We start from the raw sequence: 115,343 nt of genomic DNA on the forward strand, positions 1-115,343 counted from the left end.
TCGGGCGGGACGCCACGAGGTCGTGCTCGTCGCCCCGCTCGGCCCGTCGATCGTTGGCCCGCTCCACCACAGTCATCGCGACCATCGTCACCGATGGGACGGAAGGGACCTGGGAGGCGCGCCGCTGGGCTCGCCCTGCACACGCGAGCGCCCCTCGCATCCGCCGGGCAGGCGGACGGGAGGGGCGCTGGACGGGAGTCTGCTCAGCCGAGGCCGGCGACGATCTCCTTCATGAGCTCGGCGGTCTCGGTGGGCGTCTTGCCGACCTTGACTCCGGCAGCCTCGAGGGCCTCCTTCTTGGCCTCGGCGGTGCCGCTGGAGCCCGAGACGATGGCGCCGGCGTGCCCCATCGTCTTGCCCTCGGGCGCGGTGAAGCCGGCGACGTAGCCGACGACCGGCTTGGTGATGTGCTCCTTGATGTAGGCCGCGGCCCGCTCCTCGGCGTCACCGCCGATCTCGCCGATCATGACGATCGCCTCGGTGTCGGGGTCGTCCTCGAAGGCCTGCAGGCAGTCGATGTGCGTCGTGCCGATGACGGGGTCACCGCCGATGCCGACCGCGGTGGTGAAGCCGATCTCGCGCAGTTCGTACATCATCTGGTAGGTCAGCGTGCCCGACTTCGACACCAGGCCGATCCGACCCGGCCCGGTGATGTCGGCCGGGATGATGCCGGCGTTGGACTGCTCCGGGCTGATGAGGCCCGGGCAGTTGGGACCGATGATGCGGGTGCCGCCCTTGTCCTGCGCGTAGGCGAAGAACTCCGCGGTGTCCTGCACCGGCACGCCCTCGGTGATGACGACGGCCAGCGGCATCCCGGCGTCGACCGCCTCGACGACGGCCGCCTTGGTGAAGGCCGGGGGCACGAAGAGCACGGAGACGTTGGCCCCCGTGGCCTCCATGGCCTCGGCGACGGAGCCGAAGACCGGCACCTGCACGCCGTCCTCGAAGTCGACGGTCTGCCCGGCCTTGCGCGGGTTCACCCCGCCGACGACGGCGGTGCCGGAGCGCAGCATCCGCTGGGTGTGCTTCATACCCTCGGAGCCGGTCATGCCCTGCACGATGACCTTGGAGTCGTGGTTCAGAAAGATCGCCATAGTGGTCTTCTACTTCTCTCTCGGGAGGTCGTGCGGGTCAGTTGGCGGCGAGCTCGGCGGCCTTGCGGGCGGCGCCGTCCATGGTCTCCTCGATGGTGACCAGCGGGTGGGCGGCCTTGGCGAGGATGGCGCGGCCCTCCTCGACGTTGTTGCCGTCGAGGCGGACGACGAGCGGCTTGGTGGCGTCGTCGCCGAGGATCTCCAGGGCCTTGACGATGCCGTTGGCAACCGCGTCGCAGGCGGTGATGCCGCCGAAGACGTTGACGAAGACCGACTTCACCTGCTCGTCGCCGAGGATGACGTCGAGTCCGTTGCTCATCACCTCGGCGGACGCGCCGCCGCCGATGTCGAGGAAGTTCGCCGGCTTGGCCTTGCCACCGGTGTGGTCCTCGCCGGCGTAGGCGACGACGTCGAGCGTCGACATGACCAGCCCGGCGCCGTTGCCGATGATGCCGACGTTGCCGTCGAGCTTGACGTAGTTGAGGCCCAGCCCCTTGGCCTTGGCCTCCAGCGGGTCGGCGGAGGCGGCGTCCTCGAGGGAGCCGTGGTCCTCGTGCCGGAAGTCGGCGTTGCCGTCGAGGGTGACCTTGCCATCGAGCGCCAGCACCTGGCCGTCCTCGGTCGTGACCAGTGGGTTGACCTCGACGAGCGTGGCGTCCTCGTTCTTGTAGACGTCCCACAGCCGCACCAGCACCGGGGCGATCGCGTCCACGTCGCCGCTGTCGAAGCCGGCCTGCTCCAGGATCTCCCGGGCCTTCGCGTCGTCGATGCCGGTGTTGGCGTCCACCGCGACCCGCGCCAGCGCCTCGGGGCGCTCCTCCGCGAGGGTCTCGATGTCCATCCCGCCCTCCTTGCTGCACATGGCCAGCAGCGAGCGGTTGGCGCGGTCCAGCAGCAGCGAGAAGTAGTACTCCTCGGCGATCTTGGCGCCCTGCGCGATCATGACCGCGCCGACGGTGTGGCCCTTGATGTCCATGCCGAGGATCTGTCCGGCGGCGTCCTCCGCCTCCTGCGGGCTCTTGGCGAGCTTGACTCCACCAGCCTTGCCCCGTCCGCCGACCTTGACCTGGGCCTTGACGACCACGACACCGCCGCTCTGCGCGCCGATGCGCTCGGCCGCAGGCCCCGCGTCGGACGCCTCGGTGACGACCTCGGCCGCCAGCACGGGCACGTCGTGCTTCTCGAAGAGGTCACGTGCCTGGTATTCGAACAGATCCACGGTGTCGCTTCCCGTCTGTCGGTGGTCGTCTGCACTGCTCCGGTATGCCGCCCGCCGAGTCGCCGGGATCCCTCCCGGAGCCGTCGGTGGCCCTGCGCCGCACACTATCGCAGCGGGTCCCGTCCGCTCCCACGACGCCAGCCCCGATGACCGCGGCGCGACCAGGCCCCGTCGTCGTGGCCCTCCGTTTCCTGGCGGTCCCGTGGTGGGCAAGGCCCTCCGGCCCCACGCTCACTCGCCGGCCCCGCGGTTGGCGGGTATCCCCACTGCTGCATCGGTGGGGCTTGCCAGGGAACGTGGGGCCGGCCGGCAACCGTGGGGCTCCCCGCGAGACGTGGAGCGGCCAGGCACCCGTGGGGCTTCCCAGGAAGTGTGGGGCTGCCCAGGCGGGACTGGCCGGTCGAGTGAGCTCAGAGCTTGACCAGGGGCGCGACCCGGACCAGGAGCCGCTTGACCCCGGCCTCACCGAAGTCGACGTGGGCCATGGTGTGCTTGCCGGTGCCCTCGACACGGACCACGGTGCCCATACCGAAGCTGTCGTGGCTGACCTTGTCGCCGGCTGACAAGCCCGCGAGCTCGGCCTCCTCGGCGTCGCTGCGCGCCCGCTTGGCCGCGCTCCCCCGCGGGTCCAGCCGGACCGCCGCGGGACGACCGCCACCGCTGGCCCCACCCCCGGAGCCGTAGCCACCCGCACCGCCGCGACCACCGGCATACCCGCCGGACCAGCCCAGCCCCAGACCCTCGGACGCGGAGCGCCGTCCCGTCATGCTCATCCGGTCGGAGTCCGTGCGCTCCCAGGTCACGAGGTCCTCGGGGATCTCGTCGAGGAAGCGGGAGGCCGGGAACCACTGCGGGGCCCCGAAGGACGCGCGGCTCCCGGCCCGCGACAGGTGCAGCTGCTCGCGCGCCCGGGTGATGCCGACATAGGCCAGCCGGCGTTCCTCCTCCAGCTCGCTCGGGTCGTCCAGGCTGCGCTGGTGCGGGAAGGTGCCGTCCTCGAGGCCGGTGAGGAAGACGACGGGGAACTCCAACCCCTTGGCGGTATGCAGTGTCATCAGCGTGACGACACCCTGCTCCTCCCCCGTGCCCGGGCCCTGCTCCCCCTCGGGGATCTCGTCGGCGTCCGCGACGAGGGAGACCTGCTCGAGGAAGTCGACCAGCCCACCCTCGGGGTAGTTGTCGTCGAACTCCCGGGCCACCGTGACCAGCTCCTGGAGGTTTTCCACCCGGGTCTCGTCCTGCGGGTCGTGGCTGGCCCGCAGCTCGGCGAGGTAGCCGGTGCGCTCCAGGATGGCCTCGAGCAGGTCGCCGATACCGGTGCCCTCCTGCCCGGCGAGGTCGCCCAGCCCTTCCAGGAGCGCGGTGAAACCCTCGATCGCCGCGACCGAGCGCGAGGCGATCCCGGGGGCGTCGCCGGCGCGTCCGAGCGCGGCCACGAAGGCGATCCGCTCCCGCTCGGCGAGCGCGCCCACCGCCGCGACGGCCCGGTCGCCGATGCCGCGCTTGGGGGTGTTGAGGATGCGCCGCAGGTTGACGTCGTCGGCCGGGTTGGCGATGACGCGCAGGTAGGCCAGGGCGTCCTTGATCTCCCGGCGCTCGTAGAAGCGCGTGCCCCCGACGACCTTGTAGGGCAGCCCGGTCCGGACCAGCACCTCCTCCAGCGCCCGCGACTGGGCGTTGGTGCGGTAGAAGACGGCGACGTCGCCGGGACGGACGCCCCGCTCGTCGGCGAGCTCGTCGATCCGCCGCGCGACGAACGACGCCTCGTCGTGCTCGCTGTCGGCGACGTAGCCCACGATCGCCTGCCCCGCCCCCTCGTCGGTCCACAGCCGCTTCTCCCGACGCTTCGGGTTGCGCGCGATGACGGCGTTGGCGGCCTGCAGGATGGTCGCCGTCGAGCGGTAGTTCTGCTCCAGCAGGATGGTCCGGGCCTGCGGGTAGTCCTCCTCGAACTCCACGATGTTGCGGATCGTGGCGCCGCGGAAGGCGTAGATCGACTGGTCGGCGTCGCCGACGACGCACAACTCGGCCGGCGGCAGCTCGCGGGTCCCGCCGTCGACGATGTCGCCCCACACGCCGACCAGCTCGCGCACGAGGGCGTACTGCGCGTGGTTGGTGTCCTGGTATTCATCCACCATGACGTGCCGGAACCGGCGCCGGTAGTGCTCGCGCACGGCCGGGAAGGCGCGCAACAGGTGCACGGTGGTGGAGATGATGTCGTCGAAGTCCAGCGCGTTGGCCGCCCGCAGCCGGCGCTGGTACATCGTGTAGGCGTCCGACACCTTCTGCTCGTAGCTGTTCGACCCGACGGCCGCCGCGAAGGCCTCCTCGTCGATGAGCTCGTTCTTGGCGTTCGACACCTTGGCGAGGAAGGCGCGGGCGGGATAGCGCTTGGGGTCCAGATCGAGGTCGCGGATGACCAGGCCCATGAGGCGCTGGCTGTCGGCGGCGTCGTAGATGGAGAACGAGCTCTTCAGCCCCGCGGTGGTCGCCTCGCGTCGCAGGATGCGGACGCAGGCCGAGTGGAAGGTCGAGACCCACATCGCCTTGGCCCTCGGCCCGACCAGCGCACCGACCCGCTCACGCATCTCCGCGGCGGCCTTGTTGGTGAAGGTGATCGCCAGGATCTGTCCGGGGTGCACGTGCCGCTCGGCGAGCAGGTAGGCGATCCGGTGGGTGAGCACGCGCGTCTTGCCCGAGCCGGCCCCGGCGACGATGAGCAACGGGCTGCCCTCGTGGGTGACCGCCTCGCGCTGCGGCTCGTTGAGCCCGGCCAGCAGCTCGGCCACCGAGGGTCCCGCAGGTCCGCGACGCGCGCCCCCGGAGGTGTCCGCAGCACCACCGTGGCCCTGGCCCGGGCCGGTCCCCGACTCACCCGGGTCCTCCCCCGCCACCGCCCAGGCGGGCACACCCCGCTCGTCGACCGCGTCCGCCGCGCGCGCAGGGTCGGCGTGGCCGCTGGCCGCACCCGAGCTCAGGGAGGGCACGGGCGCGTCGAAGGGGAGGTGGTCGAAGAGGCCGCTCATCGCGACCCATCCTAGGCAGCGGCACCGACGTGCCCCGTCCGGTCGTCCACAGCCCGGCGCCTACCCTGGTGGGGTGACCCCCGCCCTCCTGCCCGTCGCCGCCGGCGGCGCGGCGACCTCCCCGAGCTCGGCCTACCTGGACCCCCCGACCCTGGTCCTGCTGCTCGGCGGGATGGCGATCGCGCTGCTGTGCCTCGTCGCGGGCCTCAACGGCCGACCGCCGGGCCGGGTCACCGTCGGGGTCACGATGCTGCTCCAGGCCGGCGTCGTCGCCTACGTCGCGAGCTACCTCGGTCGCCAGGTCGGCGGCGCCAGCCCGGTCGGCCCGACCTGGGAGCTGTGGGCCTACCTCGTGACGATCCTGCTGCTCCCCGCGCTCGCGCTCATCTGGGCGCAGCAGGAGCGCACCCGCTGGAGCACGTTCGTGCTCGCGGTGGCCGCCTTCGTCGTCGCCGTCATGGGCGCGCGCTCCGCGCAGATCTGGTATGGCGTGGGGATGGTCCCCGCGTGAGCCCCACCGCGCACGCCGGTGACCGTCGGCACGGGCCGGGCCGGGTCATCCTGGCGCTCTACCTCGTGTTCGTCATCGGCACCGTCTCCCGCTCCGCGGCGCAGATCTCGACTCGCTTCGACGAGGCACCGCTGGCCTACTCCCTGTCCGCGTTCGCCGCCGCCGTCTACGTCGTCGCCCTGGTCTCGCTCGCCCTGCGCGGGCGCCGCGCCTGGTGGGTGAGCCTGGTGGCCCTGTCGGTGGAGCTCGCGGGAGTGCTCGTCGTCGGCGCCTGGAGCTACCTCGCGCCGGAGATGTTCCCCGACGCCACGGTCTGGAGCCACTTCGGGCAGGGCTACCTCTTCATCCCGCTCGTCCTTCCGATCGTCGGTCTCTGGTGGCTCCTGTCGCCGCGCGGGGCGCGCGCGGGCGTGGCGGGTCCCGGCCCCGACCGTGGTCCGGCTGCCATCATGGGGAGGGACGAGGGGACGACGACGTGAGGTGGCGGCGGTGAGCGACGTGCGAGACCTGCCCCACACCCTCGACGACGGCGACGGCACTGGCCCCGCGACCCCGGCGCTGCGCCGGCTCACCTGGCGCGACGCGCTCAGCTCCGTCCTCGGCCTCGTGCTCGTGGTCGTGCTCATCGCCTTCGGCCTGCCGCACTTCCTCGGCACGAGCTGGGCCGAGATCGGCACCCAGCTGGCCCGGGTCCGGCCCGGCACCGCCCTGGCGATGGCCGGGCTGCTGCTCGGAGGGCTGCTCTGCTACACCTGGGTGCTCATCGGCTCGCTGCCCGGGCTGCGCCACCTGCAGGCGCTCAAGGCCAACGCCGTCTCCTCCCTCGTCGCCAACGTGCTGCCCCTCGGCGGCGCGCTCGGCCTCGCGCTGACCTTCCTCATGTTCCGCACCTGGGATTTCCGGAAGCGGGAGATCTCGAGCTCGCTCCTGGTCACCGGCCTGTGGAACGTCCTGGCCCGGATCGCCCTGCCCGTCATCGGCTGCCTCGTCTTCGTCGCCGGCCCGGTCGACGCCCCCCAGGTGGTGGTGCGTGGGGCCTGGGTCGCCGGACTCGTCGGGGCCGCGCTCATCGTCGTGTCCTCGGTCATGATCTTCTCCGACCGAGTGGCCGCAGGGGTCTCCCGCGTCCTGCACGCGGTCCTGGCCCCCTTCAGCGCCACGGTGCGCCAGGGCCGTGGCATCGACCACGTCATCACCGACCAGCGACGCCGGATCGAGTCGGTGGTCCGCTCCGGAGGCCTCCGGATGACGCTGGGCATGGTCGGCATGTTCGCCCTTCTCTTCGGGCTCTACTGGCTCGCGGCGCGCGTCGTCGGCCTCGAGGTCTCCCTGGCCGCGCTCCTGTGCGCCTACACCTTCCGGCAGCTGCTCACGGTCTTCGCCGTGACTCCCGGGGGCCTGGGCATCACCGAGGTCGGCACTGCCGGCCTGCTCGTCCTGCTCGGCGGGGACGCCGGTGCGGCGTCGGCGACGGCCCTGCTCTACGCGATCTACGCGCACCTGCTGGTCGTGCCCGTCGGCGTCCTCGCGCTGGCCTCCTGGTGGTTCGGACCCGGCGGGACGGCGCTCCGGACGCAGGCTTAGGAGCCGAGCAGCCTGCGCACCTGAGCGTCGTGGGCCTCGCGGGCGATGCTGTCGTCGATCTCTCCGGGGGCCCACTCCCCCGTCGCGCGGGTCGCGGCGATCTCCAGCAGGCCGTCGGCGAGCGCCGGGTTGGCCGGCAGGATCGGCCCGTGCAGGTAGGACGCGACGACGTTGCCGGTCCGCGCGCCCTCGTGCCCGTCGGTGCCGTTGTTGCCGATCCCGTGCCGCACCCGCCCGAACGGCTGCTGCCCTTCGCCCAGCTCGGTGGACCCGGAGTGGTTCTCATAGCCCACCACGGACCCGAAGCCGGTCTCCAGGACCACCGGGCCGATCATCCGCTCGGCGTTGCCGCGGGTGGTGACGTCGAGGATGCCCAGACCCGGGAGCCGCTGCCCCTCCACGGTGATGAAGGCCTGCCCGAAGAGCTGGTACATCCCACAGATCATGAGCATCGGCAGTCCGTCCGCGGCGAGCTCGCGCAGCCGGTCGGCGTGGGCCGCGAGGTCCTCGGTGACCCGCACCTGACCGCTGTCCTGACCGCCTCCGCCCAGGAGGATGTCGGCCCGCTCCGGCCACGGCGCTCCCGGGTGGTGGTCGTGGACGACCGGGCGGTAGCCGTGCCAGCGCAGCCGGGCCGCCAGGCAGCGGGTGTTGCCCAGGTCGCCGTAGATGCTCATCTCGCGGGGGTACAGATGGACGACGTGGACCTCGCCCTTGTCGGGGGGGACGTCGGCCATGGCGGCGACGTCGTCGGGCAGCGCCACCGTGGTCTCGGGTCGCCCGGTCTCCTCGCTCATGCGTCGGGGTCCTCTCCGAAGCGGGCCAGCCCGAACTGGTCGGCCAGCCGCCGTCGCAGGTGCATCATGGCGGTGTAGGTGCAGAAGATGCGCATCGGCTCGCCCTGGTGCTCTGCCAGGAAGCGGTCGAGCGCGGCATCGAGGTCCGGCTCGACGGCGGCGACCTCGACCCCGTCGTAGCGCAGCCGCAGCGCCATGTCGTAGCCGCGTACGCCCGACGTCAGCGCCACCCCCCGCTCGCGCAGCGACTCGAAGGACACGTCATACAGCCAGGAGACGTCCCGACCGTCGGCGTAGTTGTCGTTGATGGCGACCATCGTCGCGACCGGCTCGGCGCCGTAGGTGCCGAGCGCGACGGTGAAGCCGGCCGGGTTCTTGACCAGGACGAGCTCGAGCGGGGTGCCGCCGGCGTCGATGACCTCGCCCCGGCCGAAGGGAGGCGCGACCCGCTCCAGGGCGCGCGCCGCCGCGTCGACGCGGAAGCCGGTGCCCAGCAGATGATGCGCCATCGCGGTCGCGGCGGTGGCGTTGATCATCGCGGCCAACCCCCGCTGGCGCAGCGTCACCGGCCCGACGTCTCCCTCCCCGCCCGCGCCCGGGAAGCGGACCGTGAAGGCCCGCCCGTCCTCGGCCGGGAGCAACAGCGCTGCGGCGGCCCGCTCCGCGGTGTCCAGCGCCGGCGCCGGCCCGTCCTCGGCGCGGACGTCCGCCTCCTGCAGCTCGGGCAGCCGGTCGGCGATGCTGGGGTCGACCCCGAACCAGCCGACCGCCACGCCCTCGCCTACGTGGCTGCGGATCCGGGAGATGAAGGAGTCGTCGGCGTTGAGGACGACCCCGTCGGTGGTCTGCTCGGCCAGGGTGGTGAGCAGTCGCGCGGTGTGGTCGATCTCGGCGAAGCGGTCGAGCTGGTCGCGGGCGACGTTGAGCAGCAGCGCGTGCGTCGGCGGCACCTGCGCGGCGAAGTGCAGGGCGTGCGCCTCGTCGAGCTCCACGACGGCGACGTCCGCCTCCAGCCGGCCGGAGAGCCCCACCTCACCCAGCAGCGAGGAGATCACGCCGCGGGTGAAGTTCGACCCGGTCGGGTTGGTGAAGACCCGCAGCCCGTGGGCGCGCAGCAGCGCCACGACCATCTTGGTCGTGGTGGTCTTGCCGTTGGTGCCGCTCACCACGACCACCCCGCGCGGCAGCGACCCGAGGGTATGCCGCAGCACGGCCGGATCGATCCGCTCGGCGACGAGCCCGGGCAGCGCCGAGCCGCCGCCGCGCAGGCGGGAGGTCGTGCGCGCCGCCTTGCCAGCGGCCAGGGCGAGGGTGGTCCTCACTCCCATTCGATCGTCCCCGGCGGCTTGCTGGTGACGTCGAGCGCCACGCGGTTGACCTCTTCCACCTCGTTGGTGATCCGGGAGGAGATCCGGGCGAGCACGTCGTAGGGCAGCCGGGTCCAGTCGGCGGTCATGGCGTCCTCGGAGGAGACCGGCCGCAGCACGACCGGGTGGCCGTAGGTGCGACCGTCGCCCTGGACACCCACCGAGCGGACGTCGGCCAGCAGGACGACCGGACACTGCCAGATGTCGCGGTCCAGACCGGCGGAGGTGAGCTCCTCACGGGCGATGGCGTCGGCCCGGCGCAGGATGGCCAGCCGCTCGCCGGTCACCTCGCCGATGATCCGGATGCCCAGGCCCGGGCCCGGGAAGGGCTGGCGCCACACGATGCCCTCCGGCACGCCCAGCTCGAGGCCGACCTGGCGCACCTCGTCCTTGAAGAGGGTGCGCAGCGGCTCGACGAGCTGGAACTGCAGGTCCTCGGGCAGGCCACCCACGTTGTGGTGGCTCTTGATGTTGGCCGCGCCCGTGCCCCCGCCGGACTCGACGACGTCGGGGTAGAGCGTGCCCTGCACCAGCCAGCGCACCGGGTGGTCTCCGTCACCGTCCTCCCCGGCGCCCGGGTCGTGGGCTCGGACGATGTCGCGCGCCGCCTGCTCGAAGACCCGGATGAACTCGCGACCGATGATCTTGCGCTTCTCCTCCGGGTCGGCCACCCCGGCCAGGGCTCCGAGGAACCGCTCGCGCGCGTCCACGACGACCAGGTCGACCCCGGTGGCGTCGACGAAGTCGGTCTCGACCTGCTCGGCCTCACCCTCACGCAGCAGCCCGTGGTCGACGAAGACACAGGTGAGCTGATCGCCGACGGCGCGCTGCACGAGAGCCGCGGCGACCGAGGAGTCGACCCCGCCGGAGAGACCGCAGATGACGCGGTCGGACCCGATCTGCTCCCGCGCCTGCTCCACGAGCTGGTCGGCGATGGAGCTGCTGGTCCAGCTCGGGGTCAGCCCCGCACCCTGGACGAGGAAGTTGACCAGCACCTCCTGGCCGTGCGCGGAGTGCAGCACCTCCGGGTGCCACTGGACGCCGTAGAGCCGTCGCTCGTCGTCCTCGAAAGCGGCGACGGGCGCTCCCGGTGTGCGGGCGGTCACCGCGCAGCCCGACGGTGCCTCGGTCACGGCGTCACCGTGACTCATCCACACCACCTGCTGCTCCGGCTGACCCGCGAAGAGCGTCGAGGGCGGCCCCGCGACGGTCGCGTCGGTCTGGCCGTACTCCCGGCTGCCGGTCCGCTCCACCGTGCCGCCGAGTGCGCGGGCCATCGCCTGGAAGCCGTAGCAGATACCCAGCACCGGCACCCCGGCCGTGACCACGGCCTCCTCCAGACCGGGTGCGCCGTCGGCATACACCGACGCCGGTCCCCCGGAGAGGATGATCGCGGCCGGGTCCTTGGCGAGCATCTCGGCGGCCGGCATGGTGTGCGGCACGATCTCGCTGTAGCAGTCGGCCTCACGGACCCGCCGGGCGATGAGCTGGGCATACTGCGCGCCGAAGTCGACGACGAGCACCGGACGCGCGTCGAGAGAGGGTGCCGAGGTCACGCGGCAACCCTACCGGCGGTCGACCCCTGGCCCTCCATGCCCTCGATCTGGGTCAGGGCGTCGCGCGCGACCCGGTGCTCCACCCAGAACGACAGGAAGGGGACGCACCCGGCGAGCATGACGCCGACCATCTTCCCCAGGCCCCAGCGCAGCTCGAAACCCAGCAGTGCCGTGGCCACGAGGTAGACCATGTAGACCCAGCCGTGCGGGGAGGGCCACCAGGCCAGCAGGTGGTTGTCGAAGCCGTAGCGCAGCACCATGTGCGCCACGAGCAGCAGCAGACCGAGGCCGACGACGAAGGCCATCACGCGGAAGAAGGCGAGCTTGGCGCGGGGGGTCATGGACGGGGCTCCTTCTGCAGGTATGCGGTGTCTCGGGTCTCGCCCGCGGGGGCGGGTCGGGCGGTGGGGTCCGGCTCCTGCTCCTCGCGGCGCGTGGCGTCGCGCAGGAACCGGTAGTACATGTAGATCGCGAACCCGGCGAAGACGAACCACTGCAGGCCGTAGCCCAGGTTGCGCCAGACGATGCCGCTCTCGCCGAAGACCGGCGGCGGCACCGGCCGCACCGCTGCGGCGGTCAGCGTCGGCTCCTCCTCCACGAGAAACATGAAGGCGTTGTAGATCGGCTCGTCCCAGTCGTTGGCCAGGTCGGCGGTGTCGATCGACCCGCGCTGCCCGGCCGGGAGACCGGACGGCCCCGGCGACTCCCCCGGGGCCAGCGTGCCGGTGACCGTGACGTCGTCGCCGGTCGGGGTGTCGGCCTGCACGGGATCGGTGACGAACCCGCGCACGACCGCGAGCAGCGCCCCCTCCCCGGAGGCAGCGGTGTGCAGCGGGGTCACGACCCAGTAGCCCTCCGTCCCCTCGAGCAACCGGTCCGGGACGAGGAACTGCAGGTCTGCGGCATACCGCCCCGTCGCCCGGACCGACAGGCCCGCCCCGTCGGCGGGGAACTCCTCGTGCGGCGCGGTGACCTCCCCGAGCGGCTCGGTGGGCCGGGCCGCCTGGGTCTGGGCGAGCTCCCGGGAGGCGGCGTTGGAGCTCACCCCGAGCTGCCACATCCCGAGCTGGTAGAACGCGACCACCACGACGACGAGCACGGCCAGCAGGGCCAGCCAGGCCGGCTTGAGGGCGGTGCGGATCACCGCTCCAGGGTAGGTGGTCTTCCTGGGTGGTCCGGTGGGTGCGTCCGGCCTCAGAGCGGCGTGCTCTGGTCGTCGAAGACGTAGATGGAGCCGCCGTAGCAGGCCACCCAGACGGTGTGGGTGACCGGGTCGTAGTCGATGCCGATGGGGTTGGCGTCCACGTTGACCGTGTCGATGACCTCCATGTCCGAGGTCCGGATCTTGGCGACGGTCGCCTCGTTGTAGTTGACGACGTAGATCGCCTTCTCGTCCGGGGACATCGCGACGCTGCGCGGCTCGAGCCCGGGCGAGACCTGGTCGACGATCTCGTCGGTCTCGGTGTCGATCTTGAAGATGGTGTTGCCCGCGCTGGTCGTGAGGTAGAGCGTCCTGCCCTCGTCCGCCAGGTTGAGGTGCCGCGGCCGCAGCGCGGTGTTCATCACGACCTCGCTGGTGCGGGCGGCGATGTCGACCTTGTAGAGCTCCTCGGCATACATCGCGACGGCGTAGGCGGTGGTGTTGTCGGGCATGACGACGACCCCGCGTGGTGAGGCGCTGAGCTGGATCGTGTCGACCTCCTGCGCCTCCTCCGTGTCCACCACGGAGAGCGTGGCGTCGCACCAGTTGCTCACCAGCAGCGTCTTCTGGTCCGGGCTGATGGCGAGGTACTTCGGGACCGCCCCGACCTGGATCACCTGGTCCCAAGCCATCTCCTCGGCGTCGAAGCGGTAGACCATGGAGTCGCCGACGCCGCTGTCGGCCGTGCAGGCGTCGAAGCCCTCGATGCCGAAGTTCTCGCCGTACATCGTGTACTGCGACACGTAGGCGTAGCGGCCGTCGGAGGTCCAGACCGCCTCCACGGGCGAACCCTCGGAGATCCCCGGATGCCCCTCGATGCCGAACTCGGACAGGTCCAGCTCGTCGTCGAGCACCTCGATCTGCTCCCGGGTGGTGGAGTCGAAGACGGTCGAGGTGTGGCTGTACATCATGTTGTTGGCGATCATCAGGCCGTGCCCGGAGGCCATGACCGATTTGGGCGTGAGGCCACCGGTGAGGTAGTCGACCTGCTCCATCGCCGTGGTGTCGCTGGGGAGCTCGGCGGCGGTCGGCTCCTGCTGCCAGATCTCGGGCTCCTCCGGCTCCTCGGCGGAGGTCTCGGCCTCGGCAGACTCCTCTTCCGGTGCGGCGTCCTCGGCCCCGTCACCGTCCGCGCCGTCCTCCGCTGAACCGTCCGCGGCGCCCTCGGTCCCGTCCTGCTCCGCCTCGGCCTGCGCCAGGTCGGCGGTGGTGCCCGAGTCTCTTCCCCCCAGCACCTGACTGAGGCCCCATCCCCCGACGAGGAGGAAGACGAGCAAGGCCCCGAGGACCAGCCGTCGGCGACGCACGTGCACCGGGTCGTGGCTGACGCGCATCTCCGTCAGCGCCCCCGCTCCCGGGCGGTGCCGCCCCCGATCCCCGTCCGCTCCGGAGCGAGGGTTGTGCAGATCATCGTTCGCCATACGGTGCCACCACCACGTCCACGCGCTGGAACTCCTTGAGATCCGTGTATCCGGTCGTCGCCATCGCGCGACGGAGCGCACCCATCATGTTCGTGGTGCCGTCGGCCGTGCGCCCCGGACCCAGCAGCACCTCTTCCAAGGTACCCACCGTGCCCACCTGAACCTTGGTGCCACGCGGGAGCTCGGCGTGGTGCGCCTCGCTGCCCCAGTGGAAACCGCGGCCCGGCGCCTCCTCGGCGCGCGCGAGGGCGGCCCCCAGCACCACTGCGTCGGCACCGCAGGCGACCGCCTTGACGAGCTCGCCGGAGACGCTGGTGCCGCCGTCGGCGATGACATGCACGTAGCGGCCGCCGGACTCGTCGAGGTAGTCGCGCCGCGCAGCGGCCACGTCGGCGATCGCCGTGGCCGAGGGGGTGTGAATGCCCAGCGAGGTCCGGGTGCGGTGCGTCGACCCCCCGCCGAAGCCCACGAGGACACCGGCGGCACCGGTGCGCATCAGGTGCAGGGCCGCGGTATAGGTGCCAGCCCCGCCGACGATGACCGGGACGTCCAGCTCGTAGATGAAGCGCTTGAGGTTGAGCGGCTCCTGCCGGCTCGAGACGTGCTCGGCGGAGACCGTGGTGCCCCGGATGACGAAGAGGTCCACGCCCGCGTCGACCACGGCCTTCCAGAACTGCTGCGTCCGCTGGGGCGACAGGGCCCCGGCCACGGTCACGCCGGCGTCCCGGATCTGGCGGAGCCGCTGGGTGATCAGCTCGGCCCGGATCGGGGCGGCGTAGAGCTCCCGCATCCGCGCGGTGGCCTCCTCACCGGCCAGCCCGGCGATCTGGGCCAGCGCGTCGGTGGGGTCCTCGTAGCGGGTCCAGAGCCCCTCGAGGTCGAGCACGCCGAGGCCCCCCAGCCGGCCGAGGGCGATCGCGGTCTCGGGCGAGACGACCGAGTCCATCGGCGCCCCGATGACGGGGAGGTCGAAGTGGTAGGCGTCGATCTGCCAGGCCAGCGACACGTCCTCGGGGTCGCGCGTCCGCCGGGAAGGGACGACCGCGACGTCGTCGAAGGAGTAGGCCCGGCGGCCCCGTTTTCCGCGTCCGATCTCGATCTCGCTCACCGGGTCAGGCTACCTGCCGCCACGGCCCGTCCCGGCCGGACATCCCGGCCCCTCCCCCGAATTCGACCACGGGAATCGTCGCCATGGCGACGATTCCCGTGGTCGACATCGACGGTCAGCGTCAACGGTCAGCCGTAGTTGGGAGCCTGGGCCGTCATCTCGATGTCGTGCGGGTGCGACTCCTGCAGGCTGGCCTGGGTGATCCGGACGAAGCGACCCTGCGCCTGCAGCTCGGGCACCGTGCGCGCGCCGACGTAGAACATCGCCTGCCGCAGGCCGCCCGCCATCTGGTGCACGACCGCGCTCGCGGCACCGCGGTAGGCCACCTTGCCCTCGACGCCTTCGGGCACCAGCTGGTCGTCGCTGGCGACCTCGGCCTGGAAGTAGCGGTCCTTGGAGAAGGACCGCTTGCCCCGGCTGCTCATCGCGCCGAGCGACCCCATACCCCGATAGCTCTTGAACTGCTTGCCGTTGACGAAGATGAGCTCCCCCGGGCTCTCCTCGCACCCGGCGAGCATCGAGCCCATCATGACCGACTCGGCACCCGCGACGAGCGCTTTGGCGATGTCGCCGGAGTACTTCATCCCACCGTCGGCGATGACGGGCACGTCGGCCTGCCGCGCCACCTCGGCCGCCGCGTGGACGGCGGAGAGCTGCGGCACGCCCACGCCCGTCACGACCCGGGTGGTGCAGATGGCGCCGGGGCCGACCCCGACCTTGACCGCGTCCGCCCCGGCCTCGACGAAGGCCCGGGCGCCGGCGCCGGTGGCGATGTTGCCTCCGACGACCTGCACGTGCCGCGTGGCCGGGTCGGTCTTGAGCCGCTGCACCATCTCGATGAGCATGCGGACGTGACCGTGCGCGGTGTCGGCGACGAGGACGTCGACCCCGGCGTCGACGAGCGTCGTCGCCCGCTCCCACGAGTCGCCGAAGTAGCCGATCGCGGCTCCCACGAGGAGGCGGCCGTGGCCGTCCTTGGACGCGTCCGGGAACTGCTCGCTCTTGACGAAGTCCTTGACGGTGATGAGGCCCTCGAGACGGCCCTCGTCGTCGACGAGCGGCAGCCGCTCGCGCTTGTGCGCCCGCAGGATGGAGTTCGCCTCCTCGCGGCTGACGTCCGCCTTCGCGGTGACCAGCGGCATCGGCGTCATGACGTCACGGACGTAGGTGCGGTCCCACTCCGCCACGGGAGTGAACCGCAGGTCCCTGTTGGTGCAGATGCCGAGGAGCCGGCGCTCGGGGTCGACGACGGGGAGCCCCGAGACGCGGTACTGGCCGCAGAGGTGGTCCAGCTCCTCGAGCGTCGCGTCCGGGCCGATCGTGACCGGGTTGGTGATGCGGCCGGTCTGGGTGCGCTTGACGAGGTCGACCTGGTAGGCCTGGTCCTCGATCGAGAGGTTGCGGTGCAGGATGCCGATGCCCCCCTGGCGCGCCATCGCGATCGCCATCCTGGCCTCGGTCACCGTGTCCATGGCGGCGGACACCAGCGGGAGGCGCAATGAGATCTCCCGGGTCAGGCGGCTCCGGGTGTCGATCTCGTCCGGCGTGAGGTCCGTCTCCCCCGGCAGCAGCAGGACGTCGTCGTAGGTCAGCCCCATCCGGGCGAAGTCGTCGGGAAGGCCGAAGGAGTCGCCGCGGGTCATGTCTCGATTCTAGGCGTCCCGGCCCCCTCTGCCGGCCCTCGGTCCCCCCACCCCTTCCCGCTGAGGTGTGGCACAAAGTAGTCTGTGACGCAGACGAGACACGCGTCACACTCAGTTCGTTCCTGACCCAGGGCCCGTAGGGGGTACTCAGGACGGCGACGAGTCCCCGCCCCCTGAGAGGAGCACCCGACCGTGGCCGAGACCGCCCAGCAGCCGGGCCCCGTGGCAGATCTGTGGGAGTGGCAGTTCGCCGGCGCCTGCCGCACCACCAGCCCCGAGGTCTTCTTCCATCCCGAGGGCGAGCGTGGCCCGGCCCGTCGCCGCCGTGACGAGCGCGCCAAGCAGGTCTGCGCCAGCTGCCCGGTGCTGGAGCAGTGCCGCACCCATGCCCTCGCCGTCCGCGAACCCTACGGCGTCTGGGGCGGGATGACCGAGGAGGAGCGCGCCGCGCACTACGACGCGGTCGACGCCGCCCGGCGCCACCCGACCCGCTGACCGCCGTCCGCAGCGAGCAGCCGCGACGACAGCGACCTTCATCCCTCCGTCCCACGGATGACGAGGCCCCGGCAGGAGATCCTGCCGGGGCCTCGTCGTGGGCGGGGCTGCCTCAGTGGCTGTGCCCGTGACCCGACTCGTCCTCGTCCTCCGGCTTCTCGACGACCAGGGTGTCGGTCGTGAGCACCATGGAGGCGATCGAGGCGGCGTTGCGCAGCGCCGAGCGGGTGACCTTGACCGGGTCGATGACGCCGGCCGCGAAGAGGTCGCCGTACTCGCCGGTGCTGGCGTTCAGGCCCTGGCCCGACGCGAGCTCACCGACCTTGGTCGTGGCGACGTAGCCCTGGAGCCCGGCGTTCTCCGCGATCCAGCGCAGTGGCTCGACCGCGGCCTTGCGGACGATCGCGGCACCGACGGCCTCGTCGCCCGACAGACCCAGCTCCTCCGCGGCGGGAGCCGCGTGGACGAGGGCCGAGCCGCCACCGGCGACGATGCCCTCCTCGATCGCGGCGCGCGTGGCGGAGACGGCGTCCTCGATGCGGTGCTTCTTCTCCTTGAGCTCGACCTCGGTGTGGGCGCCGACCTTGATGACGCACACGCCGCCGGCCAGCTTGGCGATCCGCTCCTGCAGCTTCTCGCGGTCCCAGTCGGAGTCGGTCGCGGCCGCCTCCGCCTGGAGCTGGGCCACGCGGTCGCTCACGGCCTGGGCCTCACCCGTGCCCTCGACGAGGGTGGTGGTGTCCTTCGTGGACACGACGCGCCGGGCCTGGCCGAGCACCTCGAGGCCGACCGACTCCAGCGACAGGCCGACCTCCTCGGCGACGACCTGGCCGCCGGTGAGGATCGCCATGTCCTGCAGCATCGCCTTGCGCCGGTCCCCGAAGCCGGGGGCCTTGACGGCGACCGCGTTGAAGGCGCCACGGATCTTGTTGACCACGAGGGTCGACAGCGCCTCGGCCTCGACGTCCTCGGCGATGATGAGCAGCGGCTTGCTCTGGCCGACGACCTTCTCCAGGATCGGCAGCAGGTCGGAGACCTTGGAGATCTTGCCCTGCACGAGCAGGACGTAGGCGTCCTCGAGGACGGCCTCCATCCGGTCCTGGTCGGTGACGAAGTACGGCGAGAGGTAGCCCTTGTCGAACTGCATACCCTCGGTGAACTCCAGCTCCATCGCGGTCGTGGAGGACTCCTCGACCGTGATGACGCCGTCCTTGCCGACCTTGTCGAAGGCGTCGGCGATGAGCTCGCCGATGGTGGTGTCCTGCGCCGACAGCGCGGCCACCTGAGCGATCTCGTCGCGGCCCTCGAGCTCGCGAGCGGTCTCGAGGAGCCGGTCGTTGATGGCCGAGACGGCCTGGTCGATGCCGCGCTTGAGCCCCGACGGGGCGGCGCCCGCGGCGACGTTGCGCAGACCCTCCTTGACCATGGCCTGGGCCAGGACCGTCGCGGTGGTGGTGCCGTCACCGGCGATGTCGTTGGTCTTGGTCGCGACCTCCTTGGCCAGCTGGGCCCCGAGGTTCTCGTAGGGGTCCTCTAGCTCGACCTCACGCGCGATGGTCACGCCGTCGTTGGTGATCGTGGGGGCGCCCCACTTCTTGTCGAGGACGACGTTGCGGCCCTTCGGGCCCAGCGTCACCTTGACGGCGTTCGCGAGGGCGTCCACGCCCCGCTCCAGCGCCTTGCGGGCGCTGTCGTTGAACTCCAGCTGCTTCGCCACAGGCGGTCAGCTCCTTTCAAACAGGTATGTCGTGAGCGCGGGTCAGGCGGTCGCCGCGCGGGCGCGCCCCGGTCGCCGGGAGTGGCGGCCGGGGCGAGCCTGGGTCCCGTCGGCTCGGCCGACGGGGTGATGCAGGTGCGTCAGCCGACGATCGCCAGCACGTCGCGGGCCGAGAGGATGAGGTACTCCTCGCCCGAGTACTTCACCTCGGTGCCGCCGTACTTGCTGTAGATGACCTTGTCGCCGACGGAGACGTCCATGGGGACGCGGTTGCCGCTGTCGTCGATCCGGCCCGGGCCGACCGCCAGGACCTCGCCCTCCTGGGGCTTCTCCTTGGCGGTGTCCGGGATGACCAGACCGGAGGCGGTGGTCTGCTCGGCCTCGACGGCCTTGACGACGATGCGGTCCTCGAGCGGCTTGATGGAAACCGACACGGTTACCTTCCCTTCGTGGGTCGACCGGCGGGACGCCGGCCGGGGTGGTCGTTGGTGCGTGGTACCCACTCCCTCCGCGGACGCCCACCGCCGTCGCGGGGATCGGTCGGCGCTCGCGGCTGGCACTTGCGTGCCGAGAGTGCTAGGTCGAATCTAGGCACGCACTTAGCACTCGGTCAAGCCGAGTGCCAACACCGTCGGGGGGCTCCGCCCCCCAACCACCCCCCACCGGCCTCCGGCCGAGGCGACCACCCGCACCGTCGGGGGGCTCCGCCCCCCAATTACCCCCCACCGGCCTCCGGCCGAGGCGACCACCCGCACCGTCGGGGGGCTCCGCCCCCCAACCACCCCCCACCGGCCTCCGGCCGAGGCGACCACCCGCACCGTCGGGGGGCTCCGCCCCTTCGGCCCGCACCGGACGCATGTTCTGCACGGACCGGCCGCGCCGTGCGCGGCCTAGAGCATGACCTGCAGAGGCTGGAGGATGCGCTCCACCAGCCGCTTGTGCGCGCCGCGCGTCTGCCAATCCTCCAGGGTCAGCTCGTGGCAGTGCTCGAGATCGGTGCGGAAGATCTGCTCCATGTGCTCCGCCTGCTGCTCGTCGACGACCTCGAGGTTGATCTCGTAGTTGCCCTGCAGCGACAGCCGGTCGATGTTGGCGGTGCCGATCGTCGCCCACCGCCCGTCCACGGTCATCGTCTTCGCGTGCACCATGACGTCGTGGTAGAGGAAGAGCCGCACCCCGCCCTCGAGCAGCTTCTCGTAGTAGGACTGCGCCACCACGTCCGCGAGGACGTGGTTGGAGCGCTCCGGCATGACCACGCGGACGTCCACCCCGCGTGCCGCTGCGGTGAGCAGCCCGTGCAGGATCTCCCGGTCCGGTATGAAGTAACCCTGGGTGATCCAGATCCGGTGCACCGCGCGGTCGATCGCCTCGAGGTAGAGCGCACGGACGGGGTAGACGACCCGGCTGGGCTCGTTGCGCATCGCCTGGATGCTGACCTGCCAGTCGGTCGTGCCACTGTCCGGCAGCGCCGGACGGTGCTTGCCCCGGTGCCGGTTCCAGAAGTCGACGAAGGCGTTCTGCAGCTCCCACACGCTGCGCCCGACCACCCGGACGTGGGTGTCCCGCCAGCTCGTGGCATACAGCGACCCGATGTTGTAGCCGCCGACGAAGCCGACGGTGCCGTCGACCACGAGGATCTTGCGATGGTCACGGCCGGTGGCGCGGATGTCGATGATCGGCAGGCTGGTGCGCAGGACCGGGAAGCGCAGCAGGTGCACCCCCTCGGGGAAGTCGTAGAACTCTCGCGGCACCACCAAGTTGGCGAAGCCGTCGAAGACGAGGCAGACCAGCACCCCCCGCTCGGCAGCCCGCACCACCGCGTCCTTGAAGGCTTGCCCGACCTCGTCGCCCTTCCAGATGTAGGACGCGAGGTAGACGTAGTCCTCCGCGGCGTCGATGGCGCTGAGCATGTCGGCGTAGAGGTACTCGCCGTAGGTGTAGGTCGTCACCTCCGAGCCGTCGACGCTCGTGCTCATCGGGTCGGCGACGGGGGCGTCGCGGTCGACGTGGTCCCGCCGCTTGCGCAGCGCGTCGGCCGCGGTGATCCCGGCCGCCAGCGTGAGCTGGCCCGCCACGGCTGCACCTGCCGCGGCCACGGCATACCGTCGACCGCGCCGCAGGAGCCGGTGGACCTTGCGGGAGAAGAGGCGAGGCATGGCGTCAATCTAACCCCGGCGACAATGGCGGCATGCGCACCGACCCAGCCGCCGATCTGCTGGCCCGCCTTCGGGTCGGTCCCGGCGCGGAGCTGCTGCGCGGGCTGCCGGACTACGACGAGAGCCGGACGCTGGCGCTGACCACGCGGTTGCGCGAGGAGGGGCACGACCTGGATCTGGTGGCGGCCGCCCTCACCCAGTCCCGGCTGCGGGCCCGCGCCCGGGCCCGCCTCGGGCCGCTGGCCGACGAGCTGCTGCTGACCCAGGACGGCCTGGAGCAGGCCACGCGGCCCGGGGTCTCCCGGCGCCGCGCGGCGCGTTTCGTCGCCGCCGGGGTGCGCCAGGTCACCGACCTCGGCTGCGGGCTGGGACTGGACGCGCTGGCGCTCGCCGACGCGGGGTTGGAGGTGACCGCGGTGGAGCGGGACCCGGTCGTCGCCGAGGCGGCCCGGGCCAACCTCGCCGCGCACCCGTCGGCGCGCGTGGTCGGCGGGGAGGCCGACCACATGCTGCGTGCCCGGCTGGACGGAGCCTTCCTCGACCCGGCGCGCCGGACTCCGGGCGTGGCTGACGCCGGTGGTCGCACCCGGCGACGCTTCCGGCTCCAGGACCTCTCGCCCTCGTGGGAGCTGGTGCAGCAGGTCGCCGCGCGGGCCCGCGTGACCGCCGCAAAGCTGGCGCCCGGCTTCCCCCGGCGCGAGATCCCTCCGGGCACGCTCGCGGAGTGGGTGTCGCTGGACGGCGACGTGCTCGAGTGCACCCTCTGGTGGGGCCTGCCCGGAACCGGCGAGCGCCGGCACCGTCTCGCCGTCGTCGGGCGCACCTGCCCGGACGGCGCAACCTGGCACGAGGTGGGTCCACCGGAGGTGGAGCCTCCCCCGCTGCAGGACGCCTCCGGTCTCGGACCGTGGCTGGCCGAGCCCGACGGCGCGCTCCTCGCCGGTGACCTCGTCGGCGCTCTCGCCGATCGGGTCTCCGGGGCCGAGATCAGCGCCGGTTCCGGCTACGTCAGCGCCCCGGCGCGCGTCGACCTCCCGTTCGCGCGCTGGTATGCCGTGCAGGAGGTCCTCCCCCTCCACGCCCGCGCGGTGCGCGGCTGGCTCCGGGAGCGTGGCGTCGAGCAGGTGACGCTGAAGAAGCGTGGCGTGCCGACCGATCCGGAGGCCTTCCGGCGCGAGCTGCGGCTGCCGCGCCGGCCCCGCGGAGGCATGGCGACGCTGGTCCTGACGACCGTGGCGGGCACGCCGCGCGCGCTCGTCGTCGAGCCCGGCTGACCCGGGTCAGGCCCGGGCGGCGCGCCCCCTCGGCAGCGCGACGAAGCGCTCGACGTCCGAGATGCGACCGGAGACCACCAGTTCATCCCCCTGCTCGACGACCGTCTCGGGCACGGCATACGTGAACGGCTCTCCGGGCCGCTTCACACCCACGACCGTGATGGTGTGCCGAGTCCGGACCGCCGAGTCGGCGAGGGTGCGCTCCCACGTCTCGACCGGCGCCGTGCACCGGGCGATGGCGAACTCGTCCTCGAACTCCAGGTAGTCGGCCACCTCGTCGGTCACCATGTGCGCCACCCGCTGGCCCATGACGTACTCCGGGTAGATGACCTGCGTCGCGCCGATGCTCGCCAGGATCTTGCCGTGCTTGCGCGTGATCGCCTTCGCATAGATCCGCTCCACGCCGGCCTCGCTGAGCGTGATGACGCTGAGCACGCTGGACTCGATGTCGGACCCGATCGCCACGACGGCGCGGTCGACGTCACCGACGCCGAGCTGGCGCATCGCCTCCCCGTCGGTGGCGTCGGCGACCACGGTATGCGTGAGCTCGTCGGCATACCGCTGCACCCGGCGCTCGTCGGTGTCGATCGCGAGGACCTCCACCCCCTGCCGCACCAGCGACTCGCAGACGGCGGTGCCGAAGCGGCCCAGTCCGACGACGAGGACGGTCGGCACCGTGCCCCGGCCCTCCGGGCGGGGCCTGGGTCTCTTCCTAGCCAACAATGGGGCGCTCCTCCGGGAGTCGGTAGTGGCGACGGCGGGTGTTGAGGGCAAGGGCCGCCGCCACCGTGATCGGCCCGAGCCTGCCGAGAAACATGAGCAGCATCAGCACGCCCTGCGCCGCCGGGGGCAGCTGGGCGGTGATGCCGGTGGACAGGCCGACGGTCGCGAACGCCGAGACCACCTCGAAGGCCAGGTCCAGAGAGGGCAGGTCGGTGAGGATCATCATGACGATCGTCGCGACGATGACCAGGCCCACGGCGAGCAGCGCCACGGAGAGCGCCTGCCGCTGCACCGAGGTGCCGATCCGGCGACGCCCGATGACCACGTCCGGCTCACCGCGTACCTCCGACCAGATCACCGCGGCGAGGATGAGGAAGGTCGTCACCTTGATGCCGCCGGCCGTGCCCGCGCTGCCGCCGCCGATGAACATGAGCACCATGGTGATGGCCTCGGTCTCATCCGTCACCCCCGCGTAGTCCACGCCGTTGAAGCCGGCGGTGCGGGGAAAGACCCCGCCTCCGAGGGCGCCGACGGCCTGCCCCCAGGGCCCCAGCCCGGACAGCGTGCCCTCCGGGCGCGCCTCGAACACCCAGAACGCCGCCACCCCGAGCAGCGTCAGCGCGAGCGATCCCCAGACCGTCAGCCGGGTGTGGACGCTCCAGGTGCGCGGCCGACGGCGACGCGCGAGCTCCCGGACCACCGGGAAGCCCAGGCCGCCCACGACCAGCCCGACGCACAACGGCCCGATGATCCACAGGTCCGAGACGAAGCCGACGACGCTGTCGCTGTAGAGCGCGAAGCCGGCGTTGTTGAAGGCCGACACGGAGTGGAAGGCCCCGTGCCACAGGGCCGTGCCCCAGTCGTAGCCGTAGCCGATCCGGAAGCGCACCGCGAGCGCCAGCCAGACCACGCCCTCGACGGTCAGCACGACCTGGAGCATGCGGACGACGATCCGTCGCACGTCACCCAGCGACCGCGAGTGCGTGTCTGCCTGGGCGGCCAGCGAGGTGCGCAGACCGAGGCGTCCTCGGACGGTGAGCGCGATGAGCGTGGCCAGGGTCATCACGCCGAACCCGCCGATCTGGATGAGCACGAGGATGACGACCTGACCGAAGGGTGACCAGAAGCTCGCCGTGTCGACCGTGACGAGCCCGGTCACGCAGGTGGCGGAGACGGTCGTGAAGGCGGCTGCCATGAGGTCCGGACCGACTCCGGGAGCGCGGGAGACGGGGAGGCTGAGCAACGTGGTGCCCACGAGCACGACCAGGACGAAGCCCAGGGTCACCATGCGGGCCGGGTGGGCCCAGAAGACGCGCACGAAGACCTATGGTGCGCCTGCCGGATCCGGGGCGGCACGCCGGGTCCTCCGCGCGGCCGCCACCGCAGACTGCGCGGGCAGTCACGACATACCGCGCGGCCAGTCACGGCAGACCGCGCGGCCAGTCACGGCATACCGCGCGGCCAGTCGGATTCAGGCGCTGCGGATCTGCTCGACCGGCTGGGAGGAGTCAGCCGGCAGGTCGAGCCGGCTGGCCTCGCGGCCCCGGGTGACGAGCTGGGCACCGAGGGCGGCGACCATCGCCCCGTTGTCGGTGCACAGGCCGGGGCGGGGCACCCGCAGCCGGATGCCTGCCGCGTCGCAGCGCTCCTGGGCGAGCGCACGGAGCCGGCTGTTGGCGGCCACGCCGCCGCCGATGAGCAGGTCGTCGACACCGTGCTCGGCGCAGGCGAGGACCGCCTTGCGGGTGAGGACGTCCACGACCGCCTCCTGGAAGCTGGCGGCGACGTCGGCGACGGGCACCGGCTCCCCCGCCTCCTCTCGAGCGCGGACCCAGCGGGCGACAGCAGTCTTGAGGCCGGAGAAAGAGTAGTCGAAGCGGTGCCGTTGCAGGTCGCGACCCGAGGTCAGGCCGCGCGGGAAGTCGATGGCGACCTGGTCGCCCTCGCGGGCCACGCGGTCGATGTGCGGCCCGCCGGGGAAGGGCAGCCCCAGGACGCGCGCCACCTTGTCGAAGGCTTCCCCCGCGGCGTCGTCGATCGTCGCGCCGAGGGAGCGCACGTCCTCGGTGACGTCCGGGACGAGGAGCAGGTTGGAGTGTCCCCCGCTCACGAGCAGCCCCATCGTCGGCTCCGGCAGCGGCCCGTGCTCGACGACGTCGACCGCGACGTGGGCCGCCAGGTGGTTGACGCCGTAGATCGGCACCCCGAGCCCGACAGCGAGCGCCTTGGCCGCGGCGACGCCGACCAGCAGCGCGCCGGCCAGGCCTGGCCCGGCGGTCACGGAGACGGCATCGACGTCCTGGAGCCGCACGCCGGCCTCCCGGCAGGCCCGTTCGATCGTCGGGACCATCGCCTCCAGGTGGGCCCGGCTGGCGACCTCCGGCACGACTCCACCGAAGCGGGCGTGCTCGTCCACGCTGCTGGCGATGGCGTCGAAGAGCAGGGTCTCGCCCCGGACCAGCCCGACCCCGGTCTCGTCGCAGCTCGTCTCGATCCCGAGCACCAGGGGTTCACTCATCGTCCAGCTCCTTGCGCATGACCAGCGCGTCGACGCCGCCTCGGTAGTAGCGCGGCCGGGTGTGCACCACCTGGTATCCGCGGGTGTCGTAGAGCCCACGGGCCGCCCCGTTGTCGGCGCGCACCTCCAGCATGATGCCGTCGGCGCCCGCGGAGCGAGCCACCGCGTGCAGGTGTTCCAGCAACCGTGCACCCAGGCCCGTCCCGCGCGCCTCGGGATGGACCGCGACCGTCATGACGTCGGCGACGTCGCCGCCGAGGTCGAGGCCGGCATACCCCTGCAGTCCGTTCTCCCCGCTGCCGTCGTCGGCGACGACGTAGTGCCGCCGCGGCCGCTGCGCGAGCTCGGCCCAGAGAGTCGGCTCGTCCCACGGGTCGTCGGCGAAGGCGGCCCGCTCCACGTCCGCCAGCCGAGGTATGTCGCGCCAGCTCGCCTCCCGCAGCCGCGTGGTCGTCGCGGTCACGGCGACCGCATCTCCACGGCGTCGGGCCGGCGCAGGTAGAGCGGCTCCGGCGCGAGCAGCAGGTCCGCCGACGCCGGATCAGGGTGGTCTCCCGAGCGCAGGGCGATCGCGAGCTCGGCCAGCGCCGCGGCCGACACGTCGAGGGGCCCGTCCGGCAGGGGGGCGGTGAGAGCGTCGGGATAGAGCGACGGGCCGCGGCCGACGGTGGGCAACGTCCGCACCTCCTCCGGCAGGTCACCCGCCCGCGCCACGGCGGGGCCGTCGAGCCGGCGCGCCCCCTCGGGGCGCACGTCGTAGGTGGCCCAGTAGACCTCCTTGCGCCGGGCGTCGGTCGCCACCAGGAGCGGTCCGGTATGCCGGCCGCGCACCTCATGCGCCAGCGCGTCGAGCGAGCAGATGCCGGTCGGCGCCGGGAGCCCTCGGCTCAGCGCCAGGACGAGGGCGGTGACCACACCGACCCGTAGCCCGGTGAACGGGCCCGGCCCCACCCCGCAGACGATCGCGTCGAGGTCTGCTGTGGACGCACCAGCCTGCTCCAGGGCCGCGGCCACGGCCGGGGCCAGCAGCTCCCCGTGCCGCCGGGCGTCGTGCTCGGTGATCTCCGCGCGCACCTGGTCGCCGTCGTGGAGCGCGGCGCCCATGGCGGAGGTGGCGGTGTCGATCGCGAGCAGCACCGCCTCAGGTTAACGTTGGGGCTGTTGGAGCCCCCGTTCGACCTACGCACAAAGGATGGCTGATGTTCACCAGTTTCTTCGCCCCCACCATCGAGGTCAGCGCACACTGCGACCTGCCCTGCGGTGTCTATGACCCCGCGCAGGCCCGCATCGAGGCCGAGTCGATCAAGGCGATCTGCGAGAAGTGCCGCGACAACGACGACCAGGAGTTCCTCATCCGGGCGACCCTGATCAAGGAGCAGCGCTCCGAGCTCGTCAAGCACCACCTGTGGGTGCTGTGGACCGACTACTTCAAGCCGCCGCACTTCGAGAAGTACCCCGAGCTGCACACCCTCGTCAACGAGGCGACCAAGCTCGCCGGTGCCGCCGGCACCAAGGGCACGCACTCCGTGGAGACCGCGGACGAGCTGCTGGCCAAGATCGACCGGATCGCCGAGATCTTCGCCGAGACCAAGAAGGGCTGACGCCCACGATCTGTGCGTCAGGGCCGCTCCCGTGAGGGGGCGGCCCTGATGTGTGTCCGGGCCGAGGCCGACCGGGGCCGCTGGCCGACAAGCACGTGGCTCGACAGGCTCGGGGACTGGGCTCCGAGGTGCCCGGGGGTCCTCAGTCCCGCAGCTCGGCCGCCTGCGCCGGGGTGAGCACGCCCCGACGCTCCAGCTGCCGGATGAGGGCGACCACGACGAGCGGGTCGAAGTCGTGGGGGGTGTTGCGCAGGATGCGCTCCACCGCGTCGACCGGGCTGTGGCCGCCGACGAGCCGGGTGGCCCGGCCGGTGAGGTCGTCGTAGGCGGAGACGACGCGCACGATCCGCGAGGCGACCGGCACATCACCGCGCTGTTGCGCGCGGTGGTGCGGGATCCCGACGTCGGCGACCAGCGAGGCCAGGTGGGACAGCTCGGCGGTGCGGGCCAGGATCGCCGAGCCGGTGCCGGCGATCCGACGCTGGTCACGCCCGGACACCTCCACCGTCGCCCCGCCGGGGACCGGCCGGAGCAGACCGACCTGGCCGATGTCGTGCAGCAGAGCCGCCGCCTCGACCTCCGAGAGGTCGGTGCCCTCCACCCCCAGCTCCCGGGCCACCGGGACCGCCAGGGACGCGACGCGGGCGCTGTGACCGGCGGCGGTCAACCCCGCCTCCTCCGGGAGCCGCGCCAACGCGAACATGGTCTGGCGCTGCGCCAGCCGGATGCTGCGCTGCCGGGCCACGGCGGGCTGGAGCACCAGGAGCGGCACGAGGAAGAGCATGAGGCTGGCGGGGCCGAGCTCGGTGAGCGCGAGCGCCATGACGACGGCCGTCGAGGCCGTGGCCAGCGCTACCGGCCCGTGCCTGCCCAGATCGGTGAACAACGCCGAGCGCACCGACTCCCGGCCCTGGAGTCCGCGCCGGGCGGCTCGGACCATGATCGGCACCGAGACGGCGACGACGGCCACGACGAGCAGCGCCAACGCGATGAGCGCGATGCTCCCCTCTGGTTCCCAGATCTGCTCGAAGAGACTCCTGCCGAAGGGTGCGTCGATCCGCACCAGCAGCCCGGCGATGAGCGCGCAGCTGCACAGGCGCAGCAGATCCTCGACCAGGTGTCGGGGGCGGCGGCGCGCTGCGGCCACGAGCAGGACGGCCGCGGCGCACAGCAGGAGCGGCCCCAGGACGCTGGGCAGCGCGTGCGGGGCGGCCTCGGAGATCGGCCAGGCGGTGGACATCGCCAGGGCCAGCGCCGTCGCCTGCGACAGGGGCGCGTCCCGCACCCGGCTCGGTGGGGCCACGCGCCAGGCCTCGCCGATGATCATCGCGAGCAGTCCGACGAGCGCGACGACCCACGTCAGCGCCATCGCCGCCCCCTCGGCCCTCGGCCGGCGTCCCCGGCCCTCATGGCTGGCGTGCCGCCGGCTCGGGCTGCCAGTCGGCGAAGGAGTCGCTGACGCGGGGGTGGTCGTGGTCCGGCAGCCGGCGCACGGACTGGCTGGCCGAGGTGCCGGGCCCCGACGTGCGCGCGGCAGCGCCCTGCCGGCCCACCACGGAGTCGAGCGCGGCGACCACCGCCGGGTCCAGATGGGTCCCAGCCCGCCCGTGGATCGCGGCGAGCGCCACGGCATCGGTGTCGGCGCGACCGTCCGGCCCAGAGGTCAGCGCGTCGAACGCGTCGGCGACGGCGATGATCCGGGCCGACAGGGGGATGGCCTCGCCCTGCAGGCCCGAGGGGTATCCGCGTCCGTCCCAGCGCTCGTGGTGGTGCGCGATCGCCGGGAGCGCGCCCGCGAGGAAGTCCAGCCCCCCGAGCACGTTGACCCCGGCCTGCGGATGTGCGCTGAGCGCGGTGAGGTAGTCCACGTCCGAGCTCTTGGCCTCGACCGGCAGCTCGGGCCGGACCACGATCATCCCGATGTCGTGCAGCAGGGCGGCGTAGCGCAGTTCCTCCGCCTGGTGCCCGCGGACACCGAGCTCGGCCCCCAGCGCCTCCGCCAGGTCGGCGACCCGGGCGCTGTGGCCCACCGAGGCCGGATCGGCCTGCTCCAACGCCGCCACGAAGGTGGCGACCGTCTCCTGGTGCTCGCGTCGGGCCAGCGCCTCGCGACCGATGGTCCAGTGCGCCACCAGGAGCGGCCCGAGGATGAACAGCGCCGCCCACGGACCGAGGCCCACGGGGCCCCACAGCACGACGAAGAGAAAGCCGATGACGACGTGCGTGAGATAGGCCCAGCCCAGACTCCGGAGGGCCGACTGCGCCACGGTGAGCACCCGCGTGCCGCGCACCACGGCCGACATCGCACCGATACAGAGCGCGTTGACCACGGCCATGACGGCATACGCGATTCCCAGCGGGACTCCGACCCGCAGCAGCAACCACTCGGTCGATGTCGGCACGTCAGGGATGAGCCGCCCCCCGACGAGCAGGTAGCAGACGCCGCCGGCAGCACCCACGGCAGCGGTCATCGCCGCGTTGAACAGACGCGTCTGCCAGGTGCGGGCGCGGACGTCGGCGAGATAGGACAGCCCGCCCACGAGGGTGGCGCCGACCGGTCCGGCCAACGGGATCGTGGCAGCCAGGACGACGGTGGCCACCGAGATGCCCCAGTGCGGCCCCAGGCCCCGCTCACGCAGCAGCACGCCGACCGTCGCGAGCCCGAGTAGCAGCGCCAGGACTCCCGGCCCGACGGCAGAGTCCAGGTGGAGCCAGGCCCGTCCGGCGAGCGCCATCAGCGTCGCCAGCGCCGCGAGTGCGGCGATGAGAAGCGTCACCGGCACGCGCGAAGGGCGTGGATCGCGTCGATCCACGCCCTCGCTACGGGTGTTTCCCTGCGTCAGTCCTCCCAGGAGATGATCTGGATGGCGTTCCACAGGGCGTCGAAGAAGCCCGCGTTGGCGACGAAGTCCGCGATGAGCTGCAGCATGATGGTGTCCTTCCGTTGGTGCTCCTGGAGGGGTAGGAGCATCATCAGCCAGGTCGGCTGGCCTGCGTCCTAGGGTCCCACAGCACGCCCGGACAGGCAGGACCCGGAAGCGCCTGCTGGGCGAATCTTGAACAACTCTTTACTCTTTATGTGACCGAGATCACATGGCCTGGCCCGCCGGGGCGCTGTGGGACACTGGGGCAGCACCGACAGACCATCACCGACCCCGGGAGGACCGATGAGCAAGCGCGCCCGCAAGCGTCGTGACCGTAAGAAGAAGGCGGCCAACCACGGCCGCAAGCCGAACGCCTGAGACCACCCGTGCACCGATGCGTGGTGCACGACGACGAGGGCCGACCGGGATCATCCGGTCGGCCCTCGTCGTACGGTGAGGCGCTCAGCGCTGGGGGCGCGTCACGACCGTGACGCTCGTGATGCGCGTGAGGATCTGCGCGCGGAGCTGGTCCGGGGCGCTCTGTCGGGTGCAGGCACGCCGGACGAGGGCCTTGAGCAACAGGTCGCGGTCGTACTCCGCCAGGCAGGAGCCGCACTCGTCGAGGTGCGCCTGGATCCGGGCACGGTCCGGGGGGTTCGTCTCGTTGTCGACGAACTCGAAGAGCCGCAGGACGACGTCGGCGCAGTCGACGGCCTCGGGACGCTGATCCTCACCCGGGGCCCCGCTGGTGGGGTGGTCGTGCCGCTCGGTCATGACGATCCCTCCCCCTGCTTGACGATGCCGCGCTCGACGGCGTAGTCGTTGAGCAACTCGCGCAGCTGCTTGCGTCCCCGGTGCAGACGCGACATCACGGTCCCGATCGGGGTCTCCATGATCTCGGCGATCTCCTTGTAGGCGAAGCCTTCGACGTCGGCGAGGTAGACCGCCATGCGGAAGTCCTCGCCGATGCTCGCCAGTGCCCGGGTCACGTCGCTGTCCGGGAGGTGGTCCAGCGCCTCGGCCTCGGCCGAGCGCAGCCCGGTCGAGCTGTGGGAGGCCGCCCGGGCCAGCTGGTAGTCCTCCACCTCTGCGGAGTCCGACTCAAGCGGCTGACGCTGCTTCTTGCGGTAGCTGTTGATGTAGGTGTTCGTGAGGATGCGGTACATCCAGGCCCGCAGGTTGGTGCCGGGGCGGTACTGGTGGAAGGCCGCGAAGGCCTTCGCGTAGGTCTCCTGGACCAGGTCCTCGGCATCGGTCGGGTTGCGGGTCGTGCGCAGGGCCGCGCTGTACATCTGGTCCAGCAGCGGCATGGCCTCGCGCTCGAAGCGCGCTGCGCGCTCCTCCGGCGACTCGCTCGCCACGTCGACGTTGGCGTCGTCGACGGCATCGGCAGCGGCCTCGTCGACGATCGGCTGATCGGTAGTCATCGTCGTCCAGCGTAGCCCGTCGCCCGTGAGGGCGAAGGCCCCGGCGCGTTCGCCCGGAGCCAGGATGGCGGTCAGCACGGGGGTTGCCTCCTCGGTGCAGCGGTGTGGGACGTCGTCGTCAACGCCGGGGCCGGGCGCGGACATTCCCCACCCGGCCTGCGCCGACGTGGCGCCGCCGGATGGGACCATGGTGCGGTGACCCCGACATCCCGATCGCCGCAGCTGCGCCCGTTGACGCAGCCGGCCAAGCTGCAGAACGTCCTCTACGAGATCCGTGGGCCGGTCGCCGCACGGGCTGCAGCGCTGGAGGCCGAGGGGCATCGGATCCTCAAGCTCAACATCGGCAACCCGGCGCCCTTCGGCTTCGAGGCGCCCGACATCATCGTGCAGGACATGATCGCGGCCCTGCCGCACGCGCAGGGCTACTCGGAGTCCAAGGGCATCCTGCCGGCGCGCCGCGCGGTGGTCTCCCGCTACCAGGACGAGCCCGGGTTCCCGGATCTGGACGTCGACAGCGTCTATCTCGGCAACGGGGTGAGCGAGCTCATCATGCTCAGCCTGCAGGCCCTGCTGGACCCGGGCGACGAGGTGCTCGTGCCGGCACCGGACTACCCCCTGTGGACCGCCGCGACCACCCTGGGTGGAGGGGTGCCCCGGCACTACCTGTGCGACGAGTCCGACGGCTGGAACCCCTCGATCGAGGACATCCGCGCCAAGATCACCCCACGCACCAAGGCGATCGTCGTCATCAACCCCAACAACCCGACCGGCGCCGTCTACTCGCGGGAGGTGCTCGAGCAGATCGTGGAGCTGGCGCGGGAGCACTCGTTGCTGCTGCTCGCCGACGAGATCTACGACCGGATCGTCTTCGACGGCGCGACGCACGTCTCCCTCGCCTCGTTGGCCCCGGACCTGCTCTGCTTCACCTTCAACGGCCTGTCCAAGACCTACCGGGTCGCGGGCTACCGGGCCGGCTGGATGGCGATCACCGGCCCCACGAGCCACGCCAAGGGCTTCCTGGAGGGCGTGGAGCTGCTGGCCTCCACCCGCCTGTGCCCCAACGTGCCGGCCCAGCACGCCATCCAGGTGGCGGTCTCCGGGCACCAGAGCATCGAGGACCTCATCCGCCCCGGCGGTCGGATCGCCGAGCAGCGCGACATCGCCGTCTCGATGCTGGACGCCATGGACGGTGTCAGCTGCGTCACCCCCCGCGGCGCGCTCTACGTCTTCCCCCGGCTGGACCCCGAGGTGCACGAGATCCATGACGACGTGCAGCTGTGCCTCGACCTGCTCGAGCAGGAGAAGATCCTCGTCGTGCACGGCACCGGCTTCAACTGGCCGGCGCCCGACCACCTCCGGGTGGTGACGCTGCCATGGGGCACCGACCTGCGGGCCGCCCTGGAGCGGATGGGCAACTTCCTCGCGAGCTACCGGCAGTGAGCGGACCTCGCTGATGTGCGGGAGGTATGCCGCGAGCGCGCACCCCGACGAGCTCATCGAGGCCTACGACGTGGAGCTCGACGCCACGGACGAGCGCAGCGCCAGCGTGCTCAAGAACCCGCAGCAGCCGCCGCCCGGGGAGCCGGACTACAACATGGCGCCCAGCAAGCAGGCCCCGGTCGTGCTGACCCGGGCACCCCGGCAGCAGGGCTCGCGCACGGACACCCACGACGGCGAGCCCGCTGCGGCCCGCCAGCTGCGGTTGCTCACCTGGGGCCTCGTGCCCTCGTGGGCCAAGGACCCCTCCATCGGGGCCCGCATGATCAACGCCCGCGCGGAGACTATGCTCGACAAGCCGGCCTTCGCCCGGCCGGCGACGGTGCGGCGCTGCCTGGTGCCGATCAGCGGGTGGTACGAGTGGCAGGTGAGCCCGGTCGCCACGGATGCCAAGGGCAAGCCCCGCAAGCAGCCCTTCTACGTCAGCCGCGCCGACGACACCCCGCTCGCGCTGGGCGGCCTCTACGAGTTCTGGAAGAACGCGGACGCACCCGCCGAGGACCCGCTGTCCTGGGTCGTGTCGTTCACCGTCGTGACGACCGCCGCCGAGCCCGGACTGGACCGCATCCACGACCGGCAGCCGCTCGCCCTGGAGCCGGAGCAGTGGGCCGACTGGCTGGACCCCGCCGTCACCGACCCGGACGACGTGCGTGACCTGGTGCGGGCCGCGCACGTGCCCGGTCGCTTCCAGGCCTGGGCGGTGGGCCGCGCGGTCGGCAGCTCGCGCAGCTCGGGGCCGGAGCTGGTGGAGCCGGTCCCGCGGGACGAACTCGTCGGCGCGGTCGACCCGGCGACCGGTGAGGTGCTCGGGTCGTGACCGACGAGGTGGCGGCGCACCTCGACCTCCCCCGCCTTGAGGTGCCGACCTCGCTCGGGCCGGCCCAGGTGCGGGTGGTGCGGCCCCGGCCGGCGGATGGCGCGGTGGCCGGCGGGACCCTCCTGCTCGGCCACGGCGCCGGGGGCGCGCGCGACGCCGCCGACGTGCGCGCGCTGACCACGCTGCATACCGAAGGATGGACGGTGGTCCTCGTTGACCAGCCTTGGCGGGTCGCGGGGCGCAAGATCGCCACCCCACCACCGACGCTGGACCGGGCGTGGTTGGAGCTGGTCGCCGAGCTCAGCAGCGGGGACGCGGCGCCCGACGGCAACCCCCTTCCGCGGCCCTGGGTCTACGGCGGGCGCAGCGCCGGGGCGCGCGTGGCGTGCCGGACGAGCGTCACCTCCGCGGGTGCCCCGGTGCCCGGCGTCGCGGGTGTGCTGTGCCTCGCCTTCCCGCTCCACCCGCCCGGGCGACCCGAACGCAGCCGGCTCGAGGAGCTCGCGGGTCCGCCGGCGGCCGGTCTGCCCACGGTCGTGATCGCCGGCACCCGGGACCCGATGGGCACAGCGCAGGAGATCGTCGAGGCCTTCGACGACCGGCCGGCCCCGCTTGTGCACGCCGTGCCCGGCACCCACTCCCCCACGCGCGACCTCGACCGGGTGCGGCAGCTCGCCGCCACCTTCCTCGCCGGGATCCGCACCCAGCTCGCGTAGCGGGGCCGCGCGCTAGGTTGGATCATCGGCCGTCCACGCCGACCAGACCGCCCGAGCAGCAGTAGGAGCCCGACCCGATGACCGACGCGCCGACCTGGGCCGCCCCCACCTCGACCGGCCCGATCGACGCGCGGGTGCGGGTCCCGGGCAGCAAGTCGCTCACCAACCGCTGGCTCGTGCTCGCGCTCCTGGCGCAGGGCAGCAGCACCCTCGCGCACCCGCTGCGGTCCCGCGACAGCGACCGAATGGTCGCGGCGCTGCGCGCGCTCGGCGCCGAGGTGGACAACGCCGACGACGCCCGGTGGACGGTCCGACCACCCCAGGACGGCCTGCGCGGCGGCGTGGACATCGACTGCGGGCAGGCCGGCACCGTGATGCGGTTCGTGCCGCCCCTGGCCGCGCTGGCCGACGGCCCGGTGCGCTTCGACGGACACCACTCGGCGCGCAGCCGCCCGGTGGGGCCGGTCCTCGACGGGCTGCGCGCGCTCGGGGCGGAGGTCAAGGAGGAGGGCCACGGCACGCTGCCCTTCGTCGTAGCGAAGGGCGTGGCGAAGGAGCGCTCTCCGGTCGTGCGGATCGACGCCTCGGCCAGCTCGCAGTTCGTGTCCGCGCTGCTCCTGGCGGGCACGGCATACCCCCACGGCCTGCGGCTCGTGCACACCGGCGCGATGCTGCCCAGCCTGCCCCACATCGAGATGACGCTCGACGTGCTCGCCACGGTGGGGGTCGAGGTGGAGCGGACCAGCCCCACGAGCTGGCTCGTCCACCCGGGCCCGGTGCGGGCGATCGACGTCACCGTCGAGCCCGACCTCTCCTCCGCGGCGCCCTTCCTCGCCCTCGCGGCGGCCACGGGGGGCCGCGTCGTGGTCGCGGACTGGCCGGAGCGGACCACCCAGCCCGGCGACCGGATGCGGGACGTGCTGACGGCCATGGGCGCGGTGACCGAGCTCACCGCAGCGGGTCTGGTCGCCCGGGGAGCCCCCGAGGGTCGGCTCGAGGGGGTGGACCTCGACCTCTCGGAGGTCGGCGAGCTCACCCCCGTCGTCGCCGCGCTGGGTGCCCTCGCCCGGACCCCGAGCCGGCTGCGCGGCATCGGCCACCTGCGGGGCCACGAGACCGACCGGCTCGCCGCGCTGGTCACCGAGCTCACCCGGCTGGGGACCACCGCGCGGGAGACGTCCGACGGGCTGGAGATCGAGCCGGCACCCCTCACGGGAGCGCGGCTGCGGACCTACCACGACCACCGGATGGCGATGGCCGCGGCGGTGCTCGGCGCGGTGGTGCCCGGGGTGGAGGTCGAGGACGTCGCGACCGCCGACAAGACCTTCCCGGGCTTCGACCGGGCCTGGGAGCAGGCGGTGGCCACCGGCATACCGTCCGGTGGCGGGCCGGAGGACGCCCCGGAACCCGGTCCGGGCTCACCCGGGGAGCAGCAGTGACCGGGCGCTACGACCACCTGGACGAATCCGACGTCCGGGTGCGCCCCTCCCGCAAGGGCTCGCGGCCCCGCACCAAGGAGCGCCCCGCACACGAGGACGCCGTCCTCGGCATGGTGACCACGGTGGACCGCGGCCGCTACACGACGCGGGTCGAGGACCGCACCGTCGTGGCCATGCGGGCACGGGAGCTCGGCCGCAGCCAGATCGTCGTCGGGGACCGGGTGGCGATGGTCGGCGACACCTCGGGCACGCCCGACACGCTGGCCCGGATCGTCCGCGTCGAGGAGCGTGACACGGTGCTGCGGCGCAGTGCCGACGACAGCGACACCGTGGAGCGCGTCATCGTCGCCAACGCCGACCAGCTCGTCATCGTCACCGCGCTCGCCGACCCCGAGCCGCGCGAGCGGATGGTCGACCGGTGCCTGGTAGCCGCCTACGACGCGGGCCTGGACCCGTTGCTCGTGCTCACCAAGGCCGACCTGGCCCCCGCCGACGCCTTCCTGCGCCACTACACCGCCCTTGACGTGCCCTCCGTCGTCACCCGCAGCCTGCAGGTCGATCAGGGCGATCGGGCCAGTCGGACCGACGACGGTCAGGCCGACCTGTGCCTGGCGCAGGAGGCGGTCGCCGCCGTCCGGGCCCAGCTCGAGGGCCGCACCAGCGTCCTCGTCGGTCACTCGGGCGTCGGCAAGTCCACCCTGGTCAACGCCTTGGTCCCGGACGCCTCCCGGGCCGTGGGTGAGGTCAACGCCGTGACCGGACGGGGACGTCATACCTCGACCTCGGCGATCGCCCTGGAGCTGCCCGAGGGCGGCTGGGTGGTCGACACCCCGGGCGTCCGCTCCTTCGGGCTGGGGCACGTCGACCCGCAGACCTTCGTCGAGCACTTCGACGACCTGGTGCCCGGCACCGTGGACTGTCCCCGCGGCTGCAGCCACGACGAACCCGACTGCGCCCTCGACGACTATGTCTCCGCCGGCCACGCGGGCAGCGCCGGCCCGGCGCGGCTGGAGTCGCTGCGCCGGCTGCTGCGCAGCCGCACCGGCGAGGAGCACGGCTGAGCGCGACCCAGCGGCTACCGTGAGGGCGTGCCTGGATACGACGACGACCTGCGTCTCGCCCATGTCCTCGCGGACGCGGTCGAGCGCACCTCGCTGGATCTCTTCGGCTCCCACGAGGAGGTGGGGATCGCGGCCGACGGGTCGTTGACGACCCCCGCCGCGACCCGGCTGGAAGAACTGCTGCGACACCAGCTGCAGCGGACCCGCCCCCGCGACCGGGTCGAGGGCCGGACCATGGAGACCACCGGGCACGGCGACCGGCGCTGGGTCCTGGACCCGCTGGACGGCTCGGCCAACTACGTGCGCGGGGTGCCGGTGTGGGCCACCCTCATCGCGCTCGTCGTCGAGGACGAGCCGGTCCTCGGTCTCGTCGCCGCCCCCATGCTGTCGCGCCGGTGGTGGGCAGGCGTGGGCGCCGGCGCCTGGACCGGCCGCACCCTCGCGCGGGCGCGGACGATCCGGGTGTCGCAGACCTCCGTGATCGAGCACGCGTCGCTCTCCGCCGACGACGTCGCGGCCTGGGTGCATGGTCCGCACGGCTCAGGGTTCTCCACCCTCACCGATCGGGTATGGCGCACGCGCGCCTACGGTGACTTCTGGAGCCATACGTTGGTCGCGGAGGGGGCGGTGGACCTCGGGCTGTCGGCCTGGGCCGACTCGATCCAGCTGGCGACCCTCGGGCCGCTGCTCCGGGAGGCCGGCGGGCGGCTGACTGACCCGACCGGTGCCCCGGCCCCACTCGGCCTGGGCGCGATGGCCGCCGCCCCCGGCGGCGAGCACGCCGTAGCGGCCGCCGAGGGGCCGCACGCTCATGCTGCCGCCCAGCACCACGCCCGTCCCTCCGGGGTCGCCCGACACGGCGCCCACCCCGTGGTGTCCTCGAACGGCCGCTTCCACGACGAGCTGCTGCTCATGCTCTCCCCCGGCGACGGCCCCCAGGGCTGACCGGCAGCCTCAGAGCTCACCCCGACCTCCTCAGCTCGGCGCGACCCGCACCGGGCCGAGCCCCAGCCCTTCCAGCCCCTCCCGGTGCTCCGGGTCTCCCACGGCGATCACCGTCCAGCCTGGTCCGTCGCGCACGTCGTCCCACGCGGCGGCAGCGCGCTCTGGCGTCAGCTCGCGCAGTTCCTCGATCGTCCGCGTCACCGTCGCCGGCACCAGCCCGTCGCTGATGAGCGAGACGATCTCGTCGGCAACGGTGTCAGCGGTCAGGTAGCGCGCGGGGGCAGTCATGGCCGCGAAGTCCGCCGCCTCCCGGACCTCGCGCTCGGTGAGATCCGACCCGGGGGTGTCGAGGATGCGCAGCATCTCGACGAGCGCCGGCACCGTCGCGTCACTGCGCACCGATCCGCCGGCCATGCACTGGCCACCGACCGCCCGGGGGCGGAAGCCGAGCCGCACGCCGTAGGTGTAGCCCCGCTCCTCCCGCAGCACACGATCGAGCCGGGCGTGCGGCGACCCGCCCAGCAGCAGCGCCAGCGCCTGGTAGGTCCCCCACCCGTGCGAGGTGCGCCGGTCCGGGCCAGGGCGTCCGAGGGACAGCTCGGTCTGGGCGAGCCCAGGGCGCGGCACCAGCACGATGCCGGCGGCCTCCTCGGCACGGCGCGCCGGCCCGGGTGGTTCGGGCGGCTGCCCGCTCCCCTCCCACGAGCCGAGCGAGGCGCGCACCAGACCCTCCGGATCGGACACGGCGGAGAGGTCGCCCGCGAGCACCACCGTCCCGCCCGCAGGTCCGAGCGCCTGATGCCGGGTATGCAGCAGCTCCGGCGTGAGCCTCGCCACCGTCTCCTGCGTGCCACCGAGCGGCAGGTGCGGCCGGTCGCGCTCGTCGAAGTAGGTGCGCAGGAACTCCCAGGACGCCCGGGCTCCCGGATCGGCCAGGTCGTGCGCGATGTCGGTGATCCGGTGCCGGACCAGCCGGGCGATCTCCGCCTCGGGGAAGGCCGGCTCACGCAGGCACTCGGCCACCACATCCAGGGCCACGCCCAGGTGCCGCCCGGTGACCTCGGCCCCGAGGTGCACCCCACGCTCCCCCGCGCCGGCACCGAGCGCGATCCCGTGCCGTTCGGTGAGCTCGGCCAGCTCGTCCGCGGTATGCGACGTGGTGCCCTCGTCGAGGCACCGCATCATGAGCAGCGAGGAGCCCTCGGTGCCCGGTACCTCGTGCGAGGCAGGCGCCCGCAGGGCGACGCGCAGGGAGAGCACGTGCTGCCCCGGCAGGTCCACCAGCAGCAGGCGCAGACCGTTCGGCAGCACTGTCGAGAGCGGCTCCGGGAAGGCCCACGGGGGCGGCGGCCCCACGGGTGGGCGTTCCCGCACACGGGAGGGGACTGCGACGTGGCGCCTCACGCACCCACCTCCTGGTCGAGCGAGCGGTAGCAGAGCGTGGCGAGCACCTCGGGCACCAGCCACCGCGCGGCCGCATCTCGGACCTGCTCTGCCGTCACGGCCAGGACCTCGTCCAGATGGCGGTTCACCTGCTCCGGGTCGTCGTAGAAGACCGCGGCCCGGCTCAGCAGGTCGGCGCGCTCGTCATACCCGGCCATCGCCTCGAGCCAGGATCGCTCGGTGTCGGCGCGCGACGCCTCCAGCTCGGCGGGCCGGGGACCCTCGCGCGCGAACTCGCGCAGGATCTCGTGCACCTGAGCCTCCACCCGGGCGACGTCGACCCCTTCGCTGACGTCCAGCATGAGCAGGCCGATGGAGGTGCCGTCACGGAGTCCGAGAGCCGCCGCCGAGCACCCGCTCACCGTCTCGGCGCCACGCAGCAGTTGCTGCTGCAGGCGCGAGATGCTCAGCGAGCCGAGGGCGTCCAGCGCGAGCGCGCAGGCGACAAACTCCGGATCGGTCGCCGCCGGGAGCCGCGCCGCGAGGTAGAGGCGCTCGGACGGCACCTCCTCGGTGAGCTCCCGCCGCAGCGGGGCCGGCAGCGGGCCGAGCGGCTCTTCGAGGGGTGGCCGACTCCGGGTGCCGTCCTCCAGGTGGCCGAGGTATCGCTCGGCGAGGGCGAACCCGTCGGTCGGCGCGACGTCGCCGACGAGGGTGAGCACGCTGGTGCGCGGGCCGTAGTGCGCCCGGAAGAAGTCGTGCACGTCGTCCAGGCTGGCGGCCGCGAGGTCCTCCATCGACCCGATGGTGGGGTGCCGGTAGGGATGACCCTCCGGGAAGATCAGCTCGCACACGTGCGCCAGGGCCCGCCCGTAGGGCACGGTGTCGTAGCGCTGGCGCTTCTCCTCGACCACCACGTCGCGCTGGTTGTCGAGGTTCGCCTGCGTGAGCGCCGGGATGAGGTGTCCGTGCCGGTCCGCCTCGAGCCACAGCGCCAGGTCGAGCACCGTGCTGGGGACGGATTCGACGTAGGCCGTGCGGTCGAAGCTGGTCGTCGCGTTGGCCCGACCGCCGTGAGCCATGAGGGCGGACATGTGCTCCCCTTCGGCGACGAGCTCGCTGCCCTGGAACATCAGGTGCTCGAAGAGGTGGGCCAGCCCGGTGCGCCCGGCCTGCTCGTGCCGCGACCCCACCTCGACCCACAGGCTGATCGATACGCTGGGCACGGCGTGGTCCTCACTCACGACCACCCGCAGCCCGTTGGGCAGCGTCCGGCTCTCGATCGGGAAGTCCAGCGGCATAGGAGCCACACCCTACGACGCGGGTCACAGCGAGGTATGCAGCACCGCCCCGTGCATGTCGAAGGGCCCGAACCGTGTGGTCCGGGCCCTTCTGGCGCCTCGGCGCGATGCGTAGCGGGGGCAGGATTTGAACCTGCGACCTCCGGGTTATGAGCCCGGCGAGCTACCGAACTGCTCCACCCCGCGTCGTGGTGTAGCCACCACTTTACGTCATGGTGAAGCGCACACCAAATCCGCATACCCGCAGGTGGGCGAGCCGGAGCGGAGTAAGGCGCCCGGCGCCGCGACGCGATCGATCACGGCTCCTCGGTCTGCCCCGCCTCGTCCTCGCTGCCGGAACCGTCGTCGCCGGACTCCTCGTCGCCGACGCTGACCGAGCCTCCTGAGGGGTCGGCCTCCACGGCGCGGGCGATGGCGTCCTCGAGCCGCTGCTGCGCCTCGCCGTAGGCCTCCCAGTCGCTCTCGGCCAGGGCCGCCTGGCCGTCGTCGTAGGCAGTCTGGATGTCCTCGAGCGCCTGGGCCAGAGCGTCCTCGTCCACCTCGCCCGTGCCACCGGTCTCACCGCCGTCGCCGCCCTCACCTTCCGTCGGCCCCGAGTCGCCGGCATCGCCTGCCGTCGCCCCGGAGTCGCCGCCGAAGAGCTCATCGAGCGCCCCATCGAGCGTGTCGGACCAGGCGAGGTCGTTGCCGAAGGCCACGACCACGACGCGCTGCAGCGGGTAGGCGTTGCCACCCTGGGCCTGCACGTAGACCGGCTCGACGTAGAGCAGGCCGCCACCGACCGGCAGCGTGAGCAGGTTGCCCAGCCGCACCGTGGACTCGTTGCTCCGGTTGAGGTTGAGGAACTGCGACAGCGTCTGGCTGAAGGCATCGGAGTTGGCGTCCGAGGAGTTGATGTCGTTCTGGAACTGCCCGGGGCCACGCACCGTCGTGTCACGGGGGAGCACGAGCATCCGCATCTGACCGAAGTCCTCGCGCCGCTCGCCCGAGGTGCTGCCGGCATCCGCGTCGACCGCGAGATAGCCCGTGAGGTTCTGCCGCTGGTTGCCTCGGGGGATGTAGGTCGTCGTGAGGCTGAAGGTGGGCTCCTCCTGCCCCGGCATCGCCACCGACAGGTAGTGCGGCGGCATGTCCGGCGGAGACTCGCCGCCGACGCTCGGGTCCTCCGAGACGGCCCAGAAGTCCTGACCGGTGAAGAACGACCCGGCGTCCTGGACGTGGTAGCGCGACAGGATCTCCCGCTGCACCTTGAACAGGTCCTCCGGGTAGCGCAAGTGGTCCATCAGCTGCCCGTCGATCTCCGACATCGGCTGGACGGTGTTGTCGAAGGCCGAGGACCAGGCCTGCAGCATCGGGTCTTCCTCGTCCCAGGCGTAGAGCTCCACCGACCCGTCGTAGGCGTCGACGGTGGCCTTGACCGAGTTGCGGATGTAGTTGACCCGGCCGGCCCCGATCGACCGCACGTTGGCGGCGCTGCTCTGGAGCGAGTCGAGGGTGACCTCGCCGAGCTCCTCCATCTGGCTGTAGGGGTAGCGGTCCGTCACGGTGTAGCCGTCGACGATCCACGTCACCCGGCCGTCGACCACCGCCGGGTAGGGGTTGCCGTCGAGCCGGAGCCACGGAGCCACGCGCTCGACCCGCTCGCGCGGCTCACGGTGGTCGAGCATCCGGGACTCGGTGTTGAGGGAGTCCGAGAGCATGATCTCGATCTGCCGGTACTTCACGGCATACGCGGCCCGACGCACGAAGGAGCCCATCGGGACGCCGCCGTCACCCTCGTAGGTGTTGCGCACCTCACCGGTGTCCTGGCCGCTGGCGGGGTAGTCCAGCTCGCGCGGCGAGTCACCTTCCGGAGCCCCCACGATGGAGTAGGTCGGGGACGACTCACCGAAGTAGATCCGGGGCTCGTACTCCCCCAGGCCACCGACCGGCGGGATGTTGCGCTCGTAGAAGATCGGCTCACCCTCCGGCGACCGGCGGTTGCCGTAGCCGGCCACGACACCGAACCCGTGGGTGTAGACCGTGTGGTCGTTGACCCAGTTGCGCTGGCCGTCGGAGATGCCGTCGAGGTTGAGCTCACGCACGGCGATGACCGTGTCCACCGTCTCCCCGTCGATGTCGTAGCTGTCGACGTCGAGCGCCTCGGGGAACTGGTAGTAGTTGCGGACACCCTGCAGCTGGCGGAAGGTCGGCGACACGATCGACGGGTCCACGATGCGGATGCCGGGGATGGTGGCCGCGTCGCTGCGCAGCTGTCCGGGCTCGGCCTCGGTCTCGGCGTCGTAGTCGATCATCTCGGCGTCCTCGAGGCCGTAGGCCTGCAACGTCGAATCGATGGCGCGCTGGATGAAGGGCTGCTCCAACTGCGCCTCCGAGGGCCGGACGCGGAACTGCTGCACGAGCGAGGGGTAGGCCCCGCCGAGCACGAGGGCGACCACGAGCAGACCCACGAGACTGATGATCGGCAACCGCCAGGACCGGGTCCAGATCGTGGCGACGAAGAACGCCGCGCACAGCAGCGCCGCCACCGCCAGGATGCTGCGGGTGGGGAGCAGCGCATTGACGTCGGTATACGTCATACCGGTGATGCGGGCGTGCTCGGTCATCGAGAGGGTGTAGCGCTCGAGCCAGTAGCCGGCGGCGCGCACCACGAGCAGGAGCCCGAGCAGCACGACGAGGTGGATGCGGGCGGCGCCCGTGGTGCGCTCCCCGCGGTTGCTCGCCTGCAGCTGGATGCCGCCGTAGATGTAGTGGGTCAGCAGGGCACCGATGAGGCTCAGCCCCAGCACGAGGGTCGCGAAGGAGACGATCATCTGCCAGAACGGCAGGCTGAAGACGAAGAACCCGATGTCGATGCCGTGGTGCGGGTCCTCCTGGCCGAAGGGCTGCCGGTTGAGGAAGAGCAGCACCGTCTGCCACTGCGCGGCGGCGGCCGTCCCGGCGAAGAGCCCGAGCACCGCGGGCACCGCGACGAAGACCAGCCTGCGGACTGGGTCCAGCGCGCTGCGGTAGCGGTCGAGAGCCGCCTGCTCAGGGGTGGACGGCGCATAGATGGGCCGGTGCCGCCAGCCGAGCCACAGGCCCGACCAGACGATGGCCGCGGTCAGACCCGTCGCGAGGACGAAGAGGCTGGCCTGCGTCACCAGACGGGTCACCAGCACCTGCCGGAAGCCGACCGACTGATACCACAGCAGCTCGGTCCACAGCGTCGCTCCCCATCCGAGGACGGCGACCACGGCGACGACCACCAGCACCGTCGGCAGCAGGCGACCGCGGGGCAGCACGCCGGTCCGGCCGGGACCACCCGGCCCACCGGGACGGCGTCCCGACGGCCCTGGGCGTCCGGAACCACCGGAACCGCCAGCGCCTCCCGATCCCCCGGCGCCCCCTGAGCGGCCCGAGCCCCCGGAGCCGCGGGACCCCCCGGCGTCTGCGTCGCCCCCGGCGCCGGGCGTGGGGCCCTGCGCACCGGGCTCAGGGCCGGTGGGCTCGTCCGGGTCAGGGCCAGGCTCGGGATCGCGCTCGCTCACCCACCCAGCGTAACCGGCGGGCGGGTCCGTGCCGACCGCCGCCCGATGCGACCATGACGGGGTGGCTGTCTCCGACCAGAGTTCCCCGACCTCCCCACCGAGCCCGTTGCTGCGGGCCGCCGTCGACACCGAGCGTCACGTCGCCCGCGGCGGCTGGGACCAACCCCCACGACTCTTCGCTCTCGTGCCGACCCGACTGCTCCGCGAACGCGAGCCCTCCCTCGCCGACCAGCTCACGACGCCGGACGACGACGGCTACACCGCCGTGGAGCAAGAGCGGCTCCCTCCGACGGCCGACCTCGAGTCGATGCTGGGGCGGATCGCCTGGCCGGAGGACGTCGCCGGGGTGGCGCTGTCGGTCGAGCGCATCGTCGTGCCTCCGGAGGCCGAGCGGGGCCTGCCCGAGGACGCGCGGGAGGCGACCGACGCCCTCATGGGCCACCCGGACCGCAAGGACGTCCGGCTGCTGGCCGCGTGTCTGCGCGACGGGTCACGCACCTGCCTGCTGCGCCAGCGGGACCACGACTCCGACGACGCGGTGGCGGTCGGCGACGACCTCGCCCCCGGGCTCACCCACGCCCTCGCCGCGACCCTGGTGGACGACGACTGACGCGAGCGGCATACCCGTGTCGCGACGCGGTCAGCCGGTCTGCTCCGCCTCGTCCTCCAGCACCGCCTGGCAGGTCGGCAGGTCCAGCGCGGCGAGATCCGCGTCGGCGTCGGCCGAGGTGACCGTCCCCACCGCCTCGAGGGCGGCGTCGAAGCTCGCGACCGGCACGACGACCAGGTCGGCCGGGGTGTTGTCGACGACCTCGTCGCAGTTGCTCTGCGGAGCCAGGAACAGCTCGGCGTCGGCCTCGGACGCGGCATACATCTTCTGAGTGATGCCCCCGATCCCACCGACGTCGCCGGAGCCGCTGATGGTGCCCGTCCCCGCGACGGAGCGTCCGCCGGTCAGCGAGCCCTCGGTGATCTCGTCGTAGACGGCCAACGAGAACATCAACCCCGCGCTCGGCCCACCGACGTTGCCCGCGTCGATCGTTACGTCGTAGGGGTTGTCGTAGACCGGCGCGAGATAGACCCCGACGATGGTGCGCCCCGTCGGCTCGTCCGTGGTGGTCGGGACCTCGACCTCGGTCTGCTCCCCCTCACGGAGCAGCAACATCGGCACGCTGTCGCCCGGGTCGACCTCCTGGATCTGGGCACGCACCGCCTCGGCGTCGGTCACCGCCTCCCCGGCGACCTCGAGGATCTCGTCGTCGACGGAGAGCACACCGTCGGCCGGGGCGTCAACGATCACCTGGGCGACCACGACGCGCTCCTCGATCTGCACCCCCTGCGCGCGCAGGGCCACGACGGCGGCGTCGTCCTGGGAGTGCTGCATGAGCTCGGTGTTCTGCTCCCGCACCTGCTCTGCCGTCACGTCCTCGGGGAAGACCTCCTCGCGCGGCACCACGGTGGCGGAGCTGTCGACGCGGGCCCGCAGCCACTGCCAGGCGGTCAGCGGGCTGCCCGGGCCACCCTGCAGCCGGATGGTGGTGAAGTAGAGGTGCCCGTCGGTGTCGTCGTAGGTCGTGAGGTCCTCGTCGATGCTGATCACGTCGGCGCCGTCGATCTCGCCCAACGTGTCGTAGACGGGGCCGGGCACGTAGACGACGCGGTCCACGTGCACGAGGTTGAGGACGGACCCGGTCAGCACGCCCGCGGCGACCACCGCGAGCAGGGCTCCGGCACGCCTGCCGATCCGGGTATGCGGTGGTGCCGGCGGCTCCGCGTCCGAGGGGGCGGGGGCGGGCCGGTCGGAGGGCTCCGTCACAGTCCCACCCACTGGTGCTCACCGGCGTCGAACTCCTGACGCTTCCAGATCGGCACGGTTGCCTTGAGCTCCTCGATGAGATCGCGCCCCGCGGCGAAGGCCTCCGCCCGGTGCTCGGCCGAGACGGCGCACACGACGGCCAGGTCCCCCACGACCAGCGGACCCGTGCGGTGCACGGCATACACGCCGTGCACCTGCTCCGTGGAGGCGATCTGCTCCGCGATGGCGCGGAGCCGGGTCACGGCGTCGGGATGGGCCGAGTAGTCGAGCGTCGTCACGCCCTCGCGACCGTCGTCATGCTCCCGGACGGTGCCGACGAAGACGGTGACCGCTCCCGCACGGGGGTGTCGCACGGCGTCGAGCGCCTCGTCCACGGACAGCGGCCGGTCGCGGATCTCTGCGACGACGGACTGGTGCTCGCTCACCGCGTCATCATGCCCCATACCGGCTGGGAGGCGGCTGGGCGGCCCACCCGGGCAGGGTCGCCCCGCGTCCACCGTCCCCCGGTCAGGCGCGCACCCGCCGGCGGCGCATGAGGGCCGCGGTGGCGATGACCGCGACCGCCGCGCTCGCGGCACCGGCGGCCGCGGCCGAGACGGCGTCCCGCGAGCGCACGCGACGCGCCATGACGGCGTGGTGTCCGCGGATCCCCTCGAGGAGCGCGGACAGGCACGCCGCGTCGTCGTGACGCGGGGTCCACCCGGCTGCCAGCAGACGAGCTGGCTCGCTGACCCAGGGATGCGAGACGTAGGCCAGGTCGGTCGCCGGCACGGGGATCACGCCCAGCCGGTGCAGCCGGTCCGCGGCGGCGTAGGCCGCCCCTTCTGCCACCTCGATCCGCTTCATCCCGGAGAGCTCCTCGACCTGGGCCTGGTCGAGCGCGCCCCCGGCGGAGACCGTGAGCTGGTCGGGGAGGTCGTGGACCGCCACGGTATGCAGTGCCGAGGCGAGGTCGTCGACGTGGCAGAAGGACCATCGGGGTCGGGTGCCCTTGACGGTGAGCAGACGAGGCGCCTCGAAGTGGCGCGTCACCGGGGTGTCGACCCCAGGCCCGACGAGCGCGGACGGCCGCAGCCGGGTGACGCGGAGCCCCGGGTGCAGCGCCGCGACGCGGGTGAACTCCTCCTCCGTCACCACCAGGTCCGCCACCAGCCCCTCCGCCTCGGGGGCGCGGAGATCGGAGTCCTCGGGGAGGGGCACCGGGTTGTCCTCGCGGGCCCCGAAGATCATCGTGCTCGAGACGAGCACCAGGTGGGGGACCCCGGCAGCGGCGGCCGCGGTCACCAGGGTGCGCGCCTCGGTGAGCATCCGCGCCCGGCGCACGGCGGGCTGCTCCGTGAGGCTCGTCTGCAGGTCGTGGTCCCAGGCGAGATGGATCAGGACGTCGACGTCCTCCAGGGCGGTCACGACCGAGGGGTCCGCGAGATCGCACTCCCGCAGGTCCACCACGCGGGCCGATCCCCGCGCGGCGTCCAGACCGACCATCTCGGTGCCAGGGTGCTCGGCCAGCCGGAGCGCCAGGCCCTCGCCGAGCGGCGACGCGGCCCGCGTCAGGCCGAGGACGACGGGTGCGGAACTCACGGGCGCCTCCTGGTGTTGTTGTAGGCAGGACCCCCGGCCTCGGGCTGCGGCGCGGCGTCGCCGTGGTGCGGTCACGAGTGGCAGGCTGGTGGTCGAGCACCTGATCAGGAAGGAACAGTACGTGTCCGATCACGACCCAGCAGAGCGCCCCGACGAGCCGGACCCCCTGGAGGCGATCTTCGGCGGCCCGGTGCCACCGGAGATGCGTCAGGCCCTCGAGTCGATGGGACTGGGCGATCTCGACGCCGACCAGGTCGCGCAGATGCGCTCTCAGATGGAGATGATGATGGGGGGCGGGGGCGGCGCCGACGACGGGCCGGTCAACTCTCAGCTCGCCTACGACGTGGCTCGCCAGGTCGTGGCCCAGGAGGGTGACTCCTCGATCACCGAGTCCACCCGCCGCGACGTGGACCAGGTGGTGCAGGTCGCCACGCTCTGGCTGGACCAGGTCACTGACCTCCCCCGGCCCGACGGGGCCGCTCGGGCGCTCAGCCGGGCGGAGTGGGTCGAGCAGACTCTGCCCCTGTGGACGCGCCTGACCGCGCCTGTGGCTCAGGGGCTGCAGGCGGCGATGACCTCCGCGATGGAGCAGCAGCTGTCCCAGCTCGGCGAGGAGGGCGCTCCCCCGATCCCCGGCCTACCCCCGGGCATGAACCCCGCCGCCATGATGGGCCAGATGGCGCCCATGGTCCGGCGCATGGCGGCCAGCATGTTCGGCGGTCAGGTCGGTCAGGCCGTGGGCACGCTCGCTGGTGACGTGCTCTCCGGCACCGAGGTCGGGTTGCCGATCACCGGGGACGAGTCGGTCGCGATGCTGCCCGCCAACGTCGCGGCCTTCGCTGACGGGCTGGAGGTCGACGGTGGCGAGGTGCACCTCTACCTCGCCGTTCGCGAGGCGGCACGGGTCCGTCTCTTCGCCGCGGTGCCGTGGCTGGGGCCGCAGCTGCTCACGGCGGTGGAGGACTACGCCCGGGACATCCAGATCAACACCGAGGGCATCGAGGAGGCGGTGCGCCAGGTCGATCCGCAGGACGCCGAGGCCCTGCAGAGCGCCCTGGGCGACAGTCTCTTCTCCCCTGAGCCCAGCCCGGCCCAGCAGGCGGCCCTCACCCGACTCGAGACGCTGCTCGCGCTCGTCGAGGGGTGGGTCGACGTGGTCGCGGCCCAGGCCGTGGCCCAGCATCTGCCGCACGCCGAGGCACTGGCCGAAGCGGTTCGTCGGCGCCGCGCCACGGGAGGACCGGCCGAGAAGACCTTCGCCTCGCTCGTCGGCCTGGAGCTGCGCCCGCGCCGGTTGCGGGACGCCGCCAACCTGTGGGCGGCCCTTGAGGCGGAGCACGGCCGGGAGGCGCGCGAGGAGGCCTGGGGCCACCCCGACGTGGCGCCGACCGGCGCCGACTTGGACGACCCCCTGGGCTACGTCCAGCGGCGCGGCTCCCTCGCGCAGACCCTCACCGTGACCGACGAGGAGATCGAGCGCCTGCTCGCGGGCGCCGACCCCTCTGCCGCCGCGGCCGACGGCCCGGCGACGGACGACTCATCGGCCGGCAGCCCCCAGGCGGACGACTCATCGGCCGGCAGCCCCCAGGCGGACGACTCATCGGCCGGCAGCCCCCAGGCGGACGACTCGTCGCCAGGAGGCCCTCCGGACGGAACGCCTCACCAGCCTGGGCAGGACCAATCCGACAGGGACGACGAGGCAGGCCCGACGGCCCAGCCCTGAGCCGCTCCCGACCGCCCGGCCCCACGGTTGACGAGCTGCCCCACGGTCCGCTGCGCGCCCCACGGCTGCACCAGTGGGGCCTCCCGGCAACCGTGGGGGCTCCAGGCACTCGTGGGGCTCCCCCGGCAATCGTGGTTGGCCTGCCCGCCCCACGTCTGGCCGCGCGCCCCACGATTCGCTGTCTGCCCCACGGCTGCACCAGTGGGGCCTTCCGGCAACCGTGGGGGCTGCGGGCAATCGTGGGGGCTCCTGGGCAATCGTGGGGCTCAACGTGGGCAACGGGGCCACCGCGCCTGGGATAGGTCACCCTGAGGTCTGGCCACCCAAGGACCGCGGAGGCCGGTGAGTGCGGCCTGCGCCGGGCCCTGTGGACAAATGCGATCCGTCCCAGCGCCGTCGTGGCAGGGTCGGGCCATGCAGCAGGCAGACCCGTCGCGCCAGGCGTCACGGTGGCCAGTGCTCCCCGACGGCAGCCTCCAGGCAGGCCTGGGACCCGGGTCATGGCTGGTGCGCAGCTGGTCCGACGCCGGGGCGGAGGCCCTCGATCTCATCGATCGCCTCGGCTCGACACCCCCTCCCCAGCCGGCCGCGGTCCGCGCCGAGGTCCAGGGCACGGGTGAACTGGCCGAGTCGCTCCGTCATTCCCTCGGCGTCGAGGGTCCAGCAGCAGGGCACGACCACGCCCCGGACGGGCCGGTCGTGCTCGTCTGCTCCTATCTCGTGCCGATCGGGGCCGCCGGGCGCCCGGGCCTCGACGGCCGACCCGTGCTTCCGGTCGTGTCCCAGACAGGGCGGGTGGTCGTCGGCCCGTGGACCGGGCTCGCGGTCGGTCCGTGCCTGCACTGCCTCGACCTGCACCGTCGGGACCGCAACGCCTCCTGGCCGAGCATCGCGACGGCACTGGACGACCCCCTCACGGCGCTGCACCCCCCGCGGCACACGACGACGGTGCTCGACGTCGTCCGCGCCCTGACCGTGCTGCTGGTGGCCTCCGTGGGTCAGGACCGCACCCCCGGCCTCGCCCACGAGATCGGGCCCAACCCACCCCACGTGGTCACCCGACGCTGGGCGCGCCACGGCCGGTGCCCCCGGCACGCGGGCCCGAGCCCCTGAGGCCCCGCAGGGCAGACACGCGGATCCGGGAGCGCCCGTAGGCGCTCCCGGATCCGCCCGGGTCCTCCCGGGCACGACAGAGGCGGCGTGGCCACTAGGCCGCCACCTCGTCCTTCCGCGGTCGACCACGCGGCCGCTTGCGCGGGACGACCTTTCCCTGCAGGACGAGCTGGCCACCCCACACGCCCCAGGGCTCACGCCGCTCGAGGGCACCGGAGAGGCACTGCTCGTGCAGCGGGCACGGGCCGCAGAGCTCCTTGGCGTGCTCAACCTCCGCCGGGAGCTCGGCGAACCAGAGGTCGGCCGGGTGCTCGTGGCACGGCAGCCGCCCGGTGGCGACGGCCTGGACGAGACCGAGCTGCCCGAGGGCCTCGTCGCGGTGCTGGTGCCGGGCTGGTGCGGGATGCACGGCGTGTCCTTCCTGATGTCGATGCTGCTGGTGCGCGGTGCTGGATGTCGTCATGTCGGTCGCCTCGTGTCGGTGAGGGATCCGGGACGGTCCACGCTGCCGGTGATTCCGGTCGAGCAGCAGAACGGCCGCGGATCCTCTGGCGAGGACTCGCGGCCGGAACAGGAAGGTGGTGCCTTCTACGGTGTCCGGGCAGAATCCAGGCCGGGGTGGGGGTCGAAGTACGGCGCAGAGATGGCCTCGCCGAGCTGTCCGACAAAAATCGGACCGGCCGGGAAGTCACCCTGCAGGACGTCGTTCGCGCGCGGGCGGGCAGACGTGAGGGCGGCCTTCGACGTGGCCGTCGCGAGGCGGACCGAGCCGCCGACGATCATGTTCTCCATCGTGTTCCACCCTCCTCTCATGCGCGCGTGACCCCACCGCCGTCGGCCGTGGGCTGGACTCATCACACTGTAGGGGCCCCCACGGCGGGCCGCAACGCCTTTTTTCCGGCGCGTCCTCGCGTGTGCTTCAGCCGCGGTAGCGAACGCGCGCTGGCGCGGAGGTCAGCCCTCCCCTGCCGCGCTCTCCCGGAGAACGCGCAGCACCGCCTCGCCGTAGAGCCCCAGCTTGCGGTCACCCACGCCGGAGATCCGCGCCAGACCCTCCTGACCGGTCGGCATCGTCTCGGCGATGGCGGTCAGGGTCGCGTCGGTGAAGACCACGAAGGCTGGCACACCAGACTCCTTGGCCACCTCCCGGCGCCACTCCCGCAGCGCCTCGAAGACCGACTCGTCGTAGGTCGGGGGGCAGGTCGAGCATCGGCCGATCTTGCGCTCAGAGGCAGCGGCCAGGATGGTGCCGCAGGTGCGGCAGGTCCGCGGTGGCTTGGGCCCACCGCGACGTCGCCCCGACCGGCTCACGCCCGAGCCGCGCGCCTCTCCGCCGAGCACGGCGCTCGCCGGGGCGAGGAAGCGCGAGACCGAGCGCGTCGCGCGGCCTCCGGGGCTGCGCGACCCCGCCCAGCTGAGCGCCAGGTGCTGGCGCGCGCGGGTGATGCCGACGTAGAGAAGTCTCCGCTCCTCCTCCACCCGCTCCGGGGTGTCGGCCAGGGTGATGGGGAGCAACCCCTCGCTGCACCCGGCGAGGAAGACGGCATCCCACTCCAGCCCCTTGGCCGCATGCAGGGAGGCCAGGGTGATGCCCTGCACCGTCGGAGCGTGCTGCTCCTGCGCCCGCCGGTCCAGCTCGGCGACCAGCTCGCCCAGGCGCGCTCCGGGCGTGTCCCGAGCGAGACCGTCCGCGAGCCCGGCAAGCGCCTGGAGACTCTCCCACCGCTCGCGGACCGCGCCCGCGCCCTCCGGCGGATGAGGCGACCAACCCGCACCGGAGAGCACGGCTCGGGTCACCTCCCCCAGTGGCGCACTCCCGTCGTCGGATCGGACCGCACCGCGCAGCAGGAGCACGGCGTTGCGCACCTCGGCCCGCGAGAAGAACCGCTCTCCGCCGCGCACGAGATAGGGGATGCCCGCCCGTGCCAGGGCGCTCTCCAGCACCTCGGACTGGCCGTTGGTCCGGAAGAGCACGGCGATCTCCCCGGCGTCGACCCCGCCCTCCGCGAGGAGTCTGGCCACACCGTCGGCGATGCCCTGGGCCTCTGCCTCGTCGTCCGGGTATGACGTGAGCCGGGGCGGCGGTCCGTCGCCGGCCTGCGCCTGCAAGGGCGTCGGGGGCGGGCGGCTACCCGCCGGCGCGCTGCGGCCGTCTCCTGAGGCTCCGCTCGACCCGAGCACGAGGTTGGCCAGGTGCACGACCTGGGGTGTGCTGCGGTAGTTGCGGACGAGGCGGACCGTCCGCGCACCCGGGTGTCGCTGCCGGAAGTCGAGCAGGTGGTCCGCGCTGGCTCCGGTGAAGGAGTAGATGGACTGGGCCGGGTCACCCACGACGCACAGGTCGGCTCGCTCCCCCAGCCAGAGCTGCAGCAGGTGCTGCTGCAACGGGTTGACGTCCTGATACTCGTCGACGACGAAGTGGCGGTACTGCTGATGGATCTGCGCGGCGATCTGCGGGTGCTGGTCGAGCATCCCGACGGTGAGCAGCAGGACGTCCTCGAAGTCGATCACGTGCCGCTCGGCGCAGACCTCGTGGTAGGTGTCCAGCATCCGCGCCATCGCCGTGGGGTCGAGGTCGGCCACGCGACGGCCCAGGGCGCGAGCCCGGTCGGCGTAGGAGCCCGCCGTGAGCATGGAGACCTTGGACCACTCGATCTCGGCGGCGACGTCGCGCAGGGCCGCGCGGTCGAGCCGCAGGTGCAACCGCCCCGCGGCCTCCACGACGGCCGGCACCTTCTGGGCCACGACCGAGGGGGGCGCGCCACCGACCGCCTGCGGCCAGAAGTACTGCAGCTGCCGGAGGGCTGCCGCATGGAAGGTGCGAGCCTGAACCCCTCGGACCCCGAGGGTCCGCAGCCGCGTGCGCATCTCGCCCGCCGCCCGCGCGGTGAACGTCACGGCGAGCACCGCGGCCGGCGGGTAGGCGCCGCTCGCCACGCCGTAGGCGATCCGGTGGGTGATCGCCCTGGTCTTCCCGGTGCCGGCCCCAGCGAGCACCACCATCGGGCCCAACGGCGCAGCGGCCACCTCCCGTTGCTCGGGGTCGAGACCCTCGAGCAGCGCGTCCGCATCGCCCGCCGTCACCGCGGGACCGCTGGGCCGGACCCGGGCAGAGACTCTCCGAACCACTCCTGGATCAGACGATGCGCGATGGAGACCCGCGACGGCAGCGTCAACTCTCCGTCGTCGATACCCGCGCGCAGCTCGGCTCGGGTGTACCAGCCCGCGCTGCGCAGCTCGTCCTGCTGCACCACGAGCTCGGTGGCGGGCGGCCGGGCCCGCGCCCGGAAGGCGAACATGAGCGAGGCCGGGAAGGGCCACGGCTGGTTGCCGCGGTAGACCAGTCCGTCCACTCTCAGGCCGACCTCCTCGTGCACCTCCCGGGCCACCGCCTGCTCGAGCGACTCCCCGGCCTCGACGAATCCGGCCAGCACTGAGACCCGGCCCTCGGGCCAGGGCAGACCGGTCGCCAGGAGCAGCCGGTCGTCCGCGTCGGTCACGGCCACGATGATCGCCGGGTCGGTGCGCGGGTGGTGCTGGGAGCCGTCGACCTCGCAGCGGCGCACCCAGCCCCCCTGGGCGATCGAGGTCACCGCCCCGCAGCGCGGGCAGTGGGCATGGCGGCGGTGCCACTCGGCGAGCGCCGTCGCCGTGGTCAGCAGGCCGGCGTCGGCGTCGTCGAGGTCGGCACCCACCTCGCGGAGCCCCCGCCAGGTGGCACCGGAGGCCGTCATGGTGCTCTCGTCCTCGGCCTCCGCCGCGACCTCGTCCTGCACGGCCACATAGCTGACGCCGTCACGCACCCCCAGGAACCAGGGCTCGCGACCCGCGTCGTCGGAGTCGGGCCCGCGCAGGACCAGGCGCGTCGGCGCCTGGGTCACGAGCGTCTTGCCGTTGCGCAGGACCAGGACCCTGGTCGCCGGGTCGTCCAGCACGGCCCGCAGGCCGTGCTCGTCGGTGCGCACCTGCGCCGCCCGCTCCACGGAGGAGCGGGACAGAGCGAGGTCGAGGAAGGTCTCGTCCGCGGGGGTCACGCTGACACTGTAGGTGCCGCCACCGACACTCTCGAGGACGTGCCGGTCGACCTGCGACCCTGGCCGGGCGTGACCGCATACGGTGGAGACCGTGAAGCGCAGTGACCTGGCCCTCGCAGCCCTCGCCAGCGCCGCCGTGCCCGGGATGAAGCCGGTAGCCGTGGCGGGGATGGTCGTCGACGAGCCCGGGGCGGAGCACCAGCAGGCCGTCGTCGAGGACGCCACGGGACGACGGTGGTTGGTCCGGTCACCCCTCACCGCGGTCGCCGGCGCCCGGTTACAGCGCAACGACGAGCTCGTGCGTCAGCTCTCCCGCCACGTGCCCTTCAAGGTGCCTGCCCCGGCCGGGTATGCCGTCGTCGGCCCGGAGGGTCAGGCGGCGGTCTACCCCCATGTCGAGGGCATGACGCTGGACCTCTCCCGGCTTCCGGGGGGTGGTGGGTTGGCCCACGCCGTGGGGCGGGCCATCGCGGCCATCCACAACATCCCGCGCGCGGCCTTCGAGCAGCAGGACGTGCCCGTCTTCGACGCCTCCGGGTGCCGCCAACGCCTCATCTCCGAGGTGGACCGGGCCGCGGAGACAGGACGGGTGCCGACCCGGCTGCTCGCCCGGTGGGAAGAGGCCTTCGACGCCGCCCCGCTCTGGCAGTTCGCCGCGACCCCGGTGCACGGTGCGTTCCGAGGTGCCGCCGTGCTCGTGGCCTTCGCCGACGACGACGCGAGCAGCGGCCGTGTGGTCGCGGTCACCGAATGGGAGGAAGCGATGGTCGCCGATCCGGCCGTCGACCTCGCCGAGCTCTACGACCAGACCTCCCCGGACGCCTGGGAGGCGGTCCTCGACAGCTACGCGCTCGCGCGGGCCCACCGACCTGACCCCTACCTGCACGCCCGGGCCCGCCTGGTCTCGGAGACCCGTCGCCTGCGCGGGCTGGCTGCCGCCGTGGCTGACGGGGACGAGGACGCCGCTCGGCGCCAGGTCGACGCGCTGCGCCGGATGGACCGGCTGACGGAGGACGAGGACTCGCTGGTGCCCACCACCGCCCGGTCGTCGGCCGCGACGGACCACCCGTCCCACACGGTCCGCGACGTGCCGACGGTCACGAGCACGGGCGAGGCAGACCTCGACACCAGCACGCCCTTCGCTGACGAGCCGGAGCCGACGGACGCCTCTGCGGGCTCGGTCGGGCCGGAGGACGACCCGGACGTGACGGCGGAGGTGCCCGTGCCGGGAGCCGCCGACCTCGATTCGGCAGGGTCCGACGCGCCCGCCGAGATGGCGCACGCCGAGCCGGAGGACGTCGAGCCGGACGGGCCCGACGCGGAGCCGGCGGCCAGTCCCCACCGGGGGGAGGGGGCGGACGGGTCACGTCCGGACGCGGGCGACGTGGACGCTCTCGATCCGTCGACTCCCGCGGATGAGATGCAGACCTCCATCTCGACCGACGACCTCACGGACGAGGACCGGCTGCACGAGCTCTACGGGATGCCCACTCCGCCGGACGAGACCGAGCCCCGGGCCGACGACCACACGTCCGGCTCAGGTGGGCCCCGCTAGCTGTCCCAGCAGGCTGGCGAGGTCATGCTCCTCCGGAAGGTCGGGGCGGATCGTCGTGCCCGTCGCGGCGTAGAAGAACGCGGCACGGACCTCGCTCGGCGCCCGCCCGGTGAGTCGTGCGTAGGCGAGCCGGTAGAGCCCCAGCTGCACGGCGCGCACCCGCTGCTGCTCCGGTGAGCCGGGCGCGCCGGTCTTCCAGTCCACGACGGTGAGGCCATCGTCGTCGTCGCGAAAGACGGCGTCGATCCGGCCGGCCACGGTGCGTCCGGCGACCTCCGTCTGGACCGGGATCTCCACGGCGACGGGAGTGCGGTCGGCCCACTCGCTCGCCAGGAAGGCCTCCTGCAGCGCCGCCATCGCGGGGTCTGCCCCGGTCTCGTCCTCCAGCGTGTCGAGGTCCACGAGGGTGGCCTGCGCGAAGTGGCGCTCGACCCACGCGTGGAACGCCGTCCCGACACGGGTGCGTGGTGTCGGCGCAGTGGGCACCGGACGCCGCAGCTGACGCACGAAGGCGGCCGGATCGGCAGCCAGGTCGACCAGCGCCGACGTGGACAGGTGCGCGGGGAGCCCCGGCTCGGAGGCGTTCTCGCGCCGTCGCGCCCGCTCGGCCAGCAGCAGCTCGACCGTCTCGACCCAGGGCGCGTCCGCACCCAGGACGGGAAGCGCCCGTTGGTCGGAGGCGGCACGTGCGGACAGCAGCGCCGCCGCGACGTCCGAGACCACACGTCGGCGCTCGTCGCGGAGCAGGGGCCATCGGGCGCTCTGCTGCTCGCTCAGGCGCGGGTTGACCAACTCCTCCGGGACCTCGGGGTCCGGCATGGCACACCACTCCCGGACCGCGGCGACCTCCGTCTCGCGCACCTCCTCGAGGAAGGGTGCGGTGACCCGGGGTGACTTGCCGGTCGACCAGACGGGCGCGGTAAGCAGGAGGCGGTGCCGGGCCCGCGTGAAGGCGACGTAGGCGAGGCGACGCTCCTCCTGGACCGCGAAGGCGCCTTGGTCGAGGGCGAGCTGGGCGAGCTCGGCACGGAGGGCGCGGGTGTCGGGGATCGAGGCCCAGTCGAGGTCGGGCCGGCCTTCGCGGTCCCCGCGCAGCGGGGTCGGGAGCGAGCCGATCCCGGCCAACCAGCCGCGGTCGGTCCGCTCCTTGACGCGCCACTGACCCTCCACGTGCCGGGTGGTCACTCGACCGGCCGGGAAGATGCCCTCCGCGAGTCCGGGCACAGCGACGACGTCCCACTCCAGCCCCTTCGCGGCGTGCACGGTGAGGACCTGCACCGCCTGGGCGTCCACGGAGACCTCGGCCAGCTCGGGCACCTCGGTGTCCTCCAGACCGCGCTCGTGCTCGCGCGCGGCGTCCAGCCAGTCCAGGAAGCCTCCCAGCGTCACCCGGTGAGCACTTGCGGCATACCCGGCGGCGACGTCGGCCAGCGCGTCGAGCGGGGCACGGCCCCAGGACGGGTGGAGGTCGGGGTCGGCTGCGACCTCGATGTCGAGGCCCAGCAACCGCTCCGCCTCGACCACGAGGTCGGGCAGCGGGAGCGTCGTCAACGACCGCACGCGGCCCAGCACCTCGGAGAGCTGCCGCACCCGGTCCGCCGCCGTGGGCGAGAGGTGCTGCCCGCCGGGCCCCACCCACCCCGCGGGAGGAGGGTGCTCGACGGCCTCGGCGAGAACCGCGGCGTGCTCGCGCTCTCCCGGCACAGCGGCGCCAGGATCGCGGGCCAGCTCGGTGGCCCGCGCCCAGAGGGCGTCGACGTCGGTGGCCCCGAGCCGGGCGACCGGCCCCGCGAGCAGCCGCATCATCTGGTCGCCGCGGGTGGGCTCCTGGGCCACCCAGAGCAGGGCCACGAGGTCGAGCACCTCCGGAGTGTCCAGGAGCCCCCCGAGGCCGACCACCTCCACGGGGAGTCCCCTGCTGCGCAACGCGTCGACGATGGCCGGGAACTGCGCGCGGGCGCGGCACAGCACGGCAGCCGTGCGTGCCGGCCCGTCCCAGCCCTCCTGGATCCAGTCCGCGACATGCTCGGCCTCGGCGACCTGATCGAGGAGTCGGGCCACCTCGACCTGCCCCCGCTGCGCCGCCGGCCCGGGTCGCAGGGTCGCCACGGGGACCGCGGTCCGACGGCGCAGGTCGTCGGCGACGGCGTTCGCCGCGGTGAGCACGTCGTGGTCGTTGCGCCAGGAGGTGCTCAGCTGCAGCACCTCGGCGGCCGAGCCTTCGAGCGCGAAGTCGTGAGGGAAGCGGCTCAGCGTCGTGGCGCTGGCCCCGCGCCAACCGTAGATGGACTGGTGCGGGTCACCGACCGCCGTCACCGGCATCGGATGACCGGCGAAGAGCGAGGTGAGCAGCACCAGCTGGGCCTCGGAGGTGTCCTGGAACTCGTCGAGCAGGACGGCGCGATAGCGCGTGCGCTCCCCCTCCCCGACGGCGGGGACGTCACGGGCGAGCCGGGCGGCGAGCGCCATCTGGTCGCCGAAGTCCAGAGCCCCTCGGGCGGCCTTCGCCGACCGGTAGGCCTCGACGAGCGGATAGACCAGGGCCTGCATCCGCAGCCCCGCCGCGGTGTCGGCGCCCGCCTTGAGGGGCTTCCCCTCGTGCGGCAGCCCGCCGAGTCGCTCGGCCAGATCCTCGAGGAATCCCTGCGCCTCACGCGGTTCCACCAGGTGCTCGCCGAGCTCACCCGACAGCGCGATGACCGAGCGCACGACGGTGCTGGCGGCGCTCGCCATCCCCTCCATATCACCGTCGTACGTCGTAACGACGTCATGGGCCAGCTGCCAGCAGGCGGCCTCGGAGAGCAGCACCGCGTCGGGCTCCACCCCGAGCCGCAGACCGTGCTCGGCCACCAGCCGGCCCGCGTAGGCGTGATAGGTCGAGATGGTCGGGAGGTCGAAACCACCCCCCGCGGCGTCGGCCTCGTCCGCCTTCCACCCGGCATCGCCCCTGGTGCCTGTCGCATCGGGACCGTCCGGAGCGCCCGACTGTCCGACCGTCGGTGGCACCCACAGGCCCAGCGAGCGCAGCCGCCGCAGCTTGGCCGTCAACCGGGCTCCCAACTCCAGGGCAGCCTTGCGGGTGAAGGTCAGTCCGAGCACGTCCTGCGGAGCGACCACACCGTTGGCGACGAGCCACAGCACCCGCGAGGCCATCGTCTCGGTCTTGCCCGAGCCCGCCCCCGCCACGACGACGGACGGGAGCAGGGGCGCGGTGATCACGGCGACCTGCTCCTGGGTCGGCGGAGGCGTGCCGAGAGCCTCGGCGAGGTCCGCCGGCGAGTAGCGCACCGGCGTGAGAACCTCGCTCGTCCCTGACGTGCTCATCACCGCTCCCCCCTCACCGCTGCTGCCCCTCCGGCTGGAGGGGACAGGCGAAGCGCGCCGGGCACCGTCGACACCGGCGTTCCAGGTCCCGGGCGGCGAACTCCGAGGCTGCCATGCCTTCGCCCACCTCCAGGATCATCGTCCGCGCCCAGGCAGGGTCCTCCGCGCGGGCCAGGGGTGGTTGCGTCTGCGACACCGGCCCGGAGGCGCCGAGCTGCACCAGCCGCGCGCCGCCGCTGAGGTGCCCGTCGTCGTCGAAGGCGCCCTCCTCGACCGCCACCTGGTAGGCCGCGAGCTGGGCGTGCTCCTGCACCTCCGCGGCCGAGGGCTTGCTGCTGCCGGTCTTGAGATCCACCACGACGAGGTCTCCCGTGGACTCCCGCTCGAGCCGGTCGACCGCGCCCACGAGGCGGACCTCGCGCCCGCCGGACTCCGCCGGTGTCACCCTGACCGAGAGGTCCAGCTCGGTGCCTACCACCTCGCGGCCGTCGGCCCTCGCCTCGGCGACGTAGGTGGTGTAGCGCTCCAGCATGCCGCGGGCGTGGTCGCGGGTCCGGTCGTTGAGCCAGCCGTCGGGGAGCGCGAGGTCGGGCCAGCGGCGATCGAGCTGCTCGTGCAGCTCGGCCACCGAGGCGTCCGGTGACTGGGCGACGATGTCGTGCACGAGCGTGCCGAGCTCGGCACCGAAGGCCTCACCCGTGTCCGCCCCCCGCGTCGTGAGGAACCATCGCAGCGCGCAGTCGAGGTAGGTCTGGACCCGCGACGGGGACACCCGCACCGGATCGCCCGGTCCGGCGAGGGCCTGGGTGCTCGAGAGCTCTCGGACCGCCCACCACGAGGCCGGATCGGCTCCGGGCACGCCCGCGTCCGAGAGCCGGAGGAGGACGTCCACCGCCTGGTCGCGGGTGGGACGGTCCCCGTCGCGATGGGCCCGCACCGCTGTGCGACGCAGCTCACCCGCGAGCCCGCGCAGGGTCATGGGCGCCGGCACCTCGACCGGTGGGCGCTCGCGGAAGTCGGGGTCCACCAGGTCCAGCAACGCCGAAGGCTGGTCGTCGGTGCTGGAGGTCGCGGTCACCAGCAGCTCGTCGGAGGCACGAGAGACAGCGACGTGGAACTGCCGCAACTCATCGGCCCGCACCTGCGCCTGTGCCGAGCGCCATGCCTCGGGGCCGGAGGTGGGCCGCCCGTGCAGGGCCGACACCAATGCCTCTGCCCCGAGCAACGTGTCGCGCAGCCGCAGGTCGGGCCACACCCCGTCCTGAACCCCGACGACCGCCACCCGACGCCAGCGTCGGCCGGCGGCGGCGTGCGGGGTCAGGACCTCCACGGCATCGGACCGCCGGGCGCCGGTCACCAGGGTGTCGGCCGCGACCTCCGCGCCCCGGATCTCGTCCAGGAAGCTGCGCGCGCGGCTCCCCGGCAGTCGTTCGGCGTGCCGCTCCGCCGCGCCGAAGAGGACCAGGACGGCGTCGAGGTCGCGGTCGGCCCGGGCACCGAGCGCTCCCCCCGCCAGTGCCTGGCGGGACCACGTCTCCGACAGGCCGCTGGCGTGCCAGAGGGCCCAGAGCACCGGCTCGGCCGCCACGGGGAGCGGCAGGGAGCCACCCGCTCCGTGGGCCAGGGTCTGAGGCGACACCGCCGCGGAGTCGGCGCTGGTGTCGGCAGCCCCGCCGTGGGCCGCGCCCCAACCAGCATCGAGGATCTGGCCGAGCCGCACCAGCGCCTCCAGCTCGGGCGGGAGATCCGCGTCGAGGGCCGGACGCAGCGACGGATCGCCCAGGTGCGCGGCCAGCACCTCGTCGGCGCCGCGGCGCCCTCCAGCGGCGAGCTCGCCCGCCCGGAGGCGACGCCGCAACCGGCGCAGGCCGACCGGGTCGAGCGCGCCGAGCGGGCTGGTGAGCAGGGCCACCGCATCGTCACCGGTGACCGTCCATCCCGCCTCGGCGCCCTCTCGGGTGACGACGTCGAGGGCGAGGAGCAGCGGTGCGACGGCGGGATCCGATCCCAGCGGCACCGCCGAGCGGTCCACCCGCACCGGGACACCCCCGCTGGCGAGAGCTCGGCGGACGGTGTCCTGCTGCTGGCCGCTACGCGCCACGACCGCGAGGTCGTCCCACGCCACGCCGTCGACCAGGTGACTGGATCGCAACCAGCGGGCCACCAGGGCAGCCTCCTGGGCGCCGCTTCGCGTGAGCCGGACGGCGGCCTGCCCTGGACCCCCCTCGGCCGTGGGGCCCCGATGACCTGGCCCGCCTACGGCCCCGATCCGCAACGAGACCTCGTCGGCCACGCGAGCCACCGGCGAGGCCATGCGGTGACGGCGCCGCAGGATCACGGTCGGAGGCTCGGCGGCGGACTGCCGGCTGTCGACCCAGCTCCGGGCCAGCCCCAGGAAGAGGCCAGGCACGGCGCCTCGGAAGCCCTGCACGGCGACGTCCGGGTCCCCGACGAGCAGGGCGTCCGCCCCCGGGGGGCGGACCAGGTCGAGCAGCCGGGACGCGGACACGGTGAGCTCCTGGGCGTCGTCGACCGCGACGAAGCGCACGCGCTGGTGGACGGCGTCGCGCAGCGCGTCGTCCTCCTCCAGGGCGTCTGCGGCCGCGCGACAGATCCAGGCCGGGTCGTAGCTGCCGGGATCGGACAACGCCGTGACCTGGTCGTACTCCTCCAGCACCGCCGCGGCGCACGCCCACTCCGGCCTGTCGTGCTCCACCGCCAGCCGCTCCAGCTCATCCCGCCCGAGCCCGTGCTCCACGGCACGCATGAGCAGGTCGCGCAGCTGAGCCCGGAAACCGGTCGTCGCCAGCGCCGCCTCGAGGTGTTCGGGCCACCGCGGGCCCGTCCCGGACTCCACGTGGCCAGCCAGCAGCTCACGCAGCACGGCGTCCTGCTCCGCCCCCGAGATGAGGCGGGGCATGGGCTCCCCGTCCCGCGCCGCCGCGAGCCGCAGGACGGAGAAGGCCATCGAGGCGGCGGTCCGGGCCAGCGGCTCGGTATGCGTGACCCCCAGGCCGCGACCGATCGCGACCCGCAACCGGGTGGCTGAGTGCCTGGTGGCCCCGATCACCAGGCAGTGGTCGGGTGTGCCATCCTGCTCGACCCGTCGCTGGACGTGTCGCGTCAGCACCGAGGTCTTGCCCGTGCCGGGCGCGCCCAGGACCAGCAGCACGCCTCCCCGGTGGGCCACGACACGCTCCTGATCGGCGTCGTGCTCCCAGGGCGCGGCGCTGGTGGTGGACTCGGACGGCATACCCCCATCAGATCACCCGGGGCGGACAGACCCTGCGGCAGCCGGTCACCTGCGCGGAGGCCCTAGGATGTCTCGGAACAGGCAAGGAGTGACCGTGACCAGCACCTCGTCCCCGGAGCGCCGGGCCCGACTCCCCCGGGACCAGCGGCGCGTGCTTCTGCTCGACGCCGCCCTGGACGCGTTCTCCGAGACCGGCTACCACGCCACGGCCATGGACGACATCGCCGAGCGCGCCGGGGTGAGCAAGCCCGTCCTCTACCAGCACTTCGACAGCAAGCTCGACCTCTATCTCGCCATCGCCGGCCGGGTCGCCGCCGAGGTGGTCCGCACCATCGAAGAGGCGCTGGACTCCACCGGGGACAACAGCGAGCGCATCACGGCGTGCCTCAGCAGCTTCTTCGCCTTCGTCGAGCGCCCCTCCTCCGGCTATCCGCTGCTCTTCCGCTCCGACATGGGCGCGGACCCCGCCGTCGCCGAGCTGCTCGACGAGACCCGCAGGGCCTGCGGCGAGGCGCTGGGCCGCGTACTGGCCGAGGAGACCGACCTCTCCTGGGACGAGTGCGTGCTCCTCGGCATCACCATGGCAGGGCTCGCCCAGAGCGCGGCGCTCTACTGGTACGACAAGCAGGAGGAGCTCCCCCGGGATCGCGTGATGGGCCTCGTGACCACCGTGGCATGGCGCGGTCTGGGAGCGGTGCCCCCGCGCGGAGGTCTGCCGGAGCGCTCCGGCTAGGGTGGCCGGACCAGTTCCCGTCGCACAGCCTGGAGGTATTCCGTGGAGGTCCGCATTGGTATCCGCGACGTCGCCCGTGAGGTGGCGTTCGAGTCCGCACAGACGCCGACGGAGGTCCGGGCCACGGTCACCGAGGCGGTCGACGGCGGACGCTCGGTCATCGAGCTCGAGGACGACAAGGGCCGCCTGGTCATCGTCCCGACCGCCGCGCTGGCCTATCTGGAGATCGGTGTCCAGGACAAGGGACGCGTCGGTTTCGGCAGCCACTGACCCGCAAGGTCACGCTTCGATCACAGGTTCGCCACTCGCGTCGCGTCCGCTGGCGGACGGGGCAGCAGATCACTACTGTGATCGCGGTTCACCGAGAGCTCTTGCTCGCCGGTGCCACCCGGGATCGGAAGTGACCCCTCCCGGGAAACCGTTCTGAAAGGGTCAATCCCATGCTCTGGACCATCATCGTCGCGCTCCTCGCGGGCTGCATCGTGGGCCCGCTGGCCCGCCTCATCCTGCCGGGCGACCAGAACCTGTCCGTCATCATGACCATCGTGCTGGGCGCGGTCGGCTCGCTGCTGGGCTCGCTCCTCGGCTCGCTGATCTTCGACTACAGCGGAGGCGCCTTCAACTTCTGGGGGCTCATCCTCGGCATCATCGGCGCGATCATCGTCATCGTGGGCTACAACGCCATCACCGGCCGCAGCCGCGGTCAGGTCGGGCGCTGACCGACCCACCACGTCAGCCACGGCGCGTCCTCCTCCGGGAGGGCGCGCCGTCGTGCGTGTCGGGCCGGGGTATGCCGCTCAGGTAGTCTGAAGGACGCATACCGGTGCCCGGTCGGCCGTGCTGCCACGTCAGGCAGACGGTTGTCGCGGGTCGGGCGAGGCGCCCGACCTCTTCCATCGCATCTCCCCGATCGGCCCGGACCGTGCTCGACGCCCGTCGCGCACGGCACCACCGATCAGGAAGTGACCCATGCAGGAGACCCGCACCTTCGCCGACTTCGGCATCCACCCGGACATCGTCGCCGCCCTCGCGGACGGCGGGATCACCCACCCCTTCCCCATCCAGGCCATGACCCTTCCGGTCGCGCTGTCGCGCCACGACATCATCGGGCAGGCCAAGACCGGCACCGGCAAGACCCTGGGCTTCGGGCTGCCACTGCTGCACAGCGTCGTCGCTCCCGGGGACACCGGCTTCGGTGACCTCGAGCGTCCCGGGGCACCGCAGGCGCTCGTGGTGGCCCCGACCCGCGAGCTCGCCGTCCAGGTCGCCGGAGACCTCACGAAAGCCTCCGCCCGGCGCGGCATCCGCGTCCTCACGGTCTACGGCGGACGGGCCTACGAGCCTCAGATCGACGCTCTGACCGCGGGTGTCGAGGTGGTCGTCGGCACCCCGGGCCGTCTGCTCGATCTCGCGTCCAAGGGTCATCTCACGCTGGCCTACGCCCGCACCGTGGTGCTCGACGAGGCCGACGAGATGCTCGACCTCGGCTTCCTGCCCGACGTGGAGAAGCTGCTGGCGCTGACGCCGCCGGCCGGCACACGATGCTCTTCTCGGCGACGATGCCCGGTGCCGTGGTGTCGCTCGCCCGCGGCTACATGACGCAGCCCACCCACATCCGCGCCGTGAGCGAGGACGGTGAGGGCCACACGGTGGCGGCGGTCGAGCAGTTCGCCTACCGGGCCCACGCCCTCGACAAGGTGGAGATGCTGGCCCGCATCCTGCAGGCCGAGGGCCGTGGCCTGACCATCGTCTTCGCCCGCACCAAGCGCACCGCCGCCAAGGTCGCCGACGAGCTCGCCGATCGTGGCTTCGCCGCCGCGGCGATCCACGGCGACCTCGGGCAGGGCGCCCGCGAGCAGGCCCTGCGTGCCTTCCGGTCGGGCAAGGTCGACATCCTGGTCGCGACCGATGTCGCGGCCCGGGGCATCGACGTCGAGGCCGTGACGCACGTCATCAACTACCAGTGCCCCGAGGACGAGAAGACCTACCTGCACCGCATCGGCCGGACCGGTCGCGCCGGCGCGACCGGCGTCGCGGTGACCTTCGTGGACTGGGACGACATGCCGCGATGGGGGCTCATCAACAAGGCCCTCGACCTGGGATACCCCGAGCCCGAGGAGACCTACTCCTCGAGCCCCCACCTCTTCGAGCAGCTCGGCATCCCCGAGGGCACGAGAGGCACCTTGCCCAGGTCTGCCCGCACTCGGGAGGGTCTGGGCGGCGAGCGCCTCGAGGACCTCGGAGACCCGGCCGAGCGGCGCCAGCGCGGCGCCGGCCGCAGCCGTGGTCGTGGCGGCCGTTCAGGCCAGGGCGGCAGCGGCGGTCAGCGCGGTCGCGGCGGGCAGAGCCGTCGCGACGGTGGCGCCGACGCCGGCACCACCCGCCGGGAGCGGAGCACGACCGACTCCGGCTCGGGACGTCGGCGCCGTCGGCGCCGGACCTCCTCCGGTCAGGGTGAGTCTCCCAGCAACGGCTGACCGGTCCCGGCCGCCACGATCTGCTCGAGCACCGCGGGGCGGGTCGTGTGCTCGCCGAGGCGATTCGGCTTGCCTGACCCGTGGTAGTCGCTGGAGCCGGTGCGCAGCAGTCCGAGGCGCTCGGTGAGCTCGAGGGCGTGCTCCCGCTCCCGGGGCCCGTGGTCACGATGGTCGACCTCGAGACCCGCGAGACCTGCGCGGGCCATCTCGGCCACCACGTCGTCCGGGACCACCCGTCCGCGCGCGGCGGCGAAGGGGTGCGCCATGACGGGTACCCCTCCCGCCTCGCGCACCAGCTCGGTCGCGTGGACCGGGCTCGGGGCGTAGTGCGAGACGTGGAACCTGCTGCCGGACGCCAGCACGTCGGCGAAGGCGTCGTCCCGCGACCCGTAGCGGCCGTTCGCCACGAGGACGTCAGCGATGTGCGGTCGTCCGAGCGACGCCTCGTCGCCCGCTCGGGAGATCACCTCCTCCATGCTCACGGGGTATCCGGCCTCTGCCAGCCTCTGCACCATCACCTCCAGCCGGGTCGCCCGGCTCTCCCGGGTCAGGTCCAGCTCTCGGGCCAGCTCCGCGTGCCCGGGGTCGATGAGATAGCCGAGGAGGTGCACGGAGACGCCCCGCCAGCTGCACGAGATCTCGACGCCTGGCACCACGACGACCCCGTGTTCCCGCCCCGCGCGGTCAGCCTCCTCCCAGCCGCTGGCGGCATCGTGGTCGGTCAAGGCGAGGACGTCGACGTCGGCCGCGCGCGCCGCCCGGACGACCTCGGAGGGGGTCTGCGTGCCGTCGCTGACCGTCGAGTGGGCGTGCAGGTCGATCCGGGCCGTCGCCAGCCGGTGCGCAGGAGCCATGTGGACACGGTATGCCGCCCCTCGCCCCGACCGTCATACTGGAACCTGACTGAGACGCGCCGACCGGCGCGCCGACCCGAGGAGACGCATGAGCACCACCCGACGACCCGTCACGAGCGCGGCCGCCGCGACCCTGCTGGCCGCGCTGGTCCTGACCGGGTGCAGCGAGGAGGAGCCCACCCCGTCGGAGCCGAGCGCGACCGCGACTCCCAGCGAGGAAGCCGTCACAAGCACGGCCCCCGAGGACGCGGCCGCGACCTCCGCGCCGGCGGACGACGCAGCACAGACTGACGACGCGGCGGCGACCGAGGAGCCGCCGCTGGCCCTAACCTCCACCGACGACGCCTTTGACGTCACCTTCCCGGCCGCCTGGGAAGACGTGACGGAGCAGGTGTCCGAGGAGTCGGTCCTTCTCGCGGCGAAGGAGACCGAGCGCATCGACTCCTTCTTCACCAACGTGGTCATCACGCAGGAGGAGTACGTCGGCAACCTCACCAGCGCCGTGGAGCAGACGGCGGAGGAGCTCGCCGGCGAGGACGGCGAGTACGAGATCCTCGAACCGGCCGAGGTCGACGGCAACATGGCCCCGGGATACACGCTGGTCCGTGAGGTGCAGGACTCGACCGTGCACCAGACCCAGCGGTGGATCTCGCACGAGGGCACGCTCTACGTCGTCACGCTCTCCGCCGTGGACAGCCAGTCCGAGGACGCCGCCACGGCCCTGGACGAGGTGCTCGCCAGCTGGACCTGGAACGACTGACGCCTACCTGCTACGCCGCCACCACGAGGCCGCGCCAGGTCACGGGCACCGCGTGGTCTACTCGGCCCCGGCGTAGCTGCCGCGCGAACGGCGCCGAGCCCGCACGGCGGCCCGGTCGAGGCCGAACTTGCGCCGCGCGAGGTAACCGCCGATGGCCAGCCCCGCCGCCAGGCCCAGGCCCGTTGCGACGGCGTTGACGAAGTGGATGGCGGCGTTCGCCACCGTGGCGGGGTTGTTCTGCATGATGAGGTAGAGCGCCCGGTAGACCGCAAGGCCGGGCAGCAGCGAGACGATGCTGGCCGTCGCCACAGCGACCTCGGGCACCCGCAGCATCCGGAAGGCCGCGTAGCTGAGCGCACCCACCATAGAGGCCGCCACCGCGACGGCTGCCGGCGTCGCCAGCCCGATGGCGAGGCCGGCCTCGAGCACCAGCCAGGCGAGGGCGCTGGCTCCCAGGCTGATGAGCGTGGTCCGGGTGCCGCAGTAGGTCGTGAGACAGAAGCCGAGGGCGATGAGCATCGCCCCGACGGTACTGATGAACGGTGTCCCGCCGAGGACGACGATGGGTGAGGCCTCCATCGACACCCCGAACCAGCGCGCCACGCCCAGCACGAGTGCCACACCGACCGCGATCCCGAGGGTCATCATCACTACCTCGAGGCCGCGGGCACCGGCCGTGACGTAGTAGCCGTCGATCGCGTCCTGGGCCGCACCGAGGACGCCGAGCCCCGCCAGGAGCACGACGATCCCGGAGATCACCACGACCGACGGTCCCTCTTCCCGACCGAGGGCATACAGCGCGAGCGCCAGCCCGGCAGGGATCGCGGCGCTCAGCGCCTGGGCGAAGAACGCGGCCACCCCCCATATGTAGAGCGCCCGCTGGACGCGGTCGACCAACGCCGCCGACGTGGCGGCGACGAGCCACATGACCGGCCCGGCCCCGAAGAGCATGACCACTCCGACGGACATGACCGCAGCACCGACCGTGACCACCCAGCGCCGGTAGGGGTGCGGTGAGGTCAGCAGCGCGAGGAGGCGTTCCCGGGCCGTGTCGACATCCATGGTCGGCCCGTCCGGTCCTGCGGAAGCGACGATCTCGTCGATGTGCTGCTGCACCGCCTCCAGCCGGGTGTAGTCGGGGGCCCGGTCGGTGATGACACGCATCATCGTCAGCGAGTCCTCGTCCGTGCCTCGGTGGATCGACACCGAGATGGACGTATAGGTGATGTCGATGTGCATCGCGCGGATCCCGTAGGCCTGCCCCAGGCGCAGCACGGTCGCCACGCAGTCGGCCGCCGACGCCCCGGTCGCCAGCAGCGCCTCGCCGACGCGGAGCGCGAGATCGGCCACCGCCCGGGCGTGCCGTTGGGAGATGCCGTCGCCCCCGGACCGCAGCCCGAGGGGGATGGTCGGTGGGGACGTCGACCGGACGACGTGGACGGCCGCATCGCGCAGGTGCCGGCCGAGCCGCTCGGTCTGCCGCAGCTGCCGGATCGCGATCCGCTGCGGGCCGGTCACCTCGCCGGCCACGGTGGGGAGGGGAACCTGTTCGCTCATCGCCGACCAGGATAGGGCTCCCCGCTGACCGTCGGCTCGGAGAGCGCTGGGCACCACCTACGATGACCGGGTGAGTGAGAAGCAGCACCAGGCCGAGCACCGCAACCGCCCGACGGGAGAGGCCTTCATGGCCTTCATGCGCGAGGGCTGGGCGCCTCGGCCGGAGGGGCTCCCGGAGCTCACCGAGGCGGCACGGTATGCCGTGGCGCGGCGGGAGGCGGTGTCCGCCGCCTTCCCCGGCGAGCGGCTCGTGGTGCCGGCGGGCGGTCTCAAGATCCGCAGCAACGACACCGACTACGTCTTCCGGCCGCACAGCGCCTTCGCGCACCTCACCGGCCTCGGCGCGGACCGGGAGCCGGACGCCGTGCTCGTGCTCGACCCTCTCCCCGAGGGCGGCCATGAGGCCACGCTCTACTTCCTCCCGCTCGCCGACCGTGACAGCGAGGAGTTCTTCGCCGACTCACGGGTCGGCGAGTTCTGGGTCGGCTCCCGCCCCACCCTGGAGTCCGCCGCCGCCGAGCTAGGGGTGCGCACCCGTCATCTCTCCGAGCTGCGGGATGCCCTGGCCAAGGACGTCGGTCCGGGCGGCCTGGCCCTGCGGGTGCTGCGCGACGCGGACCGCGAGGTCGCCGAGCTCGTCGACCGCGTGCGGTCCGAGGCCGGTGTGACCAGCGCCGCGGAGGCCCAGCGCGAGGCCGATCTGGAGCTGGCCCGCTCGCTGTCCACCCAGCGCATGGTCAAGGACGACTGGGAGGTGCGGCAGATGGAGGAGGCGGTCGACGCGACAGCGACCGCCTTCGACGCGGTCGTCGCGCACCTGCCCGAGGCGGTGCGTCGGGGCCGCGGTGAGCGATGGGTCGAGGGCGTCTTCGGCCTGCACGCCCGGCACGCGGGCAACGGCGTCGGCTACGACTCCATCTGCGCTGCTGGCGAGCACGCCACGACACTGCACTGGATCCGCAACACCGGCGACGTGCGCGAGGGCGAGCTGCTGCTGCTGGACGCGGGCGTCGAGACCGACTCTCTGTATACCGCCGACGTCACCCGGACCGTTCCGGTGTCGGGCACCTTCACTCCCGCGCAGCGGCGGGTCTACGACGCCGTGCTCGAGGCCCAGGAGGCCGGCTTGGCGGCGGTGCGGCCCGGGCATCGGTTCAAGGACGTCCACGCCGCCGCGATCGCGGTCATCGCCCGCCACCTGTCGGAGTGGGGCCTGCTCCCGGACGGCGTCACCCTCGAGCAGACTCTCGACCCCGAGCAGGGGCAGTTCCACCGGCGCTGGATGGTGCACGGGACGAGCCACCACCTGGGTATCGACGTGCACGACTGCGCCCAGGCGCTCCGTGAGGACTACGTCGAGGGCGAGCTGCGCGAGGGCATGGTCCTCACGGTCGAGCCGGGCCTCTACTTCAAGTCCGACGACGAGCTCGTCCCCGAGGAGCTGCGCGGGATCGGGGTCCGCATCGAGGATGACGTCGTCGTCACCGCCGACGGCTGCCGCAACCTGTCGGTGATGCTCCCCCGCACCGCCGACGACGTCGAGGCGTGGGTCCAGGCTCTCGGCCGACGCGCCTGACCAGTCCTGATCGCCGCGGAGCGTGCGGCCGGTCACGGCATACCGTGCGGGCGGTCACGGCATACCGTGCGGCCAGTCACGGCATACCGCGCGGGCGGTCACGGCACATCGGTGGGTGCTCAGCGCAGCTGCTGGGTCCCCGGGCGGGAGTCGAGCAGGTCGCGGGCCCGCTCGGCGTGCTTGTGCTCGGTGAGCACCTCGTAGCGCGTGGCGACCACCTGGCTCACCGAGGTGAAGTCGCGGCGGCCGCGCGTGAAGGCATACCCGATGAGCCCCCAGACCAGCCCGAAGATGGCGCCGAAGACGACGGCCCACAACACCGTCATCAACGCGTCGCCCGGCGACGCGAAGAGCGCCAGGACCAGCCCGACGAAGAGGCCGGCCCAGACTCCCGACAGCGCCCCCATGAGCGCCACGCGACCCGTGGTGAGGCGACCGGTGACCCGCTCGATCTGCTTGAGGTCGGTGCCCACGATGAGCACCTGCTCCACGGGGAACTCCTCGTCGGAGAGGAAGTCGACGGCGGCCTGGGCCTCGTCGTAGCGGTCGAAGACCCCTAGGCTGCGGGGGTAGTCCAGGTCAAGGGTGGGGCCGGGCAGAGATCGCCGGGCACCGGCTGGAGTAGTCACGACGCCATTGTGCCAAGCCCCGTGGGAGAGGTCGACAGCAGAAGACCCCCGCAGCGACAGGCCGCTGGCGGGGGTCGTCGGGGGACTGCTGGTCAGCGCCGGAAGAGGCGGCGACGAGGTCGCACCGGGCGCTTGGCGACGTCCTCGGCCAGGGTGTGGCGGTAGGCGCGCTCGGCGGTGGGACGGTAGATGATGACGGGACCCATGGGGCGGGGGTGTGTCCTTCCTGGTGTGGGGTGGGCCCGACGCGACGGTGCGTGGGAGAAACCGGTGGGTTGCCGCCACCGCCCACACGGAGGACGAGCGGCCGACACCCACCGTATGTATCTACACCGTGCGGCCCGACTTTCTTCCCCCGGGCGGAGTGAGGTGTCTCACGACCGCCGGGCCGCTCGGTATCCTTCCCCGCGTGAGCATCCCGCGCGTCTTCGTGGCCCGCCTCAACGGCCTCAGCGTCTTCGACCCGCTGGGCGACGAGGTCGGCCGCGTCCGTGACGTCGTGGTGACTCTGGGTGGTCGCGCCGCCTCGCAGGGGCCGCGTGTCATCGGCCTCGTCGTCGAGGTCCCGGGTCGTCGCCGGGTCTTCGTGCCGATCACCCGGGTGACCTCGATCGACGCCGGACAGGTCATCACGACCGGTCTGGTCAACATGCGCCGTTTCGAGCAGCGTGCGGGCGAGACCCTCGTCGTGGGCGAGCTCTTCGACCGGCAGGTCTTCGTCGCCGACGCCGAGGATCGTGACCCGGCCGTCATCGAGGACGCGGCGATGGAGCAGCAACGCAGCGGCGACTGGCGGATCACCAAGATCTTCGTGCGCAAGGGCCGCGACGACGGCCGGCGCAGCGGCCTGCTGCGCCGACGGCGCGGGGAGACGCTCCTCGTCGACATCGAGCAGGTGGACGGGCTGCAGGAGCAAGGCCCACCGCAGGCGGCGACGGCCCTGCTCGAGGCGTATGAGGACCTCAAGCCGCAGGATCTCGCCGAGGCCATTCACGACTTGTCCGCCAAGCGCCGTGCCGAGGTCGCGGACGCCCTCGACGACGAGCGGCTCGCCGACGTCCTCGAGGAGCTCCCGGACGACGACCGGCTCGAGATCCTCACCCACCTGCCGACCGACCGCGCCGCGGACATCCTCGAGGTCATGCAGCCCGACGACGCCACCGACCTCCTCTCGGACCTGCCCGAGGAGGTGCAGGAGGAGCTGCTTGCCCTCATGGAGCCGGATGAGGCCGCCGACATCCGACGGCTGCTCACCTACGACGAGAACACCGCCGGCGGTCTCATGACGACCGAGCCGGTCATCCTGGGTCCGGACGCCAGCATCGCCGAGGCGCTCGCCCTGGTGCGCCGCGAGGAGCTGCACCCCGCGACCGCCTCGCTGGTCTACGTCACCCGCCCTCCGCACGAGACACCGACGGGTCGCCTGCTCGGGAGCATCCACATTCAGCGGCTGCTTCGCGAGGCTCCCCACCAACCGGTCGGCTCGATCCTCGACACCGACATCGACCCGGTGTCGGCCCAGGCTCCCCTCGGCGAGATCACGCGGGCCCTGGCGACCTACAACCTGGTCGCCCTCCCCGTCGCCGACCCCGAGGGCCGCCTCCTGGGCGCCGTCACGGTCGACGACGTCCTCGACCACATCCTCCCCGACGACTGGCGCGAGGGGGACATGTCGGAGGTGAGCGATGTCTGAGCCCACCCGCCGTCTCCCGCGCGGCCGCGGCACCGCCCGGCGGCCCGCTGACCGGACGTCGGGGTCCAGGCTCGACCAGCCGTTGGCCAAGCAGCGACGCTGGGTCCCCCAGGCGCGCATGGACCCGGAAAACTTCGGCGCCTTCGCCGAGCGCTTCGCCCGGTTCATGGGCACCGCCCGCTTCCTGGTGTGGATGACGCTCTTCGTCCTGGTCTGGGTGGCGTGGAACACCGTGCTCCCCGCCGAAGCGCGCTTCGACCCCTACGCCTTCATCTTCCTCACCCTCATGCTCAGCCTGCAGGCGTCCTACGCCGCGCCGCTCATCCTGCTCGCCCAGAACCGGCAGGACGACCGGGACAAGGTCCAGATGGAGCAGGACCGGGCCCGTGACGAGCGGACGCTGGCCGACACCGAGTTCCTCACCCGCGAGGTCGCCGCGTTGCGGTTGGCGATGCGGGACGTCGCCACCCGCGACTTCGTCCGGTCCGAGCTGCGCGACCTCGTCGAGGAGCTGGCGCAGCGGACGGAGGAACGCGGCCGGCAGGCGGCGCACGCGGAGACCGAGCCCGGCGACGAGGACCCGTTGCCCGGGGCCTCGCAGCACGACTGAGCCGCGACCGACGCGGGTCCCCCGGGGCGTCGGCAGCTCCCGTGCCGACCTACCATGGAGAGCATGCCCGTCCCCAGCACCGATGCCCTCCATGCCGCCCTCGCGACGGTCGACGACCCCGAGATCAAGAAGCCGATCACCGAGCTCGGCATGCTCGAGGCGGTCGACGCGACCGAGGACGGCCAGGTCCAGGTCACCGTGCTCCTCACGGTGCCGGGATGCCCCCTCAAGGACACCATCACCCGCGACGTCACCGCCGCAGTCTCGGCCGTCGAGCACGTGACCGGCGTCGACGTCCGGCTCGGTGTCATGAGCGACGAGCAGCGGGGCGCGCTGCGGGACCAGCTGCGGGGCGGCCAGACCGAGCGCGAGATCCCCTTCGCGCAGCCCGACTCGCTCACCACCGTGTATGCCGTCGCGTCCGGCAAGGGTGGTGTCGGCAAGTCATCAGTCACCGTCAACCTGGCGGTCGCGATGGCCGACGAGGGCCTACGCGTCGGCGTGGTCGATGCCGACATCTACGGCTTCTCCGTGCCGCGGATGATGGGTGTGACCCAGCCACCGACCCAGGTGGACGACATGATCCTGCCGCCGGTCGCCGAGCCGAGCGGGGTCAAGGTCATCTCGATCGGGATGTTCGTGCCGGGCAACCAGCCAGTGGTGTGGCGTGGCCCGATGCTGCACCGCGCCATGCAGCAGTTCCTCGCCGACGTCTACTGGGGCGACCTCGACGTGCTGCTGCTCGACCTGCCGCCCGGCACCGGCGACATCGCCATCACCGTGGCGCAGCTGCTCCCGAGCAGCGAGCTGCTGGTGGTCACCACGCCGCAGCAGGCCGCGGCAGAGGTCGCCGAGCGAGCCGGTGCCATCGCCCTCCAGACGCACCAGCGGCTCGCGGGGGTCATCGAGAACATGTCGTGGCTGGAGCTCCCGGACGGCAGCCGGCAGGAGCTCTTCGGCAGCGGTGGCGGCCAGGCGGTCGCCGACTCGCTGTCCCGGTCGATCGGCGCCGACGTCCCCCTGCTGGGTCAGGTGCCGCTCGACGTGGCGCTCCGTGAGGGCGGCGACCACGGTATGCCGGTCGTCGCCGGCCAGCCCGACTCCGCCGGGGCGACCGCGCTGCGGGGGATCGCGCGCCAGCTGGCGCGGCGCGGTCGCGGTCTCGCCGGTCGCAAGCTGGGCATCACACCTACCGTGCGGCGCTAGGTCGCGTCGACGTCGAAGGGCGTCGGCAACGTCGGGTCGTGCCGCGCGACGCGAGGTCCCTGTGACGGAGCCGCGGGAGCCGGTGCGGAGTCCTCGGGCTTCGGGTCGTGACGTGCCTCCCGAGCCGGCGCGGGCGAGGCCAGCGCGTCCCTCACGATCCGGCGGGGGTCGTACTGCCGCGGGTCCAGTTGACGCCAGTCGATCTCGTCGAAGCCTGGACCCAGCTCGTCCTTGAGCTGCCCCTTCGCCCCCTCGGCGAGATCGCGGAGGTAGCGCACCCCCTGACCCAGCATCGCCGCATACTTCGGCAGCCGGGACGGGCCCAGGATGAGCAGCGCGGCTAGCACGAGGATGACGAGCTCGCCACCGTGCAGGTTGAGGAACACACCACTCCTTGGATCGACCGCTCGAGAGGGCGCCGATGCGCCGCTCCAGCCTACCTAGTCGCCCGATCCCGCCAGCGTGATGCTCACGGTGCGCTCCTCGCCGGTGTCGTCCTGCAACACCATCTCCACGGTGTCGCCGACGGCGTAGGACCGGAGCACGACGAGCAGGTGCTGCGTGTCCCTGATGACCGTGCCGTCCACCGAGACGATGATGTCGCCGGGCTGCACCCCGGCCTGGTCCGCCGGCCCGCCGTCGATCACCGGATCGGAGTCCGCAGCCGCCTCGGTGAGCACGCGGGCACCGTCACCGATGTAGGCGAGGTCGACGAGCACGCCCATCACGGGGTGCTCGCTGGTGCCGGTCTCGATAAGCTGACCGGCGGTGCGCTCGGCCTGCTCGGCTGGGATGGCGAATCCCAGCCCGATGCTGCCCGAGCGGCCACCGAAGCTGCCGGTGGGCAGTTGGGCGATCGCGGAGTTGACCCCCACCACGTGGCCGGCCAGGTCGAGCAGCGGCCCTCCCGAGTTGCCGGGATTGATGGCCGCGTCGGTCTGCACCGCGCTGATGTAGCTGGTGCTCTCGCGGGTCTCTCCCGCGACGACCGGGCGGTCCAGGGCGGAGACGATCCCGCTGGTCACGGTGCTGTCCAAGCCCAACGGCGCGCCGACCGCGACGACCGTCTGGCCCACCTGCAGGCCGTCGGAGTTGGCAAAGGGCAGCGCCACGAGGTCGTCCGCCGACACCTTGAGGACCGCGATGTCGTAGGCGGCGTCCGAGCCCACCACCTCGGCCTCCAGGGCGGCGCGGCCGGGCAGCTCGACCGAGATGAACCCGTCGTCGTCGGCAGCCTGCTGGATGACGTGATGGTTGGTGAGCAGATAGCCGTCCTCCCGGACGACGAAGCCCGAGCCCAGCCCGTCCTCGCCGTCCTCCCCGATGGAGATGAGGGCGACACTCGGGAGCACGGCGCGCGAGAGTCCGCTGATGCTGCCGTCGGCCTCGGCCGGGGCTGCCGGGGCCGGCAGCGGCTCGGCCGCCGCCTGCCCGTCGACCTGCTCCTGCGCTGTCAGCTGGTCGGCCAGCACGCCGCCCCCGAGACCGCCGAGCAGACCGGCCACCCCGGCAGCGGCCACCACGGGCAGCAGCCCCCGCCGCGCCGGCGTCTGTCGACGGGGCCGTTGCGGTTCGGCAGCGGTGACGGGCGCACGTTCCACCGGATCGGTTCCGGTCGTGGGCTCGCTCATGACACCTGATTGTGCCAGCGGCCAGGCGATGATCAGCCCAGGGCGTGCGCCGGGCGCCCGTAGGCCGCCGACGTGCTGCCCCCGCGGGTCGGGCGACGATGGGCGAGCGACTGGCGCAGCAGCGCCCGGCCCCGGTGGATGCGCGAGCGCACCGTGCCCATCTTGACCCCGAGCGTCTGGGCCACCTCCTCGTAGGAGTAGCCCTCGATGTCGGAGAGGACCACGGCAGCGCGGAACTGCGGGGGGAGATCGCCCAGCGCCACCTGGATGTCCTCGTCGAGGTGGGTCATCGCGAAGACCTGCTCCGGGTCGGTGCCCGTCGCGCGCAGCGGGAGCCGGGCAGCCAGCTCGTCGGTCAGGGCGTCGAAGCGGATCCGCTGGCGCCGCCGCACCTTGTCGAGGAATAGGTTGGTGGTGATGCGGTGCAGCCACCCCTCGAACGTGCCGGGACGGTAGCTGTCGAGCGACCGGAAGACGCGGACGAAGACGTCCTGGGTGAGGTCCTCGGCCTCGTGCGGGTCACCGGTCAGCCGGTAGGCCAGCCGGTAGACGCGCGGGGAGTGCTCCCGCACGATCTCCTCCCAGGACGGGGGGACCCACTCTGACGTCGACATGGCCTCACTCTGGCAGCGCACGCTGTGAGCAGCCTGGGTGAGGGCTGGCGGGATAAGGTGAGCCCATGGCAGCACCCAAGGCCTCCTCGCTCTCCTACGCCGAGGACTTCATCACCCCGCACCCGGTCATCGAGTCGGCGCAGCGGCGGGGTGAGGAGTTCGGTGTCACCCCGCTCGACAACGGCGCGGGCGCCACACTGCGCCTCCTCGCGGCGGCGGTCCAGGCCCGCCACGTCGTCGAGATCGGGACGGGTGCGGGGAGCTCGGGCCTCTGGCTGCTCCAGGGCATGCCCCGCGACGGCATCCTCACCACCATCGACAGCGACCCCGAGCACCAGCGCTCGGCCAAGGGCGCCTACGCCGCCGCGGGGATCCCGCCGCAGCGGACCCGGGTCATCAGCGGCGACGCCGCCACCGTGCTGGCGCGGCTGACCGACGGGGCCTACGACCTCGTGCTGGTCGACGCCGACAAGGGCGGCTACCCGGTCTACACCGACGAAGCGCTGCGGTTGCTGCGGCCAGGAGGGGTGCTGGTCCTCGACAACATGTTGTGGCACGACAAGGTGGCCGATCCGGCCGCTCGCGACGAGACGACGACGATCCTGCGCGACCTGGGCAAGCGGCTGCGCGACGAGGACGGCCTCGTGCCCGCGCTCCTCCCCGTGGGAGACGGGCTGTTCGTCGCCGTCAAGCGCTGAGCGCCGCCCGGCACCGGACGCACCACAGCCCCGGGACCACGGTGGTCCAGGGGCTGTCAGTGGGATGGCAGGCCGAGTCGGGTCAGCCGACGCACTCCTTGATGGCGTCGCCCAGGGCCCCCGCCTCCTCGGCGTTCATCTCGACGACCAGACGACCTCCACCTTCCAACGGCATCCGCAGCACGATGCCACGGCCCTCCTTGGTGACTTCAAGCGGACCGTCTCCGGTGCGAGGCTTCATTGCTGCCATGGGTTGCCCTTCCTTGTGGCGCGGCCAGGAACCGCATTCGCCGCGGTCTCGGCGAACTCGAACGACCACAATTATCCTCTTTTCCCCGCACCGCGCCTAATCGAGATGTCGGCCCGACCGGCCGCCACCTGCCCGCCGAGACGCCCGTTCTGGGGCACACTGACGTGGTGCACGCACGCTCCGCCGTCGTCGACCTCTACGGCGACCACCTGCGCAGACACGGTTGGTGGGCGCCGGTGGCAGCGGTCGTCACCCTCGCCGGTGCGGTCGACGTCCGACCCCCGGCCGCGCGCACGGCCATCTCCCGGCTCGCCGCACAGGGCTGGCTTACCCCTCGCACCGAGCGGGGGGTGCGAGGGTATGCCGCGACGCCCCGCGCCCAGGACCGCTGGCACCGGGCGCACGAGCGGATCTACGCGGCCGCGGCACCCCCCTGGGACGGTCGGTGGCACGTGGTCCACGCCGACCCGGATGGCGACCGGCGCACCCGGGAGCAGGTGGCCCGCACGCTGTCCTACCTCGGCTACGGACGGCTCGGGGGAGGCAGCTGGATCAGCCCCCGTCCCAGCCCGGAGCTGACCGCCTCGCTCGACCCACGGTCGGTGGGCTGGGTGGCCGTGCACGGGGCGCTGGAGCCGGACCAGGACCCGGCGGTGCTGGCCGCACGGGTCTGGGACCTGGACCACCTCGCCGCGACCCACCGCCGCTTCACCGCCGATCTGCCGCAGCCCGACGAGGTCGCCGGGCTCGAGCCGCAGGAGGCCTACCAGACCCGTACCCAGCTGGTCCACGCCTGGCGCCGCTTCCTCTTCGAGGACCCCGATCTGCCGCCCGCGGTCCTCCCGACGGGATGGCCGGGTCACGAGAGCAGGCGGCGCTTCCTCGAGCTCGCGGCGCTGCTCCGCCCGGCGTCGAACCGCCTCGTCTCCGACATCCTCGCCACCTCGGGCCACGGCCCGTGACCCCCGTGCGGCCCGGGGTAGATTGACGGGCATGAGCAGCCCACCCTCGCAGGAAGCCATCGTCCTGGAGCGCACCGACGGAGTGGCCACGGTGCGGTTCGCCCGGCCGGAGGCGATGAACTCCCTCGACGTCGCCACCAAGGAGAGCCTCCTGGCTGCCCTGCGGGAGGTGGCGGCCGATCGGGACGTGCGCTGCGTCGTCCTCACCGGCACCGGACGCGCGTTCTGCGTCGGGCAGGACCTCAAGGAGCACGTCGGGCTGCTCCAGCAGGATGCCGCCGCCCTCTGGCGCACAGTCGAGGAGCACTACAACCCGGTCGTGGAGCTGCTGGCCACGATGGACAAGCCCGTGATCGCCGCGGTCAACGGCGTCGCGGCGGGCGCCGGTGCCGCCTTCGCCTTCGCCTGCGACCTGCGCTACGTCGCCACCTCGGCCGGCTTCAACCTGGCCTTCACCGGCATCGCGCTGTCCTGCGACTCCGGCACCTCGTGGTCGCTCCCCCGCCTGGTCGGGACCGCGCGGGCCAAGGAGCTCTTGCTCTTCCCCCGGACCGTGTCGGCGCAGGAGGCCCAGGACCTGGGTCTGGCGACCGAGGTGGTCCCCGACGACGAGCTCGCCGACCGGGTGCAGGCGGTCGCGCGTTCCCTCGCCGCCGGCCCGACGCTGGCCTACGGCGCGGTCCGCCGGTCGGTGGCCTTCGCGGCCGGCCACGGGCTCGCTGAGGCGCTGGCCTTCGAGGAACGTCAGATGACGCGCACGGGCACCAGCTCCGACCACGCCGCAGCCGTCGCCGCGTTCCTGGCCAAGGAGCGGCCGGGCTTCACCGGCCGCTGAGGCGGGCCGCCCGCACCGTCTTCTCGCTCCGGCCCGGTCACGGCGGGTAGTCGCTGGGCGGGACGAACCGGAAGAGATACCACCCCCACCAGACCTGCCAGGCCATCATGAGCAGGGCGAGGACCGTCGTGCGGGTCACCAGCAGCCAGCGTGGCTGCCGAGAGTGGTCGGGCGCCGACCAGCCCGTCCCCGCGAGCACGACGAAGATCGGGAAGAGGAGCATGAGGTAGCGGTAGAGGCTGGTCCACGGGTCCAGCGCCGCGAAGAGGTAGAGGGCGTAGCCCAGGCACCAGGTCCGCAGGGCCAGGCCGAGACCTGCGGCCCAGGGTCCCAGCACCGCGAGGACCAGCAGGCCGAGGCCGCCCACCAGCACCAACAGCCCTCCCAGATCTCCCCAGAGCAGCTGGGCCCGCTCGATGCTCGGCAGGAAGGGCATGACCTCTTCGCCCGCGCGCCAGGCCGACATGGTGACCGTGTAGGCGTCCGGCACACCGGTGCCGGACCAGGCGATGGCCGGCCAGATGAGTCCAGCGGCGCCGCAGCCCGCAAGGGCGGCTAGCATGCCGACGCCTTCGCGGGGGGTGAGGGGGTGCTCCCCGCGCGCCCGCCACCGCGCGACTACCACGACGAGCGCGACCAGGCCGAGGGGCAGCGCGACCGGTCGCGCCAGCCCCGTGAGGAGTGCGACCAGCCCTGCGGCCCACCACCGCTCCCGGACCAGCAGCCAGAGCACCGTCGCGAGCAGGAGCAGCGCCAGCGACTCGGTGTAGGCGACCTGGAACGTCGGCGCACTCGGGTAGGCACCCAGCAGCGTGACACCGGCGAGAGCACCGGCGGTGCCGACCCGCTCCCGCAGCAGACCGGCGACGACGACGGCCGCGGCATACCCCAGCACGGTCGCGACGACCGGCCCGGCCACGGCGAAGGGCCACCCGGTCAGCGCCATCACGCCTCGCGCCAGGAGCGGGAAGGCGGGATAGAAGGCCCACTCGTTCTGGCGGACCTGGCCATCGCCACCCGTGGGCAGGCGCTCGGGGTAGCCCTCGGTCGCGATGCGTTCGTACCACTGCCCGTCCCACAGGGTGGCGAACTGGAAGTAGCGGGGGACGTCCGGGGCGTCGTAGACGGACGGGTCCTGGTGCTGCTCGGCCAGCACCCACAGGAGCACCGCGCTGATGCCTCGCAGGAGCGTCCACAGGAGCACGACGACGACCACCAAGCGCACGTCGAGCACGCGGCGCACCGCAGCGGTGCGCCCGGCGACCGCGGTCATGAGGTCGCGCGCATCCCCGTCACCCGCGCGCCGGAGCGGGAGGCACCGGCGCGGAAGCACCCGGCCAGGTGGTCGTCCACGAGACCGCACGCCTGCATGGCGGCATACATCGTCGTGGGCCCCACCTGCGCGAACCCTGCCTTCCGCAGGCGGGTGGACAGCAACTCGGACTCCGCCGTCTGCGTGGGGACGTCGGCGAAGCTGCGGGGCCGGGGACTGGGCTCAGGAGCGTGGGTCCAGAGCAGCTCCTCCAGGCCCCCCTGGTCGCGCAGCGCCACGGTCGCCCGGGCGTTCTGGATCGTGGCCTCGATCTTGCGGCGGTTGCGCACGATGGACTCGTCGGCCAGCAGCCGGTCGACATCCGACTCGCCGAAGCGGGCGACGACGTCGGCGGAGAACCCGGCGAAGGCCTGGCGGAAGCCGGAACGCTTGCGCAGGATGACCAACCACGACAGCCCGCTCTGGAAGCCTTCCAAACAGATGCGCTCGAGCAGGGCGGTCTCGCCGTGCACGGGCTTGCCCCACTCACGGTCGTGATAGTCACGGTAGTCCGCGTGATGGATGCCCGGCCAGCCGCAGCGCGAGACCCCGTCCTGCCCGACCCGCAGGTCCGACTCAGTCCCGGTGCTCATGCTCGTCCCCCTCGGTGCGTGTCACGGTCGACGGGATCCTGGGTGCACCCGACCGCAGCCGGACGATCTCGGCGTCCCGCGCCGCGAGCTCCTCCGTCAGGCGGGCGAGTGCCTCGTCGACCTGCTGCATGTCGTAGCCGCGCAGCGACTGGTTGAAGCGCAGCGCGCGCACGTCCGACGGACCGAGTGGTCCCGACGCCAACCCCTGCGACGACCGCGTCGCCACCGCCTCCGGTGTCCCCGGGACGTCGGCCCGGCTCACGGCCCAGGCCAGCACGGCACCCAGGACGAGCACCCCCACGACGACCGCCACGATGATCACGGCACAGATGATGACATGCGCGCCCCACGGTGCCGAAGTCGCCCCGCCCGGCCGGCCCGCACCCGGGGGTGGTCCTGGCGCTCAGCTCGAGCCGGACGCCGGCTGCGGCCGGGCCACCCAGGACACCGCCTCCTCGACGTCGTCGGTCACCCGCATCAGCTCCAGGTCTCCGGCAGAGATCATCCCCTGGGCCAGCAGCGTGTCCCGCAGCCAGGACAGCAGCGGGGCCCAGTAGTCGCGGCCCAGCAGCACGATCGGGAAGTTCGTGATCTTGCCGGTCTGGATGAGGGTCACCGCCTCGAAGAGCTCGTCGAGGGTCCCCACGCCGCCCGGGAGCACGACGAAGCCCGCGGAGTACTTCACGAACATGGTCTTGCGCACGAAGAAGTAACGGAAGTTGATGCCGAGATCCACGTGGTCGTTCAACCCGGTCTCGAAGGGCAGCTCGATGCCCAGGCCGACCGAGGTGCCACCCGCCAGGGACGCACCGCGGTTGGCCGCCTCCATGGCACCCGGTCCTCCGCCGGTGATCACGGCATATCCCGCGCGGACGAGCGCGCCGCCCAGCTCGACCGCCTTCGCGTAGTACGGGTGATCCGGCGCGGTCCGGGCCGATCCGAAGACCGCGACCGCCGGCCCCAGCTCGGCCAGGGCGCCGAAGCCCTCGACGAACTCCGCCTGGATGCGCATGACGCGCCACGGGTCCGAGTGGACCCAGTCGCCCGGGCCCTGGGCGTCGAGCAGCCGCTGGTCGGTCGTCGTCCGGGGCACCTGCGTCCCGCGGAGGGTCACCGGGCCCTTGTGGTAGTCGCGGCGGGTCACAGGCACGACCCTACGACAGCGGCTGCCCGAGGTCGGCGGTGAGGGCTCCTAGACTGGTGGGGTGCCCGCGACCCGTCCCACCCGCCTGCTCGTCGTCGCCCTCGCGGTGGGTCTGACCGCGGTCGGCGCCGCCGTCGGCGCCCGCTGGGTCGTCGACGAGGTCCGTCCCTCCGCCTGCGTCTTCGCCGCGGCTGATCAGGAGGTGCGGCTGACCCCCGAGCAGGCCGCCAACGCGGCGACCATCGCCGGCATCTCGGTCGACCGGGGGCTGAGCCCTCGCGCCGCCACGATCGCTCTGGCGACCGCCATCCAGGAGAGCAAGCTGCGCAACCTACGCTACGGCGACGCCGACAGCCAGGGCCTCTTCCAGCAGCGACCCAGTCAGGGGTGGGGAACGGTCGAGCAGGTCACCGATCCGGTCTACGCGAGCCACGCCTTCTACGACGTCCTGGTCCAGGTCGAGGGGTGGGACTCGGGGGTGGTGACCGAGGTGGCGCAGGAGGTCCAGCGCAGCGCCTTCCCGGACGCGTATGCCGACCACGAGTGGGAGGGGCGGGTGCTGGCCTCGATCCTTACCGGTCAGGAAGGGTCCGGGACCGATCTGACCTGCCGGCTGCCCGACGTGGAGGGCCCGGGCTCGGTGGCCGAGTTGGCGGCCAAGGCCGAGACCCAGCTGGGCGTGACGGGGTCGGCGTCAGGCCGGTCGCTGACCGTCGAGACCACGGGCAGCGCACGCGCCTGGTCCGCCGCCACCTGGGCGGTGAGCCACGCCGAGGCCGAGCAGGTGGTGCGGGTGCTCGTCGACGGTCAGGAATGGACCCGTGACCGCGGACACTTCGCCCCGCACGACGATGACGACGGGGCGGCGACTCCGTCGCCGACCGCCGTCGTCATCGAGGTGGCCTGACCGGGTCAGCCCCGCTGGTCCACGGGGACGTAGTCGCGCTCCGGCTCGCCGGTGTAGATCTGGCGCGGGCGGCCGATCTTGGTCGCCGGGTCGTTGATCATCTCGCGGTACTGCGCGATCCAGCCGGGCAGCCGTCCGATCGCGAAGAGCACGGTGAACATGTCGGTCGGGAAGCCCATCGACTCGTAGATCAGACCGGTGTAGAAGTCGACGTTGGGGTAGAGCTTGCGCTCGACGAAGTAGTCGTCCTCGAGGGCCCGCTGCTCCAGCTCCATGGCCAGGTCGAGCAGCTCGTTGCTGCCGGCCTTCGCGAGCATCTCGTGAGCGGTGTCCTTGACGATGGCCGCGCGTGGGTCGTAGTTCTTGTAGACCCGGTGCCCGAAGCCCATGAGCTTGACGCCGTCCTCCTTGTTCTTCACCTTGCGGACGAACTCGGCGACGTCACCCCCCTCATCCTTGATCTGCTCGAGCATCGCCAGCACCGCGGAGTTCGCCCCGCCGTGGAGCGGCCCCGAGAGGGCGTGGATCCCGGCCGAGATGGAGTTGAACAGGTTGGCCTCGGACGACCCGACCAGGCGGACGGTGGAGGTCGAGCAGTTCTGCTCGTGGTCGGCGTGCAGGATGAAGAGCTGGTCCAGGGCCTTGGCGACCACGGGGTCGAGCTCGTACTTCTCCGTCGGCTGCCCGAAGGTCATCCACAGGAAGTTCTCGACCAGGTTGTAGTCGTTGTTGGGGTAGAGCACCGACTGGCCCTGGCTCTTGCGGAAGGCGTAGGCCGCGATGGTGGGCAGCTTGGCCATGAGCCGGATCGTGGAGATCTCCACGGCCTCGGCGTCGTGCGGGTCGAGGCTGTCCTGGTAGAAGGTGCCCATCGCCGAGACGCCGGAAGAGAGCACCGACATCGGGTGTGCGTCCCGGGGGAATCCGTCGAAAAAGTTCTTCATGTCCTCGACGAGGAGGGTGTGGCGGCGCAACCGCTGGTCGAAGGACTCCAGCTCGTCGGCGCTCGGCAGGTGGCCGTAGATGAGCAGGAAGCTGGTCTCGAGAAAGGTCGAGTGCTGCGCGAGCTGGTCGATGGGGTATCCGCGGTAGCGCAGGATCCCCTCGCCGCCGTCGATATAGGTGATGTCGGACTGGCACGAGGCGGTGTTGACGAACCCCACGTCGAGGGTGACGTCGCCCGTCGTCTTGAGCAGTGCGCTGATGTCGAGACCGTTGTTGCCCTCGACAGCCGGCACGACGGGTAGGTTCAGCTCGTGCTCGCCATGCGTCAGGGTGGCGTCGTCGTGGCTGGTGATGGTGTCGCTCATCTGGTCCTCCAGGTCGGGGTGGGCCAATGGGGCCGGGTCGGTCACTCGTCGTGGGACTGGGGCGGCAGCACCGCGATGACGGGGTGATCCTTGGCGATCACGCCCATCTTGGCCGCACCTCCCGGACTGCCGAGGTCATCGAAGAACTCGACGTTGGCCTTGTAGTAGTCCGCCCACTCCTCCGGCACGTCGTCCTCGTAGTAGATCGCCTCGACCGGACAGACCGGCTCGCAGGCACCGCAGTCGACGCACTCGTCAGGGTGGATGTAGAGCGAGCGCTCCCCCTCGTAGATGCAGTCGACCGGGCACTCCTCGATGCAGGCCTTGTCCTTCAGGTCCACGCAGGGCTGGGCGATCACATACGTCATGAGCACAGACTAAGGCGTCAGGAGCCGTCGCGGGGTCACGGGGTGCGACTCCGGGGCGCCGCACCGACCCGGCTCCCCGGGCCGCCGCCTCAGGACGAGGTGCAGATGATCTCGTCGGCCGCCTGGTAGACCGTCGTGAACTCGTTCCTGCCCACCTCGTCGTCACCGCTGCGCAGGATGCGCGTGTTGCTGATCGTGAATCCTTCGGCCGGGTTCTGGGGCACGCAGTCGGGGCTGTCGTCGTAGCGCGTCTCCCCGGTCGTCACGTCCCGTCGCGCGCCGTCGATCGTGTCGACGGTGTACTGCCGGTCGCCCAGGTAGACCATGTGGATCTCGTTGCCGGTGATCCAGGTGCGGACCACGACGGGGGTGTCCGTGTCGTTGGTCCACAGGTTGTCCAGCACGGGGATGGCGATGGTGGCCTCGCGGCCCGCGGGGTACCGGGCGATATAGAACGAGTGCGGCGTATGCGCATCGAGCTGGACCCCGGAGAACCAGCTGGTGTTGAAGACGACCGTCGAGATCTGGGACAGACCGCCACCGACCCCCATGATCAGACGACCGTCCTGGATGATCGGCGCCTCGACATACCCGCCTGCGGTGCTGACCTCCCCGAGGGCGGACGCCAGGCTGAACTGCTCGCCCGGCATGACGACGGTGCCGTTGACGTTGCTCACCCCGGCGCGCAGGTTGGCGGTGCGGGCCTCGTTGGTGGCCCCGGTCGGGAAGGCGGACACGAAGGAGGCCATCTCCGAGAAGCTCCAGTCGTCCGAGGCCGACGTCGGGATCTGCGGCTCCACCCGCTCGACCTCGGCCCTCACCGTGCGGTCGTCGCCGGAGGCCGCGAGCGCCTCCCGGACGGCGTCGACGACGCCGTCCTCGGTCAAGGCATACCCGACCCGCGCCGAGACCACCTCGACCTCGGAGCCGTCCAGCTCGACGGTGGCGTCGCGCGGGCCGCGCTCCAGCTGGCCGAGATCCTGGCGGATCCGCGCGATGGTGGCCTCGTCGTCGAGCTCCAGGCTGAGCGTCCCCCCGTCCTGACGGATCGAGAGCAGGTCCAGGAGGTCCCGCTCGCCGAGCTCGGCCGTCGCGGTCTCCTCGTTGTCGCCTTCTCCGCGGCTGGCCTCCACCAGGACGGGATCGGCGAGCGCTGGGTCCAGCTCGTCCTCGGTGAACCGCTCGACCTCCTCCTCGGTCAGCTCGGGCGGGACGGCGGTGGCGACCCCGGCCACCACCCGCTCAGCACCCTCGGGCCCCTCCTCCTGCTCGTCCCACACCTGATCGACCCAGGCCTGCGCGACGGCATCCGCCGTCTCGGCCACCTGGAGGATCTGCCCGTCGGCGGCGTCGACGACCTCGACGCCGTCGTCGCCGAGCGACACCTCACCCTCGACCGGGTCGGTGTCGTAGTCCGCCGCCTGGGCGTCCAGCGCGCCCTCCAGCTGCTCCCGGTCGACCGCGCCGACGAGCGGCAGGTCGCGCTCGCTGCCGACGACGTGAGCCCAGAGCCGGGCCGGGTTGAAGCTCAGCCCGGAGACCCCGTCGAGCGTCGCGTCCAGGTCGAGGCTCAGCCCGGCCTCCTCGGGCGCCAGCGTCACCTGCTCGGGCTCACCCTCGGCGTCCTCGGGGAGCAGCTCGACCGTGAGCGGATCCGAGGTCCGGTCGGCGAACTCCTCCTCGAGCTCCACGCGCGCCTCGGCCTCCGTGAGGGAGCCGATCTCGACGCCGGCGACGCTGACTCCCGCGGGCGGCCGGTCCTGGAAGTAGACGGCCACCGCGGTGTAGATCCCCCCGAGGACCAGGACGGCCACGCCCAGGCGCAGCAGCACCGGCACCCACCCGCGACCGTCGGACTCCTCGCGCAGCGTGGGTCCGTCAGCGGCGTCACTCATCGCCTCAGGTCCTTTCGATCGTCCTCGTGGGTCAACGGTGAGGTGCGGCGCGCCCCTGCGTCAGCGCACCTGCCCCATCCGACCACGGTAGTGCACGAGGGCGGCCTGATCGGTCGGACGCGCCACCAGGCCTACGACCTCTCCCAGGACCAAACTGTGGTCGCCGGCCTCGTGCACCGCGAAGGTGCGGCACTCGAAGGTGGCCAGCGCGTCGTCCACCAGGGCCGACCCGGTCACCTCGCCGCGGTGGTGCGCCACCCCCGCGAGCTGGTGGTGGAGCGGACGACCGGGCTCCCCCAACCACTCCGCGACCCCGCGCTGCGTCGAGGTGAGCACACTGACCCCGAAGTCGGAGCCGCCGTGCACCGCTTCCAGCACCCGCGCCTCCGGATGGAGGCTGACGAGCAGCAGCACCGGGTCCAGGGAGATGCTCGTGAGCGAGTCGACGGTCAGCGCGACGTCGTGCCCCCGCAACGAGGCGGTCACGACCGCGACCCCTGTCGCGAAGCGACCCATGGCCTGCCGGTACTCCGCCGGATCCACGGCGGCGGTCCGGCTCTCTCCGGTCGGCTCCTGAGGTCCGGTCACAGGCTCGGCACCCCCTGCACGCGTGCCAGCTCCGCGCGGGCGCTCGGCCAGCGGGCGAAGCCCTCACGGCCGGGCAGCCGAGCCGCGATGTCGTTGGACAGGGTGAACCAGCCGTCGTGGAGGGTGACCTGGGTGGGGTGCTCCCGCACCGCAGCCTCCTGGCCCGGCACCGCCGCGGCGTCGACGACGGCATGACTGACCAGGGAGTCGGGCACGACGCTGGGCGCGAACTCGTCCTCCGGCGCGGGCACGACGGCCTCGCCACCCGCGGGACTACGGGTGCCCCGAGCGACGTGGGTCGCGAGCCAACGCCGGTCCTGCTCGGCCCAGGTCCGAGGTGTGAGGGCGATGTAGAGCTGCGGCGCGGTCGACCCCTCCGGCCCGGCGGGCTTGCCCAGCAGTTCGACGGCCCGCGCCGTGACGCGGTGGGTCTGGATGTGGTCGGGGTGGCCGTAGCCTCCCCACGGGTCGTAGGTGATGACCACGTCGGGCGTGAGCGGTGCCAGGGTGCCCGCCAGGAGGGTCGCGGCCTCCTCCACGTCGGCCCCCACGAAAGCGCGCGGATGGACCGCCGCCGGCGAGCCCGCCATGCCGCTGTCCCGCCAGCGTGGCCGCGATCCGCCGAGGTAGTGGTGATGCACCCCGAGCGCCGCCATGGCGGCCGAGAGCTCACCGTGGCGGTGCTCCCCGAGGGCGTCGTCGCCCTCCAGGTGGGCGAGCTCGGGCGTGATGACCTCGCCCTCTTCCCCCAGGGTGCAGGTCACCACGTGCACCTCGTCGCCGGCGGCGGCATGGTGGGACAGGGCCAGCCCCGTCGCGAGCGACTCGTCGTCCGGGTGCGCGTGCACCGCCACCAGCCGCATCGGGCGGTCGTCCGGTATGCCGTCACGCAGATCGGGGAGGGCGTCGAGGTGAGCCACAACCACGTCGCGTCAGCCCCTCCCCCGGGCCGCCTTGGCGCGCTGGTTGGCATCGAGGATCACCTTGCGCACCCGGATCGCCTCCGGCGTCACCTCGACGCACTCGTCCTCACGGCAGAACTCGAGGCTCTGCTCCAGCGAGAGCACCCGAGGCGGCACCAGCCGCTCGAGCACCTCGGCACCGGCCGAGCGCACGTTGGTGAGCTTCTTCTCCTTGGTGATGTTGACGTCCATGTCGTCGGCGCGGGAGTTCTCGCCGATGATCATGCCCTCGTAGACCTCGGTCGTCGGGGGCACGAAGAGGGTGCCGCGCTCCTGGAGGTTGAACATCGCATAGCTCGTCGCGGCGCCCGCGCGGTCCGAGACCAGCGACCCGGACTGGCGGGTCCGGATCTCCCCGAACCAGGGCGCGTAGCCGTCGAACACGTGGTGCGCGATCCCCGTGCCGCGCGTCTCGGTGAGGAACTCCGTGCGGAAGCCGATCAGACCGCGGGAGGGGACGACATACTCCATCCGGATCCAACCGGTGCCGTGGTTGGTCATCTGCTCCATGCGTCCCTTGCGGGCGGCCATGAGCTGGGTGAGGGTGCCGAGGTGCTCCTCGGGGGTGTCGATGGTCAGTCGCTCCACCGGCTCATGCAGCGAGCCGTCGATCTCCCTTGTGACGACCTGAGGCTTCCCGACCGTGAGCTCGTAGCCCTCGCGGCGCATCTGCTCGACGAGGATGGCCAGCGCGAGCTCGCCACGGCCCTGGACCTCCCAGGCGTCGGGCCGCTCGGTGGCGAGCACGCGCAGCGACACGTTGCCGACGAGCTCCTTGTCGAGGCGGTCCTTGACCAGACGGGCGGTCACCTTGGCACCCTTCACCCGTCCCGCCAGCGGACTGGTGTTGGTGCCGATCGTCATCGAGATCGCCGGCTCGTCGACCGTGATGAGCGGCAGGGGCACCGGGTCCGACGGGTCGGCCAGCGTCTCGCCGATCGTGATGTCGGGGATGCCGGCGATGGCGATGATGTCGCCGGGGCCGGCCTCCTCGGCGGGCTGACGCTCCAGCGCCTCGGTGAGCAGAAGCTCGGTGATCTTGACCGGGGTGACCGAGCCGTCCCGGCGACACCATGCGACCTGCTGGCCCTTGCGGATCTCGCCCTCGTGGACGCGGCACAGCGCGAGGCGACCCAGGAACGGGCTCGAGTCGAGGTTGGTGACGTGGGCCTGCAGCGGTGCGCCCGGGGTGAAGGTGGGAGCGGGGATGGTCTCGAGGATGGTCGCGAAGAGCGGCTCGAGATCGGGACTGTCCGGCAGCCCGCCGTCGGCCGGCGCCTCCAGGCTGGCGCGGCCGGCCTTGGCGGAGGCGTAGACGACGGGAAAGTCCAGGGCCTGCTCCACCTGCTCCGGGTCGTGCTCGTCGAGCAGGTCCATGAAGAGGGCATAGACCTCGTCGACGACCTCGCCGATGCGGCTGTCCGGGCGGTCCACCTTGTTGATGCACAGCACGACGGGCAGGTGTGCGGCGAGGGCCTTGCGCAGGACGAATCGGGTCTGTGGCAGCGGTCCCTCCGAGGCGTCCACCAGCAGGACGACGCCGTCGACCATGGACAGCCCGCGCTCCACCTCGCCCCCGAAGTCGGCGTGGCCCGGGGTGTCGATGATGTTGATGGTCATGCCGCCCTCAGGGGCGGACGCGCCGGTGTAGCGGATGGCCGTGTTCTTGGCCAGGATCGTGATGCCCTTCTCCCGCTCCAGGTCGCCGGAGTCCATGACCCGGTCCACGCCTTCGTCGGAGCGATGCGCGGCGAAAGCCCCGCCCTGGGTCAGCATGGCGTCGACCAGGGTGGTCTTGCCGTGGTCGACGTGCGCCACGATGGCGACGTTCCTGATATCTGCGCGCACGCCGGACGACGTCTCCATGAGGGGCATGGGCAGCAGTGTCTCACCCGGAGCCGATGGACCCTGGGGCAACCTTGGGGCGCCGGGTGGCTGGCGGGCGCCCGCCCTTCCCGGCGACAGCCCTGACTCAGGGATGCAGCAGCGCCGAGAGGTGCTCGACGATCGGGCGGTCGTGCTCGAGCCAGGCGACCTGGTGCAGCTCTGCGTGGGTCAGCCACCGCAGCTGGTCGTGGTCCTCCAGGGGCTCGGGGTCCGGCTCCCCCGGGAGGGCGACGGCCCACCACAGCCGCATGACCCACGGATGGCTCAACGCCCAGTCGCGACCGAGGGGCCGCCCGAGCCGGACCCGGACCCCCAGCTCCTCATGGGCCTCACGCACGGCGGCGTCGGCGGGATCCTCCCCGTCCTCGACCTTCCCACCCGGGAACTCCCACCCCCCAGCGAGTTGCGGCGGTGCGCTCCGGCGGGCGGCCAGCACCCGGGTCGGGCGTCGGAGGTCGTCGACCAGCGCGACGGCTGCCACCACGGGCACAGGACACCCCCCTCTCGCGGCAGAACCGGTCGGTCTCGTCCGGCATAGTAGGCCCATGCCCCCGCCGGTCCGCACCCTGACCCGATGGTCGGCAGCGGCCGTCCTGCTGCCGCTCGCCGCCTGCGGGGGGTCCGGCGACGACAGCGCGACGAGCACGGCCAGCACGACCGAAGTCGCCATCACCAGCCCCGCCGATGATGCGTCGGCCTCGTCGCCCGTGGCCCCGACCTCACCCGACACCGGGCCGACCACCGCTGCTGCGGCACCGACTCGCACCGACGCCGAGAGCGAGGAGTCCGAGCGGGCCCGCGGCCAGGAGTCGGAGAGCGAGGAGTCGGCGACGGACGCAGGCCCGGGCGAGGCTCCGCCCTCGGGGCCCGCGAGCCAGCAGCCGACCCGCCGGCCAGGAGTCCCGGGCGGCATACCGGGAGCCGAGCCGTTGAGCGACCCGAGCGACAGCGCGCTGGTGGCCGTGACGGTGGCCGAGGACTACGTGGGTGGCCCTGCCGCCACGCTGGAGCGCACCGGCGATCAGTGGCTGGTGGCCGTCGCCGTGGCGACGGGCGCGGAGCGACTGACCGTCAGCGAGGACGGAGTCGTGCTGGACCGCGTGCCGATCGAGGTCGATGCGCTCACCCGGAGCGCCCTCGAGCAGGACACGACGCTCGGGCTGAGAGCGGCGGTGGAGCTCGCCCTGGCTGAGGTCGGCGGGGACGTCCGGAGCGCGCAGGTCGAGGCCGGTACTGCCGGACCTCGGTGGCAGGTCGAGATCGACGGCGGGACGGCGGCACGAGCCACCGTCGACGTGGTCACCGGTGAGGTGACGGTCGGCGGGGGCAACGGCTGAGTGAGCGACCGCGACCTCGGCAACGACATCGGTCCGGCGCACCTGCCGCAACCGTCCGCCGACCTGGGCGCGGCGACCACGTTGCTCGACGACGTCGCGGCTCTGGTGGGCGCGCCGGCCCTGGTGGAGGACATCCACCATGCGGTCGTGGCCTACAGCCGCCACGAGCAACCCGGTGACGCGGTGCGGCAGGCCACCATCTTGCGGCGCAGGGCCGATCCTGCCGTCATCGCCTGGCTGAGCGAGGTGGGCCTGCCTCGAGCCACCGGACCGCTGCGGGTGCCCGCCAACCCCCAGCTCGGCATGCTCCCCCGGGTCTGTCTCCCGCTCCGCCTGGGGAGTGCGGTCGTGGGCTATCTGTGGTTCATCGACGAGGACATGGACATGTCCCTCTTCGAGCTGGAGCGCGCATGGCAGGCGTCGTTGACCCTGACCGAGCTGCTGTGGCGCGGCGGTGGGATCGCCCGACTGGTTCCCGCCACGGTCATGCGGGCGCTCCTGGCCGGTTCCCCGCCGGACGAGCCGGAGATCGAGCACCTGCGCGGCGTGCGGCTGGAGCACGGAGGGTCGTTCCGGGTGCTGGCCCTGCGCGCCGACCCTCCCTCCGCGACCGCGCTGCGGGTCGCCCTCACCCGGATTCTCGAGTCCGCTCCCGGACCCGCCCCCGTGGGAGCACTCCTCGACGACGGCGCCGTCCTGGTCTACGTCCAGCAACCAGGGTCAGACGGCGCGACCCGGGTGCGGGAGGCACTCGTGGGGTCGGCGGCGGGCGTCGTGGCCGGGCTGGGCGACCCGGTCGATGACCTCGACCATCTCCCCCGGGCGGCCCGATCTGCCCGGGACGCCGCCCGCTGCGCCTGGCTGTGGCCCGAGCTCGGTCCCGTCGTCGACTGGCCCCGCACCGGGCTGCAGCGACAGGCGGCCGACATCGCCCGCGGCGTCGGCGGACCAGTCGGTGACCTGGTCGCCCGACTCGGCTCCATGGTCGCCGATCCGGACCTGCACCACCTCGCCCTCACGGTCGAGACCTACTTGGACCTGGCCGGACACGGACAGGAGTCGGCACGGGCGCTGGTCCTCCACCGGACCACTCTGTACCAACGGCTGCAGCGCTTCGCCGAGCGTGCCGGGGTCGATCTACAGGTCGGCGAGGATCGGACCCTGACCCACCTGGCCCTCAAGGCGGCGCGCTTCGAACAGCAGGTCCCCCGGCGCTCCTCCTGAGCCGACCCCGTCCCGTGGATCTCCACCGCACGCTGCGGCAAGCGCGACAAGTGTCGACACATTTGGCGCGAGAGGCCGTCATGTGACGCGTCGCCTGAGAGCGCGCTGGGGAGCACGGCAGTTACTGCGAGGTAACCGCGTCAGGGCCGTTGTTACGGTCCGGAGCCAACCGATACGACGTCGGCGGTCGCAGGGCTCGGCTCAAGCCCGCGTGCTCCACCCTCACCCGGGAGATTCAATGACGAAGCTGCCATCGGCCCCCTCGCACCGTCCCCGTTCCCTGCGGCTCGCGATCGCCGCCGCCAGCGCCGCGGCGGTGACCCTGACCGGCGCTGTCGGGATGGCGTCGACAACCGTCGCCGCGCCCGAGGACGCCTCGGTCCATGATCCTGTCGACCCTGCCGACTGGGAGCGCGCCGAGGACACGACCTGGGCGGACTACACCGCGGTCCCGGGCACCCCGGCCGGCTGGACCGACGGCTCGGTCTCCGGCTCCGTGGACGAGTTCCGTGCCGCGGTCGTCATGGTCGACTTCGAGGACCAGCCGATGCTGCTGACTCAGGAGGCCGGCGCGCACGTCTTCGGCAACCCGCAGGAGGGCTGGGAGCCCGTGGCGCGCGAGGACGCCGCGCAGTGGTTCGCCGACTACCTCAACACCCCTAACGAGTTCAACAACGGACGGACGCTCACCGAGTACTGGATGGAGAACTCGGGCGGGAAGTACTCCGTGGACGTCGAGGGTTTCGGCGTCTACCAGCTCCCGGGCAAGCTGCACGAGTACGGGCTGCGCGGCTACGCCCCGACCTCGGGGCCTGACTCGGTCTGCCCCGCGGGCGACGACTGCAGCAAGGACATCCGCACGGACGGATTCGCGGCATGGTTCGCCGACCAGGGAGAGGCGGTCGCGGAGGACTTCGACGTGCTCTTCTTCGTCACCGCGGGCAACGACGAGTCCGGCACCTGGCAGGAGTTCGGCGAGATGAAGTGGACGTCCAAGGAGGACGTCCCCGCCGAGTTCGGCCCGCCCGGAGCGGAGGACGGACCGGTCCTCAACGACGCGGGCAACGAGATCCCCAACTGGGCGCCGACGCGCTACGTCGAGTGGACCAGCTGGAAGGCCGCCTCCATGCACTGGCCCAACGCCAGCCCGCGGCACCCGATCATCGGCAACAGCACCCAGGCGGAGTCCAGCGGCCAGGCGATCTTCCAGCACGAGCTGGTGCACCTGCTCGGCATCGGCGACAACTACAGCAACCCGTTCGGCACCGGCACCAACGCGATCCGCAGTTACAGCGGCCACTGGGACCTGCTCAGCCGCGGCGCCTTCAACGGCCCCGGCGGCACCCACAACCGGTGGCAGATCCCCAACGCCGGTGGTGGCTCGCTCGCCGCGCCCCTGTCGCTGCGCAACAAACTCAAGCTGGACCTCGTCGAGGAGCAGCAGGTCGTCGACGTGACGACCGACGAGCTCACGGCCAACGGTCTGGCGAGGGCCACGCTCACCGCCCGCTCGCTCAACCGGCCCGACCTGCTTAGCGGCATGAACATCACGCTCTCCGACGGCGACCAGCGGACCTGCGCCGAGGACGGCTACGTCGGCGACCTGGCCTACCTGTGCGACATCGCGCCGTACTACCGAGCCTTCGAGACCAACCCCGGCGCGGCAGCAATCGTCAACTATCCGAGCTACACGCTGGAGGCGATCGGGCAGATCGGCGCCGACTCCTTCGTGCCGAGCTCCGGCGTCATGCTCGCGCAGACGAAGCCGCAGGACTACGCGCCCTTCCTCTGGCTCATCGACGCCAACCCCGAGGACATCGGCTGGGTCGACTTCGTCCGCCCGGACGGCACCGAGCAGATGGTCTCCCTGGGCGACCCCCGTCAGCTCAACGACGCCCTCTTCCGGGCGGGCACCCGCTCGGGGTCGGAGGACGAATGGGTCGACGAGGAGAACGGTGTGCAGTTCTACGTCCTCGAACGGCTCGAGGACGAGAACGGCGTCGTCAGCTACGACGTCGCGGTCCGTTCGCTCGACGGGGACGGGACCCAGGCGCGCGGTGTCGCGCTCGGCGACGCGGGGATCGACGCCGCCGAGGCAGGCACGACGGCCTCGCTGACCATCCCTGTCACCAACACCGGCGAGGCGGGCGACGGCGTCCATGACTCCGACGTCTACCGGGTCGAGGCCACGCTCGCGGGTGCGGGCTGGAGCCTCACCCAGCCCTATGAGCTCATCGCGGCCAGCGCGGGCGCGACCGTCGACCTCCCCCTCCACCTGGCCCACGCCGGTGGCGGTGACGGCACCCTCACCGTCACGGTGACCAGCGAGAGCGATCCCGCTGCGACCCAGACCCTCACGCTGGACGTCTACGACCTCGTGGCGCAGAACGTGGCGGACACGGTCCAGGCCCTGCAGGACAGCGACGAGCGCAACAGCATCAAGCAGCGCTTCGCCAACTTCCTGCAGCAGTTCGAGAAGCACGTGGCCGCCGGTCGCGACCAGCAGGCTCAGGGCGCCCTGGACCGGATGGACCAGGCCCTGCGCCACGTCGACGACGACGCCCTGCGCCAGCAGCTCCTCGACGCCATCGCCCTCGCCCGCCGCGGGTGACCCTCCGGCGTCGGGGCGGGAGCACACCTCTCGCCCCGACGCCCTACCCCCTCCGCCGACCCGCATCACCACCGACGACGAACGGACCCGCTCATGCCCACCACCCGCACGACCCGCCTGGCCCTCACGCTCGGTGCCGCCGGGACTCTCGCCCTCGCGCCCACCATGGTCGCTGCCGACACCCCGGAATCCGTGGAGCCTGTCGTCGCCGATGGCGTGATGCAGGCCGTCTTCACCGATCGCTCGACCTGGGTGCACCAGGAGCTCTGGGTCGAGACGGAGTTCGACTCCGACGGAGACGGTGAGCTGGACCGGGTCCACGTCGACGTCACCCGCCCTGGCGAGACCGAGACCGACGGGCTCACGGTGCCGGTCGTCTACGAGGCCAGCCCGTACTACGCCGGTGGCAACTGGAGCGTGCCGAACTGGGATGTCGATCACGAGCTGGGAGACCCGCCCGCGTCCCGGCCCGACTTCACGGCCACCTCGGGCCGGTCGACGAGCCCCACCATCAGCACCTCGCACGAGAGCACCTGGGTGCCGCGTGGCTTCGCGGTGGTGCACTCCGAGAGCCCAGGCACTGGCCTGTCCGAGGGCTGCCCGACCACCGGCGCCGCCAACGAGTCCCTCGCGCCCAAGGCGGTGATCGACTGGCTGAACGGCCGCGCCACCGGTTACACCAGCGTGAACGGCCAGGAGGAGGTGACCGCCGACTGGTCCACGGGCAAGGTCGGCATGACCGGCACGTCCTACAACGGCACGCTGCCCATCGGCGTCGCCAGCACCGGCGTGGAGGGGCTGGAGGCCATCGTGCCGGTCGCCGCCATCTCCGACTGGTACGACTACTACCGGGCCAACGGTCTGGTCGTCGCCCCCGGCGGATACCAGGGAGAGGACGCCGACGTCCTGGCCGACTTCGTCCACACCCGGGCCGACCGCTCGGTCTGCCAGCCCGTCATCGACGGGCTCGCCGACGACCAGGACCGCGTGACCGGCGACCGCAACGCCTTCTGGGACCAGCGCAACTACCTCGCCGACGTGGACCCGATCGAGGCCGCCACCCTCATCGCGCACGGCCTGTCCGACTGGAACGTCAAGGCCAGCCAGGCGAGCAACCTCTGGGATGCCCTGCAGGCTCAAGGGACCCCCTCCCAGCTCTACCTGCACCAGGGCGGTCATGGTGGCCCGCCGCCGGATCACCTGATGAACCGCTGGTTCAGCCGCTACCTCTACGACGTCGACAACGGGGTCGAGCAGGACCCGCTGGCCTGGGTGGCTCGCGAGGGGGTCTCCCGGCTCCAGCCCACGCCGTACGACACCTGGCCGGTGCCGGGCAGCCGTGGGGTCGAGGTCGGCTTCGCCGGTGACGGCAACGCCGTCGGCTACCTGCGGATCCTCGACGGCGACGAGGCCACGCAGGCCGTCGTCGACGACGCGGGCGTCCGCGCGGCCGACCTGGCCGCAGCAGCCTCCTCCGACCACCGGCTGCTCTTCCGCTCTCGCGAGCTGGTCGAGCCGGTCCACCTCAGCGGTGAGCCGACCGTGTCGGTCACCCTCAGCGCCGACCGAGCCGCCGTCAACCTGTCCACCGCCATCGTGGTGACGAACGCCGACGGCCAGACCCGGATCGTCACCCGCGGCTTCGCCGACCCGCAGAACGCGGGCGACCTGGACGGCGTCGGCACGCCGCTGGTCCCGGGTGAGTCCGTCACCGTCGACTTCGGCTACGAACCGATCGACAGCGTCATCCCGGCCGGCTCGACCCTGTCGGTCATGGTCTACTCCAGCGACCAGGAGTTCACGATCCGCCCCGCCGCCGGGAGCCTGCTCGACGTCGACCTCGGCGGCACGTCGACGGTGCTGCCGGTGGTCGGAGGGCCCCTCGGACTGGCTGCGGCCACCGACGACGTCGAGGCGTATGCCTACGCCCTGGTCGACAGCAACGCCGAGGACGGCCTGCTCAGTCGCGGCGAGCAGGTGCGTCTGACCACCGCTCTCGACCAGGTGCTCCTGCACACCGAGGCTGGGCGCACGGCCCAGGCGGATCGCGCGATCGACCGCTTCGTCCGGGTGGCGCAGCGGGTGGACGACCCGACCCTGCGGACCGACCTGCTCGAGGTGGCCGAGGCCCTGCGCACCATGCTCGACGACGGAGAGCTGTCATGACCACTTCCGCGCACCGCCCCGTGCGTCGGCTGCTGGCCAGCGCCGCCGCCCTCGGCGTCACCGCGACCCTGGGCGTGACCACGGCGACCGCGAGCCCCTCGGCGTCGGCAACGGCGACGACGGGTATGGCGACTCCCACCGCGCGCGACGTCGTCCCCGCACCCCCTGTGGTCCTCGAGGACGGGATGACCGCACCGGTCTACGACTACGCCGACGCGATCCGCGAGTCGGTCTGGGTGCAGGCGCCCGACCTCGACGGCGACGGCGCCGCAGAGCAGGTGGCCGTCGACATCGTCCGCCCTGCCGAGCTGGACGGTGCGGCTCAGGTGCCGGTCGTCATGATGGCCAGCCCCTACTTCACCTGCTGCGGCCGCGGCAACGAGGGCGAGACGAAGACCTGGGACGAGGACGGCAACCCCGCGCTGGTGCCCACCTACCTGGACAACTACTTCGTCCCGCGCGGGTATGCCTATCTCGCCGTCGACATCGCCGGGACGAGCCGGTCCACCGGCTGCGTGGACACCGGAGGCGAGTCCGACATCTTGTCCGCCAAGGCGGTCGTCGACTGGCTGAACGGCCGCGCCGACGCCGTGGACTCCGACGGCATGCCGGTCGAGGCCGACTGGTCCAACGGGCAGACGGGCATGATCGGGAAGTCCTACGACGGCACGATCGCCAACGGTGTGGCCGCCACCGGGGTCGAGGGCCTGGAGACGATCGTGCCGGTCGGCGCCATCAGCTCGTGGTACGACTACACCCGGAGCCAGGACCTCCCCTACAGCCTGGGCTACGCACCGTGGTTGGCCGGCTACGTCATGGGCAACCGGGTGACTCCGCAGGACTGCGACGAGGTGCTGGCCGGTCTGCGCGCCGACGGCGATGACTCCACGGGGCGGTACAACGCGTTCTGGGCCGAGCGGGACTATCGCGAGGGCACTCTCGGCACCGCCGAGGACGTGAACGCCAGCGTCTACGTCGTCCACGGCCTGCAGGACAACAACGTCAAGACCCGCAATTTCGCGACGTGGTGGCAGGCCCTCGACGACGCCCGCGTCGACACCAAGATGTGGCTCATGCGGGTCGGCCACGCCGAGCCCTTCGACACCGATCGAGAGGAGTGGACCCGCGAGCTGAACCGTTGGTTCGACAGCGAGCTCATGGGCATCGACAACGGGATCTGGGACGAGCCGGCCGTCCGGGTCGAGACGGCACCCAACGTCTGGGAGACCTCCGAGCGGTGGCCCCTGGACCGCCGCACCGCCAAGCTCCGGCCCCAGGACGACGGCACGATGGCGATGGGGCGCCGCGGGCGCGAGGAGCTGTCGTTCACCAACCGGTGGTTCGTGCAGCAGGGCGGGCTGGCGACCTACGCCTATCCCGACAACCAGCTGTTCTTCGCGACCGGCCGGATGACCGACGACGTGCGCCTCTCCGGGACGCCCGAGCTAGACCTCACGATCACCCACGACCAGCCGGTCGGTCAGGTCACTGCCCTGATCGTCGACTACGGCACCTCCGAGCGGGTCAGCGAGTCGTCCAACGGCATCCGGACGCTGGCCGAGGAGACGTGCTGGGGCGAGTCGATCGAGGCGGACGACGCCTGCTACCGGGAGGTGGAGCGGCGGCTGGTCGAGACACCGTTGCAGATCGTGGCGCGTGGCTGGGCGCGGCTCGACGGACCCGGGACGCACGAGCTCACCGTGCAGCTGCAGCCCAACGACGTCCGGATCGGTGAGGGCCACCACCTGGGCCTGGTCATCACGGGCGCGTCGTACGGCGGTGGCGGTCCGTATCCCGTCGATCAGTCATCGGGCACCTACACCGTGGATCTCGCCGACACGATCCTCTCGCTGCCGGTCGACGGACCGATGACCGGCTTCAACCGTGGGGCCCTGAAGCTCCCGCCCGCGGAGGAGCTGCCGACGGGCACCGTGGACGAGTCCACCGGGCGCCAGCGTCCCGGGCTCTGACCACGGTCGGCGGTCCGCGCCGGGTTGCCCTTGCGGCAACCCGGCGCGGACCGCCGACCAGCGTGTTTCGGTTCGGTCACGATCTGCCCGGAGCCGTCCTGCGCACCCACACATGATGGTTCAATCCCCAAGAATGGCCGGGCCCATCCAGCCCCGCCTCAGGGCCACCGTGGTCCCTGTTCACCCACGAGGAGGAAGCATGTCCAACCTCAAGGTCGTCACAGCGACGGCCGCCGCCCTCGCTCTCCTGCTCGGCGCCTGCGCCGAGTCCGAGCGGGACTCCGGGTCTGACGGAGACAGCGGCGCAGATTCCGGCTCGAACGCCTCGGAGGACGCCGGCAGCGACGGCGGCGAGGCCTCGGACGCGACGTTCGTTTTCGGCGCCGCAGGCGCTCCGGCGATGTTCGACCCGTTCTACGCCAGCGACGGCGAGACCTTCCGCGTCACCCGCCAGATCTACCAGAACCTCATTGGCACCGAGCCGGGCGGCAGCGAGAACGTCCCCGAGCTCGCCACCGACTGGGACAGTGAGGATGGCCTCGTCTGGGACTTCACGCTCCAGGAGGGCGTGACCTTCCACGACGGCACCGAGTTCAACGCCGAGGCGGTCTGCGCCAACTTCGAGCGCTGGGCCGACCAGAGCGAGGCCGGCCAGAGCCCGGCTGCCACGTACTACTACGGCAACGACGTGGGCTTCGGCGACGACTCGCTCTACGAGTCCTGTGAGGCCACCGAGGAGTACGTCGCCACGATCACCGTGAGCCGCGTGACCGGCAAGTGGCCGGGCATCCTGTCGCAGATCTCCTACGCCATGCAGTCGCCGACGGCGATGGAGGAGTACGACGCCAACGGCATCGGCCTGGAGGGTGAGGCCTTCACCTTCCCGGAGTACGCCACCGAGCACCCGACCGGCACCGGACCCTTCACCTTCGAGTCCTACGACAACGCGGGTGGCACGGTGACCCTCTCGCGGTACGACGACTACTGGGGTGACACCGCCGGCGTCGAAGAGCTGATCTTCAAAATCATCCCGGACGAGAACGCGCGTCGACAGGAGCTCGAGGCCGGCACGATCAACGGCTACGACCTCCCGAACCCGGTCGACTGGCAGGCCCTGGAGGAGGCCGGGATGCAGGTCGAGATCCGCGACCCGTTCAACGTCCTCTACCTCGCGCTCAACCCGGCGGCCGACCCGCAGCTCGAGGATCCGCTCGTGCGCCAGGCGCTCTATCACGCGATCAACCGGGAGCAGCTGGTCGCCAGCCAGCTGCCCGAGGGTGCGACCGTGGCGACGCAGTTCATGCCGGACACGGTGGACGGCTGGAACGGCGACATCGCGCCGTACGAGTACGACGTCGACCGGGCCATGGAGCTGCTGGAGGAGGCCGGCAAGTCCGACCTCACCATCGACCTGTGGTACCCGACCGAGGTCACCCGGCCGTACATGCCGGACCCCTCGCGCATCTATGACGCCGTCAAGGCGGACTGGGAGGCGGCCGGTGTCACGGTCAACCCCGTGACGAAGCCGTGGAACGGCGGCTACATCGACGGCACCCAGAGCGGTCAGGCACCGGCCTTCTTCCTGGGCTGGACCGGTGACCTCAACTCGGCCGACAACTTCCTGTGCGCCTTCTTCTGTGGTGACGACAACCAGTTCGGCACCTCTGCCTACGACTGGCACGAGGACCTGCAGGACCAGATCGCCGCAGCCGACGCGGAGGCGGACGAGGCCACCCGGACCGAGCTCTACACCGAGCTCAACGCCAACATCATGAGCGAGGAGTGGCTGCCGGGTCTGCCCATCTCGCACAGTCCGCCCGCGCTCGTGGTCGGTCCGAACGTCGAGGGTCTGGTCCCCAGCCCGCTGACGGCAGAGGACTTCTCCACGGTCACGCTCTCGGAGTGAGCTAGGCGGGTTCCCCGCCACCGGTGCGGCGGGTCGGACCAGACGGTTCGGCCCGCCGCACCCGTTCGTCACCCACCTTCGTCCGCGTGTCGCCGCGGGCCACCACGACGGGAGAGTCCCCGTGCTGAGATTCATCGTCCGCCGCGTCCTCCAGGCGGTGCTCGCGCTGTTCGTGCTCAGCGTGCTGCTCTTCGCCTGGCTGCGCTCGCTCCCCGGCGGCGTGGTCAGCGCCCTGCTGGGCGAGCGGGGCACCCCCGAGTCCGCGGCGGCGCTGAGAGCCCAGCTCGGCCTCGACCAGCCACTCGTCGTGCAGTACTGGAGGTTTCTCCAGCGGGCGGTCCAGGGCGACTTCGGAGTCTCCAACGGCGTCTACCGCGGCCGACCGGCGCTCGACGTCTTCCTCGAGCGCTTCCCCGCCACCATCGAGCTCAGCCTCTTCGCGATCGTGCTCGCGCTGTGCCTCGCCATCCCCCTGGGCTACCTGGCGGCGCGACGCCGCGGTGGCGTCTTCGACACCGGATCGGTCATCTTCTCCCTCGTCGGTGTCGCGGTGCCGGTCTTCTTCCTCGCCTACGTGCTGAAGTACATCTTCGCCGTGCGGATGGGACTCCTGCCCCCCTCGGGCCGGCAGAGCGTGGGCATCGACGCCACGCACATCACCAACTTCTACATCCTCGACGGCATCATCACCCGCGAGTGGGACGCGGCCTGGGACGCCTTCAAGCACCTCATCCTCCCCGGGGTGGCGCTGGCCTCCATCCCCTTCGCGGTCATCTTCCGGATCACCCGCGCTGCCGTGATCGACGTCATGGACGAGGACTACGTGCGCACCGCCCGGGCCAAGGGGCTGCGCCGGCAGACCATCCGGGCGCGGCACATCATGCGCAACGCGCTCATTCCCGTCGTCACGATCGTCGGTCTCCAGATCGGCGCCCTGCTCGCCGGGGCCGTCCTCACGGAGAAGGTCTTCGCCTTCACCGGGATCGGCCAGGCGCTGGCCCTCGGCTTCGAGCTGCGCGACTACCCGGTGCTGCAGGTCCTCATCATGATGGCCGCCCTCATCTACATCGTCGTCAACCTCGTGGTCGACGTCGCCTACGCCATCATCGACCCGCGCGTGCGCACCTGAGGAGCGAGTTGACATGAGCGAACCCGACATCAGCGCCTCCGACGCCCAACGCGAGACCTCCCACCGCTCCACCGCCTCCCTGCTGGGCGGTGATCGGAAGAAGCAGCGGATCGACTCCCTCGCCGAGGCCGGCGCCTTGTCGTCGGACGAGGGCGTCAGCCTGTGGCAGAGCGCCTGGCGGCGACTGCGGCGTGACCCGGTCTTCCTCATCGGCCTGACCATCGTCGCCATCTTCGTCCTCGTCGCGATCATCGCCCCGTGGATCGCGCCCTACGACCCGTCGGCCCGGATCCTCATCGACCAGGTCTCCCCCGCCACCCCGATCCCCCCGGCCCAGGAGGGTCACCCCCTCGGGGGCGACAACGCCGGCCGGGACATGCTCTCCCGCCTCATCGTCGGCTCACGTCAGACCCTGATCGTCGGCGTCCTGGCGACCATGGGCGGGCTGCTGGGTGGGCTCGTGCTCGGCACGATCGCCGGCGGCATCGGCGGGCTGGCCGACAGCATCGTCATGCGCATCGTCGACGTGATGCTCTCGATCCCCTCGCTGCTCATGGCCTTCTCCATCGCCGCGCTCTTCGCCCGGCCGAGCCAATGGACGGTCATCGCGGCCATCGCGATCATCCAGATCCCCATCTTCGCCCGGCTGCTGCGCGGCTCGATGATGGCGCAACGGCACAGCGACCACGTCCTGGCTGCGCGGGCGCTCGGGGTGAAGCCCGCGGCCATCGTCTTCCGGCACATGCTCCCCAACTCGCTGGGCCCGGTGATCGTCCAGGGCACCCTGGTGCTGGCGGTGTCCATCATCGACGCCGCCGCGCTGTCCTTCCTCGGGCTGGGCAACCCCGACGACTCGGTGCCGGAGTGGGGTCAGATGCTGGGCCGGGCCCAGGTGTTCTTCAACTCCTACCCGCACGTCGCGGTCTATCCGGCCCTGTGCATCATCGTCGTCGCCCTCGGCTTCACGCTCATGGGTGAGTCGCTGCGCGAGGCCCTCGACCCGAAGTCCCGCCGCTGAGGAGGCCGCGATGACCGACCACACCACCTCCAGCGCCTCGGGCGCGTCGTCCGGGACGGCCACCTCCTCGGACGCCCCGCTGCTGTCCGTCCAGGACCTCAGCGTCACCTTCGGGCGCGGACAGCGCGCCTTCACCGCCGTCGACCACGTCAGCTTCGAGGTCCGGCCAGGCCAGACCGTCGGCCTGGTCGGGGAGTCAGGCTGCGGCAAGTCCGTCACGTCGCTGGCGATCATGGGGCTGCTCCCCTCGCGCGGCAACAGGGTGACGGGCGAGGTGCTCTTCGACGGCGAGGACCCGCTGCGCCTGAGCCAGGAACAGCTGCGCGAGCGACGCGGCCGGGATCTGGCGATGATCTTCCAGGACCCCCTCTCCTCGCTCAACCCCGTCGTGCCGCTCGGCACCCAGGTGGCTGAGGTCCTCGTCGCTCACCGTGGGATGAGGCGGGGCCCGGCCAACACCCGCGCCGCCGAGCTGCTCGACAAGGTCGGGATCCCTGATCCGACGCGCCGGCTCAAGGAGTATCCCCACCAGCTGTCCGGCGGAATGCGCCAGCGTGCCCTCATCGCGATGGCCCTGGCCTGCGAGCCACGCCTGCTCATCGCCGACGAACCCACCACCGCCCTCGACGTCACCATCCAGGCGCAGATCCTGGCCCTGTTGCGCGAGCTCGTGACGGAGAGCGGCACCGCCCTCATCATGATCACCCACGACCTCGGCGTCGTCGCGGGACTGTGCGACCAGGTCAACGTGCTCTACGGCGGCAAGGTGGTCGAGCGCGCCGAGCGGCACGACCTGTTCGCCCGACCCCGCCACCCGTATACCGGTGGGCTCCTGGCCTCGATCCCCCGGCTCACCGAGGGGCGCGGCCGCCGGCTCAACCCGGTGCCGGGCTCGGTGGCCGACAACATCCCGTGGGAGGGCGGCTGCGCCTTCGCGCCCCGCTGCTCCTCCGAGGTCGACGCTTGCCGCGAGCGCAGCCCGGAGCTGGTGGCCGACCGCGACGGTCTCGGCGAGGCCCGGCTGCTGCGCTGCCACCACCCGCTGGAGGAGAACCCGTTGGACGACATCTGGCCGCACCACGCCGACCACGAGCGTGAGGAGGACGCGCGATGAGTGCGACCGCAGAGGAGGCCGACCGGACCGGCTCCGCCCACGAGGACCTGCTCGTCGACGTCCGCGGCCTCAAGGTGCACTTCCCCATCAAGAAGGGCGTCATCTTCGACCGCACCGTGGGTCACGTCTACGCCGTCGACGGCATGGACGTGCAGATCCGGCGGGGGGAGACCTACGGCCTGGTCGGGGAGTCCGGCTGCGGCAAGTCGACCTTCGGCCGCGCGCTGCTGCAGCTCGAGCCGATCACCGAGGGCGAGGTGCACTTCGACGGCACCGACCTCTCGACGCTCAAGGGCGAGAAGCTGCGCACCCGCAGACGGCACATGCAGATGGTCTTCCAGGACCCGCTCGGCAGCCTCGACCCGCGCCAGACCGTGGAGCAGCTGCTGCTCGAGGGGATGCGCGCCCACGGCATGGCCAAGGACTCGGCGGCCGCCCGCGAGCGGCTCACCGAGCTGTTGACGGCGGTGGGCCTGCCCAAGACGGCCCTGTCGAAGTATCCGCACGAGTTCTCCGGCGGCCAGCGCCAGCGGGTGGGCATCGCGCGGGCGCTGTCCGTCGACCCGCAGCTCATCGTCGCCGACGAGCCGGTCAGCGCCCTCGACGTCTCGGTCCAGGCCCAGGTGGTCAACCTGCTCGGAGACCTGCAGGAGGAGTTCGGCCTCACCTACCTCGTCATCGCCCACGACCTCGCGGTGGTCCGGCACATCAGCGACCGGATCGGCGTCATGTATCTCGGGTCGCTCGTCGAGGAGGCCGACGCGGAGGACCTCTACGACGCTCCGCTGCACCCGTATACCCGGGCTCTGCTCTCCGCCGTTCCCGTGCCGGACCCTACGGTGGAGGACACCCGCGAGCAGATCCTCCTCGTCGGCGACCTTCCCTCCCCCGCCAACCCCCCGGCCGGGTGCCGCTTCCACACCCGGTGCCCGTGGCGCCAGGAGACCCGGTGCGACGACGAGCGCCCGCAGCTGCGGGTGGTCGAGATCGACGGGGTCCCGTCCAGCCACCGGGTCGCCTGCCACTGGGCCGAGCAGATCGCCAGCGGCGAGCTGCAGCCGCACGACGTGCAGGCGAGCGACCCGGAGAGCCCCTACTGGGAGCGGGAGGCGGACGAGGACGTCACGAGCGCGGGCTTCGCCGCCCGCGACATGCCCGACACCGGCGGCTGATTCACCCGCCGGCCCACTCGGCTGCCCTAGGCTTCGGACATGAGCCCCCGCCCCCGGCTCCTCGTGGTCCAGCACGAGGACAAGGCACCACCTGGCCTCCTCGACGAGTGGCTCAGCCGGGCCGGGGTGGAGTGCGACGTGCTCCGCGCCCACGAGGGCCGGGCGCTGCCCGCGTCCCTCGGCGACCACGCCGGGCTCATCGTGCTCGGCGGCTCGATGGGTGCCGAGGACGATGCCGACGTCCGGTGGCTCCTGCCCACGAAGGCGCTCATCGCGGGCACCGTCGCGGCGGGTATGCCGTTTCTCGGGATCTGCCTCGGCCACCAGCTCGCGACGGTCGCGCTGGGCGGGACGGTCGGCCCGCACCCGAGCGGTCAGACGATGGGGCTGCGGGCCTGGCTCCCCACTGACGACGGACGGACCGACGAGCTCACCAGGGCTCTCGTGCCCGGGGCCGAGGTGTTCCACTGGAACCACGACATCGCCCTCACCCTCCCGCCCTCGGCGGTGATGCTGGCCACCTCTGCCGACGGCAGCGTGCAGGCGGTCCGCTTCGGTCCGCGGGCCTGGGGGGTGCAGTTCCACCCCGAGGTGGACGCCGACCTGGTCATGGGGTGGGCGCACGGGCAGGCACCCGAGGCCGAGCTCGCCGCGATCCGCTCCCTGCGCGGACGGCAGGCCGACCTGCACCGCTCCTGGGAGCAGCTGCTGCGGCAGTTCGCCCAGCTCGCCACGGCCCCCACCGCCCAACCCGCCTGAGCCCTCCTCGCCCCACCGGCCCCGGCCGCCGCGGACCCCGTGGGAGAATGTCCCTAACCACCGTGCCTCGAGGGGAGTCGTCATGACCGATGCCGCGGTCTTCATCGCTGCGACCTTCGCGGCCGGCTTCCTGTCCACCATGCTCCGACTGCCCGCGCTGCTGGGCTTCCTCCTCGCCGGGTTCGCGCTCAACGCGATCGGGGTCGAGGAGCTGCCCTACCTGGACTTCATCGCCGACCTGGGCGTGACGCTGCTGCTCTTCGGGATCGGCCTCAAGCTCAACGTCCGCAGCCTGCTCTCCCGCGAGGTCTGGGTCACCACGGCCGGACACATGGCGCTGTCGGTGGCCGTGAGCACCTGCTTCCTGTGGATCGTCGGCATCCTCGGCTACCCCCTCGTGGCGGGCCTGGACCTGCAGACCCTGGCGCTGGTCGGCTTCGCGCTGTCCTTCTCCTCGACCGTCTTCGTCGTCAAGGTCCTGGAGGAGCACTCCGAGCTGCAGTCGTTCTACGGCCGCGTCGCCATCGGCATCCTGGTCATGCAGGACCTGGCGGCCGTCATCTTCATGACCGTCTCGGGTGGGCGGATCCCCAGCATCTGGGCGATTCCGCTCGTCATCGCCCTCATCCCGGTCGCCTGGGGCGCCCGGTGGTTGTGGGACCACATCCCGCACGGGGAGATGCAGGCCCTCTTCGGCCTGGCGATGGCGCTGGGTCCGGGGTATGCCGCGTTCGACGCCGTCGGTCTCAAGGGCGACCTGGGGGCGCTGGTCGTCGGCATGCTGCTGGCCGGGCACAAGGCCGCGGGCGAGCTCTCCCACATCCTCTTCCTGCTCAAGGACCTGCTGCTCGTCGGCTTCTTCATCTCCATCGGCTTCATCGGCACGCCGACGACCCAGGCCGCCGGGCTGGGACTGCTCCTGCTCGTCCTGCTCCCCGTGCAGATCGCGATCTACGTCTGGCTGCTCGACCGGCACAAACTGCGGCGCCGCACCTCGGTGAAGGCGGGTGTCCTGCTCGGCAACTACTCCGAGTTCGGGCTCATCGTCACCTCGGTCGCGGTGGCGAGCGCGATGCTGGACGAGGAGTGGCTGGTGGTCATGTCGGTGGCGGTCGCGACGAGCTTCGTCGCCGCCACGCTCATCAACGAGAAGTCCGACGCCATCCTGCGTCAGGCGCGACGGGTCATGCCCATGCACCCGCCGGAGGACGTGCACCCGCACGAGAGGCCGATCTCCTTCGGTGGGGCCCGCGCCGTGGTCATGGGCATGGGCCGCATCGGTCGGAGCGCCTACGCCGAGCTGACCGAGGTCTACGGCCTGCGCGTGCTCGGCGTGGAGAACCTCCAGAACCGCGTGCTCACGCTCCGGGAGCAGGGGATGCACGTCGTCGAGGCGGACGCCGCCGACGGCGACTTCTGGGCCCGGCTGGACTCCACCCACCAGATCGAGATCGTCGTCCTGGCCATGCCCTTCCACGGCGCCAACAAGGTCGCCCTGGAGCAGCTCGTCGCCAGTGACTACGACGGCGTCATCGCCGTCGTGGCGCAGTACGACGACGAGGTGCGTGATCTCAAGGCGCACGGCGCGGACGTCGTGGTCAATCTCTACGAGGGCGCGGGCGCCACGATCGCCGAGCGTGCCGCCGAGGAGAAGTCCGGGAGTACGTAGACTCGGGGTCGAAACGTCCCGTCCACGACCGACCAGGGAGACGCATGTCCACGATCATCTACACCCGCACCGACGAGGCGCCGCTGCTGGCGACCTACTCGCTGAAGCCGATCATCGAGGCCTTCGCTGGGGCGGCGGGGATCGACGTGGAGACCAAGGACATCTCGCTGGCCGGGCGCATCCTGGCGCAGTTCCCGGACCGGCTCACTGACGAGCAGCGGCAGGCCGACGTTCTCGCCGAGCTCGGCGAGCTGGCCACGACGCCCGAGGCCAACATCATCAAGCTGCCCAACATCTCCGCCTCGGTGCCCCAGCTCAAGGCCGCGATCGCCGAGCTGCAGGAGCAGGGCTACGACCTCCCGGCCTACCCGGAGTCGCCCAGCACGGACGAGGAGAAGGACGCGCGCGCCCGCTACGACAAGGTGAAGGGGTCGGCCGTCAACCCCGTGCTGCGTGAGGGCAACAGCGACCGTCGCGCCCCCGAGGCGGTCAAGAACTACGCCCGCTCCTACCCGCACTCGATGGGTGCCTGGAGCTCGGACTCCCGGACCCGCGTCGCCACCATGGACGCCGACGACTTCCGCCACAATGAGAAGTCCGTCGTGGTCGAGGCCGACGACACCCTCACCATCCGCCACGTCGCCGCCGACGGCACCACCACCGTCCTCAAGGAGTCGGTGCCCGTGCTCGCCGGCGAGGTCGTCGACTCGACCTTCATGTCGGTGAGCGCGCTCGAGGACTTCCTCGCGCGCACGGTCACCGAGGCGGCGGCGGACGACGTGCTCTGGTCGCTGCACCTCAAGGCCACGATGATGAAGGTCTCCGACCCGATCGTCTTCGGCCACGCCGTCCGGGTCTTCTTCGACGACGTCTTCGAGCAGTATGGCGCGCAGCTGGCTCAGGCGGGCCTGTCGCCGAACGACGGACTCGGGGGCATCCTCGCCGGGCTGGACGCGCTGGGCGAGAGTGCGCCGGAGGTCAAGGCGGCGATCGAGGCCCGCCTCGCCGAGCTGCCGCGGCTGTCGATGGTCAACTCCAGCAAGGGGATCACCAACCTGCACGTCCCCAGCGACGTCATCATCGACGCGTCGATGCCGGCCATGATCCGCAACGGGGGGCAGCTGTGGGGCCCCTCGGACGAGACCGCGGACACCCTCGCGGTCATCCCCGACTCCTCCTACGCCGGGGTCTACCAGGCGGTCATCGAGGACTGCAAGGAGCACGGCGCCTACGACCCGACGACGATGGGCACGGTCCCCAACGTCGGCCTCATGGCCAAGAAGGCCGAGGAGTACGGCTCGCACGACAAGACCTTCGAGATCGCGGCCGACGGGGCGGTCGAGGTCGTCGACGGCAGCGGAGAGGTGCTGCTGCGGCACGAGGTCGCCGCCGGCGACATCTGGCGCGCCTGCCAGACCAAGGACGAGCCGATCCGCGACTGGGTCAAGCTCGCCGTGACGCGGGCGCGCGCCACCGGCGACCCGGCGATCTTCTGGCTCGACACCGAGCGGGCGCACGACCGCAACCTCATCGCCAAGGTCGAGGCCTCGCTCGAGGAGCACGACACCGAGGGCCTGGACCTGCGCATCCTCTCCCCCGTCGAGGCCACCCGGCTGTCGGTGGAGCGGATCCGGCAGGGCAAGAACACCATCTCGGTCACCGGCAACGTGCTGCGCGACTACAACACCGACCTCTTCCCCATCCTCGAGGTCGGCACCAGCGCCAAGATGCTCTCGGTCGTGCCGCTCATGAACGGCGGCGGACTCTTCGAGACCGGTGCGGGTGGCTCGGCCCCCAAGCACGTGCAGCAGCTGGCCGAGCAGAACTACCTGCGCTGGGACAGCCTGGGCGAGTTCCTGGCGCTCGCGGAGTCGCTGCGGCACCTGGCCGAGCGTGACGACAACGCCAAGGCGCGGGTGCTGGGCGACGCCCTGGACCAGGCGACCGAGCGGGTCCTCACCGAGGGCCGGTCGCCGGCCCGCAAGCTGGGGCAGATCGACAACCGCGGCAGCCACTTCTACCTCGCGCTCTACTGGGCGCAGGCACTCGCCGGGCAGACCGAGGACGCCGAGCTCGCCGAACGCTTCGGGCCCGTGGCCGAGCAGCTCTCCAGCCAGGAGCAGCAGATCGCCGACGAGCTCATCGGGGTCCAGGGTGACCCGGTGGACCTCGGCGGCTACTACCAGCCGGACGACGCCAAGGCGACCGCCGCGATGCGTCCGTCGGAGACGTTCAACGCGGTGATCGACGAGCTGCGCGGCTGAGCGGCGCGCACCAGCGCCGTGGCCTGTGGACAACTTCTGCGGCGCACCACCGGTCTCGGCGACGCTGGAGGGTATGACGCTCCACTCGCTCCCCCCGCCCTCCCGTCGTCCTCGGCCGCCGCGCAGCGGCGAGCCGTGGACCGAGACCGACTACGCCACCCTGGTGCGCCTGTGCCGCGAGGGTCGCTCTGCGACCGACATCGCCGCTGAGCTCGGGCGCAGCGACGCCAGCGTCGCCGACCGGGCCAGCCGGATGCTGCCGCTGGACGAGCGCGGCGGACCGCGCGACCTCTCGGTCCACCGGTTGCGCCACCACCTGCAGCAGGACGCCGACTACGACTGGCAGGCGGCCCTGGTGCAGACCCCGCCACCCCGGCCGGTGGTCGAGCACGTGCACCCACCGCAGGTGCGGCGGGGCATACCCGGGCTGGAGGATGAGCAGCTGGTGACCCTCGCCGAGCTGCTCAGCCAGACGTCCGCGTCGGTGTCGGACGAGGCACGACGCGTCCTGACCGCGGACATCGGTCGACAGATCCTGCACCGAGGCCTGGAGGAGCGGGTGATCGCCCGCGCGGCAGACCGTGCGCAGGAGCGGGCCCGGCGCATGGTGGACGACTCCTACGACGCGACCTTCGGCGGGTGGTGCCCGCCTCCGAGGCGCGGACCGCTCGGGCTCGAGCCCGGAGACGTCGGACGTGAGCTCGGCTGGGACGACCCGACGCCCTTCTGAGCGAGTCGCGGATGGCCGGTGCCGGTCAGCCGCGCATGGACAGGCGCGGCATCAGGTCCTCGTCACCCAGCAGACGAGAGTCGTGCTCGACCTCGTCGTGCTCCTCCACGGTCCACGCGTGACCGGTCCGGCGGGCCACGTGCCGCACCAGGTCGGGGAAGGTCCACGCGTCCACCGCGTTGCTGTCGAGGTGCACCGTCCCGGCCCGCCCGGTCCACGCCAGCTCCACGAGAGCCGCTGCCGTGTCGTCCATCCACGAGGCGGCCGGGCGCCAGGCGCGGCTGGCCCGGATCGTGCCACCGGAGGCCTCGGCCTGCGCCGCGAGCTGAGCCACCATGTTGTTGCCCACCCCGTCCGGGTGCGCCTGCCAGCCGATGCGCGCGATCGCCGCACCGGGGTAGGCCGCGCGCACGGCTACCTCGCAGCGGGCCTTGTAACTGCCGTAGTCGTCGCGCGCGGTCGGGGTGTCCGACGGCCGGAACGGTCCGTCCGGGTCGTCCGGCGCGTCCCCGAAGACCGAGACCGAGCTGGTGACGACGCACGGGAGGTCGCGCTCGCGGGCGTGCTCGGCGAGTCGACCCGCCCAGGCCTCCGCCCCCATCCCGAGGTGGAAGATACCCACCGGGTCGACCTCCGCGAGGTAGGCCTCCCCCGCCGCGACGTCGTCCGGTGGCACTCGATCCCGGTCCCAGCCGACGACGACGCCGCCGAGTTCTGCCACGCGTGCCGCGACCTTCGGGGCCACCGTGCCACGCAGTCCGGTGATGAGCCAGGCTCCGTCCATCCTTCGCATCTGCAGAACGCTGGCGCGCCCTCCTCGCTAGAGTGCGCCCATGCAGCGCCGCGTCCCCCGCCCCGCCGTGGCCGGGTATGCCGCGGGGAGCGTGGGCACCGGCGGTTTCAGCACCCTGCCCGGTCTGGTGCTGGCCTACTACCTCACCGACACCCTGGCCGTCCCTGCCCTCCTGGCCACGGTGGTCGTCATCGTCCCGAAGGTGTGGGACGTCCTCATCGATCCGGTGATCGGGGCGCGCAGCGACGCCGACGCCAGGGGCCGGGCCGGGCGCACCCGGCTCATGCTGGCCGGTGCCCTGACCCTGCCGCTCGGGTTCGTCGGGATGTTCGCGGTGCCGGTCGGGCTGGGGCCGACGACGGCCGGGTGGTGGGTGCTGGGCTGCTTCGTGCTGGCGACGACCTCGTTCTCCTGCTTCCAGGTCCCCTACATCGCGCTCCCGGCCGACCTCACGGACGACTACGCCGAGCGCACCCGGGTCATGGCCTGGCGGATCGCCGTCCTCGCGCTCGCGATCCTGCTCGTCGGGGCCGGTGGCCCGGCGCTGCGCGACGCGGCCGGGGGCGGTCACGCGGGCTACCTCTGGATGGCGGTGGGCATCGCGGTGCTGCTCCTGGCCGGTATGCTCGCCACCGTCGTCACCACCCGTGGCCACCTGGCCCGTCCGGCGCCGACCGCCGAACCAGACGGAGCGGGCCCGCTGGCCAGCTATCGGGAGGGGCTCCGCGCCTGGCGGGAGGTCCCGGCCTACCGCACCCTCCTCACGGTCTTCGTCCTGCAGGCCTTGGCGACCGGCGTCATGCTCGCGGCAGCACAGTACGTCGCGACCTACACCCTCGGCGACCAGGCGGCGCTGACCGTCCTCTTCCTGGCGCTCGTCGCGCCGGCCCTGCTCGTCATGCCGCTGTGGACCCGGTATGCCGCAGCGCACGGCAAGCCGGCCGCCCTCACCCTCGCCTCAGCCGCGTTCGCCGTCGCGACCCTCGCGCTCGTGGGGATGCTCTGGTGGCCCGGCTGGTGGGTCTACGCCGCGGTGGGGGTGGCCGGGATCGCCTATGCCGGCCTGCAGCTCTTCCCGCTCGCGATGCTCCCGGACGTCATCACCGCCGCCGGGCGCGGGCGGGGCGGGGCGATGAGCGGCTTGTGGACCGCCGGGGAGACGACCGGCCTGGCGCTCGGGCCGGTCGTCGTGCTGCTCCTGCTCACGGTGACCGGCTTCCGCTCCAGCACCGCCGGGGAGCGCCTGGCCCAGCCGGACGCCGCGCTGGTGGCCGTCGTGCTGGCCTTCTCGCTCGTGCCGGCGCTCCTCGTCGCGGCGAGCCTGCTGGTGCTGCGGCGCTACCGCGAGCCTCCCGCCCAGGCTGATCCCGCGCCCCGCCCTGCCGCGACCCACCCGTGACCGCCCGCGTTCGAGAGGACCCGCGATGACCGAGCCCAGCCCCACGTCCCAGGAGGTGCTCGGGCGCCTGGAGGCCTACCGGCAGCAGGACGCCCCCACCCACGGCGGTCGCGTGCTCAGCTACGTCTACGACAGCGGGGTCGCCGAGCTCGACGAGCTCGCCGGGGCCGCGGCCGCCCAGGTCCAGGCGGTCAACGCGCTGGACCCGACGACCTTCCCCTCGGTCGCGCTCATGCAGGCCGACCTCGTAGCCTTCGCCCGCGACGTGCTCGGCGGTCAGGGCCGCAGCGAGATCGTCGGCACGGTCACGAGCGGCGGCACGGAGAGCATCATGCTGGCCGTGCTCGCCGCCCGCGAGCGGTGGCGCGAGCGGCACCCGGGCAGCGCCGCGACCCCGCAGATCGTCGCCCCGAGCACGGCACACGCAGCCTTCCACAAGGCGGCGCACTACCTGGGCCTGGGCCTGACCTCCGTCCCCGTCGACCCGGAGACCGGCACCCTGCCCGCGTCTCGTCTGGTCGAGCGGCTCGGCGCGGACACCGCGCTGGTGGTGGTGAGCGCTCCGGCCTACCCGCACGGCGTCGTCGACCCGGTGGAGCAGGTGGCGGCGGCCGCCCGCGAGCGCGACATCCCCTGCCACGTCGACGCCTGCGTAGGTGGCTTCGTGCTGCCCTGGTGGAGCCCGGCCCCGGCGCGTTGGGACCTGTCGGTGCCCGGCGTGAGCAGCATCTCCGCCGACCTGCACAAGTTCGGCTACGCACCCAAGGGCACCTCCGTGCTGCTGTTCACCGACCCTGCCCTCGACGCCGGGCGCTACTTCGCGCTCACCGACTGGCCCGGCTACCCGGTCGTCAATCCCACCGTGCTCGGCTCCCGCTCGGTGATGTCGCTGGCGGCCGCCTGGGCGGTGGTCACGCGCCTGGGCCCGCAGGGGTATGCCGAGCTCACCGCGCGGGTGGTCGAGACCACCGCCGCGGTGCGCGAGGTGGTCGACGGGATCGAGGGGCTGCGGGTGCTCGGCGCGCCCGAGGGGCCCTTGCTGGCCGCGACGACGGACGGGGCGGCCCCGCCCGGGCGGCGGGTCGAGCCGCACGCCTGGGCGGAGGCGGTCCGCCGGCACGGTTTCGTGCTGCAGGGGCAGCCGGGCTTCACCCAGGCCGACGGCTCGACCATCCCGCGGTCGACGCACCTCACGATCACGCCGGTGACCGCTGCCGTCCGCGACGAGCTGGCTGCGGCCCTGGTCGCCGGCTCCGAGCAGGTGCGCGGCAGCGGCTCCGACGAGGGGCATGGCCCCGGCTCCGACGAGGCACAGCGACGCGACCTGGGCTGGCACCGGAGGGACGGCATACCCGATAGGGCCGGGGCGACGCTGACGCACCCGGACCCGGTCGCGCTCGCCCGAGCCGCCCAGGAGGCAGGCGAGATCGACCTGCCCGCGGTGCTCGCCCTGATCGAGGCGTTGCCGCGCGACCGGAGCGCCCGGTTGCTCGTCGACTTCTTCGCGGCGTTCAGCGCGCCCCGGGACTGAGAGGCGGGCTCAGCCGACCCGCCGCGCGAGCAGCGTGACGGGCGGGTCGTCGACGCCGAGCCAGCTCAGCACCTCGGCCACCGACTCCACCTCGAGCGGCAGGAAGTCGC

The 115,343-nt window shown here is 72.3% G+C and carries 101 protein-coding genes, 1 tRNA gene and 1 pseudogene (2 of these 103 only partly in view); 46 read left to right on the forward strand and 57 right to left on the reverse strand.

Going from position 1 to position 115,343, the window contains the following annotated elements; all coding sequences use genetic code 11:
- From AC5PYY_RS15505 to pcrA, 4 genes are all read right to left on the reverse strand, one after another.
- On the reverse strand, positions 1–76 hold the beginning of the coding sequence (locus AC5PYY_RS15505) for a cell division protein PerM (RefSeq protein WP_493897677.1). The gene continues 1,214 nt to the left of window position 1, outside the view; only the first 76 of its 1,290 coding nucleotides appear in the window; its start codon is at positions 74–76; its stop codon lies beyond the left edge, outside the window.
- A gap of 127 nt (positions 77–203) precedes the next feature.
- Complete coding sequence (gene sucD, locus AC5PYY_RS15510) at positions 204–1,094, reverse strand: succinate--CoA ligase subunit alpha (protein ID WP_493897678.1); 891 nt, start codon at positions 1,092–1,094, stop codon at positions 204–206.
- 37 nt (positions 1,095–1,131) lie between these two features.
- The gene (gene sucC, locus AC5PYY_RS15515) at positions 1,132–2,313 is read right to left on the reverse strand and encodes an ADP-forming succinate--CoA ligase subunit beta (protein ID WP_493897679.1); all 1,182 of its coding nucleotides are present in this window, start codon (positions 2,311–2,313) and stop codon (positions 1,132–1,134) included.
- A 410-nt stretch (positions 2,314–2,723) separates the two neighbouring features.
- Positions 2,724–5,339 (reverse strand): DNA helicase PcrA, encoded by a 2,616-nt coding sequence (gene pcrA / locus AC5PYY_RS15520; RefSeq protein WP_493897680.1) that lies wholly within the window; start codon positions 5,337–5,339, stop codon positions 2,724–2,726.
- 73 nt (positions 5,340–5,412) lie between these two features.
- Here pcrA and AC5PYY_RS15525 point away from each other — a divergent pair, with 73 nt between their 5' ends.
- Genes AC5PYY_RS15525 through AC5PYY_RS15535 form a run of 3 tightly spaced genes read left to right on the forward strand, consistent with a single transcriptional unit; the run spans position 5,413 to position 7,434 of the window.
- Positions 5,413–5,850 (forward strand): hypothetical protein, encoded by a 438-nt coding sequence (locus AC5PYY_RS15525; protein WP_493897681.1) that lies wholly within the window; start codon positions 5,413–5,415, stop codon positions 5,848–5,850.
- Complete coding sequence (locus AC5PYY_RS15530) at positions 5,847–6,329, forward strand: hypothetical protein (RefSeq protein ID WP_493897682.1); 483 nt, start codon at positions 5,847–5,849, stop codon at positions 6,327–6,329. Before AC5PYY_RS15525 ends, AC5PYY_RS15530 begins: the two co-directional genes overlap by 4 nt.
- A 10-nt stretch (positions 6,330–6,339) precedes the next feature.
- Positions 6,340–7,434 (forward strand): lysylphosphatidylglycerol synthase transmembrane domain-containing protein, encoded by a 1,095-nt coding sequence (locus AC5PYY_RS15535; RefSeq protein ID WP_493897683.1) that lies wholly within the window; start codon positions 6,340–6,342, stop codon positions 7,432–7,434.
- Here the strand turns inward: AC5PYY_RS15535 and AC5PYY_RS15540 are convergent.
- The 8 genes from AC5PYY_RS15540 to guaB form a co-directional block, all read right to left on the reverse strand.
- A complete protein-coding gene (locus AC5PYY_RS15540; protein WP_493897684.1) occupies positions 7,431–8,231 on the reverse strand; it encodes a type 1 glutamine amidotransferase in 801 nt (266 codons plus the stop codon). The two genes, AC5PYY_RS15535 and AC5PYY_RS15540, sit on opposite strands and share 4 nt — an antisense overlap.
- The gene (locus tag AC5PYY_RS15545) at positions 8,228–9,553 is read right to left on the reverse strand and encodes a MurT ligase domain-containing protein (protein ID WP_493897685.1); all 1,326 of its coding nucleotides are present in this window, start codon (positions 9,551–9,553) and stop codon (positions 8,228–8,230) included. The genes AC5PYY_RS15540 and AC5PYY_RS15545 overlap by 4 nt, the downstream gene beginning before the upstream one ends.
- Complete coding sequence (gene guaA, locus AC5PYY_RS15550; protein WP_493897686.1) at positions 9,550–11,154, reverse strand: glutamine-hydrolyzing GMP synthase; 1,605 nt, start codon at positions 11,152–11,154, stop codon at positions 9,550–9,552. The genes AC5PYY_RS15545 and guaA overlap by 4 nt, the downstream gene beginning before the upstream one ends.
- Positions 11,151–11,495 carry a DUF3817 domain-containing protein gene (locus AC5PYY_RS15555; protein WP_493897687.1) on the reverse strand — a complete coding sequence of 115 codons (345 nt, stop codon included), beginning with the start codon at positions 11,493–11,495 and terminating at the stop codon, positions 11,151–11,153. Before AC5PYY_RS15555 ends, guaA begins: the two co-directional genes overlap by 4 nt.
- Positions 11,492–12,298 (reverse strand): SURF1 family protein, encoded by an 807-nt coding sequence (locus AC5PYY_RS15560; RefSeq protein WP_493897688.1) that lies wholly within the window; start codon positions 12,296–12,298, stop codon positions 11,492–11,494. The genes AC5PYY_RS15555 and AC5PYY_RS15560 overlap by 4 nt, the downstream gene beginning before the upstream one ends.
- Before the next feature lie 50 nt (positions 12,299–12,348).
- The gene (locus AC5PYY_RS15565) at positions 12,349–13,776 is read right to left on the reverse strand and encodes a YncE family protein (RefSeq protein WP_493897689.1); all 1,428 of its coding nucleotides are present in this window, start codon (positions 13,774–13,776) and stop codon (positions 12,349–12,351) included.
- On the reverse strand, positions 13,763–14,884 hold the full coding sequence (locus tag AC5PYY_RS15570; protein ID WP_493897690.1) for a GuaB3 family IMP dehydrogenase-related protein: 1,122 nt from the start codon (positions 14,882–14,884) through the stop codon (positions 13,763–13,765). Before AC5PYY_RS15570 ends, AC5PYY_RS15565 begins: the two co-directional genes overlap by 14 nt.
- Before the next feature lie 128 nt (positions 14,885–15,012).
- A complete protein-coding gene (guaB, locus tag AC5PYY_RS15575) occupies positions 15,013–16,527 on the reverse strand; it encodes an IMP dehydrogenase (protein ID WP_493897691.1) in 1,515 nt (504 codons plus the stop codon).
- Positions 16,528–16,719: 192 nt separating this feature from the next.
- Here guaB and AC5PYY_RS15580 point away from each other — a divergent pair, with 192 nt between their 5' ends.
- Entirely contained in the window at positions 16,720–17,022 is a 303-nt protein-coding gene (locus AC5PYY_RS15580) for a WhiB family transcriptional regulator (protein ID WP_493897692.1), read from the forward strand.
- Between the two features lie 112 nt (positions 17,023–17,134).
- On the opposite strand, the gene groL is transcribed toward AC5PYY_RS15580, so the two are convergent.
- From groL to AC5PYY_RS15595, 3 genes are all read right to left on the reverse strand, one after another.
- Entirely contained in the window at positions 17,135–18,739 is a 1,605-nt protein-coding gene (gene groL, locus AC5PYY_RS15585) for a chaperonin GroEL (protein ID WP_493897693.1), read from the reverse strand.
- A 140-nt stretch (positions 18,740–18,879) separates the two neighbouring features.
- Positions 18,880–19,173 (reverse strand): co-chaperone GroES, encoded by a 294-nt coding sequence (groES, locus tag AC5PYY_RS15590; RefSeq protein ID WP_493897694.1) that lies wholly within the window; start codon positions 19,171–19,173, stop codon positions 18,880–18,882.
- A gap of 456 nt (positions 19,174–19,629) precedes the next feature.
- Positions 19,630–20,895 (reverse strand): phospholipase D-like domain-containing protein, encoded by a 1,266-nt coding sequence (locus tag AC5PYY_RS15595; RefSeq protein ID WP_493897695.1) that lies wholly within the window; start codon positions 20,893–20,895, stop codon positions 19,630–19,632.
- A gap of 32 nt (positions 20,896–20,927) precedes the next feature.
- On the opposite strand from AC5PYY_RS15595, the gene AC5PYY_RS15600 reads away from it, so the two are divergent.
- Positions 20,928–22,169, forward strand: a complete 1,242-nt coding sequence (locus AC5PYY_RS15600; RefSeq protein WP_493897696.1) for a THUMP-like domain-containing protein — start codon at positions 20,928–20,930, stop codon at positions 22,167–22,169.
- Between the two features lie 6 nt (positions 22,170–22,175).
- Here AC5PYY_RS15600 and AC5PYY_RS15605 read toward each other — a convergent pair whose 3' ends face one another.
- The 5 genes from AC5PYY_RS15605 to tsaB all read right to left on the reverse strand — a co-directional run bounded on the left by AC5PYY_RS15605 (position 22,176) and on the right by tsaB (position 26,547).
- The gene (locus AC5PYY_RS15605) at positions 22,176–22,844 is read right to left on the reverse strand and encodes a potassium channel family protein (protein WP_493897697.1); all 669 of its coding nucleotides are present in this window, start codon (positions 22,842–22,844) and stop codon (positions 22,176–22,178) included.
- A 37-nt stretch (positions 22,845–22,881) separates the two neighbouring features.
- Entirely contained in the window at positions 22,882–24,210 is a 1,329-nt protein-coding gene (locus AC5PYY_RS15610; RefSeq protein ID WP_493897698.1) for a TrkH family potassium uptake protein, read from the reverse strand.
- A gap of 153 nt (positions 24,211–24,363) precedes the next feature.
- A complete protein-coding gene (tsaD, locus tag AC5PYY_RS15615) occupies positions 24,364–25,410 on the reverse strand; it encodes a tRNA (adenosine(37)-N6)-threonylcarbamoyltransferase complex transferase subunit TsaD (RefSeq protein ID WP_493897699.1) in 1,047 nt (348 codons plus the stop codon).
- The gene (gene rimI / locus AC5PYY_RS15620) at positions 25,403–25,873 is read right to left on the reverse strand and encodes a ribosomal protein S18-alanine N-acetyltransferase (protein ID WP_493897700.1); all 471 of its coding nucleotides are present in this window, start codon (positions 25,871–25,873) and stop codon (positions 25,403–25,405) included. The genes tsaD and rimI overlap by 8 nt, the downstream gene beginning before the upstream one ends.
- Positions 25,870–26,547, reverse strand: coding sequence for a tRNA (adenosine(37)-N6)-threonylcarbamoyltransferase complex dimerization subunit type 1 TsaB (gene tsaB, locus AC5PYY_RS15625; RefSeq protein ID WP_493897701.1), 678 nt, complete (start codon positions 26,545–26,547; stop codon positions 25,870–25,872). Before tsaB ends, rimI begins: the two co-directional genes overlap by 4 nt.
- Positions 26,548–26,609: 62 nt before the next feature.
- Between tsaB and sodN the strand changes: the two genes are divergently transcribed.
- Entirely contained in the window at positions 26,610–27,011 is a 402-nt protein-coding gene (gene sodN, locus AC5PYY_RS15630; protein ID WP_493897702.1) for a superoxide dismutase, Ni, read from the forward strand.
- 142 nt (positions 27,012–27,153) lie between these two features.
- Here the strand turns inward: sodN and AC5PYY_RS15635 are convergent, their stop codons facing one another.
- A complete protein-coding gene (locus tag AC5PYY_RS15635; protein WP_493897703.1) occupies positions 27,154–28,380 on the reverse strand; it encodes an HD-GYP domain-containing protein in 1,227 nt (408 codons plus the stop codon).
- A gap of 37 nt (positions 28,381–28,417) precedes the next feature.
- Positions 28,418–29,794, reverse strand: a complete 1,377-nt coding sequence (locus AC5PYY_RS15640) for an HD-GYP domain-containing protein (RefSeq protein WP_493897704.1) — start codon at positions 29,792–29,794, stop codon at positions 28,418–28,420.
- 384 nt (positions 29,795–30,178) lie between these two features.
- Here AC5PYY_RS15640 and AC5PYY_RS15645 point away from each other — a divergent pair, with 384 nt between their 5' ends.
- Entirely contained in the window at positions 30,179–30,253 is a 75-nt protein-coding gene (locus AC5PYY_RS15645; protein ID WP_373288732.1) for a 50S ribosomal protein bL37, read from the forward strand.
- Between the two features lie 84 nt (positions 30,254–30,337).
- On the opposite strand, the gene rsrA is transcribed toward AC5PYY_RS15645, so the two are convergent.
- Together rsrA and AC5PYY_RS15655 are read right to left on the reverse strand one after the other, a co-directional pair.
- Positions 30,338–30,649: a mycothiol system anti-sigma-R factor gene (gene rsrA / locus AC5PYY_RS15650; protein ID WP_493897705.1), complete on the reverse strand. Its 312-nt coding sequence runs from the start codon at positions 30,647–30,649 to the stop codon at positions 30,338–30,340.
- The gene (locus AC5PYY_RS15655; RefSeq protein WP_493899396.1) at positions 30,646–31,302 is read right to left on the reverse strand and encodes a sigma-70 family RNA polymerase sigma factor; all 657 of its coding nucleotides are present in this window, start codon (positions 31,300–31,302) and stop codon (positions 30,646–30,648) included. The genes rsrA and AC5PYY_RS15655 overlap by 4 nt, the downstream gene beginning before the upstream one ends.
- Positions 31,303–31,497: 195 nt before the next feature.
- Between AC5PYY_RS15655 and AC5PYY_RS15660 the strand changes: the two genes are divergently transcribed.
- The 6 genes from AC5PYY_RS15660 to AC5PYY_RS15685 all read left to right on the forward strand — a co-directional run bounded on the left by AC5PYY_RS15660 (position 31,498) and on the right by AC5PYY_RS15685 (position 37,777).
- The gene (locus tag AC5PYY_RS15660; RefSeq protein WP_493897706.1) at positions 31,498–32,742 is read left to right on the forward strand and encodes a pyridoxal phosphate-dependent aminotransferase; all 1,245 of its coding nucleotides are present in this window, start codon (positions 31,498–31,500) and stop codon (positions 32,740–32,742) included.
- Between the two features lie 13 nt (positions 32,743–32,755).
- Complete coding sequence (locus tag AC5PYY_RS15665) at positions 32,756–33,616, forward strand: SOS response-associated peptidase (RefSeq protein WP_493897707.1); 861 nt, start codon at positions 32,756–32,758, stop codon at positions 33,614–33,616.
- The gene (locus AC5PYY_RS15670) at positions 33,613–34,332 is read left to right on the forward strand and encodes an alpha/beta hydrolase family protein (protein ID WP_493897708.1); all 720 of its coding nucleotides are present in this window, start codon (positions 33,613–33,615) and stop codon (positions 34,330–34,332) included. Before AC5PYY_RS15665 ends, AC5PYY_RS15670 begins: the two co-directional genes overlap by 4 nt.
- 77 nt (positions 34,333–34,409) lie before the next feature.
- Positions 34,410–35,771, forward strand: coding sequence for a 3-phosphoshikimate 1-carboxyvinyltransferase (aroA, locus tag AC5PYY_RS15675; RefSeq protein ID WP_493897709.1), 1,362 nt, complete (start codon positions 34,410–34,412; stop codon positions 35,769–35,771).
- Positions 35,768–36,832: a ribosome small subunit-dependent GTPase A gene (gene rsgA, locus AC5PYY_RS15680; protein WP_493897710.1), complete on the forward strand. Its 1,065-nt coding sequence runs from the start codon at positions 35,768–35,770 to the stop codon at positions 36,830–36,832. Before aroA ends, rsgA begins: the two co-directional genes overlap by 4 nt.
- Before the next feature lie 27 nt (positions 36,833–36,859).
- On the forward strand, positions 36,860–37,777 hold the full coding sequence (locus AC5PYY_RS15685) for an inositol monophosphatase family protein (RefSeq protein WP_493897711.1): 918 nt from the start codon (positions 36,860–36,862) through the stop codon (positions 37,775–37,777).
- Positions 37,778–37,807: 30 nt separating this feature from the next.
- On the opposite strand, the gene AC5PYY_RS15690 is transcribed toward AC5PYY_RS15685, so the two are convergent.
- The 4 genes from AC5PYY_RS15690 to AC5PYY_RS15705 all read right to left on the reverse strand — a co-directional run bounded on the left by AC5PYY_RS15690 (position 37,808) and on the right by AC5PYY_RS15705 (position 43,991).
- Positions 37,808–39,133, reverse strand: coding sequence for a M16 family metallopeptidase (locus AC5PYY_RS15690; RefSeq protein WP_493897712.1), 1,326 nt, complete (start codon positions 39,131–39,133; stop codon positions 37,808–37,810).
- A 44-nt stretch (positions 39,134–39,177) separates the two neighbouring features.
- Positions 39,178–40,461, reverse strand: coding sequence for a M16 family metallopeptidase (locus AC5PYY_RS15695; protein WP_493897713.1), 1,284 nt, complete (start codon positions 40,459–40,461; stop codon positions 39,178–39,180).
- A 112-nt stretch (positions 40,462–40,573) separates the two neighbouring features.
- Positions 40,574–40,647: transfer RNA gene (locus AC5PYY_RS15700), tRNA-Met, on the reverse strand.
- Positions 40,648–40,757: 110 nt separating this feature from the next.
- Positions 40,758–43,991: a UPF0182 family membrane protein gene (locus AC5PYY_RS15705; RefSeq protein WP_493897714.1), complete on the reverse strand. Its 3,234-nt coding sequence runs from the start codon at positions 43,989–43,991 to the stop codon at positions 40,758–40,760.
- A gap of 61 nt (positions 43,992–44,052) precedes the next feature.
- On the opposite strand from AC5PYY_RS15705, the gene AC5PYY_RS15710 reads away from it, so the two are divergent.
- A complete protein-coding gene (locus AC5PYY_RS15710) occupies positions 44,053–44,601 on the forward strand; it encodes a PPA1309 family protein (RefSeq protein WP_493897715.1) in 549 nt (182 codons plus the stop codon).
- Positions 44,602–44,631: 30 nt separating this feature from the next.
- Here the strand turns inward: AC5PYY_RS15710 and AC5PYY_RS15715 are convergent, their stop codons facing one another.
- The 3 genes from AC5PYY_RS15715 to AC5PYY_RS15725 form a co-directional block, all read right to left on the reverse strand.
- Positions 44,632–45,807: a YlbL family protein gene (locus AC5PYY_RS15715; protein WP_493897716.1), complete on the reverse strand. Its 1,176-nt coding sequence runs from the start codon at positions 45,805–45,807 to the stop codon at positions 44,632–44,634.
- Positions 45,804–46,232 (reverse strand): molybdenum cofactor biosynthesis protein MoaE, encoded by a 429-nt coding sequence (locus AC5PYY_RS15720; RefSeq protein ID WP_493897717.1) that lies wholly within the window; start codon positions 46,230–46,232, stop codon positions 45,804–45,806. The genes AC5PYY_RS15715 and AC5PYY_RS15720 overlap by 4 nt, the downstream gene beginning before the upstream one ends.
- Before the next feature lie 82 nt (positions 46,233–46,314).
- Positions 46,315–47,388, reverse strand: coding sequence for an NAD-dependent epimerase/dehydratase family protein (locus AC5PYY_RS15725; protein WP_493897718.1), 1,074 nt, complete (start codon positions 47,386–47,388; stop codon positions 46,315–46,317).
- A 121-nt stretch (positions 47,389–47,509) separates the two neighbouring features.
- On the opposite strand from AC5PYY_RS15725, the gene AC5PYY_RS15730 reads away from it, so the two are divergent.
- Positions 47,510–49,111, forward strand: coding sequence for a zinc-dependent metalloprotease (locus tag AC5PYY_RS15730; RefSeq protein ID WP_493897719.1), 1,602 nt, complete (start codon positions 47,510–47,512; stop codon positions 49,109–49,111).
- Positions 49,112–49,525: 414 nt separating this feature from the next.
- Positions 49,526–50,224 carry a hypothetical protein gene (locus AC5PYY_RS15735; protein WP_493897720.1) on the forward strand — a complete coding sequence of 233 codons (699 nt, stop codon included), beginning with the start codon at positions 49,526–49,528 and terminating at the stop codon, positions 50,222–50,224.
- A 94-nt stretch (positions 50,225–50,318) separates the two neighbouring features.
- Here AC5PYY_RS15735 and AC5PYY_RS15740 read toward each other — a convergent pair whose 3' ends face one another.
- The 4 genes from AC5PYY_RS15740 to nudC form a co-directional block, all read right to left on the reverse strand.
- Positions 50,319–50,633 carry a WhiB family transcriptional regulator gene (locus AC5PYY_RS15740; protein WP_493899397.1) on the reverse strand — a complete coding sequence of 105 codons (315 nt, stop codon included), beginning with the start codon at positions 50,631–50,633 and terminating at the stop codon, positions 50,319–50,321.
- A gap of 179 nt (positions 50,634–50,812) precedes the next feature.
- The gene (locus AC5PYY_RS15745) at positions 50,813–51,016 is read right to left on the reverse strand and encodes a hypothetical protein (protein WP_493897721.1); all 204 of its coding nucleotides are present in this window, start codon (positions 51,014–51,016) and stop codon (positions 50,813–50,815) included.
- 162 nt (positions 51,017–51,178) lie between these two features.
- Positions 51,179–53,308, reverse strand: coding sequence for an ATP-dependent DNA helicase UvrD2 (locus AC5PYY_RS15750; protein ID WP_493897722.1), 2,130 nt, complete (start codon positions 53,306–53,308; stop codon positions 51,179–51,181).
- Positions 53,305–54,258, reverse strand: coding sequence for an NAD(+) diphosphatase (gene nudC, locus AC5PYY_RS15755; protein ID WP_493897723.1), 954 nt, complete (start codon positions 54,256–54,258; stop codon positions 53,305–53,307). The genes AC5PYY_RS15750 and nudC overlap by 4 nt, the downstream gene beginning before the upstream one ends.
- Before the next feature lie 91 nt (positions 54,259–54,349).
- Between nudC and AC5PYY_RS15760 the strand changes: the two genes are divergently transcribed.
- Positions 54,350–55,813 carry a phosphotransferase gene (locus AC5PYY_RS15760; RefSeq protein ID WP_493897724.1) on the forward strand — a complete coding sequence of 488 codons (1,464 nt, stop codon included), beginning with the start codon at positions 54,350–54,352 and terminating at the stop codon, positions 55,811–55,813.
- On the opposite strand, the gene AC5PYY_RS15765 is transcribed toward AC5PYY_RS15760, so the two are convergent.
- The gene (locus AC5PYY_RS15765; protein WP_493897725.1) at positions 55,796–59,137 is read right to left on the reverse strand and encodes an ATP-dependent helicase; all 3,342 of its coding nucleotides are present in this window, start codon (positions 59,135–59,137) and stop codon (positions 55,796–55,798) included. The two genes, AC5PYY_RS15760 and AC5PYY_RS15765, sit on opposite strands and share 18 nt — an antisense overlap.
- A 13-nt stretch (positions 59,138–59,150) precedes the next feature.
- Positions 59,151–62,390, reverse strand: a complete 3,240-nt coding sequence (locus tag AC5PYY_RS15770; RefSeq protein WP_493897726.1) for an ATP-dependent helicase — start codon at positions 62,388–62,390, stop codon at positions 59,151–59,153.
- 94 nt (positions 62,391–62,484) lie between these two features.
- On the opposite strand from AC5PYY_RS15770, the gene AC5PYY_RS15775 reads away from it, so the two are divergent.
- The 4 genes and pseudogenes from AC5PYY_RS15775 to AC5PYY_RS15790 all read left to right on the forward strand — a co-directional run bounded on the left by AC5PYY_RS15775 (position 62,485) and on the right by AC5PYY_RS15790 (position 65,600).
- A complete protein-coding gene (locus AC5PYY_RS15775; RefSeq protein ID WP_493897727.1) occupies positions 62,485–63,123 on the forward strand; it encodes a TetR/AcrR family transcriptional regulator in 639 nt (212 codons plus the stop codon).
- Positions 63,124–63,165: 42 nt separating this feature from the next.
- A complete protein-coding gene (locus AC5PYY_RS15780) occupies positions 63,166–63,393 on the forward strand; it encodes a DUF3107 domain-containing protein (RefSeq protein ID WP_493897728.1) in 228 nt (75 codons plus the stop codon).
- A 170-nt stretch (positions 63,394–63,563) separates the two neighbouring features.
- Positions 63,564–63,842: a GlsB/YeaQ/YmgE family stress response membrane protein gene (locus tag AC5PYY_RS15785; protein WP_493897729.1), complete on the forward strand. Its 279-nt coding sequence runs from the start codon at positions 63,564–63,566 to the stop codon at positions 63,840–63,842.
- A 250-nt stretch (positions 63,843–64,092) separates the two neighbouring features.
- Positions 64,093–65,600, forward strand: a pseudogene (locus AC5PYY_RS15790) (DEAD/DEAH box helicase).
- Here the strand turns inward: AC5PYY_RS15790 and AC5PYY_RS15795 are convergent.
- Entirely contained in the window at positions 65,573–66,454 is an 882-nt protein-coding gene (locus AC5PYY_RS15795) for a PHP domain-containing protein (RefSeq protein ID WP_493897730.1), read from the reverse strand. The pseudogene AC5PYY_RS15790 and the gene AC5PYY_RS15795 sit on opposite strands and share 28 nt — an antisense overlap.
- An 88-nt stretch (positions 66,455–66,542) precedes the next feature.
- On the opposite strand from AC5PYY_RS15795, the gene AC5PYY_RS15800 reads away from it, so the two are divergent.
- Positions 66,543–67,214: a hypothetical protein gene (locus AC5PYY_RS15800; protein ID WP_493897731.1), complete on the forward strand. Its 672-nt coding sequence runs from the start codon at positions 66,543–66,545 to the stop codon at positions 67,212–67,214.
- A 57-nt stretch (positions 67,215–67,271) separates the two neighbouring features.
- Here the strand turns inward: AC5PYY_RS15800 and AC5PYY_RS15805 are convergent, their stop codons facing one another.
- On the reverse strand, positions 67,272–68,771 hold the full coding sequence (locus tag AC5PYY_RS15805) for a threonine/serine exporter family protein (RefSeq protein ID WP_493897732.1): 1,500 nt from the start codon (positions 68,769–68,771) through the stop codon (positions 67,272–67,274).
- Positions 68,772–68,841: 70 nt separating this feature from the next.
- Between AC5PYY_RS15805 and AC5PYY_RS15810 the strand changes: the two genes are divergently transcribed.
- Complete coding sequence (locus AC5PYY_RS15810) at positions 68,842–70,347, forward strand: aminopeptidase P family protein (RefSeq protein ID WP_493897733.1); 1,506 nt, start codon at positions 68,842–68,844, stop codon at positions 70,345–70,347.
- Between the two features lie 119 nt (positions 70,348–70,466).
- Here AC5PYY_RS15810 and AC5PYY_RS15815 read toward each other — a convergent pair whose 3' ends face one another.
- The gene (locus tag AC5PYY_RS15815) at positions 70,467–70,976 is read right to left on the reverse strand and encodes a YflT domain-containing protein (protein WP_493897734.1); all 510 of its coding nucleotides are present in this window, start codon (positions 70,974–70,976) and stop codon (positions 70,467–70,469) included.
- A gap of 409 nt (positions 70,977–71,385) precedes the next feature.
- On the opposite strand from AC5PYY_RS15815, the gene AC5PYY_RS15820 reads away from it, so the two are divergent.
- The 3 genes from AC5PYY_RS15820 to AC5PYY_RS15830 all read left to right on the forward strand — a co-directional run bounded on the left by AC5PYY_RS15820 (position 71,386) and on the right by AC5PYY_RS15830 (position 74,485).
- Positions 71,386–72,669, forward strand: a complete 1,284-nt coding sequence (locus tag AC5PYY_RS15820; RefSeq protein ID WP_493897735.1) for a magnesium transporter MgtE N-terminal domain-containing protein — start codon at positions 71,386–71,388, stop codon at positions 72,667–72,669.
- Complete coding sequence (locus AC5PYY_RS15825; protein WP_493897736.1) at positions 72,662–73,279, forward strand: DUF1003 domain-containing protein; 618 nt, start codon at positions 72,662–72,664, stop codon at positions 73,277–73,279. Before AC5PYY_RS15820 ends, AC5PYY_RS15825 begins: the two co-directional genes overlap by 8 nt.
- A 63-nt stretch (positions 73,280–73,342) precedes the next feature.
- Positions 73,343–74,485 (forward strand): Mrp/NBP35 family ATP-binding protein, encoded by a 1,143-nt coding sequence (locus tag AC5PYY_RS15830; protein WP_493897737.1) that lies wholly within the window; start codon positions 73,343–73,345, stop codon positions 74,483–74,485.
- On the opposite strand, the gene AC5PYY_RS15835 is transcribed toward AC5PYY_RS15830, so the two are convergent.
- Genes AC5PYY_RS15835 through sigE form a run of 3 tightly spaced genes read right to left on the reverse strand, consistent with a single transcriptional unit; the run spans position 74,482 to position 76,730 of the window.
- Entirely contained in the window at positions 74,482–74,871 is a 390-nt protein-coding gene (locus tag AC5PYY_RS15835) for a twin-arginine translocase TatA/TatE family subunit (protein ID WP_493897738.1), read from the reverse strand. The two genes, AC5PYY_RS15830 and AC5PYY_RS15835, sit on opposite strands and share 4 nt — an antisense overlap.
- 54 nt (positions 74,872–74,925) lie before the next feature.
- Positions 74,926–76,116, reverse strand: a complete 1,191-nt coding sequence (locus AC5PYY_RS15840; RefSeq protein ID WP_493897739.1) for a S1C family serine protease — start codon at positions 76,114–76,116, stop codon at positions 74,926–74,928.
- A gap of 32 nt (positions 76,117–76,148) precedes the next feature.
- The gene (gene sigE / locus AC5PYY_RS15845) at positions 76,149–76,730 is read right to left on the reverse strand and encodes an RNA polymerase sigma factor SigE (protein WP_493897740.1); all 582 of its coding nucleotides are present in this window, start codon (positions 76,728–76,730) and stop codon (positions 76,149–76,151) included.
- A gap of 65 nt (positions 76,731–76,795) precedes the next feature.
- On the opposite strand from sigE, the gene AC5PYY_RS15850 reads away from it, so the two are divergent.
- A complete protein-coding gene (locus AC5PYY_RS15850; protein ID WP_493897741.1) occupies positions 76,796–77,428 on the forward strand; it encodes an O-methyltransferase in 633 nt (210 codons plus the stop codon).
- A gap of 82 nt (positions 77,429–77,510) precedes the next feature.
- Here AC5PYY_RS15850 and AC5PYY_RS15855 read toward each other — a convergent pair whose 3' ends face one another.
- Positions 77,511–77,678, reverse strand: coding sequence for a DUF3117 domain-containing protein (locus tag AC5PYY_RS15855; RefSeq protein ID WP_493897742.1), 168 nt, complete (start codon positions 77,676–77,678; stop codon positions 77,511–77,513).
- A 167-nt stretch (positions 77,679–77,845) separates the two neighbouring features.
- On the opposite strand from AC5PYY_RS15855, the gene AC5PYY_RS15860 reads away from it, so the two are divergent.
- Both AC5PYY_RS15860 and AC5PYY_RS15865 read left to right on the forward strand, forming a co-directional pair.
- On the forward strand, positions 77,846–78,640 hold the full coding sequence (locus AC5PYY_RS15860) for a PaaX family transcriptional regulator (RefSeq protein WP_493897743.1): 795 nt from the start codon (positions 77,846–77,848) through the stop codon (positions 78,638–78,640).
- Between the two features lie 31 nt (positions 78,641–78,671).
- A complete protein-coding gene (locus AC5PYY_RS15865) occupies positions 78,672–79,475 on the forward strand; it encodes an enoyl-CoA hydratase/isomerase family protein (RefSeq protein ID WP_493897744.1) in 804 nt (267 codons plus the stop codon).
- 37 nt (positions 79,476–79,512) lie between these two features.
- Here the strand turns inward: AC5PYY_RS15865 and AC5PYY_RS15870 are convergent, their stop codons facing one another.
- The 4 genes from AC5PYY_RS15870 to AC5PYY_RS15885 all read right to left on the reverse strand — a co-directional run bounded on the left by AC5PYY_RS15870 (position 79,513) and on the right by AC5PYY_RS15885 (position 82,530).
- Positions 79,513–80,748, reverse strand: coding sequence for a hypothetical protein (locus AC5PYY_RS15870; RefSeq protein WP_493897745.1), 1,236 nt, complete (start codon positions 80,746–80,748; stop codon positions 79,513–79,515).
- Positions 80,745–81,380, reverse strand: a complete 636-nt coding sequence (locus AC5PYY_RS15875) for a DNA-3-methyladenine glycosylase I (RefSeq protein ID WP_493897746.1) — start codon at positions 81,378–81,380, stop codon at positions 80,745–80,747. Before AC5PYY_RS15875 ends, AC5PYY_RS15870 begins: the two co-directional genes overlap by 4 nt.
- Positions 81,364–81,702, reverse strand: a complete 339-nt coding sequence (locus AC5PYY_RS15880) for a DivIVA domain-containing protein (RefSeq protein ID WP_493897747.1) — start codon at positions 81,700–81,702, stop codon at positions 81,364–81,366. Before AC5PYY_RS15880 ends, AC5PYY_RS15875 begins: the two co-directional genes overlap by 17 nt.
- Before the next feature lie 81 nt (positions 81,703–81,783).
- Complete coding sequence (locus AC5PYY_RS15885) at positions 81,784–82,530, reverse strand: LOG family protein (RefSeq protein ID WP_493897748.1); 747 nt, start codon at positions 82,528–82,530, stop codon at positions 81,784–81,786.
- 55 nt (positions 82,531–82,585) lie between these two features.
- On the opposite strand from AC5PYY_RS15885, the gene AC5PYY_RS15890 reads away from it, so the two are divergent.
- Complete coding sequence (locus tag AC5PYY_RS15890; RefSeq protein ID WP_493897749.1) at positions 82,586–83,431, forward strand: hypothetical protein; 846 nt, start codon at positions 82,586–82,588, stop codon at positions 83,429–83,431.
- Between the two features lie 5 nt (positions 83,432–83,436).
- Here AC5PYY_RS15890 and AC5PYY_RS15895 read toward each other — a convergent pair whose 3' ends face one another.
- From AC5PYY_RS15895 to AC5PYY_RS15925, 7 genes are all read right to left on the reverse strand, one after another.
- Positions 83,437–84,741 (reverse strand): citrate synthase, encoded by a 1,305-nt coding sequence (locus AC5PYY_RS15895; protein ID WP_493897750.1) that lies wholly within the window; start codon positions 84,739–84,741, stop codon positions 83,437–83,439.
- Between the two features lie 41 nt (positions 84,742–84,782).
- Positions 84,783–85,109, reverse strand: a complete 327-nt coding sequence (gene fdxA / locus AC5PYY_RS15900) for a ferredoxin (protein ID WP_139722094.1) — start codon at positions 85,107–85,109, stop codon at positions 84,783–84,785.
- Positions 85,110–85,198: 89 nt separating this feature from the next.
- Positions 85,199–87,004 (reverse strand): VanW family protein, encoded by a 1,806-nt coding sequence (locus AC5PYY_RS15905; RefSeq protein ID WP_493897751.1) that lies wholly within the window; start codon positions 87,002–87,004, stop codon positions 85,199–85,201.
- A 60-nt stretch (positions 87,005–87,064) separates the two neighbouring features.
- Positions 87,065–87,592 (reverse strand): flavin reductase family protein, encoded by a 528-nt coding sequence (locus AC5PYY_RS15910; RefSeq protein WP_493897752.1) that lies wholly within the window; start codon positions 87,590–87,592, stop codon positions 87,065–87,067.
- The gene (gene mshB / locus AC5PYY_RS15915; protein WP_493897753.1) at positions 87,589–88,512 is read right to left on the reverse strand and encodes an N-acetyl-1-D-myo-inositol-2-amino-2-deoxy-alpha-D-glucopyranoside deacetylase; all 924 of its coding nucleotides are present in this window, start codon (positions 88,510–88,512) and stop codon (positions 87,589–87,591) included. The genes AC5PYY_RS15910 and mshB overlap by 4 nt, the downstream gene beginning before the upstream one ends.
- Positions 88,513–88,524: 12 nt before the next feature.
- Positions 88,525–90,429, reverse strand: coding sequence for a translational GTPase TypA (gene typA / locus AC5PYY_RS15920; RefSeq protein ID WP_493897754.1), 1,905 nt, complete (start codon positions 90,427–90,429; stop codon positions 88,525–88,527).
- A 97-nt stretch (positions 90,430–90,526) separates the two neighbouring features.
- Positions 90,527–90,925: a (deoxy)nucleoside triphosphate pyrophosphohydrolase gene (locus tag AC5PYY_RS15925; RefSeq protein ID WP_493897755.1), complete on the reverse strand. Its 399-nt coding sequence runs from the start codon at positions 90,923–90,925 to the stop codon at positions 90,527–90,529.
- A 61-nt stretch (positions 90,926–90,986) separates the two neighbouring features.
- Between AC5PYY_RS15925 and AC5PYY_RS15930 the strand changes: the two genes are divergently transcribed.
- From AC5PYY_RS15930 to AC5PYY_RS15995, 14 genes are all read left to right on the forward strand, one after another.
- Positions 90,987–91,778: a PepSY domain-containing protein gene (locus AC5PYY_RS15930; protein ID WP_493897756.1), complete on the forward strand. Its 792-nt coding sequence runs from the start codon at positions 90,987–90,989 to the stop codon at positions 91,776–91,778.
- Positions 91,779–93,002 (forward strand): PucR family transcriptional regulator, encoded by a 1,224-nt coding sequence (locus AC5PYY_RS15935; RefSeq protein WP_493897757.1) that lies wholly within the window; start codon positions 91,779–91,781, stop codon positions 93,000–93,002. It abuts the gene before it with no gap.
- 238 nt (positions 93,003–93,240) lie between these two features.
- Positions 93,241–95,613 carry a hypothetical protein gene (locus AC5PYY_RS15940; RefSeq protein ID WP_493897758.1) on the forward strand — a complete coding sequence of 791 codons (2,373 nt, stop codon included), beginning with the start codon at positions 93,241–93,243 and terminating at the stop codon, positions 95,611–95,613.
- 93 nt (positions 95,614–95,706) lie between these two features.
- Entirely contained in the window at positions 95,707–97,779 is a 2,073-nt protein-coding gene (locus AC5PYY_RS15945; protein WP_493897759.1) for a Xaa-Pro dipeptidyl-peptidase, read from the forward strand.
- Positions 97,776–99,749: a CocE/NonD family hydrolase gene (locus AC5PYY_RS15950; protein ID WP_493897760.1), complete on the forward strand. Its 1,974-nt coding sequence runs from the start codon at positions 97,776–97,778 to the stop codon at positions 99,747–99,749. Before AC5PYY_RS15945 ends, AC5PYY_RS15950 begins: the two co-directional genes overlap by 4 nt.
- Positions 99,750–99,948: 199 nt before the next feature.
- On the forward strand, positions 99,949–101,655 hold the full coding sequence (locus tag AC5PYY_RS15955) for an ABC transporter substrate-binding protein (RefSeq protein WP_493897761.1): 1,707 nt from the start codon (positions 99,949–99,951) through the stop codon (positions 101,653–101,655).
- A 121-nt stretch (positions 101,656–101,776) separates the two neighbouring features.
- Positions 101,777–102,784, forward strand: a complete 1,008-nt coding sequence (locus AC5PYY_RS15960) for an ABC transporter permease (RefSeq protein ID WP_493897762.1) — start codon at positions 101,777–101,779, stop codon at positions 102,782–102,784.
- Between the two features lie 13 nt (positions 102,785–102,797).
- Entirely contained in the window at positions 102,798–103,802 is a 1,005-nt protein-coding gene (locus AC5PYY_RS15965; RefSeq protein ID WP_493897763.1) for an ABC transporter permease, read from the forward strand.
- A 10-nt stretch (positions 103,803–103,812) separates the two neighbouring features.
- Positions 103,813–104,916 carry an ABC transporter ATP-binding protein gene (locus AC5PYY_RS15970; RefSeq protein ID WP_493897764.1) on the forward strand — a complete coding sequence of 368 codons (1,104 nt, stop codon included), beginning with the start codon at positions 103,813–103,815 and terminating at the stop codon, positions 104,914–104,916.
- Positions 104,913–106,088, forward strand: coding sequence for an ABC transporter ATP-binding protein (locus AC5PYY_RS15975; RefSeq protein WP_493897765.1), 1,176 nt, complete (start codon positions 104,913–104,915; stop codon positions 106,086–106,088). Before AC5PYY_RS15970 ends, AC5PYY_RS15975 begins: the two co-directional genes overlap by 4 nt.
- A 39-nt stretch (positions 106,089–106,127) precedes the next feature.
- A complete protein-coding gene (locus AC5PYY_RS15980; RefSeq protein WP_493897766.1) occupies positions 106,128–106,847 on the forward strand; it encodes a type 1 glutamine amidotransferase in 720 nt (239 codons plus the stop codon).
- A gap of 82 nt (positions 106,848–106,929) precedes the next feature.
- Positions 106,930–108,516 carry a cation:proton antiporter domain-containing protein gene (locus tag AC5PYY_RS15985; RefSeq protein ID WP_493897767.1) on the forward strand — a complete coding sequence of 529 codons (1,587 nt, stop codon included), beginning with the start codon at positions 106,930–106,932 and terminating at the stop codon, positions 108,514–108,516.
- A 44-nt stretch (positions 108,517–108,560) separates the two neighbouring features.
- Entirely contained in the window at positions 108,561–110,780 is a 2,220-nt protein-coding gene (locus AC5PYY_RS15990) for an NADP-dependent isocitrate dehydrogenase (protein WP_493897768.1), read from the forward strand.
- Positions 110,781–110,853: 73 nt separating this feature from the next.
- A complete protein-coding gene (locus AC5PYY_RS15995) occupies positions 110,854–111,510 on the forward strand; it encodes a hypothetical protein (protein ID WP_493897769.1) in 657 nt (218 codons plus the stop codon).
- Positions 111,511–111,535: 25 nt separating this feature from the next.
- On the opposite strand, the gene AC5PYY_RS16000 is transcribed toward AC5PYY_RS15995, so the two are convergent.
- Complete coding sequence (locus AC5PYY_RS16000) at positions 111,536–112,294, reverse strand: sugar nucleotide-binding protein (RefSeq protein WP_493897770.1); 759 nt, start codon at positions 112,292–112,294, stop codon at positions 111,536–111,538.
- A 49-nt stretch (positions 112,295–112,343) separates the two neighbouring features.
- Here AC5PYY_RS16000 and AC5PYY_RS16005 point away from each other — a divergent pair, with 49 nt between their 5' ends.
- Positions 112,344–113,702, forward strand: coding sequence for an MFS transporter (locus tag AC5PYY_RS16005; RefSeq protein WP_493897771.1), 1,359 nt, complete (start codon positions 112,344–112,346; stop codon positions 113,700–113,702).
- Positions 113,703–113,727: 25 nt separating this feature from the next.
- Entirely contained in the window at positions 113,728–115,233 is a 1,506-nt protein-coding gene (locus tag AC5PYY_RS16010; RefSeq protein WP_493897772.1) for a pyridoxal phosphate-dependent decarboxylase family protein, read from the forward strand.
- A 9-nt stretch (positions 115,234–115,242) separates the two neighbouring features.
- Here AC5PYY_RS16010 and AC5PYY_RS16015 read toward each other — a convergent pair whose 3' ends face one another.
- A protein-coding gene (locus AC5PYY_RS16015) for a hypothetical protein (RefSeq protein ID WP_493897773.1) crosses the window boundary here: on the reverse strand, positions 115,243–115,343 show its final stretch. Its footprint extends 232 nt past the window's final position; 101 of the gene's 333 nt are visible here — the last part of the coding sequence; the start codon falls outside the window, past its right edge; it ends in the stop codon at positions 115,243–115,245.

It is taken from the genome of Serinicoccus sp. JS2-9 (assembly GCF_059025165.1).

Bases quoted from the DNA above. Each gene is read 5' to 3' on its own strand.
- AC5PYY_RS15990 (WP_493897768.1), top strand. From the start codon at position 108,561: ATGTCCACGATCATCTACACCCGCACCGACGAGGCGCCGCTGCTGGCG.
- AC5PYY_RS15595 (WP_493897695.1), bottom strand. From the start codon at position 20,895: ATGCCTCGCCTCTTCTCCCGCAAGGTCCACCGGCTCCTGCGGCGCGGT.
- AC5PYY_RS15930 (WP_493897756.1), top strand. From the start codon at position 90,987: ATGCCCCCGCCGGTCCGCACCCTGACCCGATGGTCGGCAGCGGCCGTC.
- AC5PYY_RS15795 (WP_493897730.1), bottom strand. From the start codon at position 66,454: ATGGCTCCTGCGCACCGGCTGGCGACGGCCCGGATCGACCTGCACGCC.
- AC5PYY_RS15635 (WP_493897703.1), bottom strand. From the start codon at position 28,380: ATGGCGCTGACGTGGGTCGTCGCGCTCGTCGGACTGCTCGCGATGATC.
- guaB (WP_493897691.1), bottom strand. From the start codon at position 16,527: ATGACCCGCGGCGACTCCTTCGGCCTTCCCGACGACTTCGCCCGGATG.
- AC5PYY_RS15825 (WP_493897736.1), top strand. From the start codon at position 72,662: ATGTCTGAGCCCACCCGCCGTCTCCCGCGCGGCCGCGGCACCGCCCGG.
- AC5PYY_RS16010 (WP_493897772.1), top strand. From the start codon at position 113,728: ATGACCGAGCCCAGCCCCACGTCCCAGGAGGTGCTCGGGCGCCTGGAG.
- AC5PYY_RS15565 (WP_493897689.1), bottom strand. From the start codon at position 13,776: ATGGCGAACGATGATCTGCACAACCCTCGCTCCGGAGCGGACGGGGAT.
- pcrA (WP_493897680.1), bottom strand. From the start codon at position 5,339: ATGAGCGGCCTCTTCGACCACCTCCCCTTCGACGCGCCCGTGCCCTCC.
- AC5PYY_RS15735 (WP_493897720.1), top strand. From the start codon at position 49,526: ATGCAGCAGGCAGACCCGTCGCGCCAGGCGTCACGGTGGCCAGTGCTC.
- AC5PYY_RS15870 (WP_493897745.1), bottom strand. From the start codon at position 80,748: ATGACCGCGGTCGCCGGGCGCACCGCTGCGGTGCGCCGCGTGCTCGAC.
- AC5PYY_RS15830 (WP_493897737.1), top strand. From the start codon at position 73,343: ATGCCCGTCCCCAGCACCGATGCCCTCCATGCCGCCCTCGCGACGGTC.
- AC5PYY_RS15600 (WP_493897696.1), top strand. From the start codon at position 20,928: ATGCGCACCGACCCAGCCGCCGATCTGCTGGCCCGCCTTCGGGTCGGT.
- AC5PYY_RS15765 (WP_493897725.1), bottom strand. From the start codon at position 59,137: ATGAGCACGTCAGGGACGAGCGAGGTTCTCACGCCGGTGCGCTACTCG.
- AC5PYY_RS15940 (WP_493897758.1), top strand. From the start codon at position 93,241: ATGACGAAGCTGCCATCGGCCCCCTCGCACCGTCCCCGTTCCCTGCGG.
- AC5PYY_RS15665 (WP_493897707.1), top strand. From the start codon at position 32,756: ATGTGCGGGAGGTATGCCGCGAGCGCGCACCCCGACGAGCTCATCGAG.
- sigE (WP_493897740.1), bottom strand. From the start codon at position 76,730: ATGTCGACGTCAGAGTGGGTCCCCCCGTCCTGGGAGGAGATCGTGCGG.
- AC5PYY_RS15980 (WP_493897766.1), top strand. From the start codon at position 106,128: ATGAGCCCCCGCCCCCGGCTCCTCGTGGTCCAGCACGAGGACAAGGCA.
- AC5PYY_RS16005 (WP_493897771.1), top strand. From the start codon at position 112,344: ATGCAGCGCCGCGTCCCCCGCCCCGCCGTGGCCGGGTATGCCGCGGGG.
- AC5PYY_RS15695 (WP_493897713.1), bottom strand. From the start codon at position 40,461: ATGCCGCTGGACTTCCCGATCGAGAGCCGGACGCTGCCCAACGGGCTG.
- AC5PYY_RS15785 (WP_493897729.1), top strand. From the start codon at position 63,564: ATGCTCTGGACCATCATCGTCGCGCTCCTCGCGGGCTGCATCGTGGGC.
- AC5PYY_RS15875 (WP_493897746.1), bottom strand. From the start codon at position 81,380: ATGAGCACCGGGACTGAGTCGGACCTGCGGGTCGGGCAGGACGGGGTC.
- typA (WP_493897754.1), bottom strand. From the start codon at position 90,429: ATGCCCCTCATGGAGACGTCGTCCGGCGTGCGCGCAGATATCAGGAAC.
- AC5PYY_RS15950 (WP_493897760.1), top strand. From the start codon at position 97,776: ATGACCACTTCCGCGCACCGCCCCGTGCGTCGGCTGCTGGCCAGCGCC.
- AC5PYY_RS15895 (WP_493897750.1), bottom strand. From the start codon at position 84,741: ATGAGCGACACCATCACCAGCCACGACGACGCCACCCTGACGCATGGC.
- AC5PYY_RS15865 (WP_493897744.1), top strand. From the start codon at position 78,672: ATGAGCAGCCCACCCTCGCAGGAAGCCATCGTCCTGGAGCGCACCGAC.
- fdxA (WP_139722094.1), bottom strand. From the start codon at position 85,109: ATGACGTATGTGATCGCCCAGCCCTGCGTGGACCTGAAGGACAAGGCC.
- AC5PYY_RS15855 (WP_493897742.1), bottom strand. From the start codon at position 77,678: ATGGCAGCAATGAAGCCTCGCACCGGAGACGGTCCGCTTGAAGTCACC.
- AC5PYY_RS15805 (WP_493897732.1), bottom strand. From the start codon at position 68,771: ATGAGCGAACAGGTTCCCCTCCCCACCGTGGCCGGCGAGGTGACCGGC.
- sodN (WP_493897702.1), top strand. From the start codon at position 26,610: ATGTTCACCAGTTTCTTCGCCCCCACCATCGAGGTCAGCGCACACTGC.
- AC5PYY_RS15850 (WP_493897741.1), top strand. From the start codon at position 76,796: ATGGCAGCACCCAAGGCCTCCTCGCTCTCCTACGCCGAGGACTTCATC.
- AC5PYY_RS15800 (WP_493897731.1), top strand. From the start codon at position 66,543: ATGAGCACCACCCGACGACCCGTCACGAGCGCGGCCGCCGCGACCCTG.
- AC5PYY_RS15985 (WP_493897767.1), top strand. From the start codon at position 106,930: ATGACCGATGCCGCGGTCTTCATCGCTGCGACCTTCGCGGCCGGCTTC.
- AC5PYY_RS15905 (WP_493897751.1), bottom strand. From the start codon at position 87,004: ATGAGTGACGCCGCTGACGGACCCACGCTGCGCGAGGAGTCCGACGGT.
- AC5PYY_RS15770 (WP_493897726.1), bottom strand. From the start codon at position 62,390: ATGCCGTCCGAGTCCACCACCAGCGCCGCGCCCTGGGAGCACGACGCC.
- AC5PYY_RS15995 (WP_493897769.1), top strand. From the start codon at position 110,854: ATGACGCTCCACTCGCTCCCCCCGCCCTCCCGTCGTCCTCGGCCGCCG.
- AC5PYY_RS16000 (WP_493897770.1), bottom strand. From the start codon at position 112,294: ATGGACGGAGCCTGGCTCATCACCGGACTGCGTGGCACGGTGGCCCCG.
- AC5PYY_RS15945 (WP_493897759.1), top strand. From the start codon at position 95,707: ATGCCCACCACCCGCACGACCCGCCTGGCCCTCACGCTCGGTGCCGCC.
- sucD (WP_493897678.1), bottom strand. From the start codon at position 1,094: ATGGCGATCTTTCTGAACCACGACTCCAAGGTCATCGTGCAGGGCATG.
- AC5PYY_RS15955 (WP_493897761.1), top strand. From the start codon at position 99,949: ATGTCCAACCTCAAGGTCGTCACAGCGACGGCCGCCGCCCTCGCTCTC.
- aroA (WP_493897709.1), top strand. From the start codon at position 34,410: ATGACCGACGCGCCGACCTGGGCCGCCCCCACCTCGACCGGCCCGATC.
- AC5PYY_RS15745 (WP_493897721.1), bottom strand. From the start codon at position 51,016: ATGGAGAACATGATCGTCGGCGGCTCGGTCCGCCTCGCGACGGCCACG.
- AC5PYY_RS15555 (WP_493897687.1), bottom strand. From the start codon at position 11,495: ATGACCCCCCGCGCCAAGCTCGCCTTCTTCCGCGTGATGGCCTTCGTC.
- AC5PYY_RS15965 (WP_493897763.1), top strand. From the start codon at position 102,798: ATGAGCGAACCCGACATCAGCGCCTCCGACGCCCAACGCGAGACCTCC.
- AC5PYY_RS15655 (WP_493899396.1), bottom strand. From the start codon at position 31,302: ATGACTACCGATCAGCCGATCGTCGACGAGGCCGCTGCCGATGCCGTC.
- tsaD (WP_493897699.1), bottom strand. From the start codon at position 25,410: ATGAGTGAACCCCTGGTGCTCGGGATCGAGACGAGCTGCGACGAGACC.
- AC5PYY_RS15840 (WP_493897739.1), bottom strand. From the start codon at position 76,116: ATGAGCGAGCCCACGACCGGAACCGATCCGGTGGAACGTGCGCCCGTC.
- AC5PYY_RS15975 (WP_493897765.1), top strand. From the start codon at position 104,913: ATGAGTGCGACCGCAGAGGAGGCCGACCGGACCGGCTCCGCCCACGAG.
- AC5PYY_RS15970 (WP_493897764.1), top strand. From the start codon at position 103,813: ATGACCGACCACACCACCTCCAGCGCCTCGGGCGCGTCGTCCGGGACG.
- AC5PYY_RS15540 (WP_493897684.1), bottom strand. From the start codon at position 8,231: ATGAGCGAGGAGACCGGGCGACCCGAGACCACGGTGGCGCTGCCCGAC.
- rsrA (WP_493897705.1), bottom strand. From the start codon at position 30,649: ATGACCGAGCGGCACGACCACCCCACCAGCGGGGCCCCGGGTGAGGAT.